Genomic DNA, 115,343 nt, shown 5'->3' with positions numbered 1-115,343 from the left:
TTCTACTTCAGTCACTAAAATACCGGCATTGGCCATGATGGCTCGGCCCGGTTCATAAATAAGGGTGAGATCACGACCTGTTAACTTTTGTGCAATCGCTTGGGCATATTCTTTAGGGTGAGGCGGCTGCTCGTCGTCGTAACAAACACCTAAACCACCACCGACATCGATATGCGATAATGTAATACCTTGTTCGGCTAAGGTGTCAACTAAGTTTAATACCCGATCGAGTGCGTCTAAAAATGGGGCAATTTCGGTCAGCTGTGAACCAATATGGCAATCAACCCCTTGAATATTAATATGAGACAAGGTGGCGGCGTATTGATACAAGTTAGGCGCTTGCTCAATACTAATACCAAACTTATTCTCTTTTAAACCCGTTGAAATATAAGGGTGTGTGCCAGCATCAACATCAGGATTAACCCGTAATGAAATGGGCGCCATTTTGTTTAACCCTAGCGCGACAGCTTGGATACGGTCTAACTCTGCCGCGGATTCAACATTAAAACAGTAAATACCTAAATTTAGCGCGTAAGTTATTTCTTCTGAGGTTTTACCAACACCTGAAAATACGACCTTTTTTACATCGCCACCGGCTTCAATCACCCGCATCAACTCGCCTTTTGAGACGATATCAAAGCCTGACCCTAACCGCGCCATGACATTTAAAACCGCAATATTACTATTGGCTTTAACGGCATAACAAACCAGATGTGGGCGCTCTCCAGCCGCTTGGTCAAAAGCATGCCAATGGCGCTCAATAGTCGCTCGAGAATAGATATAAAGTGGTGTTCCGTATTGCTTTGCTAACTCAGCAACCGAACAGTGCTCAGCGTATAATGAATGTTGTTTACGATTAAAAAAGTCCAATGCCGTTATTCCTATGGTTCTAAATTGCTTTTATCACTGCTTTTATCAGTTTCTGGGCTGGTTTTTGGTAAGTTCTCTTGCTGTTGCTCGGGAGTTTGATATAAAGGGCCTTTAATGCCGCAGCCTGTTATGGTGGCTAAACTAAGCAAACAGAAGAAAGTAATTGCAATTTCTTTACGCATAATTGATTTATTCGATTTTTTTCCCATGATAGACGTTTTATAATGCCATGACCAACAAATACCAAGCAAAGATTAAACAATCTTAAGGCGCAGGTAAAAAGGAACAGTTAATGAATGATAGTCAGTACAACTTAGCCGCAGAAAACATCTTATTAGCGATAGAAGAAGCCATCGAAAATTGTGGTTGCGATATCGATTATGAAGGTGTTGGCGGCATGTTAACCCTCACCTTTAAAAATGCCAGTAAAATCATCATCAACAAGCAGGCACCCTTGCATGAAATTTGGGTCGCAACGAAATTTAATGGCCACCATTTTCACTTTGAAAATGATCAGTGGTTTGATAAGCGTGGCGGCGGAGAACTATGGCAGTTTATGTCTAACGCGGTCAGCAAACAAGCAGAAGAAACTATTGTCATTGCTGAGCAATAAATATTGAATAAGGTAACTGAAATGACCCAACAAACCGTACGTATTGCAACGCGTAAAAGCGCGCTGGCGTTATGGCAAGCAGAATATGTTAAGGCAAAACTTGAGTATTTTCATCCGGGTATCCAGGTTGAATTAGTGCCCATGACCACCAAAGGTGACATTATTCTTGATACGCCACTCGCCAAGGTTGGCGGAAAAGGCTTATTTGTTAAAGAACTTGAAGTGGCTATATTAGAAGATCGTGCTGATATTGCCGTGCATTCAATGAAAGATGTACCGGTTGAGTTTCCAGAAGGCTTAGGGCTAGAGATTATTTGTCCGCGCGAAGACCCGCGTGACGCTTTTGTTTCTAACACTATTGATAGCTTGGCCGACTTACCTCAAGGTGCGATTGTCGGTACATCAAGTTTACGTCGTCAATGTCAAATTAAAGCCCTACGACCCGACTTAACTATTCGCGACCTACGTGGTAACGTCAATACTCGGCTTAAAAAGCTCGACAATGGTGAATATGACGCCATTATTTTAGCTGCAGCTGGGCTGATTCGTTTGGAAATGCCAGAACGTATTAGAGAATATATTGCGCCAGAGGTAATGCTACCGGCGAATGGCCAAGGTGCAGTGGGTATTGAATGTCGCATTGACGATGTCAGCATTAAAGCATTGTTAGCGCCACTAGGCTGTGAAGAAACTCGTCTTCGCGTATTGGCAGAACGTGCGATGAATCGCGCGCTTGAAGGCGGTTGTCAGGTACCTATTGGCAGCTATGCTGTGCTTAATAATCAAGAGATATATTTACGCGGTTTAGTTGGTTCGGTTGATGGCAGTGAAATATTAACCAGTGAAATTCGTGGCCACATTAACCAAGCCGCACAATTAGGTAATCAGCTAGCTGAGCAATTATTGGCTAAAGGTGCTGGCAAAATTCTTCGTCAGGTGTATGACCAAGCATAAGCTTAAAATATTAATCACGCGCCCTGAAAAAGCTGGGCGCGATCTACAAGATTGCCTGCAACAACAGGGTTATCAAAGCTATTGTCAGCCGTGCTTTGATTATCAAGACGGTGCCAGCCTTGAGCAATTACAAGCATTACAAAGTCAACTGATTCGGCCACTGGTCATATTTATTAGCGTCGCAGCAGTAGAGTTTGCTAATAAACTGATGCCAATATCCTCATGGTCGACAAAAGAGGTTATTGCGGTTGGGGCTGCCACAGAGCAAGCATTAAAAAGCTTAGGTATAAGCGCCTTAGTTCCTGCAAAGCATGATAGCGAGGGACTGTTGGTGTTGCAGCCATTACAAAACGTGCAAGGAAAAGACGTGCTCATTGTCCGTGGCGATGGTGGCCGAGAACTTATTGCAGAAGATTTGCGACAGCGTGGCGCCTCGGTACATTATTTTGAAAGTTATCGGCGTGTTTGGCGAAGTTGCTCGCCAGAAGTCATCAAAACATGGCATCAACAGCAGATAAATTGTATCTTAATCACTAGTAACGCTTTGCTAGAATTCATAGTAAACTTAATTGATAACTCAGACAATTACTGGCAAGAGCAATGTTTGTGGATTGTGGCAAGTAATAGAATTGCGCTCAAAGCCAAAGAAAGCGGTATTAGCCGAATAATAAATGCCAATGGTGCCAATACCACTGCTATTATTAATGCGCTAGCCTATGAGCAGAAATTAAGTCATATCAAGTAGTATAAACAGCATATTAGCCTAATATATTTAATGTGCGTAGCGCCAACATGTAAGATGGGATCAGTTCATGAGCGATAAAAAACCACCCGAGCAAACCAAAGCCGATAATAATACTTCAGCGGTTGACAAGCACGTTGAACATCAAGCCAACTTATCTGCGTCTTCGAATAAACCGGCAACGGCTGATAATCCAGAAAAATCTCCAGATAAAGCTGAAAATATAACTGAAGCTAAAACAAAGGTCACTGCTGCAAAAAGCACCAGGGAGACTCAGCCATCATCAAATAAAAACCATGATAAGAGCACAGCACCTGTGAAAAATACCGCATCTAGCACATCAAGCAAGTCGACAACTGCCGGTACGGTAACGCTGGCAGAAAAAAGCACAGCAAGCCATGTTAAGCAAAGTACGCAGAAAACTTCAAAAACGGCAGTGGTAGCATTAATGATTGGATTATTGGCTATTGCTGCCAGTGCGGGTCACTATTATTGGAGTGAACAACAAAAAGCTCAATATAGCTTGCAACTTAATGAGCTTGTAAAACGCCAATTAGTCGAAAATCAGCAGCAAATTGCCCAACAACTGTTAGAAAACAAACAGCGTATTGCTCAGCAATTCTCACAAAGTAAACAAGCAAGAACTGCTGAGCTAAACGCGCTGCGTAAAAACCTTGAACAAGGTGATAATCTGACAAAAAGTCACAGTGAAACGCTGGCACAATTACAGCAGCAAGTGGCAAGTTTAGGTAACAACCAACCTAGTGATTGGTTGTTACAAGAAGCTGAATACCTTATTCGAGTAGCGTCAAGAAGCTTGTGGTTAGAAAAAGAAACCAGTGCTGCTATTAGTTTACTTAATGACGCCGACTTACGTATTAAACAATTAAATGACCCCCAGTTTTTCGCCTTGCGTCAAATTATTCAGCAGGATATCGCCAAGCTAGCATTACTACCGACATTAACAACAGATAACGCTATTTTAAAGCTGATGACACTGGCTCAACAAACTCAGCAATTACCGCTAATAAAGACTCATACTTCAGCGAATAATGATCACGAAATCGATGATGAATTAAGCGAAAATGCGAGTGATTGGCGGGAAAATCTTGCTAAAACATGGCACAGTATCACGGCTAAATTTCTTACTATTAGTAAAAAATCAGCAGATTCTAAGCCATTAATGTCTCCCGAGTTTACACAAAACTTACGTGAAAATTTAAACTTGAAGTTACAAACTGCCATATGGGCGGCCAGTAAAATGAATCAAGAAATTTATCAACAATCGCTAATTGAAATTAATCATTGGCTCAAAGATTATTTTGATATGAGCGATATGGGTAACCAGAATTTTTCAAATACTATTCTAAAGTTACAAAACGAAGTTATTAGCGCTGAATACCCGAATAGATTAGATTCTCTGGCAGCCGTTAGACAGTTATTATCTACTAAAAAGCAGCTTGTGATACCGTCGAAAGAAAAGCCTAGTGCGGCTGACGTATCAACAGAAACCGTCACTGAGCCGGTTGCTGTTGATCAGCAAGAGGGCGCGTAATGATAAAAATAATTATACTGATCGTTTTCATCATCGCATTAGTCGCGGTTGCTCCAACACTTATTAGTGACCCAGGCTATATGCAAATATCTTTTGGTGGAACGGTGATAGAATCGACTGTGGTTGCTGGCGTTATCATGTTAACGCTGATTTTTATTACCTTACTGCTTAGCCTTAAATTTTTCCGTGGCGGGCTAAATTTTAGCTTCGCCGCTTGGAATAAAATTGCTTTTGCTAGTCGTCGACGTGCGCTGAAAGATTTTAACAAAGGCATTGCAGCCTATGTGTTAGGTGACTATAAACAAGCAGAGCACTTATTAGCTAAATCATCAGCTAAGGCCTCATCTTTTGAGCAAATCGCTTACCTTGTTGCCGCAGATGCTGCGCAAAAACAAGAGTTAAAACCAAACACCGACCACTATTTATCCTTGCTAGAACAAACCACTAGCAGCTTAAAAGACCCAGGGTTAGAAACGGTATTAATTAAAATTAAATTACTGATCGGTCAGCAGAATTACCCACAAGCACGTACTGTGATCGATCAATACCATAAGCATATCGGGCATGACGCACGGCTGTTATCGTTAGAAATAGAGTTAAGCTTAATTGAACAGCGTTTTGATTATGTTATTAAGCAGTTAAATACCGCTGAAAAACAAAAATCGATTAGTCCAAACACTATCACGCAATGGCAACAGCAAGCGTTTTACGGCGCCTTTAATAGCCAAATTAAACAATATGATAATAATGCTTTGATGGCTTATTATCAGCAACTGCCAAAGAAAGTGAAGCAGTTAGAAACAGTCGTGCTTGCTTATTGTCAGGTCTTAGCAGAAAACCAAGTTAATGCACCTTTAGCCAAATTATTATTACCAATAATAAAAAAAGGGGCAGCAATTAACCTGCTAAAAGCGGTCAGAACATTACCTATTACCCAAGCTGATGAGCTAATGGCGGCGGCACAGAAACACTTACACAGTGCGCCACAAAATGCCCTTTGGTTGTCATTGGTTGCCCACTTTGCCAAGGTTTCACAGCAATGGTTGTTAGCAGAAAAGGCCTTTAATAGCTTAGTAAACCTGGAAGAGAAGCAGTATGATAAAGTCGATTTATTGGCTTTTTCACAAGTCCTTGAACACCAAGGTCAACTTGAAAAGGCGAATCAAGTCCTGAGAAAAATTCACGCATAATGACTCGCGGCTAACAGGCACTGATCAGCAGTAGGTAGACGTATAAAGTTTAAAAGCCCTATTTAATAATGGTTACAACCTAAGGGCTTAAACCGCTATTAAATAGGACTCTTGTCCTTTATGTTTTTGTGTTTTTTGATAAGCACCCTTACCTTTTTTAGCGGTAACTATTTGCTGTTTATACAATTTTGACGTAACAACAGCTGCTAGAAAATTATCTTTAATAACCCCACGGCCTAATTCACAACCACCTTGATTTTTTTGATGTTTTTTTACTTTAGTCTTTGTCATATTAGTTTACCTTTTACTTGGTTTATTAAGTTAAATTACTACAAAATTATTGCTTCGCAACCAAAACGCGCAGAGTATATACGAATGAAAAAATTATGCACAAGTTTTAAATAAGATTAATTAATTACCACCATAAAAACTTATGAAAAAAAATAATAATGTCATGAAAATTAAAGCCGTCGCCCGTCATCATGGTTTATTTATCACCATAACTGGGTTTATAGCTTTACTTATGATGGCTTGGCTATGCAGCTATTATTGGCAGCAAGCACGCTTTCCTTTAATGTTTATGGTCCTTGTTTGCTTAGTGACGATATTTATCGGTTTACTAAAATTAGCTGAACCAGCACACAGTTTGATCCTGACAGCTGAAACCTTAACTTTTCATCATCGTCATGGTCGTTGGCAACTTAATTGGCAACGGATCCGCAACATACATTGCGTGACCAATACGGTCGGCATCAGCCGTGAAGAATTAAATTACGTTGGCATAAAACTAAGTTCGATAGATAGCCTAGCAAACAATATTTCTCTGCGTTTAGCCAACCGGATGATCCACGAACAAAAGCCCCTAATTCACTATTGTATTAAGCATCAATTACTAACTTTTGAGCAAGGTATTTTAAATTTTGAACCTTACATTTTAAAAGATGGTAGCATCATTAAAGGGCCATTAGCCGCTTTTTTGCATCATAGTGAGATATTACATCATGCACTTGGCGCGCACCTATTTATTGCCGCAAGCAATTTAAATGGCTCAATTGACGACTTTGTATTTTTAGCAAATACTTACTTAGCTAATGCGAAAGAAGCCTATTATCTATGAGTATACGCATATAGTGATCATCAATAATCTTTAAAAAAAACCTGTAAATGAGGCCTGTCTCAACCCTGATGAGCAGTTAGACATGTAACCTGGGCATTTACACCTATATCTGTTCGATGAGGTTTGTGAGTTAGTTGTGCGCAGAAAATAAATTAAGGCTGATGTTTATTGTTTCAGACTAAACCCAAGTATTCACGTCCATGTGCTCACCACAATAGCCCTAGGCTATTTTAACCACTAAAAGTGGTCAATAATTTAATAAAATTGTTATTAAATAAAAGCAAAGGCATCAGCATACATATGTTCAATTAATGCGCCTTGTTTAACAAAGTCTTCACGCACAGCAGCGACCATTTCAAAACGGCCAGCTAAGTAAATGTCATAATCAACTAAGTTGTTAACTTCTGCCATCACTACTTTATGTACCATGCCTGTGCGACCTTGCCAATCATCATTCGGCGCTTCAATTACAGGGGTAAATTTACCATTGGGTAACTTATTAATGATGGCCGCTGTTTGCTCTAGCTCATAACACGCACTCGGGTCACGTAAGCCCCAGTAAACGATAACTTCACGTTCAGAATGCTGTAATGCTAAATATTCAAACATAGATTTTATGTATGAAAACCCTGTCCCACCGGCAATAAGTAATAATGGGCGTGTACTTTCTTCGCGTAATTGCGCATTACCCAACGGCATTTCGATGGTAACTTCAGTGTTGGCTTTAATGTGCTCAATAACTTGCATTGGATAACTGTCTGAGCCAAAAGCACCAATTTGTAATTCAATTAATTGTGCACCTGGGGCACTAGCAATTGAAAAAGGGCGTTTATCATCGTCACTCATTACAAAATTTAAATATTGTCCGGCAGAAAAATCAACAGGCTGACTTGGCTTTAAAAGCGCCTTATAAACATGCTCTGTTAATGGTGTTAACGACGCTACCTGACATGTAATCACTTTCATTTATTTTGTACCTTATTACTGCCTGCTTGTTGTTTTGCTACAGTATTATTAGTGTATGAGTTACAGCAATTAGACTAACTAAATACTGTTTTTAAATGGTCTGACTAAGAGATTTTAGTTCTGCTAATTTCTCTAATGGATTAATGAAATCTTTTAAACTACTCTATTAGAATTGAACCAAAAATTTGTCGGTATTATAACGGTTGAAAGATAAAATCCCTAATTGATAGTAATATGATGTAAATTATTTTTTGACTCTGATCGTCATTGCAATACTAAAGCTGCTTTATACCCGCTCGATTGATGCTGACATTACCGTTCCTAGGACTTCGGTCATTACTCCCATACAACTCGACTAATTTACAGCCATCTAAGAACATCACTTCTCGACATGAATAAATCCTTATACTTCGAGTTAGAATAACAAAAAAAACAAAACAAAGCAGGAGCATATTATTGAGCAATAGCAGGCAAGCGTGATTGAAAGGAAAACGGATATCAAATGTTTAGGCCAACTTAGCAGCAGCCATTATTTTTCAATTACTATAAGCAGGTGATTTTATTGCTGATATAAAAATGCCAGCATTTGCTGGCATTTTTAAACAATATTTATCTTGGTATTACTGGCGCTTCATTGAATCAAAAAACTCATTATTAGTTTTTGTCATCGCCAGTTTATCAATCATGAATTCCATCGCGTCAATTTCACCCATTTCATGGACGATTTTACGTAATATCCACATTTTTTGTAATTCATCAGGCTTAGTTAATAGCTCTTCGCGACGTGTGCCACTGCGGTTAAAATGAATGGCTGGGAAAACACGTTTTTCCGCAATTTTGCGTGATAAGTGTAGTTCCATATTACCTGTGCCTTTAAACTCTTCGTAGATAACTTCATCCATTTTAGAGCCAGTATCAACAAGGGCTGTTGCTATGATGGTTAAGCTACCGCCTTCTTCAATATTACGCGCTGCACCGAAAAAGCGTTTTGGACGATGTAGGGCATTAGCATCAACACCACCGGTTAATATTTTACCTGATGATGGAATAACCGTATTGTACGCACGTGCTAGTCGAGTAATTGAATCTAGTAAAATAACCACATCTTTTTTATGTTCAACTAAACGTTTTGCTTTTTCAATAACCATTTCTGCTACTTGAACATGACGACTCGCTGGCTCATCAAAGGTAGAAGCAATAACTTCACCTTTAACTAAGCGCTGCATTTCTGTTACTTCTTCCGGGCGCTCATCAATAAGTAATACCATTAATTCAGCATCGGGATGATTATGGGCAATGCTTTGGGCAATATTTTGTAGTAATAAAGTTTTACCCGCTTTTGGTGGTGCAACGATCAAACCACGTTGTCCTTTACCAATCGGTGACGCTAAATCTAACACACGTGCGGTAATATCTTCAGTCGAACCGTTACCGCGTTCCATCGTCATACGGTTGGTTGGGTGAATAGGTGTTAGGTTTTCAAAAAGAATTTTATTACGAGAATTTTCAGGTCGATCAAAGTTAACTTCATTAACTTTTAATAGTGCAAAATAACGTTCGCCATCTTTTGGTGGGCGAATTTTACCGTTAATAGTATCGCCGGTACGCATGCTAAATCGGCGTATTTGGCTTGGTGATACATAAATATCATCAGGACCGGCTAAATAAGAAGAATCTGCTGATCGCAAAAAGCCAAAGCCATCTTGTAGAATTTCTAAAACACCACTACCAAAAATATCTTCACCACTTTTAGCATGGGCTTTTAAAATGGCAAAAATAATGTCTTGCTTGCGATTACGAGCTAAATGCTCCAATTTCATTGATTCTGCGAGCTGAATTAGTTCGCTGATCGACTTTTCTTTAAGTTCATTAAGATTCATAGTGGTGGGTTCTTAGACTATTTAGGTTGTTATGCTGCGCCGTTTGGCGATTTAGGATGTTTGAGTATGGTGTTGAGATGTTCTTTTGTTCGAAATCTAAATTTAGCATTAAAAAGCAAAGCAGTAAAGGATCACTTAGTTGATCTTTAGCTAAAAAACAAAAAGGCCCGATTATTCGGGCCTTTTTTTATAAATTCTTATCAATAAACTCTTTTAATTGAGTTTTTGATAACGCACCAACTTTAGTGTCAGCGACAACGCCATCTTTGAATAGTAACAGCGTAGGAATACCACGAATGCCATATTTAGGTGGAGTGTTAGAATTTTGATCAATGTTTAATTTACCGATAGTTAATTTACCAGCATATTCTTCAGCAACGTCATTTAACAACGGCGCGATCATTTTACATGGTCCACACCATTCAGCCCAAAAATCAACTAGGACTAAACCAGATGCATTGATTACATCAGTGTCGAAACTTTCATCAGTTAACTGAACAATTTTATCGCTCATTTATATCTCCATTAAAGGTGGCCTATCGCCAATTGGTTAAGATTATACCTTCATCACCATTAATTACCAACATTGATATATAACAGTTATCGACGTTTTATTTCAAAATCAACTAATGCTATCAATTTATTAAGGCTTTTATGTGAATCTAATTTTTATTAATAGCGTAACCTGTTAAGCTAGCGGTATGAAAAAAACACACTTAACAGAAATAAAGTTCTCCGAACTTAAGCTCGAGCCTACCGTGGTAAACGGCCTCGAATCAATGGGCTTTGAATATTGTACTGCAATTCAAGCAAAGTCTCTTCCTATACTCATGACGGGCAAAGATATTGCCGGTCAAGCGCAAACTGGTGAAGGTAAAACTATTGCCTTTTTAGCTGCAACATTTCATCATTTATTACAGAAAAAAGATGTTAGCCACAATCAACCGCGTGCCTTAATTATGGCGCCAACACGTGAGCTTGCTATTCAAATTCATCGCGATGCCATTGAAATGGCAAAAAGTACTGGGTTACGCCTTGGTATTGTATATGGTGGTGAAGGTTACGAAAGTCAACGCCAAGAACTTGAACAAGGTGTAGATATTTTGATCGGCACTTGTGGTCGCTTACTTGATTACTTAAAACAAGGTATTTATAACCTTAGTAATATTGAAGTTGTGGTACTTGATGAAGCTGATCGTATGTTCGATTTAGGCTTTATTAAAGACATTCGTTATATGTTTGGAAAAATGCCGGCAGCGAATGAGCGTTTAAGTATGCTATTTTCTGCTACCTTATCTTTTCGGGTTAAAGAATTAGCTTTTGAACACATGAACGATCCTGACAGTGTTGAAGTAGAACCTGACCAGAAAACCAATGTTCGTATTTCTGAAGAGCTATTTTATCCTTCTAACGAAGATAAAATGTCTTTACTACAAACATTGATTGAAGAAGATTGGCCAGATAAAGCGATTATTTTTGCCAATACTAAACATGTTTGTGAAAAAATATATGCCCACCTTGAAGCGGATAATATTCGCGTTGGTATGCTTACCGGTGACGTTATTCAAAAGAAACGTCTGAAAATTTTAGAGCAATTTACCGCGGGGCAACTCGATGTTTTAGTCGCTACCGATGTAGCGGCACGTGGTTTACATATTGAAGCCGTGACTCATGTATTTAATTTCGATTTACCTGATGACTGTGAAGATTATGTACATCGTATTGGCCGTACAGGTCGAGCGGGTGCTACTGGCCATGCCATTAGTTTAGCATGCGAGCAATATGTTTTTAATTTACCCGCCATTGAAAGCTACATTGATCATTCATTACCTGTCAGTAAATATAATCATGATGCGCTATTGACCGACTTACCAAGACCTAAACCACGCCCGCGTCGTCATAAACCTCACAATGGTGGCCAAAATCGAAGCCGCAATTCAGGTACTAGGCCTCAAAGGAACAGCTAATTAATGACGACCACTTCAATGGAGACTTTATCACCTCTGTATGCCGTGGTCGATTTAGGCTCTAATAGCTTCCATATGTTACTCACTCGACAACTTGCCGATAGTGTGCAGGTTGTTGACAAAGTAAAGCGTAAAGTGCGCCTTGCTGATGGCCTGAGTGCAGAAAACATATTGTCTGAGCAAGCCATGGCAAAAGGCTTAGAATGTTTAAGTTTTTTTGCCGAGCGCCTGCAAGATATCCCCAAAGAAAATATTCGAATTGTTGCCACCGCCACCTTAAGGTTAGCGCATAATCGTGCTGATTTTATGGCCAAAGCTGAGAAGGTTTTGGGGCATAAAATTACCTTGTTAAGTGGCATTGCTGAAGCTAAGCATATATACCTTGGCGTAGCTCATACCAGTTATAGCGCAGATAAACGCTTAGTTTTAGATATTGGCGGTGCTAGTACTGAAATTATTGTTGGCCGAGGCTTTAGGGTCAAACAAGCCCATAGCCTTAACTTGGGTTGCGTCACTTATAATCAACAGTTTTTCCCCGATGGTACGCTTACGGCTGAAAACTTCGCTAATGCAATATCCGCCGCTGAACAGACTATTGCAACGGTAAAAGCTGGTTTTTGTGATATCGGTTGGCAATGCGTATTAGGAGGGTCAGGTACTATGCAAGCATTAGCCGAAATGTTGATTTATCAACATAAGCCTAGTGTGCTTTCATTGGACTTTCTTTATCAGGTTCAAAAAAAATTACAAACCTTTGAGCATATCAAGGATATTAATTTACCTGGTTTATCAACAGAAAGAAGCCCTGTGATTGCCAGTGGCTTAGCTATTCTTATTGCCTTATTTCAACAATTTTCTATTCAACAATTAACACTATCTAGTGGAGCCTTACGTGAAGGCTTACTATACGAAATGTTGCCCAATAGTCACACGACTAATATTCGCCAGCGCACTATTCAGGCGTTAAGCCAACGTTTTCATATTGATCAACAACATGCCGATAGTGTTAAGCGGCAAATTCGCACGCTGTTTACCCAATTGAAAAGCACATGGCATTTACCTGAGGGCAATGCATTAGCGTTATTATTGGCCAGTGGGGACTTGCATGAGATAGGCTTATTGCTTGAATACAAATACCATCAACAGCACAGTGCCTATATTCTTACTCATGCAGATCTCGCGGGCTTTAGTCAGCCAGATCGGCAATTACTGGTTAGTTTGGTTACACTTTATAAAGGTGATATCAACCAAGCGCTTATTGAACAACAATCAGCGATAGACGCTGATTGTGCGACAAAATTATTAATTATTCTTCGCTTAGCGGTCAAATTGTGCCGTCGCCGCAAAGACGATAAATTACCAAACTACCGCATAAGGCTCAATGAGAAAGCTTTGCACTTGTCCTTACCCAAAGTTTGGCTCATGCAACACGCGCTAATTCATGATGAATTAAAGCAAGAAAATGACCATATTGCCCGCCTAGGTTATCGCTTGCACATTGACTGTGAAAATGAATTAAGTGTCTTGGCCACGCCAGACTGAAAAATCATCAAACTTGTACTGTTAACACTTATAATAATTAGCGTCTGGAAGAAAAATCGGCCCTTGCTCCTGAGCATAAAAAAGCCGTGCTATATAGCACGACTATTAATGACAGTAAATTCAGCACAGCTTTGAGTATTTCAACGGCTGTTTACGCGCTTTGTTCTTCTTTTAACCAACGCGCTACTCGCTTAGCAAAATAGGTAAGAATGCCATCTGCTCCAGCTCGCTTAAACGCCAACAAACCTTCCATTACACAAGGTTTTTCTGCTAACCAACCATTTTGAATTGCGGCCATGTGCATGGCATATTCACCACTGACTTGATAAGCATAAGTCGGCACTTGAAAATTATCTTTTACTCGGCGCACAATATCTAAATATGGCATACCTGGCTTAACCATCACCATATCGGCACCTTCATGAATATCTTGTGCGACCTCATGCAAGGCCTCATTACTATTGGCGGGATCCATTTGATAAGAAAATTTATTACCCCCTTTGATATTACCTGCAGAGCCTACCGCATCACGAAACGGACCATAGTAGCTAGAGGCAAATTTGGCAGAATAAGCCAGTATTTTCGTATTAACAAAATGGTGCAGCTCTAACTCTTGACGAATGGCGCCAATACGACCATCCATCATATCTGAAGGAGCAACAACATCAGCACCCGCTTGTGCATGAGACAAGGCTTGTTTAACTAAAATATCCTTAGTCACGTCATTAAGCACATAACCGTTATCATCGATAATGCCATCTTGACCATGGGTAGTGAATGGGTCTAAGGCAACATCAGTGATCACACCTAAGCTTGGAAAATTTTCCTTCACTGCTCGTACGGTGCGTTGAGCCAAACCATCAACGTTATAAGCTTCTTCAGCCAACAGTGATTTTTTATCAGTCGGGGTTACTGGAAAAATAGCAATCGCAGGTATGCCTAAATCGACCAGTTCCTGACATTCTTCTAATAACAGATCGATACTCTTACGTTCGACACCCGGCATAGAGGTAATAGCTTCACACTGGTTTTCACCTTCTAAGACAAAAACAGGGTAAATCAGATCATTTACACTCAGTTGATGTTCTGACATTAAACGTCGTGAAAAGTCATCAGAGCGCATGCGACGCATACGACGGGCGGGATATTGGCCAAAGACGTTGTTCATACTTATTTCCTATAATAATTTAATTTTACTTTTCTATACGTATAACCATGCCCATTGAGTTAATGTATTCACAATTTTGCTTATCAGCTTTTTAAGCTGGCTCCTAGGAAACTCAGTAGCTATTAAATGAAGGCTCAAAATGTATGATAAATAACTATACCCAACATATTTTGCTTTTTATCAAATCGCTACTGAAGCACTAAGTTGACAGATTCATTATTTCAATGGGTATTACTTGTACTTGATCTCGACCCGCTTGCTTAGCTTTATACAGAGCCTTATCCGCCCTATCAAACATGATTTCAGGTGTCATACCTTGCTCTTGCTGATACGTTGTCACACCACAACTGACGGTTAAATGAATAACGTTTTCATGATTGAAAATATGTTGCTTGCGCACACTTTGACAAATTTCTTCTGCCAAAGCTAAAGCCCCTTTTTTATCTGTTTCAGGCAGGACCAAGCAAAACTCCTCTCCACCATAGCGACAAGCAACATCAGTACTGCGGCGCAATAAAACGTTAATCATACTAGCCACTTCAACAATGCATTTATCACCGGTTAAATGGCCATAACTATCGTTCACTTTTTTAAAATAATCGATATCAATCAAGATCAGGCTAAGGGGTGTTAAGTTACGGCGACTACGCCTAAATTCTGCCATTATTTTTTCATCATAATAACGACGATTATAAAGCCCTGATAATTCATCAAGGGTATTTTTTTCTTTTAACGTTTGATTGACTAATTCTAATTCTTGCAGGGCAATATTTAATTCTAAAGTTCTTTCTTGCACTCGATTTTCCAATTGCTCTTGGCTTTCATCATGTAAAGTTAACAACTTTTTCTGAGTAGTGTAGGAAATTTTTGCTCTGGCTAACACTTGTTGTTGAGCTGATTTTTCATCTCGGATATGGTAATAATATTTACGCCCCATCAAATAGCTCATCATAATCGCCATAAACCAAAAAGCCAGCATATCTAGACCATTCATCATCTGAGTAGAAAAGTGCCAGTAATAGAGTAAATAATTAATAACATTAAAGCTTAATTGCACCAGCAGAATGAGTGAATATATTTTTGGTAAACGCCCCCTGTTTTCTGTGATAGTACTAGTAACGTAGAGTAGCGCAAGCAAACTAATACTTATGGGTATTTGGGTTAATAACCAAGTAGCTCTATCGTTAAATATATAACTTAAGGGCACCATAATCGCCATGATAATGGTTAAGGCGAGTAATAATTGATAATTATTTTCACCAGACTTTTTTAGGGGAAATAATTTAATCGTAAAGCAGAAAAACAGCATGTTAGACAAGTTGGCGAGTAGTAAACCTTCAGTATTGAGGAGATAAATACTGTCAGTGAATAGGCCAAAAAATGACATGCCACCAGCAACCAAAATACTGAGCGATTTTAGGGCAAAAAATAACGCTAAAATTGCCATACTGCAACTATGCATGGCGCTAGCCCAAGTAAAGCAGATTAAAGACAGGAGCAAACTGCTACCGATAAATATGTGCTGTATAGGTAAGGGTAATAACAAACTTGGCTTAGTAAGCAAAAGCATACCTTGAGCATTCACCACAGCAAGTATTAACAAGGCAATAAAAAAACCAATAATAGTGAGGTATAAATTACGCATTGCGAGTACTTAAATTGAAAACGCTTTCACTATTAAGGCTCGTTTGTTTGATAATTTCCTGTTCACTATAACCCATTAATTCGGCTAACACAGTGACAATATAAGGTAAGTAGCTGGGTTCATTTCGGCTACTTTTGGGTTTTGGACGAATGTTTCTTGGCGTTAAATAAGGCGCATCTGTTTCGATCATCAGTCGTTCTAGTGGAATAAAAGGCACAATATCGCGTAACGCTTGACCTCGACGCTCATCGCAAAGCCATCCTGTAATACCAATATACATGTCAGCATCTATGCACTGCTGTAACTCTTTTTGATTGCCGGTAAAGCAATGGGAAACCATCGCGGGAATACGAGCAATATAAGGTTTTAAAATTTCAAACCAAGGTTCGAAAGCATCACGTTGATGTAAGAATAAGGGTAATTGAAGTTGCTCTGCTAACGCTACTTGCTGAGTAAAAACGTTTTTCTGATTGACGGCACTTGAGAAATTACGATTAAAGTCTAGTCCGCACTCACCAATCGCTTTAACGCAGCTATTTTCAGCTAAATCAGCTAGTTGTTGTTGGAAGTTTTTCTCGGCATGGTCTGCGTCATGCGGATGAATACCGGCAGTACTATATAAGTAGTCTGGATAGTGCTGGCAAAGCTCAATCGCTTGCTTACTTGCAAAAATATTAGTGCCAGTTACCAGTAAGGCATTAATGTTTTTTGCTTTAGCGCGGGCAATAACAGCAGAAAGATCTTTGTCAAACCGTGTATTTGTTAAGTTGACACCAATATCAATCAAGTGAATATAAACTTTTTATTTCAAACGTTTAACACGAATTTTTCTATTGGAATCTGGGAGGTTTTTCTTCAAATAAACCGCACTCATAAAGCCTTTTTTAAGTAAGACACTATCGCCGACCTCAACCTTAAGAAAGTCATTATCAGTTTGCTGCCACTGTTGACCGTTGGTAAAGGTGAAGTGCCATTTATTGTAGTGATCTTTACTTAACTGCTCAATAGTCAACACAACCTGTAGGTCTTCTTCAGCTACTTTATATGTGGCTAAATGTTCTGCACCAAAGTCTGCTACTTTTGTCGACGTAGGAGCCATGGTAGTTTCGGCTTTAGCCTCGGACGTATTTTTTTCCATTTTAGCGATCACATTGACGGGTGGCACAGCTTGCTTAGCTAAGTCATCAAAACAGACCAAACGCGCTAAATTGTCTTGAATTTTTAGACATTGGGTTAAGCTGCCATTGAGTGTTTCTGCTTTTGTTGTTAATGATAACAAGGTCAAAATAGCAAGCGATATAATAGAATTCTTTTTCATTATTGTTCTTCCTTTGATTCTGTTTCTTCCTCTGTTCGATAATAAACAGAGGCGATAATAACACCTAACTCAAATAGTAGTAACATGGGTAATGCCAGCATGGTTTGAGAAATAATATCTGGTGGTGTTAACAACATACCAACGACAAATGCACCAACGACAATATAAGGGCGTTTAGTGCGCAAGCTAGCTGGAGTTGTTACCCCAGTCCAACACAGTAATATAATGACAATAGGGATTTCAAATGCGGCACCAAAAGCAAAAAATAGTTTTAAAACAAAATCCAAGTAGCTGCTAATGTCTGTTGCAATGGTAACGCCATCGGGTGCTACCGAAGAAAAGAAGGCGAAAGCAACTGGAAACACCACATAGTAAGCAAAGGCAATACCGCCATAAAACAATAATGTACTACCCAGCATTAAGGGGGCCATTAAGCGTTTTTCATGCTTATACAAACCCGGCGCAATAAATGACCACAATTGATATAAAATGTATGGCATGGCAATAAATATAGATAAGACAATGGTAAGTTTAAATGGCGTAAAGAAGGGGGATGCTACATCAGTCGCGATCATTTGCGTACCCTCTGGCATAACGGCCAAAAGTGGCTTTGCGACATATTGGTAAATATCTTGGGCAAAGTAAATCAACGAACAGAAAACAACCAACACACCTAACACTGCATGCAATAATCGTGTTCTCAGTTCTAATAAGTGATCAAATAATGTGTGATTTTGTTTAACGGCTGAACTCATTTACCCTGCTTTTCATTTTTATTATCATCGAGTGGTTCAACTTTTTCAGACGAGTCCGTTGTGTTTTCAACTGTTTGATAAGGATTATTGACCATTGCTGCCGCTTCTTCTAGTGACTTCACTGAGGCTGCAACTTCTGGTGATAAGTCTTTCATGCCAGCTTGTTCAGCTTTCTTTAAATTAGCATGGAGTTCATGGATACGTAGCTCTTCGGTGAGTTCATTTTTAACGCCCTCACTAAAATTACGCATGCTATTTATCCAGCTACGCACAGAACGAATTGCCACGGGTAATCGCTCAGGCCCTAGTACGACCAAGCCAATAATAGCAATTAATAGCAGTTCCCAAAAACCTATATCAAACATTAGACTTGGTCTTTCTCTTTTTCAGCCGCAGTGCTTTTTTTGGCTGTTTTATCACCTAAACTGTCGTTATTAGCTAAATCTTCTTGGCTAGCGTCTTCTTTTTTTGCTGTATCGTCAGTTACTGCACTTTTAAAGCCTTTCACTGCTGATCCTAAATCAGTGCCCAAATTACGTATTTTTTTTGTGCCAAATAACAATACGACAATGACCGCAATAATTAATAATTGCCAAATACTTATACCGCCCATAAAAAACTCCTATAATTTATTTGATTTCATTATAAAGTTTATAGAAAAAAAATCACCAACTGATATGATAAATAATGAGGTAAAACAAATTTTGATAAGAATGTATTGTAAAAATCAGTGTTATTGGTATTTTTGCCTAGTGTTATTTTACTTTGTATTTGCAAATTCAGCACAAGCTTATGCTTCAGCAGAAGTAAAAGTGCCCGCTGAACAAAAAGATGAACACTGGATGCAAGGATTGCATGAAACGGTTTCTGACTCCGTTTATCAATCTGCGAAATGGTTTGATAGTTTTTTTATTGCAAATGATAGTGAACAACAAAGTCCAAAAACAACCGCAAAAATTAGTTTTGCTTGGTTGCCAAAAAGTCGTGACTGGAGTGAAATCAAGCCGCGCTTTCGATTACGTGTTAAATTGCCGCATTTTCAAGACAGAGTTAGTGTGGTGTTATCTGACGAAACAGATGATGAACTAAACAATCTACCGCTAGAGTCGGTCAACAGCAATTCGAGCACTGAAGAAGAAAAATTTTCTTTAGCACTAAACTATACCAAAGATAAAAAAAATGACCGATTAATGAACTATCGTTTGGGTATTTCAGGTGGAGATATATTTGCTAGAGCAAAACATAAACGCCGATTAACTATTAATACCAAGCAAGGTTTTTTAGTCGAACCGTCAATGTATTACTACCTTAATGATGGCTTTGGCGCTAAATTATTGTTGGAATACGATTATCAATTAAGTAGCAAATCACTTTTTCGTCTAAATTATAGTATTCGAGGCTCGGCAGCATTTAGTGGCATTCGCTGGAAGCATGGTTTTTATAAACTAAATCAAATAAGTCACACCACGGCATCAGTGCTGAGCTTACAAGCTGAAGGTGAACGCAACGGCGCACGAGGCTTTGTTATTGATAAGTATACCTTAAGTTATCGGTACCGCTTTAATGCTTTGCGCGATTGGTTGTTTTTTGAAGTAGAGCCTTTTGTCGAGTTTCCCGAGCAAGACAATTACAACACAACCCCGGGTATTGCTTTACGTATTGAAGGATTTTTTCACAAGGGTTAGCGCTAACTTGTTCGAGCGTTAAACTAGGTCTGAATAATTGCTACCGCATTACTGTTAGTATCACTTTCATTTTCAGTATTATTGTCCACTATTTTTCCTGGCCGGCTAATATAATAGCCTTGGCCAAATTGACAACCTACGGTTTGTAGCTTTTTGAACATGGCTTCAGTCTCGATGCCTTCAGCTACAAGTTGGTAGCCAAATTTTGTCCCCAGCTCATGTAAGGCTTTAATTAAAGATAAGTTTTTATCGTTGTGATTTAAAGTATGGATAAAACTGCGATCGAGTTTAATAAATTCAAATGGGTAGTTATGTAAAAAATTAAACGACGATAAACGAGCACCATAATCATCTAAAGCTAACTTAACGCCAAGCTCTTTCAATCTCTGTAAGCCTTTAAGTGCTAGTTCGGTATGTCGAGCAAAAGCAGATTCATTAAACTCGAGAATCAGTCGTTCAGGCTCAACCGTATTAGCACTAATTAAAGCCATTAATTTTGCTAATTGGTTCGCTTGAATTAAGTGACGGCCTGAAAGGTTGACACCAATATAAGTGTGCTCATATTCTTTTGACTGTTGCCATCGCTTTAATTGTATACAAACTTGTTCAATCACCCAGGTTTCTATATCTAAAATCATACCGGTGTCTTCTGCCATAAAAAGAAAATCACTCGGGGTTAATAAGCCCTTGGTTGGATGCTGCCAACGTAAAAACACTTCAAAACCTATAGTTTTAGTTGAGGTTAAATCTGAAATTTGCTGATAATGTAACTCAAACTGTTTACTTTTAATGGCTTGCCTTAATTCTTGCTCAAGCGTCATGCTGGCAATAATTTTTTCCCGCATGCTGTCTTCAAAGAAAACGTATCGACTGCGGCCTAAACTTTTTGCTTCATACATTGCTGCATCAGCATCACGTAATATTTCGCTGGCATCTTTATAGCTAACCCGACTTTGAGCAATACCCATACTGGCATTTGAATACAAGGTATGGCCCTCAAGTTCAAAGGGTTGCGCAATTGATGTAATGATACGAGATGCAATTTCTTCAATATCTTCAGGTACTTGCAATGAGTCTAATAACACCACAAACTCATCACCACCTAACCGGGCTAAAATGTCATTGTCGCGCACACAATGACCTAAACGGCGCGCAATTTCGATTAAGAATTGATCGCCAGCGTGATGTCCTAGGGTGTCGTTGATCATTTTAAAGCGATCTAAATCAATAAATAAAACGGCAAACCTATGGCTAGGATGGCGCTTTAAATGCCGAATAGCATAGGTTACACGCTCTGAAAACATCGATCTATTCGGCAGTTGTGTTAAAGCATCATGATGTGCGTCATGAAACAAACGCGCCTCTGCTTTTCGACGTTCTTCAATTTGCATGCGTAAATTGAGATTGGTTGCTTGGAGTTCTTGGGTGCGTTTATTGACTATCTCTTCAAGCACTTCATGGTCTTTTATTGTTTGTTGTTGCGTGTTTTGTCGTAAAATTTCAATTGCAATATGGTGACTAACAAAACGCATAAGCTCGAGATCTTTACTGTGATAAGCATTTTTGTCTTGATAATGCTGGATACCAATAACCCCAAAGATCTCACCCTGATTAGATAAAGGAGCGGCCAGCCAAGCCTGTGTTAAGGCGAAATCAGGATATGGCGTGCTAAAATCATCTTGTGTTACTTCACCCTCTGCCGCTAAGGTGTACATTATGTTATCGCTTAACAGAATAGGTTTACCCTTTCTTATGACCATTTCAGACAGGCCGTCACTGAGCTTTCTCGTCACGGGCTGTGCAAATTTCTCATCACAATAGTAAGGAAATTCTAATTGGCTTTTATTTTCAGATAATAAGGCGATATAAAAATTTTTTGCGGGTAACAACTTATTAATTTCGTCATGCAATGCTTGATAAAATTCTGATATAGCTTGCGATTTTGTTGTTAGCTCAGAAATATTAAGCAGTACTTGATGTGTTTTAACTGCCAATTGCCTTTCAACAATTTCACGCTGTAACTCTTGATTGGTTTGCGTTAATTTAACGGTACGCTGTTGAATACTAGACTCTAATAACTCTCTACTTCGAACGCGATCTATAGCTGTGACTAAATGTTCAGCAATAAACTCTAAAATTTGGCAGTTTTTTTCAGAAAAATAGCGTTTTTTATCGTAACTTTGTAGAGAAATAACACCGATAACCTGTTCGCCACGTTTTAATGGCACACCAAGCCAATCTGCCCATACTGAGCCATACAAGACAATTTTATCCGCTTTGGCCAGTGCCATTCTTTCTTTTGCAGAACAATGTAGTGGTGCTTGGCGTTGTAAAACTAAGCCGGTTAGACTTTTTCGTCCTTTAGCTAAATTAAGATCTTCATGTAAACGCTTTTCTACAGGATTATGGCAGTAAGTTAATTGTAATTCGTTAGAAGTGTTTAATAAGGCTATATTGAAACTGTCAGTAGCTAGTAAGGTTTTAATCACAGATTCAAGACCGTGATAAAAGGCATCTAGATCGGTTATTGAACTGGATAATTCAGACAGTTGTAACAAACCCGATTGCATGCTTTTAAGCTGTCGATACTTTTTAAGTAGCGATTTTAACTTAGGAAGTTGGCGTGTCGCATGAGTATTTTCCTTCGCCATCAAGTCCATTTATAGATTCCGCTTTATCATTAGTATTATTTTTATACGACTAGTCTAACAAAATAAATAGGGTTAGCGAGACCTTAGCGTCATTTATTCTTTAATTATAATCACATAAGCTCAGTTTTGACTATAAATGTCAAAATAGTAGCGCTTTCAACTCAATGAGACTGTTATACAGCCTGCATAAATGATAAAAAACATAGTTTAACCATAGTTTAACTATGTTTTTTTTATGAGTAATTATGCACAATTACATAGTAAAGGTGAAAGTTGCTTGATATAACTAGATGTTTTAATAAGGATGCTTTTAATATGATTTCATTATCCGCAGTGCAATGCCGCATTATCGGTGTGATGCTAGAAAAAGAAACGACTACACCAGAGCAATGTCCTCTTTCTATCAACAGCATTACCTTAGGCTGCAATCAAAAAAGTAACCGTGAACCTGTGATGTCACTGGCAGAAAATGAGGTGCAAAACGTTGTTGATGAACTGGTACACATGAATCAGTTAATGATAGATCAAAAAGCTTCAAGCCGAGTAAATAAATACTTTCATCGCTTTTGTAATACTGAATTTGGCAATTTACAATTTTCAGCCCAGCAAAGAGCCATTATTTGCGTGTTATTCCTAAGAGGGCCACAAACACCAGGAGAGTTAAGAATACGTACCAACCGTCTAGCTGACTTTGCTGATGTCAGTGAAGTTGAAGTGGCCTTAAATCAATTACAAAACCTTAACAACCAAACGCTAGTCAAAAAACTCGAGCGAGAGCCAGGAAAGCGCGATTCCCGTTATGCACATTTACTCTCAGACCTTGATGCAGCTGACTTAGCTCAAAGGGACTTAGTTAAAGGGAACTTAGCTGAATCGAGTGTCACTCAAACAGAAAATATTGCCTTGGCAAGTGATGATAAACTAGCTCAGCGAGTAACCGTGTTAGAGCAACAAGTGGCGGTATTAACAGAACAAATGGCTTGTTTAACTGAGCTACTTGAAGACAAGTGACGATTAATTTCATCGCCGTGTGGAGCCAGTTTAGGTAACACTTTTACTTGATTGAATTCTTTTGATTATTCTTTTGATTCTTCTTTTGATCATTATTGCAGATGGACTAACCCGCTATCATCACGTTCAAAACCATGGCAGATATAACCGCTTTGCGGACGTTTTTTCTTGGCGATTTGATGGAAATGCTCATAGCCGACTGAAAAGGCAAATGGGTTGGCGTTGTAGTCGGCGTAAGCTTGATCACTGCCGTTCTTCGCTTCTCTGACGCCAGCAGCGAATGAGCTTAAAAAGTCATCTCTGTTATTGAGCAAAATGGTGGTGGGGCCATTTACATCTTCAACGAGTTCAAACGCGCCGAGTGCAATATACTTATCAACAATTAGGTTATTGAATACGCCACAGTATTGTTCAGTTTCTTGATCATAAGCCACGGGTGAGTCATCGCTTGCTTCCATTAAAGAGACAAACAACTCTCTTACTTTTTTTGAAATCATAAACTATTCCTTTTCAAGCGGTATTTGCGTCGTCAGCTTAAGTTTAAGCTTTCACGCTTATTTGCCATTATAAAGCTTTGATTCATTTTACGGCAATGCTGCTCTCTGCTATAGCGTAAGAAGAGCTTTAGCGGGTTAAGTTGATAACATCAATTGCCAGCCAACTCAGCCCGCGGCCAGCTTAACTACTGACTATGTGAACGGACAAATGTTAACTGCCTAATATTTTAAGTGGTAGCGACAATGCGTCATTGCCTGTTTGGCCCACCAGCCAAATAATGGCAGATAAACCCCCAACGGTAACGACATACCATAACGTGGAGACAATTTGTGCATAGCGATTAAGGGGCAGTAACTGGCTTAAATGCCGGCGTTTATATTCAAAAAATATTTCTATGCTACCAATAGCCAGTAAAAAGCCTAACAACGCTAAACCAAAGTAATAACTGATATAAATACCCAGCGCTGCGCCTAAGGCACAAGCGACTAAACCTACTTTAGAGTTGATTGAAAAAGCGATGCTTTTCAGCACATGGCCACCGTCTAACGGCAATATGGGCAATAAGTTAAATAAATTGAGCAGGGCATTAAATACGGCCAAGCCGGCGAGTATTTCTATATCGGTCAGCCAATAACCCACTAAGCAAGCGATAGAAAGTATTAAGCCGAAAAAGGGCCCCATAATTGAAATAACAATATCTTGCCAGCGGGTATTAATTTTGTCATCGCTCAGCGCTAAACCGCCAACAAAGGGGATGAGATATATACCTTTAGTTTTCAAGCCAAAGTATTTCATCGCTCTAATATGACCATATTCATGAAAAACGAGGCAAAGAATCAGTGCGATGGCAAACTCAATAGAGAATAACCAGCTATAAGCCGCCAAACTGCCGGCAGCAAATAACACTTTAACCACCTTGGCACTTTTCAATAGCTTCAAGCCAAGGCCAGCCATACCGACTAAACTAAATTTAATTGGTTGCTTTTCCCCTTTGACGATTTGGCGTTGCTCTATGTCTTTTTCATTGAGGGTATTATCGTGTAATAGCTCGTTATTGACTAACAGTTGAAATTGCAGCGCAAAAGGTTGCCATTGCAGTGAACCCTTGAGTTCTACGGGTAATTCACCATGCTCATTTTGTAGGGTAAATTTATGTGTAAATGACTCACTGTCGGCATGAGCATTAATTTGTGAGACACATTGCTCATCCCAAAATACTTGCTGCCATCCGGCCATTGACCCTTCTAATCTTAGTGTTTTTCCTAGACATTCTACTTCTAATAATTGCAATTAATTAACTCAGCATATAAAACCTTGCCCGATTATCGCTATATTTTCAGCCGCATCAAGGTTTATTGACAAAACATTAAGGACAGTTAATGTTTTAAAATATTTTGCACCTCATTTATTTGGCCCTGTTGACGTTAATTGTTGCCGCCTTAGACCGCATTAACTTGGCTATTCATATTGTGCCCATCAGGTTAATTTCCTGTTTAACGCTTGACGGACTCAAGTGTGAGCGACAAAAAAATGACCCAAAGCTATATGGCGATCTGTAAAAGCAAGCTTAGTTAAAAGACTTACTTTATCTCTAAGCTATCAAGCGTGCTGTAAAATAGAGCCATTTATTGGTTATTGCTCATCTCGTGTGACCGCTAAAACGCTGGCGACTAGGTAATCCATATGTTGCTCTGGAATTGATGCCAGATTAATGCGTCCGTTATTCAAGCCGTATATGGCATATTGATCTCTGAGTATTTCCATTTGCTCTGCGGTTGCTGGCAACATAGAAAACATGCCTTCTTGAGATAAAATATAATCAAAATAATTATCGCCTGAGTGTTGACGAAAGGCCGCGCAAAGTTTTGCTCTGATGGCTTTAATTTTAATATTTATCTGTGTCAGTTCATCCGACCAAACTTTTCTCAGCTCAGGGGTTTTAACAATGGTTTTTACAATTTCAGCGCCATTAGACGGTGGTACCCAATAAGTGGTTTTACTCATAATAGCAAGTTGAGCTTGCGCTTTGTCTGCTTCTGCTTGTGTTGGACTTAAAATATAAGCCGCACCGACTCGATCACTGTATAAACCGAAGTTTTTTGAACAACTTACGCAAAGTGCTAGGCGATCAACCGTATTAGCGATAGTCAGTAAGCCAGCAGCATCTTCATTTAATCCGTCGGCAAAGCCTTGATACGCGGTGTCGATTAAGGGTAAAAATCCGGTAGATTTTGAGAGCTGAGCAATTTGCTGCCAATGTGGCAATGTTAAGCGTAATCCTGAAGGGTTATGGCAAGAGCCGTGCAAGAGCACAACATCATTTTCGCCTAATTTTTCAAGGGTATTGAACATGCCCATTTCATCAAGCATCATGGTTTTTTTGTTAATAAAAGCGTATTCCTCATAAGCCAAACCGGCGGCTATAATGGTGGGAATATGGTTGGCATAGGTTGGGTCACTTACCCAAATTTTGGCCTCAGGGTTGGCGAGCTTAATTAAATCTAATATGGCGCGTAAGCCGCCACTGCCACCGGCTGTTTGAATGCCATTGACGTAGCCATTCACTGTTTGGTTTGCAAACACCATTGCTTGTAGTAATTGCACATATTCAAGATCACCTTTTGAACCCACATAGCTTTTATTTCGTCCGGCATTGGCGAGCATTTGGTCGGCTTGCTTTACTGCTTGCATTAGCACGACCTTGTCATGGCTATCTTTATAAACGCCTACGGTTAAATCAACTTTAAAAGGCCTTTCATCTTGAGATGAACGTGCCATCAACTCTATAATTTCGTCAGTAGCAGGTAAGGGGATATTGGCAAACATGAGTTCTCTTTAATTAACTAATCAATAAGTAAGGTAATCGAATATATTCAAGGCAAGAGTATACGCTATTATTTGCCATGATTTTTAGCCGAATTATTTAGTAGGATGATAAGGCAAAAAATATTTAAGGCCATATTTTCGATACTGGCATTGGTGAATCTCAAGACAAAAAGCAGTCAGTAACATTATTCAAAATTTCACTAACTTTACTAATTTAAATAAATAGCCAATACAAAAGGCCGATAGGTTAAGTATCGGCCTTTAAATTCAGCTAAATCACATTGGGGGTTTATCGGCACTTCGGCTTATTAAACCTTCAAGTTAGAAAAATAGCTTGCATGAGATAATACACTTTATACTCGTTAAGTTATTCGTTTTCAGCATAACCTGCCCAAATATCAGCATTAACGGTCGCTTTCTTTTTGCGTTTTTTCTTACCGCTGCCTTCAGGTGCGGCCATAGGTTTCTCTGCGGCTAAAATTGAATCATCGCTAATTTCATCGGCCTCAAAACCTTCGACTTGCTCACGTTCAAGCCAAATTTTATTCTTTTTCTCGATCACTTTAAAGTGATGATAATCTTCATGATCGATAAGTGATATCGCCAAGCCTACCTCACCCGCACGGCCACTTCTGCCAATACGATGCATGTAGTCTGATGGACTTCTGGGTAAGTTAAAATTGATCACCACGGGCAGTTTTTCAATGTCTAGGCCACGGGCAGCAATATCAGTGGCAATTAACACAGCAATCTCGCCGGCTTTAAAGCCGTCAAGCACTCGACTACGTTCGCCTTGGCCTTTATCGCCATGAAACACGGCAGCAGTAATACCATGTTTAGCCAATTTTTCAGCTAAATGTTCACAGTGGTGTTTGGCATTGACGAAAATAAGCGCTTGTCGCCATTGCTGTTGCTGAATTAAATGCGCTAATACCGCTGTTTTTTCGCCCTTGTTAACAGTAAAAACTCGCTGTACCAAGGTGCTGGCGTCGCTACTTTGTAATTGTATTTCAATCGGGTTGTTAAGCAGTTCTTGGGTTAATGCCTTGACTTGCTCAGGGAAGGTCGCTGAAAACAATAAGGTTTGTTTTTTCTTTGGTAATAAGGCTAACAACGCAGAGAGTTCTTCAGTAAAGCCGAGACTTAACATTCTATCGGCTTCATCAAGCACTAAGGTGTTGACCTTATCGAGCTTAATCGCATTACTTGAAATTAAATCCAGTAATCGACCGGGTGTTGCCACCAAAATATCACTGCCGCCACGTAAGGCTAGCATTTGCGTATTGGCTGATACACCACCATAAACTGCCACGGTTTTTATTTTGCCGTTAAAATGCACGGCATAAGACTTAATGCTGTCAGCTACTTGCTTAGCAAGTTCACGCGTAGGCACCAAAATGAGGCCAGTAACATAGTTACCTTTAGTACTACTCGCTAATGATTTTTCAGCCTGTGGTGGCAGAGCAAGTTGTTGTTGCTGTATTTTTTGCAATAGCGGCAGTGCAAAGGTAGCTGTTTTACCTGAGCCAGTATTTGCCCCGGCAATTAAGTCACGTCCGGCTAATACACTTGGAATAGCTTGCGCTTGAATGGGCGTGGGCTGTTGATATTCTAGCTCAGTTAGTCGAGCTAACAAAGGTGGAATAAGGCCAAGTTCTGTAAAATTGGCTGGCGTTGTGACAGAGGTCATTAATATAAAGGGCTCAAAGCTAGGGTAATAACTGCCTATTTTAGCGTATTTATGCCTAGCTGAGTTAGTGAAATCGATCAAATCTTGGCGTAATCTTATGCAGGCTTATTCAGGGTAAGTATACGGCGTACTATACATTGGTATCATCAGGAGCATTGAAGGTTTTAAGTCTCAGTGGTATTATTCGTATGAAACATGAGTAATCCGCAATCAGCAGCTAACCCTGAAAGTTCTATTACTATACTTAATACTTTTATCCTGTTGAGAAGATATAATGACTTAACTTTTCAACTTACCCATCTATTTGAGTTCTTAATAATTAAAACCTTATGGCTAAAAATACGTTTACACCTGAGTTACTAGAACAACACTTTACCAAAAATGAATGGAAAAAAGGCACGAGAATTTTTCAGGCTAAAGGTATTAAAACCTGTGCTCTTGACGGTGAAACAATTCGTGGCGTAGTTTTTAGTGAGCGCTCTCGCCAAGTAGGGTATCTAACACGGTTAGTTTTTGAAGAAAAACAGGGTGATATTGCCAGTTATTGTGACTGTTATATTGGTCGTGATTGCAAGCATGGCGCCGCTTTAGCGCAGTATTTTGTTGATGAACATTTTGATCACAATAGTATCGCTTCATCTGAAAAAATAGTGGATAAATGGCTGACCCGCTTTCAAGCCCAACCCAGTAGATATCAACCCAATAGCCAACAAAAATCATTATTATACTTTTTAAAGCCCAACAGCTATAACGAAGATGATTATTTTACCTTAGGGATTAAATCAGCTCGACCAAAAAATAGTGGTGGTTGGAGTCATACCCTTGGCAGTGAATATTCTGCCAGTTCGTTAATTAATAGTGCCTATGCTACGAACGAAGATGTTGGGGTACTAACCGAGCTTATTCGCACAAATCAATATGGCGATAACATTAAATATTTTGATTTATTTGCGCGTATTATAAAAACTAATCGCTGTTTTTGGCAGACAAATTACGACCTGAACGACGCGATTACCTTAGGTGACCCCCTAGAAGCACAATGGCAGTGGTTGGCATTGGGTAACCATTTACATACCTTGCAGCTAGTTTTTATGCAGCCATCAAGCAGTATTCTTATTATCAAAGCACAACCGCTGTGCTATTACGATGAAGAGCAAAATTGTTTTGGCGAAATTAAGACCAATACTCAATGTGATTTTGAAGCCGACTTACTCAATTCACCGATTTTTGAAGAAGATAAGTTACCCTGGGTAATGAGCAAGTTGTCAATGTCATTAGGTGATGCAGTGCAGCGCTTGCCAAAACCAAAAACAGAATTTTCTCAAGAGTTAACTAAGCCTGAAGTGTATTTGCACTTTTCTACCCCTGCAGAAGCTAATCCACAGTCAGGTTTTGTGCGGGTTAATTTCTCTTATCAAGGTAATTTAGTTAATCCGCATAATGACAGTGTCACGGTTTCACCTGCTAACTTGACTGACGATGACAGTGACGGCGCTAGCAAGGTAAAGCTGTATCGAGATTTATCCTTTGAACAAACGGTCATTGATAAACTGTCGACGTTAAAATTTAACGCTCAGCCTAAGCCTAAGCGTTACACTTTTACCAATGAAGACTATTTGAATAAAGACAAAGTACCTAAGTTTTCAATGCTAATGCAAGGGCGCTATGCTTGGCATCACTTTTTGCATCAAGAATTACAAGTGCTTAAAGATCTGGGTTGGCATATCAGCTTTGCGGATAATTTTTATTATAAAGCACTTTCCACCGACAGCATATTTGACGCAGAAGTGATTGAAACTGATGATCATGATTTTTTCTCTTTAGGGTTAAATTTAACCATTGATGGTAAGAAAATGCCGGCGTTTCCTATTTTGCTGGGGGCTATCGAGCAACTACCTAAATCGGTATTATTTGATCGTGACAAAGTGGGTGGCGAAAAAACACAGCTTATAGCACCCGACTCACCGATTTATGTTGATCTAGATAATGGGGACTTTGTTGCTTTGCGTTATCAAAGCGTACAGCCCATCTTAAAACAATTTATTGAACTATTTATGCCCAACGCCTTAAATAAAGATGGCAGGATGGAGTTATCACGCTTTCAAGGACATCAAACCTTATCGATGTTAGATGACCAAGGCATGATAGCAACAGGTACCAGTAAGTTAAGAGCGCTGGCGGATAAACTGAGCAACTTTCAACAAGTTACTACCGTACCTGTTCCTCTTGGTTTAAACGCTACGTTAAGAACTTATCAGCACCAAGGACTAAACTGGTTACAGTTTTTACGCGAGTATCAATTAAACGGTATTCTGGCGGATGATATGGGTTTAGGTAAAACCATTCAAGCCTTGGCGCACTTACTGGTTGAAAAACAGCAAGGTCGACTCAACAAGCCAGTACTTATTGTGGCGCCCACCAGCGTTATTTTTAACTGGGCAAATGAGATAGAAAAATTTACCCCACAACTTTCATATCAAGTATTACACGGCAGTAAACGTCAGCAACACTTTGATTGTTTTGACCAGGGTGAAGGCAGTGAAAATCAAGTTGATATCATTATTACCAGTTATGCGTTAATTATTAAAGATTTAGAACATTACTGTGAACAACAATTTTATTACCTTATTCTTGATGAAGCGCATTATATAAAAAACACTAAAACTAAGTTATATCAAGCATTTATGACGTTAAAGGCGCAGCATAAATTATGCTTAACAGGTACGCCTATGGAAAATCATTTAGGCGAGTTTTGGGCGCAATTTAATTTTTTACTGCCAGGCTTTTTAGGGGGACAAAGACAATTTACTAAGCTCTTTAGAACCCCGATAGAAAAGCATGGTGATCATGAACGTAAGCAGCTATTAAACCAGCGTATTAAGCCGTTTATTTTACGCCGAACCAAAGATAAAATAGCCACAGAGTTACCACCAAAAACTGAGATAATTCAAAAGCTACGTATTGAAGGTAAGCAAGCTGAGCTCTATGAATCAGTACGCTTAGCCATGGACAGTCGCTTAAAAGATATTATTGCCGATAAAGGTTTAAAACGTAGTCAGATAGAAGTTTTAGACGCGTTATTAAAACTAAGACAGGTATGTAATCACCCTAAGTTATTATCACTTGAAGGTGCTAAAAAGGTCAATCAATCGGCTAAACTTGATTATTTAATGGAAACGCTGCCAGAGCAAATTGATGAAGGCCGCAGAATATTAATTTTTTCACAGTTCACCAGTATGCTGGCTTTGATAGAGGCAGAGCTGATTGAAGCGGGTATTGGTTACGTTAAATTAACTGGTTCAACTACTAAAAGACAAGAGGTAGTTGATAAGTTTCAACGTGGTGAAGTACCGGTATTTTTAATTAGCTTACGTGCGGGCGGTGTGGGCTTAAACTTAACCGCAGCCGATACCGTTATTCATTTTGATCCTTGGTGGAACCCTGCGGTGGAAAACCAAGCCACGGACAGAGCGTACCGTATTGGCCAAGACAAACCCGTTTTTGTCTACAAATTGATTATTGAAAACTCAATAGAAGAAAAAATTCAAAAAATTCAGCAAAACAAAGCCGAGCTTGCAAAAGCTTTATTATCTGAAGAAGTTAGTGATAGCAAATTAAGTTTAACCGATGATATTTTAACCTCACTGCTTGCACCGCTAAGCTAGCCTAGCAGGTAATAGCCATTAAATTAATGGCTATTACCTGCTGCAAAAACACAGGCACCCTCTTGTTTCAAAAATCGCCTAAGTCAATAACTGAAGATATTGCACACCTGATGACGAATATAGCCAGAGTAACAGCGCTAAATTAATTATTACCGTGCTCCAAAAAACCCGTATAAAGGTTTTTTTTGATGATTTATGCCGAAGAATTTGTTGCGCGAGCGCTGCACCCGGCCATCCCCCTATTAAAGCAAGTATATGCAAAGTGCTTTCTTGAGTGCGCCATGCACCACGTTGTGCTTTTGATTTATCGACCGCATAACTGAGAAAAGTTAAAAAACTTAACCCTATATAGATAGACATTAATTTTTGCGGTAAATAGCCTAAAGTAAAAGTGATCATGATGACGGCTAAAAAGATGAGCGAGAAATAAATAGAGCATTGATTGATTTTTTTTGGTTGCTTTTTCTTGAATTTTTCACCTAAGAAGGTGGCATCACAAGCGCAGTATCGACCGGCTTTATCTTTGGTGATTGAAAAGGTAATAATGTCACTAATTTGCGGTATTCTAGCTTTATTAGCAAAGGCAGATTGATGAATAAAAACCTGGCTGAGGACATCGTTGGGGGCAATAAAGCCAAAAGCTTTATCCGCATGCCATTTTGTTAACTTCCCTTTAAAGCGCATTTCGTTGTATCCCTTCTACTTTACATCTTCCTAATGAGAGATATCCACTTGGCGAATGAATTGCCTAACCGGATATTCAATTTGGTATTCAATGCGATATGCATTATAACTATCTCATAACATTAAATAAAACACCAGATAGAAAATTAGCTTTTAATGGCTGAAATTTCAACAGAAAAGTTTATTGAACATTATTAAACTCACAGGCTAGCGTCACTTTTAGGATTGTCATACCATGGTGGTCTATTATTTTTAATACCGGCTATTTATGCGCCTTGGTTTATTTTGTTTACTTTTTATACTGGTTACTTTTCACTGTGCAGCCCAAACACCATTGAGTTTTTTTAAGCTCGACAACACGCCTGAATTAGGCAAGATGACCGACTTTAAAGCCAGCGCTTTGTGTGATGTAGCCGAGGCAACTCAGCGCTATTTAACAACATTTTCAGTGGACAAATTTGCTGTGCACGCAGGTAAAGTATTTGATAACAGTGTAACGCTAGTTAGAGTAGAAAAAACCCTAGCATTTATCTGCCAAACTTATCGTGAAGATGTACGGGCAAAGCGTGATAGTCGATTGCATGATGAAGATTTTTTAACCACAAATTTTGACTTTTATCGCTGGACGCCAGATGTAGCCACGGCCAGAAAAATTGCCTTAAAAAGCACTCATGCCAGAAAAACCAGTATGTTAAATGCTATTTCGCGTGAAAAAATATTTCTAACTAAATATTACACTAAACTATTAACGGCGAGTGCGGTTAGAACTCCAGTCTATACACAAGCCCTTTATGCGCTGCCTTATGATGAATTAGGTTTGAAACTCACCGAGGCTAATAACGACCTAACCCTCACTCGTCATCAATATACCCGCCAAGACATTATTGCGGGTGCTCTAGCGGAAAAAAAATTAGCTAAGGCGTTAATCTGGCTCACCGAAGAAGCCTTACATGACGTGTTATTACAAGGTACGGGTGTGGTTGATGTTAATGGCGTGCGGCGTTATTTTAATGTGCATCGTAATAATGGTATTGCTTATGACTATGCCATAGGTAAGCGTGAACAAGCACGCTATTGGTATTTTGCAGAAGTACCTAGCATCATGGGTTATGGCAAAACGCTTGAAAGTAAAATAGCGCTTAAAGCACAGGTTTCTTTTGCTGGCAATGTGGCAGATCTTGGCTTAGGTAAGTTATTTATGGTCAGTTATCAGCAGGCGGATAAAAACATATCACGCTTAGGTGTACTCGCTGATCAAGGCGGCGCCTTTGATAATAATCTTTTTCAACTCGACCTGTTAGTCGATAGTTATTATGGTTGGCAAGATTATCATCAAGCCAATAAGCATCTACCCGATTACGCTAAAGCCTGGTTAATGCTAATGAAGCCATAATGACCCACGACCCACTATGCTAGTTTTTAACCCTTATAATGAACTTATCTGAGGCGGTTACCCATATCATAGTAAAATCTGGGGCTTGCGATAGTGCGCTGTCAAATAAAGTCATATCTGAAGCGTAAGTACCTTATATCAATTAACCATGATAAATAATACAAATGATATTGATTCCCATTCAACTATGTGATTAAATGCAGGCAATTCAAATCATTGTTTCTTTTATAGGCTTAGCTATGCGAATTTCTTCTTTTTTTCAACCCGCGTTGATCGCTTTATCTGTTGTTAGTGCTATTTCAAATACGGCCGTTGCCGATGATGATATGGAACATTTAACTATTTTTGGTAGTGGCGAAACGGTTAACGATGTACCTGGCAGTGCTCATATGATTTCTCAGGCAGAATTAGAGAAATTCGACTTTACCGATATTATGCGTACCTTAACCACGGTACCAGGTGTTTATGTTTTAGAAGAAGATGGTTACGGTTTACGTCCAAATATTGGTATGCGTGGTACTGGCCAAAACCGCAGTGAAAAAGTCACTATCATGGAAGATGGTGTTTTAGCCGCACCTGCACCGTATTCAGCACCTGCAGCGTACTACTTTCCAACGGCAGGTCGTATGCAACAAATTGAAGTGCTAAAAGGTACGTCAAGCGCTATGTATGGTCCGCGTACTACAGGTGGTGTAATTAATATGCTATCTCGCACTATCCCTAAAGAAGCGCTAGCAGGGCAGGTTAATTTAAGTGCTGGTGAAGACGGTTTTGCTAAAGCCCATGCCTATATCGGTGGCGCAGGTAAAAATGTTTCGTCAGTGGTTGAAATATTTCGTTATCAAGCGGATGGTTTCAAAGAAGTCAATCATACCGGCGATGATACCGGCTTTGTCAAAAACGACATCATGGCAAAAATGATGATCAACAGTGATAGCGATGCGAAATACTATCAAGAATTAGAATTTAAATTAAAATATTCGGATGAGAATTCAGATGAAACCTATATGGGTTTAACTGACGCTGATTTTAAAACTAACCCTTATTCTCGTTATTCTGCATCGCAGCTCGATAATATGGATACTGAGCATAAACAGTGGCAAATTAACCATCATATTAAGTTGTCTGATCGCTTTAACTTAGGCACATCAGCTTATTACAATGAGTTTAGCCGTAACTGGTATAAAACCAGTAAAGTCAACGGTAAGAGCCTAAGTGATGGTGCTATTGACGATGCTGCTGCGTTTGATAATGGTAGCTTTAGCGATGATGAAATTAGTGTTGATGTCAAAGCCAACAGCCGTGCCTATCAATCAAAAGGCCTTCAAACCGTGTTAAATGCTGACTTTGGCGCACACCAAGTCAAATTTGGTGCTCGCTATCACGAAGATGAAATGGACCGTTTTCAATGGGTTGATAACTACACACTCGACACGAGTTATGAAATGAGCTTAATTAATGCCGGCATCCAAGGGTCGGATTCTAATCGTATTGACTCCGCAGAGGCAATAGCCTTATTTGTCCATGATGAATATAGCGTGGGTGATTTCATTATCAATGCTGGCTTACGTTATGAAGATATGACCATCTCACGTAAAGACTGGGCGAAAGGGGTTATTGATAGAAATGCACCTTTAACTAAAGATGTTAGCAACGATACTGAGGTGTTGTTGCCTTCGTTAGCAGTAACTTACCGTGTTAATAATGATTTAATTATTATTGGTGGTGTACAAAAAGGCTTTGCGCCACCAGCCCCTGGCAATGATAAAACAGAAAATGAAGAAAGTATTAACTATGAATTAGGTTTTCGTTACAACCAGCAAGCATTCAACGGCGAAGCCTTGGTCTTTTATTCTGATTACGAAAATATGCATGGCAACTGTACCGCGAGCCAAGGTTGTGATGAAGATAATGTTGGCAATCAATATAATGCCGGTGCAGTAAAAGTTTCAGGTTTAGAAGTTAAAACCGGTTATGAGTTTGCTGCTGGTGCATTGAGCATTCCGGTTGATTTAACTTATACCTTTACGACAACAGAGTTTCAAAACTCTTTTCAATCAGGTTTAGATACTTGGGGCAATGTTTTAACGGGTGACGAATTACCTTACGTACCTGAAAACCAGTTGCAATTTACTGTTGGCGTGGTTGGTGAGCAATGGCGTAGTGATATTTTAGTGCGTTATGTTGATGAAATGCGCACTGCCGCAGGCCAAGGGGCAATTGCTGCCGATCAGTCGATTGACAGCCGCACTGTTGTTGATATGGCGGCTCATTATAATCTTGCTGATAACCAAGAGATCACCTTAAATATTGATAATTTACTTGATAAGCAATATATCGCGACACGTACGCATGGCTCTATTATGGCAGGTAAACCACGCAGTTTAACCTTAGGTTACAAGTACAGCTTTTAAGTTACTGCGACCCTAGTTTTAAAAGCGAGCCACTGAGCTCGCTTTTTGCTTGGTTAAAGTAGGTAATATTGCTTAAAAACTATTGAAGAGAATAATTTTTGTTTGTGGTTAGATTACTAGGATTTAGTTTGCACTAGGCTTAGGTTCTTAATAAACTAGAGTAAATAGTGGATTATGATCTGTTGAGCTAGACCAAACAGACTAATTGTCGCTAAGCGGTTAATAATAAATTCAATTACTCTAAGGGAGTTAATAACGCTTTAATTTCTTGTTCATAAGCTGATTTTTTTTCTTCATTAAAGCCTACGTGTGCGCTGACTATTTGACCTTGTCGGTTAATAATGAAACTGCTGGGCATACCTTTTAATTGATACTTTCTTGCAATGCTGCCTTTAGGGTCGTAAATAACCGGAAAATTAGCCGGTATTTGCGCTAAAAATTCGTCAGCTAATACTCGGCTGTGATCTAGATTAATGCTGAGAATGATTAAGCCTTGTGATTGATACTGTGCGGCTAAATTATTCATCCACGGGAATGATTTTCGACAAGGAATACACCATGAAGCCCAAAAATCAACGTAGACAACCTTGCCTTTTGCCTTGTTAAGCTGCTGATCTAATAACTCAGCAGTACTGAGATCAGTATTTGAATTAGCACTGGCATTAACATCATCAAATGCCCACAGTGGACTAGAGAAAGTTAGTAATGTAATGAAAAAAAAGCCTATTTTAAAATTTTGTCTCACGATATAGTCAACATTATTAGCATCTATTTTAGCTAGTTAACCACGTTAAGCCAAATTAGAAAAGTGTCGCTATTGTTTAATGTGCTGCCAAATGGCGACATTGATACGTTTTCAATAGCAGAGTGAAGTCGACAAGTTATGGAATACCTTATGAACATCAATCTATTAAGTCAGAAAAATAACGCTGTTTTCTTTATTAGCCTGCTAGTGAGTGCGCCGCTGCAAGCGGCGCAGAGCCAAACACTTGAGATGAATCAATGGTTAAAGGCACGTTTTGGCGCTCAACATCAGGCACTTATTCCTATTGTTGCGGTGGCAGATATGCTTTATAGCTGCCAGCAGCAAAAGCAAAAGCAAAAAGCTGAAAGTTTAACCATTAAAGCCTTAATTACCCAATTAGATAAAAATACTTTAGCTGAACAACTTATCACTTGTTTGGCGGGCGAGTCACCTAAGTCGGATACAGCATTAAATTATGGTTTGAAGGCCTGTTTTTATGAGCAATTTAGTCACTTATCTTTAGCAGAAAAACAGCAGAAAATGGCTGTAGTCACTCAAACTATCGCTACGCTTCCAAGGAGTGAGCGACAAAAAAGCTTTACTCAATGTGTTACTGATCAAGCGATTCACTATTTACGCTAGTGAGGGGCTAATAGGTTTATCGCGGTGGTTTTTTACCATCAATAAATGAGCTGGGTAGTATTTCGACGCCAACCCAGCGACCAATTTTGATCATCAGAGGTATAGTAATAGGGGCAAAGGGCAAAATAGCGACAACACCAACGCCAAGGCCTTTTAAAATATCAATAAATTGTTGGTTGGCCATGCGCATTTCTTCAGCACTTGCATCACGCTTGGTGTAGCGCTTATAAATACTTAGCATTGCTCTTGTTTCTATTTTTTCTTGAGCTAACGCTATTTTTATTTTAACCATACTGCGCTTAAGCTGGACGATATTACGCCTTTTACTGATGCGTAAAACACGAAGCGGTACTTTGTGAAAATGGAGCCAAATTCTCATTTGCGTATTCTCCCACAATAACTAGCCAAAGTAAGTAATTCAATTAAGGAGATCTGGGCCTTAGTTATGTTACTCAATAACAGTGCAACTCACTCATTAAGTCACTTTGCCTTAATAGGAAGTATTATGGTCAATTGTTTATTTAAATGATAAAATTTACATAATTCACACTTAAAGTAAACTATATTGCAACATAGGTTGTGAAGAATGCAATGAAGTTGAGACAGAACAGGTTTTTATATTTCAAGTAAGATGATTTATAGCCAACCTTTATTAAAATAAAAAATGGAATCAGTATAATGGGATATGAAACACCGAAAATTTTGGTAGTTGATGATGATATGCGTTTACGTGCCTTACTCGAGCGGTATTTAGTTGAACAAGGATTTGTCGTTCGCAGTGCGGCAAACTCAGAGCAAATGGATAGATTGCTTGAGCGTGAAAATTTTCATCTGTTAGTACTCGACTTAATGTTGCCAGGTGAAGATGGCTTATCTGTTTGTCGCCGCTTACGCCAAAACTGCAATGATATCCCTATTGTTATGTTAACCGCCAAAGGTGATGAAATAGACCGTATTATTGGTTTGGAGCTTGGCGCGGATGACTATATGCCAAAACCTTTTAATCCACGTGAATTATCAGCCCGTATTAAAGCTGTGTTACGCCGCCGAGTTCAAGAAGCTCCCGGTGCGCCTTCACAAGAAGAAAATGTGATTGCCTTTGGTGACTATAAACTTAATCTTGCTACTCGCGAAATGCTTAAAGGCGATGTTAATATGCCACTAACCAGTGGCGAATTTGCCGTATTAAAGGCGCTGATTACCCATCCTAGAGAGCCATTGTCACGTGATAAGTTAATGAACTTAGCGCGTGGCAGAGACTATTCTGCTTTAGAGCGTAGCATTGATGTGCAAGTATCCCGCTTGCGTCGTATGTTAGAAGAAGACCCAGCAAAGCCACGTTATATTCAAACCGTTTGGGGTCTAGGATATGTATTTGTTCCTGAAGGAAGATCTGTGGCATAAATCTGTTAAAATGCATTGAAAACAACATTACCTAGTAGAAGTCTATGAAAATATTGCCGCGCAGTGCCTTTGGTCAAACGGTACTCTTAATTGGTGTGTTGTTGTTAATAAATCAAGTCGTGTCATTTATATCGATGTCGATATATATTATTCAACCCAATGCGCAACAGGTTAATCAGCTACTGGCAAAGCAGGTGCGTGTTGTCTTTATCGATATTGCGGATGAAGCAATAAGTCCCGCTATGGGAGAGGCATTTCAGCGAGAAACCGGTATTGGTGTTTATCGTGAAGCTGCTGCCATGAAATTAGGTCTACAAGAGGCGGTATATTACGCCTTTCGTTCTGATGAAATGTCTAGCCTATTAGGTGGTCCAGCCGAAGTAAGAATTTCCCAAGGCGATGAATATCTATTTTGGATTCGTCCACCCCAAGCCCCTGAATACTGGGTTAAAATTCCAATTAATGGCTTAAGAGAAGAAAACTTTTCACCGCTTATTTTTGTGCTAATTATTTTAGGTATTTTGAGTGTGATGGGGGGGTGGTTATTTGTGCGGCAACTTAATCGTCCGTTAGCTGCATTACAACATGCGGCTCATGATGTGGGTCGCGGCGACTTTCCTGAGCCATTAACGGAAATAGGTACCACTGAAATCGTTGCGGTAACTCGGGCTTTTAATCATATGTCTAAGGGTATTAAGCAACTAGAAGATGACCGAAATTTATTGATGGCAGGTATATCTCATGATTTACGCACACCCTTAACTCGCATTCGTTTAGCCACTGAAATGATTGATGAAGATGAATTTTTAAAAGCCGGTATTGAAGGCGATATTCAAGACATGAACACCATCATAGATCAGTTCATTGATTACATTCGCCATGATAGTAAAGACAAAGTTGAGTTGGCTGATATTAATCTCTTGATCGACGAAGTGGTGCAGTCTGAAAGTATGCTAGAGCGAGAAATTATTATTAATGCCCAGCCGCTACCTAAAGTGCCTCTGCGTTATGTTGCTATGAAGCGGGTATTGGCAAATTTAATTCAAAATGCGCTACGCTATTCTGACGGCAAGACCATAGTAACTAGCGCATTCGATAAAGCTACACAGGAGGTTTGTTTTTGTGTTTCTGATGAAGGGCCAGGTATTGCTGAAGTGGATATCGAGCGCTTATTTCAGCCCTTTACGCAAGGTGATGAAGCCAGAGGAACCGGTGGCAGTGGCTTAGGTTTAGCTATTATTAAACGTATTGTCGATACCCATGGTGGCCGAGTGGAATTGTCTAATCGAGCAGAAGGGGGCTTAATAGCGAAAGTTTGCTTACCTATTAGCCACGGCTAATCACATCTTGTAATACTTAATGGTATTGATTGTATTAGCAAAATAGCAGGCATAAAAAAGCCGTCATAGTTACGACGGCTTTTTAGTTTTTTTAGCTTAGTGCGGTACTGGTTTAATTATAGTTTAGGACCTGCTGTGACTAAGGATTTACCGTTGTCAGTATCAGTAAACTTATCAAAATTGTTAACAAAGCGAGTCGCTAAATTTATCGCTTTATCCTGCCATTGTGCTGGCTCAGCATAAGTATTACGTGGGTCTAAAATACCATCATCAACACCATCAATGCTGGTTGGAATATCTAAATTGAATAAGGGTAAAACTTGTGTTTCTGCATTATCAATTGAACCATCAAGAATCGCATCTATAATAGCGCGCGTATCTTTAATTGAAATACGTTTGCCCGTGCCATTCCAACCTGTGTTAACCAAATAGGCTTCAGCACCAACCGCTTGCATACGATTACGCAGCACTTCAGCGTATTGTGTTGGGTGTAGACTTAAAAATGCGGCGCCAAAACAACTTGAGAATGTTGGTGTTGGCTCTGTTATACCACGTTCAGTACCAGCAAGTTTCGCTGTGAAACCCGACAAGAAATAATATTCTGTTTGCGCAGGGGTTAATTTAGCAACGGGAGGTAAAACACCAAATGCATCAGCGGTTAAGAAAATAACTTTTTTCGCATGGCCGGCACGAGAGACAGGTTTAACGATATTATCAATATGATGAATTGGGTAAGAAACACGGGTGTTTTCAGTTTTTGAATTATCGTCAAAATCAATCGTGCCCTTTTCGTCAACTGTGACGTTTTCTAGTAAAGCGTCACGACGAATAGCATTATAAATGTCAGGTTCATTCTCTTTGCTTAAGTTGATGGTTTTTGCATAGCAACCGCCTTCAAAGTTAAAGACACCATTTTCATCCCAGCCATGTTCGTCATCACCAATCAGTTGGCGTTTAGGATCAGTTGATAATGTGGTTTTACCGGTACCAGAAAGGCCGAAGAAAATCGCCGTGTCACCATCTTCACCAACGTTAGCACTACAATGCATTGAAGCTATGCCTTTTAGCGGTAAAAAGTAGTTCATCATTGAGAACATACCTTTTTTCATTTCGCCGCCGTACCAAGTACCACCAATAAGTTGCACTTTTTCAGTTAAGTTAAAGGCAACAAAATTTTCTGAATTTAAGCCTTGTGCTTGCCAATTTGGATTGGTGGTTTTTGCGCCATTCATGACAATGAAGTCAGGTTCGTAATGTGCTAATTCTGCATCAGTGGGGCGAATGAACATGTTTTTAACAAAATGTGCTTGCCAAGCCACCTCAGTGATAAAACGCACTTTTAAGCGAGTGTCATCATCTGCGCCACAAAAGGTATCAACAACAAATAAACGTTTGCCGGATAACTGTTCGGTGACTAAACCTTTTAGGCTAGTCCAAGTCTCTTGAGACATTGGCTTGTTGTCATTTTTACCTTGATCTGACCACCAAACGGTATCACGGGTTGTATCATCACGAACAATATATTTATCTTTAGGTGAGCGACCCGTAAAAATGCCGGTATCAACTGAAACAGCGCCGAGTTCGGTAACCACACCTTTATCAAAACCACTGAGATCGGATCTTGTTTCCTCAGCAAAGAGTAACTCATAAGATGGATTGTAAACTATCTCAGCAACATTACTGATGCCGTATGAAGATAAATCGATTGAGTTTTCTAAAGCTGCCATTGCGAATTCGCTCCTAAAGGTATGACGATTTTTAAATAATTAGTTTCGGTGTTCCGAGTTTGGAGGCCAATTTTAGGCGATCAATGAACAAAACGAAAGTTTTTTTTCTTTCGTTGTGAAAGTTTTCATACTAACTTTCATGATTTTTTAAGCAAAGATGTTTATGATGAAAAAAAATTAATGATAAGGTCATGAATAAATACAGCAGAATTTTAATTTTTATCAAATAAAAACAATTAGTTAAGAATATTATTTTGTTGACTGATTGGTCAGAAAGATATCACTTAAAGGGTGTTATAAAAGTAATATAAAATTTAAAAATGTTCTAAAAAAAGGCGAAAAAAAACAAAATTTTCATCCGCATACTTTCCTAACGAAACTTTTAGTGGCGATTATTGATATTTTCACAAGAAAATATAGGGCTGTAATAGACAGTTCGAAAGTACAAGACAAGTTATGCTTAATCGAATATTCCCTCTTCACTGACTTTATCTGAACCGCCATCGAGGATTTGACTGCTAATGTCTTTGCTAATATATTCAGTAGGTGCTGTGCCTAATTCAAAATACTCAAAGCGACTCGATTTGTCTGTTTTTGTGGTTAATTTTCCTGACACTTTGTCTATTCGCACCGACATTAACGCTTCGGGTTGTTCAAAAGGCTCAATAGGAAGTTCTGCAAGTGCCACTTTCATAAAGTCGATCCAAACGGGTTGAGCTGACTTAGCGCCGAATTCTTTACCTGTCGTTTGTTCTTTACCTAAGTTGCTATTATAGGTTGTTTGGCCAAGCTTACTACTGGGGTTGTCAAAACCTATCCAAGATGTGGTGACTATTCGGCGACTGTAGCCAGAGAACCAAGCGTCTTTTGCTTGATTGGTCGTACCTGTTTTTCCCGCAATATCTCTACGCTTTAATGCTCGTGCACGAAAGCCAGTACCTTGCCAAAAAGGTTTTACATTCCAGTCAGCCCCCCAAATTGCCGAATTAAGTGCTTCAGTCATTAAAAAGGCATTTTGAGCACTAATAACACGCTTGGCTTTATTAATAGTTTTTGCGGCTAGTTTATTACTTTCAGTAACAGCCAATGGCTGATTTTCAACGATGTTGGTGATATCAGCGTTGTCGTTAAAAGTCTCAAGATCTGAGGCTATAATCTCTTCGCAACGATCACAGGCAATAGCTGGGTTGGCTTGAAATAAGACCTTACCGAAGGAGTCTTCAATGCGTTCAATTAAGTAGGGTTGAATTAAAAACCCGCCATTGGCAAATGTGGCAAAGCCAGTCGCCACTTCCAACGGTGTTAAAGACGCTGAACCGAGTGCTAAAGACTCGTTACGCGGTAAATCGTCAGGATCAAAACCAAAAGAGGCTAAATAGGGAATAATTTTATCTAAGCCAACATCTCGAAGCAAGCGCACAGCGATAACGTTTTTAGATTGTGCCAATGCTAAACGAAGTCGAATTTCGCCGTTATAAACTGGTGGCGAGTTTTTAGGGCGCCAGACCACACCTGAGCTTCTATCCCATTGGTTAATTGGTGCGTCATTGACTATCGATGCCAAAGTATAGCCGCTGTCTAATGCTGCTGAGTAGATAAAAGGCTTAATGTTAGAGCCCACTTGTCGTTTTGCTTGGGTAACACGGTTGAATTGACTATGCTCAAAACTAAAACCACCCACAGCCGCTTTTATCGCGCCATTATCCGTTGCTAGCGAGATAAGTGCTGAACTGACATCGGGCAATTGGCTTAAGCGGTAGCCAGACTCTGTTGCTGAAACCATAATAATATCGCCCAGTGTCAATATTTCACCGGCTGTATTTGGTGGCGGCGCTTGCTTATCATCATTGATATAAGCTCGAGCCCACGATAGACCATGCCAATCAATTTCTACCTTAGAGCCATCTTGTAGTTTCACTTGTGCAGCACGATCAAATGTTGCCGTAACAACCGCTGGTACCAGTGAGTGATAGCTCGACATCGAAGCAAGTGCTTGTATAGCTTCTTCGTCACTTATTGGCGCACTTGCAATTTTGTTTGAGTCATCTGTGCTAATAGCTAGAGCTTTGTTATCAAGGGGGCGTAAGGTGCTAATAGGGCCGCGATAACCATGGCGTTGATCATAAGCTAAAATATTATTCACCACCGCTTGTTGAGCGGCATATTGCAAAGTTGAGGTGACGGTAGTAAATACTTTATAACCACCCGTGTAGGCGGTTTCTTTACCAAAACGGTCGATCATTTCTTGATGGGCCATCTCGGCAATATAAGGCGCACTTAACTCAATTTCCGCACCATGTTTAATGGCGGTAATAGGTGCCTGATTGGCGACTGACATTTCTTCAGCACTAATATAGCCAGCGCTATGCATGCGATGTAATACTACGTTTCGGCGCTGCATTGCTCGATCAGGTCGACTAATAGGGTTCATGGTTGAGGGCGCTTTTGGTAAGCCGGCTAATACTGCAATTTGCGCTAAAGTAAGTTCTTTAGTTTCTTTACCATAATAGACCTGTGCGGCGGCACCAAAACCGAAAGAGCGATGGCCTAAGGCAATCTTATTCATATAGAGTGTAAGAATTTCATCTTTTGTTAACAGGCTTTCAATATGGAAAGAAATAAATATTTCGCGAATTTTTCGGACGTAGGTTTGTTCACGGCTGAGAAAAAAGTTTCGTGCTACCTGCATAGTGATGGTACTTGCACCACCTTTGTTTTGTCCGGTGAGTTGACCTAGGATAGCTCGACCCATACCGATAGGGTCAACGCCAAAATGAAGATAAAAGCGGTCGTCTTCGGTAGCTAAAATCGCATTAATTAACTGTTGTGGCATTTCTTCTAAGGTGAGGGGAATACGTTTTTTTTCACCAAATTGAGAAATAAGTTTGCCGTCAGCGCTAAAGATTTGCATTGGCGTTTGCCATTGCAAATCTTTCAGTGATGCAACACTGGGTAAACTTGAACGCATCGACAAGTAAATTCCGGCCAGTGCCAGAATGCCAATAAAGACCAATACAGCACCCGTTTTTAACAGGTTTTTTACAGAAAACACAAAAAAAGCTCGATAAAAGTTATAAAATAGAGGTAATAATACTAGTATATCCTGTAAAAGCATGTGATAAATGAGTTTATGCCAATTTTTTATCTAATATTATAAAAATAAAATGTTCTAGAAGGATTCTATGTTAAGTAGTTTATGGAAAAAAAAGACCGCTTTGATGGTTGGAATTGATATTGGTTCTCACTCTATCAAAGCCGTTTTACTGAACCAAAATGATAACGGATATATTTTAGAAACGCTAGCTATTGAGCCGATGCCAAGAGGGGCAATTGTTGATAGAGAAATTCAAGATATTGATGCTGTAGGTAAAGTGATAGCAAAAATACGAAAAAAAATTTCGTCGTCTGTACGACAAGCGGCGTCTGCAGTATCCGGACAAACGGTTATCACAAAAATAATTTATATGGATGTAGCCTTAACTGAGCAAGAATTGGCTAGCCAGATAGAAATTGAAGCTGATAGCTTAATTCCCTACCCCCTTGATGAAGTCAGCTTAGACTTTGAATCGCTCGATATTAATGAATCAGATCCAAGTAAAATGAATGTGTTACTTAGCGCAGCCCGAACAGAGTCTGTTGAAGCAAGAGTTGCCGCATTAGAAGCCGGTGGTTTTGAAACTAAAGTTATTGATGTTGAGTCTTACGCTATCAGTCGCGCCTATGATTTAATTTTAAGGCAATTACCTGACGATGCAGCGGATAAAATTATTGCTACCGTAGATTTGGGCGCGACAATGACCCTGTTTTCGGTCACTGAATCAGGTACTCATATTTATAGTCGTGATCAACTGTTTGGCGGTGAACAATATACTCGTTCGATTGTTTCTTATTATAATAAGTCTTTTGAAGAAGCTGAGTTAGCGAAATTAACTGATGATCTGCCACCCAACTACACTTTTGAGGTTTTAGCACCTTTTCACACTATATTAGTGCAGCAAATTCGTCGTGCAATTCAAATGTTTCTTACCACTAGTGGTAAAGCAAAAATTGATTACCTGGTTATCTCAGGTGGTAGTGCTTTAGTGGAAGGCGTTAAGCAACTATTGTCAGAAGAATTGGGTATTCATACCGTCATAGCTGACCCATTTGCCGGCATGGAAATCTCGAGCACTATTAATCAAGAAGTGTTAGCGAAAACAGGACCGCGCTATATGGTGGCAGCTGGATTAGCATTAAGGAGTTTTTCCCCGTGGCATATATAAATCTACTACCATGGCGTGAAGAAGCTGAAAAAGCTCGGCAACGAGAATATTTTACCATGCTAACCCTAGTTGCCGTAGTGGCATTGCTCATCGTATTTTCAGTGAATCAGTTTTATCAAATGCATATTGATGGGCAAAATGCTCGTAATCAATTTTTACAAAATGAAATTCAACTACTGGATTTACGCATTGTAAAAATAAAGTCGCTTAATGAAAAGAAAAAAGAGCTTAAAAAACGCACCAGTGTTGTTGAGCAACTGCAACGTAGTCGTAATGTTGTGACCCAAGTGTTAGACGAAATAGCAAAAGTAGTCCCCAATGGTATTTATCTTACACGTTTAGAAAAACAGGATAATAGCTTAAATATTATCGGTAAAAGTGAGTCTAACAATCATCTAGCCAACATGATCAGGGAAATTGAGCGTTCTGATTTATTTGAAGATGCGATTCTTGAATCTATCACTTCCAACGATGCAAAAAGTAAATTATTAAGTGATTTTAAAATGCGCGTTCGAATTAAAGGTTTGATTAATTCGAACGAATTGACCCAGCAAGGAGCACCCTAATGAATTTTGATTCATCGGAATTTATGGAGCAATTCGAAGGCTTAGAGCTTGATAATATTGGACAATGGCCAAAAGCCGCCAAAATAGTTTTATCAATATTTTTAGTGGTTTTAGTCTTAGGTTTGGGTTATGTGTTAATGATCAGCGATCAAATTAAACAACTTGAACGTGTGACAGCACAAGAGCTTACACTTAAGCAAAAATACCAAGCTAAATATCATGTAGCGGCGAATTTAGAAATATTTGAACAACAAATGATCGAAGCTGAAGCGATGTTTGCCAAACAACTAAAAAGCTTACCAGAAAGTCATGAAACCCCTGGCCTGCTAGATGACATTACCTTTGTCGGTACGACTACCGGACTTGATTTTGTTAAATTAAATTGGCAGCCGGAAATAGAACAAGAAATCTATGTCGAATTACCCATAGATATTGAAGTGCTGGGCTCTTATCATGAGTTTGGTGAATTTGTCAGTCGAATTGCTGGCTTACCGCGTATAGTTACCCTGCATAATTTTGACATTAATTTGCAAAACCAAGCTTCAGGAGATTTAACCTTAAAGTTGCAAGCTAAAACCTACCGTTATCGGGAGGCAGACGAATAATGAAAAAAGTTATTATATTAAGTGCTGTTTTATTAACCGGCTGTTATAGCAATACGGACGATTTGCAACAACACATTGCCAATGTGCAAGCGAGCACCACTAGTACAATAGAGCCGATGCCTAAAATGAAAGTTTTTGCTCACTTTGACTATTCAGCAAACGTACTTCGTAGTCCGTTTGACGTGCCAAAACCTGAAGCTATTCAAGAAAAAATCCAACAAATTTCAGGTTGTTTAAGTCCAGATCCACGTCGAAGAAAACAGCCATTGGAGAAGTTTTCATTAAGTGATTTAGTGATGCGTGGCACCTTAGGTGAATTAGGTGTTACTTGGGCACTACTCGAGGCGTCTGACGATACCTTACACCGAGTTGCTGTTGGTAGTTATGTCGGCTTATATTATGGGCGAATTACCACAGTAAGCCAAGATCATGTAAAAGTATTAGAGTTAATCCCAGATGGCGCAGGTTGCTGGGTGGAACGTGAGACTGTCGTTACCATGACACAGGCAAGTGCAGAGGGGCAAAGGAAGTAATGTTGCTATTTAATAAAGTAAAAAACGATAATCTTATGACACATTGTAAAAAAATAAAATTAATTATGGCCGCCTATTTATGCGTGTTATCAACTTTTTCGTGGGCGAACGAACTAACAGGGATCACTTATAACACCATTCAGAGTAATGAAATTGAATTGATATTTGAACTATCAGATAAAATTATTGCACCACCAACAGTAACGACGACAATGACACCGGCACAAGTGAGAATAACCTTTGATGCAGAGAAATTTAACCCTGCGATAGCGACTACGCTGATTGCACATGCAGGGGTAAAAAATATCACTGTGCGTAAAATGGCGGGTAAAGTTGTTGCCGATGTTAATTTGCAGCAATTATCAATTTTCGATGTTAGCCAAAAAGATAATACTTTTGCCCTAACCTTAAATACCGGTCAGGTAAATAAAGCGATAACACAGTTAATTCCGCTGGGACATGGTTTTATAAATCAGATCGACAATATTGACTTTAAACGTGGTCAGCAAAATGAAGCACAACTTTTGGTTAAGCTTATCGACAGTAAGGTCGCTGTTGATGTTAGCGATAAATTAGGAAAACTTTATATTGAATTTCATAATACTGAAATTCTTGAAGACTATATTTATAAATTAGATGTTACTGACTTTGGCACATTAGTTAACGGGATTGAAACCTTTAAAGAAGGACGAAATGCCCGTTTAGTCGTTGATATTGAAGGGCCGTTTGAATATAAGCATCAGCAGTTTAATGATGTTTTTTCATTAACAATAAACGCTAAAGTGAAAGAAGACGGTTACCTAGGTGAAGAAGAAAACTTTAGTGGCAGGGCAATCTCATTAAATTTCCAAGATATTTCGGTGCGTACTGTCTTACAAATTATTGCTGATTATAATGGCTTTAATTTAGTGACCAGTGACACTGTGGTTGGCAATATTACCTTGAGACTAGACGGTGTACCTTGGGATCAAGCGCTTGATATTATTTTAAAGGTCAAAGGTTTAGACAAGCGTATGCAAGGCAATATTCTTATGGTGGCGCCTAGTGATGAACTAGCTGCTCGAGAAGCACGTGACTTGCAGGCCCAGCAACAAGTGCAAGAACTCGCACCATTATATTCTGAATACGTGCAAGTCAACTACGCAAAAGCGGCTGAATTTGCGGCATTAATTAAAAATCAAGACAACAGCATTTTATCTACGCGCGGCAGTGTTAGCGTTGATGAAAGAACCAATACTTTATTGCTCCGTGATACGGCTAAAAGTATTGAAGATATTAAACGTATGGTCTTGGTATTAGATATCCCTGTTCGCCAAGTTATTATTGAATCTCGTATGGTGACGGTAAAAGATAATATTAATGAAGAGTTGGGTATTCGCTGGGGCGTAACAGACTCTGATGGTGAGTCTTCAACCTCAGGATCTTTAGCTGGTGCTGGCAGTAGCACTGTGCCGGATTTAAGTGACAGATTGAATGTAAACTTACCCGTAGCAAACCCAGCGGGCAGTATCGCCTTTCAGGTTGCGCGCTTGGCTGATGGTACCATTCTTGATCTTGAATTAAGTGCGATGGAAAAAGAAAACAAAGGCGAAATAATTGCCAGTCCGCGCATTACGACGGCAAACCAAAAAGAAGCGTATATCGAGCAAGGTGTGGAAATTCCATACCAAGAAGCCGCGTCGAGTGGTGCAACATCAACACAATTTAAAAAAGCGGTATTAAGTTTAACCGTAACACCGCACATTACCCCTGATGATAGAATTATTTTGGACTTGGTGGTAACGCAAGATACGGTGTCTGATGTTTCAAATGGCACGGCACCTGCTATCGACACACAAAGAATAGGTACACAAGTTTTAGTGAATAATGGTGAAACCATCGTATTGGGTGGAATCTATCAACAACAAATTATTAGTTCAGTGTCAAAAGTACCTGTTTTGGGTGATATTCCCTATTTTGGTTGGATGTTTAGGAATAGCAGTAACTTTAATGAGAAAAAAGAACTGTTAATATTCGTTACACCACGCGTAGTTACGGAAAAATTCTAAGTTAATTTGCATGTAAGTTGGTGTTTTACTCTTACATGCTTGCAATTTGTACCCAACAATTGCGATAATTGCGCCCTTGAAATTTTCGAGAGAGGTTCTCTCTTACCTGTTCACGTAATAAATAAACGAGTATTAATTAATCTAATGGCAGAAAAACGTAATATTTTCCTTGTAGGCCCAATGGGCGCAGGCAAAAGCACCATTGGTAGAGAATTAGCGGATAAGCTACATCTAGAGTTTTTTGATTCAGATCAAGAGATCGAACGTCGTACTGGTGCAGATATCGCGTGGGTCTTTGATCTTGAAGGCGAAGAAGGTTTTCGACTAAGAGAAGAGTCAGTTATTGAAGACTTAAGTGAAAAACAAGGAATTGTTTTGGCTACTGGTGGTGGATCTGTGATCAGCGCTCAAGTACGTAATCACTTATCAGCACGCGGCATTGTAGTTTATCTTGAAACAACGATAGATAAGCAAGTCGCTCGCACTCAAAGAGACCGACGTCGTCCGCTACTACAAACTGATGAAGAACCTAGAACGGTACTTGAAAACTTAGCGATAGAACGTAATCCGTTATATGAAGAAATTGCCGATGTTATCGTGCAGACGGATGACCAAAGTGCGAAAGTTGTTGCAAGTAAAATAGTTGAACGCTTGGACTTTTAAACGACATAATTATGACCACACTTCAGGTTAAACTCGGTAAGCGCAGTTATCCAATTTATATAGACAGCGGACTATTAGCAAATAGTGAACTGCTGTCTAGTCATATCCGCAGTAAGCGTGTTTGCATTGTCAGTAATAATATCGTCGCACCCCTCTATATTGAGCAGATGAAACATAGTCTTAGGGATTTTGACCTTGATGAAGTCATATTACCTGATGGTGAAGCTCAGAAAAGCTTAGCGAATTTTGAACTGATAATGTCACATCTGCTAGCGAGTAATCACGGCAGAGACACAACCTTAATCGCGCTAGGTGGTGGAGTTATTGGCGATATCACGGGTTTTGCCGCCGCATGTTATCAGCGCGGTATTGATTTTATTCAAATCCCTACCACGGTGTTGTCTCAAGTTGACTCTTCAGTTGGCGGAAAAACTGCCGTTAATCACCCTTTAGGTAAAAATATGATAGGCGCGTTCTATCAACCTAAAGCGGTATTTATTGACCTAGCAAGTCTAGCAACTTTACCGATTAGAGAATTTAATGCTGGTATGGCTGAAGTGATAAAGTACGGTATATTGGGCGATGGTGATTTTTTTACTTGGCTTGAACAGCATATTGATGCAATAAAAGCTGGTGAAAATAAGATTTTAATGCAGATGATCGAACGTTGTTGTCAATGCAAAGCGAATATTGTTGCTGAAGACGAAACAGAAACCGGTGTGCGTGCTTTATTAAACTTAGGACATACCTTTGGCCATGCTATTGAAGCTGACCAAGGTTATGGTAATTGGTTGCATGGTGAAGCTGTTGCTACTGGCATGGTACTTGCAGCTAAGTTATCAGTAACAATGAATTTGCTTGAAGTGTCAGATCTTCGTCGTATTGAAACTTTGCTGTCTGCTTTTGATTTACCGTTAGTCGCACCAGAAAATATGGGTTTTGATGAATTTATTTGTCATATGCGTCGTGATAAAAAGAACTTAGCTGGAAAGCTTCGTTTTATTCTTCCAACGGCTATTGGCCAATCTGAAATTAATGACGATGTTAGTGAGGAACACCTTCAACAAATTCTGTAATTTTATTCAGAATAGGTGAAGCATGTCAGCGTTAATGAAAAATATTGGCCTATCTAATGATAACACCAGTGTCACTAAAATTAGTGCCCATGCCCGCATAGATTATATTCTACGTTTTTCAAAACAAGCTATTTTAGTTATCGATGAAAGCGTTGAACAAAGCGCGCCCAGCGCTAGCCAGTTTTTAGCCAGTTTACCCGAGCAGCATAATGCTGCCTATATCTCACTTGCTGCACAGTTTAATAATATTCAAATTCGTTGTCGTATAATCGAGCAGTTATATACCGGTGAATTATTTGATCCAGAAATATCATTAGCAGTCAGTGTGATTAATTTAGCTAAAAAATCACCGCAGGGCATTAGTATTGTGCTCGACAGTGCTCAGCACTTATCATTACAGATATTGCATGAACTATCACAACTAGCCGCTATCGCTAAAAAAGCCAATTTGGTGGTTAACATTGTGATGTTTGGCTCAGTACAAGCGGGTAAAACCGTGGCGAATAATAAAAGTTTATTTGACAATAAACTGACGTTATTATCGGCACAATCGGGCCAACTTCTGTCAACCACATCAGCAATATTTAAAAATACTCAGCCAAAATGGCAGTTTATTAATCAAAATAAAGTGTTAATTAGTGCATTAGTTTTTTTATTAGGTCTTGGCGTCTTGGTTATTAATTTATTGCAATTAGATAGTTTTAATTTTGCAAAATTAATCAGCGCTAATAAACAAGCAGAAATATCATTAACTGAAGTATTAGCGAAACCACAAACCATGGTGTTAGCCATTAATCGTGAGGATAATGCTGAGCCAGTAACTGAAACTAAAATCGAAAACACTAGGCTTGCTGCTAGACCTAAAGACATTTACTCGTCGTTAATTAATCCATCGTCAGTATTGCCAAGAAAAGCGCTAAGGTTACCGGCATCACCTGCTGAGGTGATGTCAGCGATTACAGCAGAGAGTATGAATAGTGCAGCAGCCAATGGTGCAATGCTTAAACCTTCAGCGAGTCGGCGTAACGTACAAGCGATAACTGCGCAGAATAAGCTAGTTAATCAAGTCAGCGTTAACAATGACTATTACAGTAATCACCTTGGCTATGTTATTCAATTAGCCGCCTATAGCGATTTAACATTGCCAAAATCATTACTTGAGGATTTAACTACGATTGACTATCAAGTTTATCAGCGTTTATTAAATAATAAACCGTCAGTGGTTATCACCACCTTAGCCTATGCAGAAAAATCAGCAGCACAATCTGCTTTAGCCGCTTTACCAAAATTGTTATTAGCACGGCAACCCTGGATAAAGCCAGTTACGGTTATTAATAACGAAATCAATGCATTTCTACTCTCCCAATAAAGGTTAATTCAGGATACAATCCCCGCTTACTTTTCAGATGCTAAGTATCTGTTGCTAAATTTTTGGATTTGTAGGTGCTATGAAGAAAAAACATCGAGCTTTTTTAAAATGGGCGGGTGGTAAATACGCGCTTACCGATGTCATAAATTCTATGTTACCAAAAGGAAATCGTTTGATTGAACCTTTTGTTGGCGCCGGCTCTGTATTTCTAAATAGTGATTATGACGAATATTTACTCAATGATATAAATCAAGATCTGATCAATTTATATCGTATTGTGCAGCGAACACCTGATAAATTTATCGCTGATGCTCGTCGATTGTTTTCACCTGAAAATAATCAGGCAGACAGTTACTATCAACTGCGAAAAGACTTTAATGCCAGCTCAGACCCTTATTTTAGATCGCTAGTGTTTCTCTACATGAATCGTCATGGCTATAATGGCTTATGTCGATACAATAAATCTGGTGGTTATAATGTACCTTTTGGGCAATATAAACGGCCCTATTTTCCTGAAGCTGAGTTGCACTATTTCGCTGAGAAAGCGGCAAAAGCGGTCTTTATTTGTGACGGTTATCGACAAACCTTTGCTCATGCGAAATCAGGTGATATTATTTATTGCGATCCTCCTTACGTGCCGTTAAGTAAAACAGCGAGCTTTACCAGTTATTCAGGTAACGGCTTTGGGTTAGATGAACAAGCTGATTTAGCCAATGCGGTAGAAGAAGTCACCAAAAATCGTAAAATATCAGTATTGATCAGTAATCACGATACTATTTGGACACGAAAAATATATCAGCATGCAAAAAAACATCACTCAATAGAAGTGTCACGAACGATTAGTCAAAAAGGTAATGCACGCAATAAAGTGTTTGAGTTACTCGCGCTTTATTAAGTAACGCCAACTCACATATCAATGGCTTATATCATCTTGATGAAAGTGGATAACGCATAGTCAGCAAGCGATGAGATAATACCATTTTGTTGTAATATTGAGCTAGCACCATTGAATTTTTCGTGACTTATAGCTTTACTTAAGGCTTAAGTTGAATTTAGTGGTGTTGAACAAAAAATATTAGCTGGGTAAAACGAAACTCACAATGGTAACTAAGGTCACTATAAATAGCACCACAGCAATTAAACCCGCAATAATGAAATGACTAAATTTACCATGAGTAAAGTCTCGCTCTCTATTTTTATCACTTTGCACACCAAAAAATGCTGCGGCAACACTTTTGAGTGTTTCTTTAAAGTTACTTGAGGCCATCATTATCCTTAATTGCCAATGCGGCAAATTTGTATATTAGTGTAAAGCTTAGTCAGTATGTTCTAATGCACAGTGTCGATCAAGTGCTGCCAATGTAACCGTATTTTGTCAGACTCCATCTCACCTGGCACTTTAGTATTGACATTTTAATTAATCTGTTCAATCTTAATCATATTTATCGACTGTTAACTAACCTGATTCAGGGATCAAACATGGATTGAGACAAGTATGGGTTGAAAATTTGCATTTTTAGCATGTCATTAATCGCATGCATATATTCACTATGTAGTGAGCACAATAGCCATAAAAGGCATGAAAGATAGCTTAATACTTATATACTTTGTTTGTTCTAGGCTAGACAATTAAAGCGCTAGAACGACGGCACTATCATTTTAATAGCTACTACTTATACGAATGGAACTCATGTTGAAAAATTTCTCTGGTGATACTAAGTTTACTACTAAGGTCAAAATTTTATTAACTAAAATTTACGGACCTAGTCCTTTAAAAGATTCTGTCTTGGAAAGGGCTATAGCATTTTACGATTTAGAGTTGATTTCACAAGGCAAAGTTCAGAGCCTTGACAATGAAATAGCCAAGTTAGTACAAATTGATAGTGATAAAAGTAACAGGAAACTTTTAAAGCTTGAACGTGAGCAGCAAAAAAAATTAACAGTGTTAAGCGCAGAGCGCAAAGAACGCGCCCAACATTTGCAGCGTATTTGTCGAGATATCTTCGAACTTTGTGAAGGTGAAAGTTTGGCTGAAACTAAGCGAAAATCAGCAGAGCTATTAGGCACTATGCAGTTATTATTGCCAACCGAAGGCAGTAAAGTGGCAGTTGAAAACGAACGTAGTAAACCTTTGTATAGGGCTGTACTGGCTTTAAGGTTACTAGATCAAATCTGTTTAAAAAATTTTTCATCCGAAGACACTTTAGCGCAAGAATTAATGGCACTAATAGCTTTTGATTTTAGTGAATTACGCAATGGTAGTGCAGAGGTCTTGCGTCAATTTAAAGATCTGGTGAAAATACCTGTATTAATGGCCGCTATATTACAAGATATTGGCCATTATCATCCTAATGCACAGAAGATTATACAAGGTGTTAATGGCAAACTAGACTGTTTTCGCACTTTAGAGCTTGAAGAGCGGAAAGCCTTATTGCAGATTAATTATCGTGAAACTATAAATTATCTTCTCAATGGTATTGGTGTGGTAAATTATCTAGGTGACTCTGTAGCTGAAAGAGAGGCCTTTGATAGTACACAAACTCAGACCTTGTACTTTGTTAAGCAGCTTATAATGAGTAGTTTCCAGCCAAAGTTAGGTGTGGGCAACATATTAAAAATACCCCAAATATATACCGGCATTGTCTTATCAACCAAAAAGAACTACAACTATAAATTATTACCGAGAGTATACCAAGCCTTATATAAGAACGCTGAACGAGGCCGTTGTAGTCGCCAGGTAGTCGATGCCTTATATCAAATTACTGGCGATTTTCCACAAGGATTTGGGGTGATTTACATCCCGAATGATGTTGTTCAGGATTTGCGTTATGAATATGCGATAGTCACTCAGCTCTACCCTGAAAAACCTAATGAGCCTAAATGCCGTATAGCATCAAGACAATTGACCTTCATTGGCCATGGGCATGACTTGGTCGTAAAAAAAAGCAATAATTTATACTTTGTAGAAACAGCACAAGAGTGCTCGAATATAAGCAAAGCAAGATTGGATGAAATTCTACCTTTGTTGTCATCAAACTATCTTGAACGTAAGGAGCGCGATTTATTGCCGCGTTGTTGGCAACCAGGGGGATACTTTTTGAACATAGGTAACCAAAAGCTCTGGAGTCGAGCCCGCTAGCATAAATAGGATATACATTAGCGGGTAAGCTTAATTTTATTCTGCCAACTGCTTTCTTCTTGACGCAGTAAAAATACTAAAACTTAAAAACAATAATGATGAATGAGTTTAGTCAGTAATAGCTCAGTTTTTGTAATTTCACTATGGGCTAAATACTCATTAGGTTGATGTGCCTGATCAATCGAGCCGGGGCCCATCACAATAGTTTGGCAACCCAATTGTTGAATAAATGGTGCTTCTGTTGCGTAATTTACCGCACAACAATGATGACCAGAAAGTTTTTCAGCCGTAAGTACTAATTCACTTTCAGGGGGTTGCTGAAAACTCGGTGAACTAGGGTCAAGCTCGTCTATGCTGAGTCGACCAGGATATTTTTCCGCAATGGGCTGTAAAGCCTTTGCTAACCAAGCCACTAGTTCTTCATCTTTCATACCCGGTAAAGAGCGCATATCAATATCAAGCTCACAATGGCCACAAATTCGATTTGCATTGTCACCGCCTCTAATAGCCCCTAAATTCATCGTAGGTGTTTGAACATCAAAAGCTTCATTTTGATAGCTTAGGCTGAGTTTTTCTCTGAGTTTGAATAATTCACTAATCACTTGATGCATTATTTCAATCGCATTAATGCCGCTTGCCGGTTTACTTGAATGTCCAGCCTGACCTTTAATGCTAATTTTATGAGACATATGGCCTTTGTGCATTACCACAGGCACTAAATTTGTTGGTTCACCTATAATGGCAACGTCAGGTTTTATTATTTCACTGTTAGCAAAAAATCGCGCGCCAGCCATGGTGGTTTCTTCGTCGGCAGTGGCTAAAATGTATAATGGCTTGTTTAATTTTTTAAGATCAATATGTTGGCAAGCTTGCAAAATAAAGGCAAAAAAACCTTTCATGTCGCAGCTACCAAGACCAAAAAGTTTATTATCGTTATCGGTGATCTTTAACGGATCGGATAACCAGCTATTTTCATCAAAAGGTACAGTGTCGCTGTGGCCTGCGAGTAATAGGCCCCCTGTACCAGTGCCTAATTTAGCCAACATATTAAACTTACCTTTAGCGTGTGGAACCGCTTGAATAGTGACAGTAAAGCCTAAGGTTTCAAACCAAGCTGACAGTAAATTTATTACCCCTTCATTACTTTGATCCCAGCTCGCCTGCGAAGAACTAATACTGGGTTGTGCTATTAATTGGCTAATGGCTTGGGTAAAGTTGGGGAGTTTTTTATTGAGCTTTTTCATGATATTTAAGCACCTAAAATTATTCAGTGGGTATTTATGCTAATTTGTTGCATAACTATTTATATGGTGGTATTTTAGCAACTTAATGTAAAGAGCATAATTAACCACACTATGAAAATGTTTGTAATGTATTCAACTAAGCTACAACAATAGCGTCAAATATTAGTTTTGGTCAGTCTTGATTCTCTAGATAATGATATGTTTTTGTTCATAAAGCGAGATAATAATTGCTTAAAGTTGAATAGAATTGCAAAATTTACGCGTAAATAGTACCGTGAGTTTTAGTTCCTAATCGTAAAAAAATGGTAAGTAAATGAACGTCGTAGTTATTGGTGCAAGTGGGTATGTGGGTGCTGAATTAATTGGCTTGTTAACGCAGCATAATAAAATATCAATTCAACATTTATTAGTGTCTGAAAATGGTACCTCTAGTGGTCAAAAATTTTCACAATTACATGCTCGTTGGCAAGGTATATGTGATTTGCCGCTAGAGCCTTTTTCTCCACTATGGTTTGAGCAACATATCATTGCCTCTAAACACAAGATTGATGCGGTATTTTTTGCCACACCCCATGAGTTTAGTGCGCAATGGGCCCAAGCCTTTATTGACGAAGATGTTAAAGTGTTCGACTTATCGGGTGGTTTTCGTTTAAAAGACGTTAAGCAATATCCCGTGCATTATGGTTTTGAACATCAAGCGTTAAACGCACTACAACAGGCTCAATATGGTTTAGCCGAATGGCAAGCCGCCGAGATTGCTACCAGCAATTTAATTGCTGTGCCAGGGTGTTATCCGACCGCGAGTTTATTAGCGTTAAAGCCCATCACCAGCAATGATCTCCATCAAGAAAATTCATTAATTGTGGTTAATGGGATTAGTGGCGTAACGGGGGCCGGTCGTACAGCGTCATTAGCGACAAGTTTTTGTGAAGTGAGTTTAACCCCGTACAATATTTTGCAGCACAGGCATCAGCCAGAAATTAGTCAAGAAGCTAACGTTGAGGTGATTTTTAATCCACATTTAGCCCCTTACAAACGCGGACTATTAGTGACGGCGACCTTAAAGCTAAAAACTAGGGTTACTAGTCAACAAGTTGACAGTGCCTTTACAAAAGCCTATCAAGACACGCCATTAGTGAGAATAGTAAACACTTGGCCTAAAATAGACAATGTGGCCCATAGCCCATTTGCTGATGTGCATTGGTTAGTTGATGAAGAAAAACAGGTGGTGGTGGTGAGCTGCGCTATTGACAATTTGTTAAAAGGAGCGGCTTCACAAGCCATACAATGTGCCAATATTAGTTTGGGCTTACCAAGTGAATATAGCTTATTAACCGCAGGGAATTACTGATGAAGAAGCCTGTTGTGATCAAAATTGGCGGCGCTATTTTAGATGGCTACAATCAAGGCAACACTTCTGCCTTAGTTGCGTTGTTAACCGTAATTGCCAGTTTAAAAGATCAACCTGTAGTTATCGTTCACGGTGGTGGCTGTGTGGTTGATGAAATGCTTGCTCAAGCAGGTTTTGTTACGGAAAAAAAACACGGTTTACGAGTGACACCCAAAGAGCAAATGCCTATTATTAGTGGTGCGCTAGCCGGTAATGTTAATAAAGCTATTGTGGCCAGTGCAGCGAGTTTAAAACTGCCCGCTGTTGGTTTGTCACTTACCGACGGTCAAATGGTGCAGTGCCAATTAAGCCCTCTAGCATTAGGCCAAGTCGGTGTACCTCAACCTTTTAGTAGCGCGTTATTAGATACACTACTAAAAGCAAAATTTTTACCTATTGTTTCATCCATTGGTGCTTTAGATAATGGTGAGTTAGTCAATGTAAATGCTGATGATGCCGCGGTAGTGATATGTCAGTTGCTTAATGCTGAATTATTGCTGTTGACCGATGTTAATGGCGTTAAAGGGGCAACGGGCGAGTATTTAAGCTCATTGAATGCTCAGCAAGCAGAACAACTTATTACCAGTGGCGTTATTGCCGGAGGCATGACCGCTAAAGTAAACGCAGCATTGCGAGCGGCGAATCAGCTACGACGAAGTATCGCGGTTGCTAGTTGGCAATCACCTGAGCAAATTGTCGATTTGCTCAACGGCGACAGTGTCGGCACTCGTATACAGCCTAATGGTTGTTAGTTTCATATAAGCCATTTTAATTGTCATAAGACAAGTTGTTAACCGGTTTCGCACAGGATTAAAGATTGATGAATTTACAACACTTCTTAGCTGATGATCAGCTAAATAAAGCACAAATACTCGACTTAATTACCTTAGCACGTGATATAAAACAGCAACCTGAAAATTACTCTCAGGCCTTGGCGGGTAAATCAGTTGCCATGATTTTTGAAAAACCCTCGCTAAGAACCCATGTTAGTTTTGATATTGGCATTAATAAATTAGGGGGTCATGCTCTGTATTTAGGCCAACAAAATGGTAAATTAGGTGAACGTGAGCGAGTTAGCGATTATGCTAAGAACCTTTCTTGTTATGCCGATGCTATTGTTGCACGAGTTTTTAGCAACAGCTCGATAGAACAACTGGCCCAGCATGGCAGTGTACCTGTGATTAATGCCTTGTGTGATGTGTATCATCCATGCCAAGCATTGGCTGACTTTGTGACTTTAGCAGAAAATTTTTCTGATCTGAGCAAAATAAAACTTGCTTACATTGGTGACGCAAATAATGTCTCTAATTCATTAATGCTAATGGCAGCAATCGTCGGGGTTGATTTTACTTTAGTTTGCCCAGTAGGGCATGGTCCTGATGAACAAATGTATAATAAAGCCGTGAGTTTTAGTGCAGCATCAGGGACTAAGTTATCTTTAACCCAGGATATAGCTGAATTAGGACAACAAGATGCTATTTACACTGACACTTGGATATCTATGGGTGATAATACCAATGTTGCTGATATTTTAGCGACCTTTAAACCGTATCAAGTGAATCATCAAGTGATGGCAAACGCAGGGGCAAGTATTGTTATGCATTGTCAACCCGCGCACCTTGAAGAAGAAATTACTACTGAGTTGTTCGACAGTGAAATGTCAGTGGCTTTTCAGTCGGCTGAAAATCGCATGTGGGCACAAAATGCGGTGTTAGTCACTTTATTAGCGGATTGATCTCTGTTTTACTAAGCAGATGAGCAAATTAAATTTAAAAAACATTTCAAGCTAGCCAATGACTCGTTATTGGCTAGCTTGACAACAAAATATTGTTAAGGAATAAAATCATGGCTTTAGCCGCAAAAAAAGACATTAAAAAAGTAGTACTGGCCTATTCAGGTGGTTTAGATACCTCAGCTATCATTCCTTGGTTAAAAGAGAATTATCAAGGCTGTGAAGTGGTGGCATTTTGTGCTGATGTTGGTCAGGGCGAAGAAGAGCTTGTTGGCATTAAAGAAAAGGCCATCGCCTCGGGTGCTTCAGAATGTTATGTAGTTGACTTAAAAGAAGAATATGTTAAAGACTATATTTACCCTATCATTAAAACGGGTGCGGTTTATGAAGGCCAGTATTTATTAGGTACCTCAATGGCGCGTCCAGTGATCGCCAAAGCACATATTGAAATTGCCTTAAAAGTGGGTGCTGATGCGGTTTGTCATGGTTGTACCGGTAAAGGTAACGACCAAGTGCGCTTCGAAGCTTGTTTTGCTGCCTTAGCACCACAACTCACCGTTATTGCCCCTTGGCGTGAGTGGGACATGGTTTCACGTGAAGACCTATTAGATTATTTAGCTGAGCGTAATATCCCTTGTTCGGCTTCATTAACTAAAATTTATAGTCGTGACGCTAATGCTTGGCATATATCGCATGAAGGTGGCGAGTTAGAAGACCCTTGGTGTGAGCCTTCAAAAGAAGTGTGGACCATGACAGTTGACCCTATGGACGCACCGAACGAAGCAGGCAAGGTAATGCTCAGCTTTGATAAAGGTGAGTTAGTTGCCGTCGATGGCGAGCCCATGTCGGCTTATCAATCATTAATGTATTTAAACGAAAAAGCCGCTGCACATGGTGTTGGCCGTATCGACATTGTCGAAAACCGTTTAGTCGGTATGAAGTCTCGTGGTTGTTATGAAACTCCCGGCGGCACCGTTTTAATGGCCGCTTATAAAGGGCTAGAGTCATTAATACTAGACAAAGAGTCATTAAAGTATCGTGAATCTGTTGGTCATGAGTTCTCACATGTCATTTATGACGGTCGTTGGTTTACACCACTTGCGAAAGCACAACTTGCCTCTGCCGCTTCTTTTGCTGAAAAAGTTACTGGCGATGTCGTCGTCAAACTTTATAAAGGTATGGCACAAGTGACTCAACGTCGTTCACCCAACAGCTTATATTCAGAAGCGTTTGCCACTTTTGGCGCTGATGATGTTTATGACCAAAAACATGCGGAAGGTTTTATTCGTTTGTTTAGCTTATCCAGTAGAATTACCGCGCTTAAACAAGCAGACTCAGTAATTACTGCAAAAAAATAAAGGTAGAGGAATTTAGAAATGGCATTATGGGGTGGACGGTTTAAAGAGCAAGCCAGTGTGCAGTTTAAAAAGTTTAATGACTCTTTACCTGTTGATTATCGTTTGGCAGTACAAGACATTGTTGGGTCTATTGCCTGGGCAGAAGCATTAACTACGGTTAATGTCTTAAGCCAAGCAGAGTTTGAAGAATTAAAAGCGGCATTGTTAGCATTAAAAGCTTCAGTTGAAGAAAATCCAAAGCAAATTTTAGCGTCTGACGCGGAAGATATTCATAGTTGGGTGGAAATTAATCTCATCGAAAAAACTGGTGATTTAGGCAAGAAATTGCATACGGGTCGCAGTCGCAATGACCAAGTAGCCACTGATTTAAAACTTTGGTGTAAAGAAACTGGTAATGATTTACTTTATGCCTTAGTGAATTTGCAACAGGCAGTATTAGACCTGGCTGAACGTGAGCGTAATACCGTGTTGCCAGGCTACACCCATTTGCAACGCGCACAACCGATCACTTTTGGCCATTGGTGTTTGGCTTATGTTGAGATGTTTAACCGTGATATTGGTCGCCTAAAAGACGCCTTGTATCGCGCTGACACTTCACCCCTAGGCTCTGGTGCTTTAGCTGGCACAGCTTATCCAATTGATCGTGAAAAGTTGGCCCATAATCTTGGCTTTCGTAGTGCCACACTCAATAGCTTAGATGCAGTTTCAGATCGTGATCATGTGATTGAATTATTATCAACCGCCAGTATTAGCATGATGCATTTATCGCGTTTTGCAGAAGACTTGGTTTTTTACAATTCAGGTGAAGCCGGTTTTGTTGAAATGAGCGACTTAGTTAGCTCAGGTTCGTCATTAATGCCACAAAAGAAAAACCCAGACGCTTGTGAATTACTGCGCGGTAAAGCTGGGCGAGTGATGGGTTCACTCACCGGTATGATGATGACTATGAAAGCTTTACCACTGGCTTACAATAAAGACATGCAAGAAGATAAAGAGGGCTTATTTGATGCGCTTGATACTTGGCAAGAATGCATGCAGATGGCGGTATTAATTGCTGAAGGCTTAACGGTCAATCGTGCGCGTACTTTAGCGGCGGCTCAGCAAGGTTATGCCAACTCAACCGAGCTTGCTGACTACCTTGTTAGTAAAGATATTCCCTTTCGAGAAGCGCATCATATTGTTGGTGAAGTTGTATTGGCGGCTATTGATGCTGGACACGCCTTGGAAGATTTTTCAATTGCACAACTGCAAAAATTTAGCGACAGGATTGAACAAGATGTCTACCAACATTTATCAATTGAATCTTGTTTAGATAAGCGCGACGCTATCGGCGGCACTTCTCGTCAGCAAGTCGACAAAGCTTTAGCAGAAGTTCAGTCAGGCAATATTTTAGCTGACAACCAAGATACCTTAAATACTCAAGTTTTAGGTGCGCCAAGTAAAACACAAATTAACTTAACCTTAAAACAAGTAAAACAACGTTTAAATGCCCAGCGTGCAGCCGCTATGTCGGTGCGCAGAGCAAGAATGTCAGATATTGACAGTATCTCAGCTTTAGTCGATTACTGGGCCGAGCGCGGTGAAATACTGCCACGCAGTCGCGATAATATTATTCATGCGGTGCAAAATTTTGTTGTTGTTGAAGTTGACGGCGCGGTAGTCGGCTGTGCGTCACTGTATATTTACCAAACAGGTCTTGCCGAGATTCGTAGCCTAGTGATTGATAAAGCCGCTCATGGTCAAGGTCAAGGCCAAGCACTGGTACAATATTTATTAGAATTTGCTCATCAAATGCAACTACAAAAAATTATTGTGCTGACTTATATTCCAAGCTATTTCCAGCAGTTAGGTTTTAATTTGATTGATAAACATTCTTTAGCAGACAACATCATAGAAGACAGTGAGCAAAGCCCACATAAAAACCCTGAAGATGAAGTTGCCATGGAATATATTGTTAATCGTTGTGCTGAAAAAGTTTAGCCACTTTAATGTTTATACCCGTTCTAAGCTTGTACAGATTTACCCCTTGAAGTTGAGCGGGTATATATAAGTTATTCATAAGTTATATATACGTATTAAGATAAGCGATAGATATTAGTGATCAGATGTCATGAATAGTAATGAAGATAATGTAAAGTGGTTTAGAAATGCAGCGCCCTATATCAATGCCCATCGTGGTAAAACGTTTGTCTTGATGTTTGGTGGTGAGGCGATACAACACCCAAATTTTGCCAATATCATTCATGATATAGCTTTGTTAAGAAGCTTGGGTGTTAAGTTGGTTTTGGTGCATGGTGCGCGCGTGCAAATCGAAGAGCGACTCATTGCTCGTGCCCTACCGCAGCAAATTGAAGGTAATATACGGGTTACTGACGCAGAAACCTTGACGGCGGTAAAAGACGCAACCGGTTCGCTGCGTATTCATATTGAAGCCTTGTTAACCATGGGCTTAGTTAACTCACCTATGCATGGTGCGCAAATCCGGGTCAGTACCGGTAATTTTGTTATTGCTAAGCCTATTGGTGTGCGTGACGGCATTGACTTTAAGTATACTGGCTTGGTGCGTCGAATTGACGCTGAAGGTATTAATACCCAATTAAATTTTGGCTCAATAGTCTTGTTATCGCCTGTGGGTTACTCATCAACGGGTGAAGTGTTTAATTTAGCGTTAGAAGATGTGGCAGCAAAAACCGCGATAGCGTTAAAAGCAGACAAACTTATTACCTTAACTGAACAATCGGGGTTACTCGATAAACAGGGGGCCTTAATTCGAAGTTGTGGGGTAGCGACTGTTAGTGATTTACTTGCAGAACAAGAAAATCATGTTCAGCAGTTACTGTTACAAGCGATTATACAATGTGGTAAACAAGGGGTAGAGCGTTGTCATAGTGTAAGTTACGCTAGTGATAGCGCCTTATTACAGGAGCTGTTTACTCGTGACGGTGCAGGCACCTTGATTGCCAAAGACTATCAAGAGCAATTGTCAGCTGCCGGTATTGATGACGTTGGCGGCATAGTAGAATTAATCGCGCCACTGGAAGAAGAAGGTGTGCTGGTTAAACGCTCACGCGAGTTGCTTGAAATTGAAATCGACCGTTTTACGGTGATTAAAAAAGAAGATGTTATCATCGCTTGTGCGGCCCTTTACCCTTACCCAGAAGCAAGGACAGGTGAAATAGCCTGCTTAGTTATTCACCCAGATTATCGTGGTGGCAACCGGGGCATTCGTCTTATTCAAGCACTAGAGCAGGCGGCGAAAAGGCAGAATCTCACGTCAATTTTTGTCTTGACTACAGTTAGCGCACACTGGTTTATTGAGCAAGGCTACATCGAACAAGCCATTGAAAAGTTACCGGAAGGTAAGCAACAACTATATAATATTCAACGAAAATCTAAAGCCTTTACTAAAGCAATATAATACTTTATGGGTGTTTTTATCAAGTAATCGCTGGCTTTACTTGGTAAAACACCCGATTAATTATCAGCATTTCGTCACTAGCATTGCCATGCAGACAACAAATTTTCTGCTGCTTATCGAGCAATTACCCCACATTCAGTTTATAGCCAATGAATTAATAAATTAACCTTACTAGTATAACTAGGGTTAGCACTGTTTATGCGCAGGCTATTTTTGCGTACAATAAGGAAAATTTATTATAGTCACTGTTATGAAAACACGCGCTAACTTCCCTTTACAAGCATTAAACAGCTTAAATGTGCCAGCCGTCACCGACGAGATACTATCCCCGTCTACCGTTAAAGAGCTGTTTGAAATAAGCACGGATAAAGCGCTCAGGTCTTATATTCTTGGTGAAGGCACAAACACCTTATTCTGCCAAGCGCAGGCGCCAACCATTATCAAGCCCAGTTTAATGGGTATTGAGGTCACTGAAAATGATGAATATTTTCAGGTAAGTGCCGCTTGTGGTGAAAATTGGCATAACTTGGTTTTGTTTTGCATTAATCGCGCGATATACGGTTTAGAAAATCTGGCCCTAATCCCTGGCAGTGTGGGGGCCGCACCGGTACAAAATATCGGTGCTTATGGTATTGAGGTGAGTGATTTTATTGAACGGGTTACTTGGTTTGATTTTGCCACGAAAAAGTTGATAGATTATAGTAACGCCGCCTGTCAATTTAGCTATCGTAACAGTATTTTTAAACAAGCATTAAACGGCAAAGGTATTATTACCCAGGTGCATTTTTCATTGCCAAAAGCTTGGCAACCGGTTAACAGTTACCAAGGCTTAAGCGCCATTATTGCCCCTGTGACTCCGCAGGCTATTATGGCAAAAGTTATCCAGTTACGTCAGGCAAAATTACCTGAGCCTAAATTACTGCCTAATGCCGGCAGCTTTTTTAAAAATCCGCTGGTGAGTGAAGCTTTTTTTCATGCTTTACAGCAGCAGTATCCTAAGATGCCTTATTATCGACAACAAAGTGGTGAAATAAAGTTAGCCGCAGGTTGGCTGATTGAGCAAGCAGGTCTTAAAGGTTTTCGTGACGGGGGTGTGGGTGTGCACGAAAACCAAGCTTTAGTGATTATTAACTATGACAGTAAGCAGGGTGAGCATATTGTCGCCTTGTCCGTCTATATTCAGGAAACAATCATGGCCAAATTTAATCTGCAATTGATACCAGAAGTTAGATTTATTGGCGCTGATGGTGAGCTAAGTCATATCAACACAGGGTGTCAACAATGAAAGCAATTCGTGAGCAGTTGATTAAAAAATTGGTTAAAGGTGAGTTTTTGTCAGGGCAAGCTATAGGCGAAGAACTCGGCGTCAGTCGCGCGGCTATTTCAAAGCATATTAGTGCATTACAAGAAATGGGCTTTGATATTTTTAGTGTCACCGGCAAAGGCTATCGATTAGCCGAACCCATTGAACTGCTCAGCGAAAGTCTCATAGTGGCAGAATTGGCTGAACAAAATACTAGCGCCAAGGTAGAAGTTCATAACTTAATCGACTCAACTAATAGTTATTTAATGCGCCGTTTGCCAAACCAAAATGTTGTCGGGCAAGTGTGTATTGCTGAATATCAAAGTGCTGGTCGAGGACGAAGGGGGCGAAAATGGATTTCACCTTTTGGCTCACATATTTACTTGTCAATGTATTGGTATTTAGAGCAAGGTATGTCAGCAGCCATGGGGTTAAGCGTTGTGGCGGCACTGGCAGTGAGTGATGCAATAAAAGCACTTTATCAAGTGGATGTTGAATTGAAGTGGCCAAATGATATTTATTTCAATGGTGTTAAACTTGCCGGCATTTTAATTGATCTCGAAGGTCAAGCGATGGAGCCTTGCCATTGTGTTATTGGTATTGGCCTCAATATTAAAATGCCAGTCAAGAGTGCAGCATTAGTCGATCAACCCTGGATTGATTTGTCGAGCGCTATAGGTGTAGATATTGATCGAAACATGTTAGCAGCCAACATCATTGCAGCCTTGCATAGGCGGTTAAAAGTGCATAGCGAAACGGGCATCAATACTATGGTGACTCAGTGGCATGCACAAGACTTTTACTTTAACAAACCTGTCGCTTTGATTACGGGTGAGAAAGTCACTCGAGGTATTTGTCGCGGTATTAACGGCCAAGGAGCATTGATGTTGGAGGTTAATGGCCAAGTAAGTCCTGTGTATGGTGGTGAAGTTAGCCTAAGGGTTGGGTTATGAGGCTGTTAATTGATGTCGGTAATACCCAGGTAAAATATGTTTTTCAAGCATCGGATGTTTCTGCGCCACTTTCTGACATTGTTTATCTCAACTATCACGCTTTTAAAGTACAGTTATCGCAAGGTAAATTTTCACAGGTTAGCGAAGTAATTCTTGCTAACGTGCATGGTAGTGAAGTGCATGATGCGATCGAAAAGTGGGTAGCAGACTATAATATTGCTTTTGTACAAGTACAGAGTTCAGCACGCGCGTTTGGAGTATCCTCGTCTTATCAGCAGCCAGAAAGCCTAGGCGTTGATCGTTGGCTGGCTATGATAGGGGCGAAACAGCTTTATCCACAACAAAACTTACTTATTATCGACGCCGGCACTGCAACAACTGTTGATCTGTTAGCGGCGAATGGTCAGCATTTTGGTGGTTGGATCATGCCAGGTGTACAAACCCTATTTGATAGTTTATTAACCCGCACCACTAAAATTATCGCCACACCTAAAGTGACCGCAAGTATATCCTTTGGTCAGGATAGCTCAAATTGTTTGAACCATGGTAGTTGGGCTATGACCATAGGGGCGATTAAAGAAGCTATTATTCAAGCAAATAGTTCGTTAACACTCGACAAGGTGCTGATAACTGGTGGCAATGGTGAACAGATTGCAAAGCTAATGGCTGAGCACTGTCAACTTGAACCTAAGTTAGTTTTTCTGGGTTTAAGCTGTTTTCAAGTGAGTTAAGGTCAGTGTTTATAGTTAAAAATTTGTGATTGTGGGTAAAAAACCATCAAACGCATAAAAACATGCTTATTTTTTGCATTTTGCTGTTGCAAGCACGAAAACATTACTCTAGAATTCGCACCACTTAATGTAGTGCCGACTTAGCTCAGTTGGTAGAGCAACTGACTTGTAATCAGTAGGTCGCCAGTTCGACTCCGGCAGTCGGCACCATTAATACATTACTTGTAATGTGAAATAAAAATTTGGAGGGGTTCCCGAGTGGCCAAAGGGATCAGACTGTAAATCTGACGGCTCAGCCTTCGGTGGTTCGAATCCACCTCCCTCCACCATTTTAACAGAGATAATCTGATAGAATTTAGCGGGTGTCGTATACTGGCTATTACCTCAGCCTTCCAAGCTGATGAAGCGGGTTCGATTCCCGCCACCCGCTCCAGTCTTTATAGAGAAATGCTGATATGGCTCAGTTGGTAGAGCGCACCCTTGGTAAGGGTGAGGTCGGCAGTTCGAATCTGCCTATCAGCACCACTTCTTTAGGCCTTCTATAGATGAATCAATGTTGACTAAAAAATTAATAGATTTAATCTACCCAGAGGTACTTTAAGATGGCTAAAGCAAAATTTGAACGTTTAAAACCGCATGTTAACGTTGGTACTATCGGTCACGTCGATCACGGTAAAACAACTTTAACAGCCGCTATCTCTGCGGTATTAACTAAAGTTCACGGTGGTGAAGTTAAAGACTTCGCACAAATCGATAACGCTCCTGAAGAACGTGAACGTGGTATTACCATTAATACTTCTCACATTGAGTATGATACAGCTGCACGTCACTACGCGCACGTAGATTGTCCTGGTCACGCCGATTACATCAAAAACATGATCACCGGTGCTGCACAAATGGATGGCGCTATCTTAGTAGTTGCTGCTACAGATGGTCCTATGCCACAAACACGTGAGCACATCTTGTTATCACGTCAAGTTGGCGTACCTTTCATCATAGTATTCATGAACAAATGTGATGTTGTTGATGATGATGAATTATTAGAATTAGTAGAAATGGAAGTTCGTGAACTTCTTTCTGAATATGACTTTCCAGGTGATGATTTACCGGTAATTCAAGGTTCAGCACTTGGCGCTCTTCAAGGCGACGAGAAATGGGAAGCGAAAGTAATCGAACTTGCTGATGCATTAGATAACTACATTCCAGAGCCAGAGCGTGCAATTGATGGCGCATTCATCATGCCTATTGAAGATGTATTCTCAATCTCAGGTCGTGGTACGGTTGTAACAGGTCGTGTTGAACGCGGTATTGTTAAAATCGGCGACGCAGTTGAAGTTGTTGGTATTCGTGACACACAAACATCTACTTGTACAGGTGTTGAAATGTTCCGTAAGTTACTTGACGAAGGTCGTGCTGGCGAGAACTGTGGTGTTCTTCTTCGTGGTCTTAAGCGTGAAGACGTTGAACGTGGTCAAGTACTATGTAAGCCTGGTTCAATTTCTCCTCATACTAAGTTTGAGTCAGAAGTATATGTACTAAGCAAAGATGAAGGTGGTCGTCATACGCCATTCTTTAAAGGCTACCGTCCACAGTTTTACTTCCGTACAACGGATATTACTGGTGCAGTAGAGCTTCCTGAAGGTGTTGAAATGGTAATGCCAGGCGACAACTTGAAGTTTGTTGTAGAGCTTATCAACCCAGTAGCGATGGACGAAGGTTTACGCTTCGCTATCCGTGAAGGTGGTCGTACAGTTGGTGCTGGTGTTGTATCTAAAATTATCGCTTAATTTTAGAAGACATTAACACGATAAAAAAAGACGCTTAGGCGTCTTTTTTGTTTTATAGTTGAGCTATAGTGAAGTTGAAATAATACCAATTTCATTAAGTTATTGCCCACTTGTGCTGGTTAAAATACACCAAGTCTACGGTGCTCTCAATCACAATAGCCAGCTATTGCTCAATCAAGCGTCTTGCCCTGATGCATTTTCTCTGCGCACAACAAGATCACAAATTTAATGAAAGTGGTATAAGTCAATAGTTGCTAGCGTAGTATAGTAGTATCTGCTTTACTCTACCGGATCATTACTTGATTTTAGAACAGATTAATACAATAAAAAAGACGCTTAGGCGTCTTTTTTGCAGATTGTTGAGTGTCAATGCTATTTATAAAAGCCAATAAAACGGGTGAAAAAGTAAGGCTGATGCAGCATCTAGTTAAAACTCGAAAATAGTCCTTGAGTAAAATATTTTGATTAGTATAATAGCGCCTCACTTCTAGAGTCTCTCTTAATTCCCAAACAACTAAGAATCACTCGGTAAGTGTAAGTACAGATTGAAGGGGTATAGTTCCAATTGGTAGAACAGCGGTCTCCAAAACCGACGGTTGGGAGTTCGAATCTCTCTACCCCTGCCATTTTTGAGTAAAGTGCTTATTAATAAAATAATAGGTGCTTTAGATTTTAACTTCGATTTTATCGGGGTGCTTTGTCTTAGATTAGACATGTAATTACGGGTAGTAGATATGAATGCAAGTACTGAAGCTGAACCAAGTGGTTCATTTGATTTTTTAAAGTGGAGCGTAATCGTTTTACTTCTAGCTGGCGCTGTTTTTGGTAATTACATTTTTGCTGAACAATCAGTTCTTGTGCGCGCTATAGCGGTAGTTGCTGCTATTGTCATTGCAGGGCTTATTGCTATGCAAACAGTTAAAGGCCGTACAGCTGTAGCATTTGCTAAAGAGTCTCGCACTGAAGTACGCAAAGTGGTTTGGCCAACACGTCAAGAAGCCGTGCAAACAACGGGTATAGTATTAGTAGCAACATTAATTATGTCTTTATTGCTTTGGGGCTTAGATTCAGTTCTGTTCTGGGTAGTTGGATTAATTACTGGATTAAAAGTAGGTTAAGGTACCGTCATGACTGAAGAAATTACAATTACAGATACGCCTGAAAAAAATAACAATCCTAAATTACGTTGGTATGTAGTCCAAGCCTTCTCTGGCTATGAAGGCCGTGTGCAAAAAACATTACTTGAGCATATTGGTATTCATGGTTTAGAAGAAAAGTTTGGTGATATTCTTGTGCCAACTGAAGAAGTTATTGAGATGCGCGCCGGGCAAAAGCGTAAAAGTTCACGTAAATTTTTTCCAGGCTATGTTTTAGTTCATATGGAATTAGACGATGAATCATGGCATTTAGTTAAAAGTGTGCCGCGTGTGTTAGGTTTTATTGGTGGCACTAAAGAAAGACCAGCACCTATTTCACAAAAAGAGGCGGATCGAATTTTACAACGCCTTGAGGACACTGACAAACCTAAACCTAAAACATTGTTCGAACCAGGTGAAGTGGTACGGGTTATTGACGGTCCATTTGCTGACTTTAATGGTGTGGTTGAAGAACTTGATTACGAGAAAAATCGTATTAAAGTATCTGTGCTTATTTTTGGTCGTTCAACACCTGTTGATTTGGAATTTGGGCAAGTCGAAAAAGGCTAGCAATAAATATTCCCTAAAAAGCCAGAGTCTTCACTCTGGCTTTTTTATATCCTCTGATCTATTCCTTCTCCTGCAGTTCTTTTTTTGTTCCTGTGAATTATTTTATTATGTTTTTACAGGGAGGAAACAATGAGAAGGGAATGAGTAGAGACTTAAAAAATTTAAAGACTCCCTGATCTATACTTTCTCCTGTAGTCCTTCTTCTTTTCTTCCTGTGAATTATTTTATTATGTTTTTACAGGGAGAAAACAATGAGAAAGGAACGAAGACCCCCCCATTCTTTTAGTGATAGCGCTCCGTGGTCTTTTTTTATACAAATCAAGTATCATAGCTTGCACTATCACCTTGTAATAATATATAATCTGCTGCCGATTTTATCTGACGAAGAAAAAATCGATTTTTTGTTAACGGGGAGCTGTTTTTAATCATCAGCGTTTGAACCCATACTAAAGGTATTAAAACCATGGCTAAAAAAGTCACAGCTTTAATTAAGCTACAAGTTGCTGCTGGTGCAGCAAATCCGTCACCGCCAGTTGGTCCTGCACTAGGTCAACACGGTGTCAACATCATGGAATTTTGTAAAGCGTTTAACGCAAAAACTGATTCTTTGGAAAAAGGCGCTCCAGTACCAGTAGTTATTACTGTTTATGCTGATCGTTCTTTTACATTTGAAACAAAAACTCCACCCGCTGCTTATTTACTTCTAAAAGCTGCTGGTGTTAAGAGTGGTTCAGGTCGTCCTAACACTGATAAAGTTGGTACTGTTACTACAGCACAACTTGAAGAAATTGTTAAGATGAAAGAAACCGATCTTACTGCTAGTTCTTTGGAAGCTGCAGTGCGTACCATTGCGGGTTCTGCTCGTTCAATGGGTTTAGTGGTAGAGGATTAATTATGACTAAATTATCAAAACGCACTCGTCTTATCCGTGAAAAAGTAGACGTATTAAAAGAATATGACATCGCTGAAGCACTTTCTTTATTAAAAGAATTAGCTACTGCTAAATTTCGTGAAAGCGTAGATGTTGCCGTAAACCTTGGCATCGATGCTCGTAAATCAGATCAAAACGTACGTGGCGCGACTGTATTACCAAATGGTACAGGCCGTGACGTTCGTGTTGCTGTATTTACGCAAGGCGCTAACGCTGATAAAGCGAAAGAAGCCGGTGCTGACATCGTAGGTATGGAAGATTTAGCAGAACAAGTTAAAGCCGGTAACATGGACTTTGACGTTGTAATTGCTTCACCAGATGCTATGCGTGTTGTGGGTCAATTAGGTCAGATTTTAGGTCCACGTGGTCTAATGCCTAACCCGAAAGTTGGCACAGTTACACCTGACGTTGTTACTGCAATAAAGAACGCAAAAGCGGGTCAAGTCCGCTACCGCAATGACAAAAACGGTATCATCCATACTACAATTGGTAAGGCTGATTTCGACGATGCTAAATTGCAGGAAAACCTTGAGTCATTATTGGAAGCGCTTAAAAAAGCAAAACCAGCTAATGCTAAAGGCCAGTACATTAAGAAAATTTCTGTTTCAACTACTATGGGTGCCGGCGTTGCCGTTAACCAAGCTAGCTTGACGCTATAGTTTTCAATAAAGTGTCGGTAATCGATGCTTTACAGGGGTTAAATTGTAGACTATAATTTCGCCCCTTAAATTTTGGTAGGTGTTGTCTACTTAATTAGCGCAAATTAGCGTTAATTAACTTTAGACAACCCCGTCAAAGACCGTAGGAGCCGAGACGATTCTTCGTTGAAAGCTTAATTTTTCCTACGTAGATGGTGATTACCCAGTATTTCCTAATTCTGGTCCTCGCCGTAACGGCCTAAGCGAATCTTAGTTTGCTTAGGGATAGTAAATACCGGTTTTTTATTGCCGGTGAACCAGGAGTAAAGCCAATGGCTATCAATCTTGATAACAAAAAAGCAATAGTTGCTGAAGTTCAAGAAGCTGCTAATGGCGCTCAATCAGCTGTAATCGCGGATTCTCGCGGTGTTGCAGTTGAAGCAATAACGACTTTACGTAAAGAAGCTCGTGTAAACGGCGTATGGATGAAAGTTATCCGTAACACGTTAGCACGTCGTGCTTTACAAGGTACTGACTTTGAATGTGTTGTTGACACATTGGTTGGTCCATCGTTAATTGCATTCTCAAACGAGCATCCAGGTGCAGCAGCGCGTTTATTTACAGACTTTGCGAAGAAAAATCCATCGTTTGAATTAAAAGCCGCCGCATTTGAAGGTAATTCAGTAGACGTAAATATGTTAGCTAAGCTACCAACTTACGACGAAGCAATTGCCCGTTTAATGAGCGCAATGAAAGAAGCATCTGCAGGCAAATTGGTCCGCACGATTGCTGCAGTACGCGATCAGAAAGAACAAGAAGCTGCTTAATAATTGTTTATCTCTGCTATTACTTAAACATAAGCAGAGCACAATTTGCACTTTTTGTATTTATAGTTATTTATAACAGCCAACAGGTTGTTAATTGAACAGGAAATTTAAAATGTCTATTTCTAAAGACGATATCCTAAACGCAGTTGCTGAAATGTCAGTAATGGACGTTGTTGCACTTATTGAAGCAATGGAAGAAAAATTTGGCGTATCTGCATCAGCTGCTGTTGCCGCTGCTGGACCTGCTGAAGCTGTTGAAGAACAAACTGAATTTGATGTAGTTATGACTAGCTTCGGCGAGAAGAAAGTTGCTGTAATCAAAGCAGTTCGTGGCGCTACAGGTCTTGGCTTAAAAGAAGCTAAAGATTTAGTTGAGTCAGCTCCAAAAGCAATTAAAGAAGGCGTTGATAAAGCTGAAGCTGAAGCGCTTAAGAAAACTCTTGAAGAAGCAGGTGCTTCTGTTGAGATCAAATAGTCTGTTTTTAAACAGATTATTTGCCTGAAAAGGCAATGGCTGGTGATTTAAACGTCACCGGCCTTTTTGCGCTAAAGAAAGTGGTTTTTTTTTGAACCAAAACAGCGCATTATTTGATGCTTGATAAAAAAAGTATCACTGCTATATCCTGTCTTTTTTAAGACAGATTCGGCCATAACCAGCAAGCTGAGGAACCCCATGGTTTACTCTTACTCTGAAAAGAAACGTATTCGTAAGGACTTTGGTAAAAGTGTTCAAGTAATGGATTATCCATTCTTGTTATCAATCCAACTCGAATCTTTCCGTAAGTTTATTGATATTGATCCAACAGGTGAAACAGGCCTAGAGGCTGCATTTCATTCTATTTTTCCAATTAAAGCTTATTCTGGTAGCTCAGAATTACAATTTGTAAGCTATCGTTTGGGCGAACCGTTATTTGACGTCAAAGAATGTCAAATCCGCGGTATCACCTACTCTGCGCCATTACGCGTTAAATTGCGTTTAGTCGTTTATGATAAAGAAGCGGCGGCAGGCACAGTAAAAGATATCAAAGAACAAGAAGTATACATGGGTGAAATACCATTAATGACTGACAACGGTACGTTTGTCATCAATGGTACAGAGCGTGTTATTGTTTCACAATTACACCGTTCTCCAGGTGTGTTTTTCGATCACGATAAAGGAAAAACGCATTCATCAGGTAAAGTGTTATATAACGCTCGTGTTATACCTTACCGTGGTTCATGGTTAGATTTCGAATTTGATCCAAAAGATAACTTATTTGTTCGTATTGACCGTCGTCGTAAATTACCTGCGTCGATAATTTTGCGTGCTTTAGAGTACTCAACGGAAGAAATTTTAGATATCTTCTACGATACAACAGAATTTTCTATTAAAGGCGATAAGCTAGTAATGGATTTAATTCCAGAACGCTTACGTGGTGAAACGGCTACTTTCGACATAAAATTACCTAAAGGTGATGTTTTAGTTGAGCAAGGCCGACGTATCACTGCTCGTCATATTAAATCGCTAGAAAAAGCTAAGCTTGAAAAATTAGAAGTACCTGCTGAATATATCGTTGGTAAAGTACTGTCTAAAGCTTACATTGACAAATCTACGGGTGAAGTCATTGCTGAAGCGAATGCTGAAATCACGCTAGAAATGTTAGCTGAGTTAAGCCAAGCTGGCCATAAAGTACTTTCTACTTTATATATGAACGAATTTGATGTTGGTTCATATATGTCAGACACATTACGTGTTGACAATTCAACTAACCGCTTAGAAGCGTTAGTGGAAATTTATCGTATGATGCGTCCAGGCGAGCCGCCAACAAAAGACGCAGCCGATACGCTATTTAACAACCTATTTTTTGCATTAGAACGTTATGACCTGTCAACAGTAGGTCGTATGAAGTTCAACCGTCGTGTTGGCAATGCTGATGATATTGGTACCGGTGTGTTATCTAAAGAAGATATCATTTCAGTGATGAAAACCTTAATCGGCATACGTGACGGTAAAGGTGAAGTTGATGATATTGATCACTTAGGTAACCGTCGTATTCGCTCTGTAGGTGAAATGGCAGAAAACCAATTCCGTGTTGGTTTAGTTCGTGTTGAACGTGCTGTTCGTGAACGTTTAAGTCTTGGCGACTTAGATGCGATCATGCCACAAGATTTAATTAACGCTAAGCCGATTTCTGCTGCCGTTAAAGAATTCTTTGGTTCATCACAATTGTCACAATTTATGGATCAAAACAACCCGTTATCAGAAGTGACGCATAAGCGTCGTATTTCTGCTTTAGGGCCAGGTGGTTTGACACGTGAACGTGCTGGTTTTGAAGTACGTGATGTACATCCAACTCACTACGGTCGTGTTTGTCCAATTGAAACACCGGAAGGTCCAAACATTGGTTTGATCAACTCGTTATCGTGTTATGCACGTACTAACGATTTCGGTTTCTTGGAAACACCTTACCGTAAAATTGTTGATGGTTTAATTACTGACGACATAGATTACCTGTCTGCTATTGAAGAAGGTAACTTCGTTATTGCACAAACCACTGCTGAAGTTGATGCAGAGGGTAAATTAGTTGCAGGCTTAGTGGCTTGTCGTCATAAAAACGAATTTACTTTGATGTCTGCTGAACAAGTTCAGTATATGGATGTTTCTCCACAGCAAATCGTTTCTGTTGCGGCGTCACTTATTCCATTCCTAGAGCACGATGATGCGAACAGAGCCTTGATGGGTTCGAACATGCAACGTCAAGCAGTACCGACATTAAGAGTGGATAAACCACTTGTGGGTACCGGCATGGAGAAAATTGTTGCTGTTGACTCTGGTGTAACTGTTGTCGCTAAACGTGGTGGTGTTGTTGCTTACGTTGATGCTTCACGTATTGTTGTTAAAGTTAATGAAAATGAAATGCACGCTGGTGAAGCGGGTATTGATATTTATAACCTAACTAAATACACCCGTTCAAACCAAAACACTTGTATCAACCAACGTCCAACTTGTCGTATGGCTGAGCCTGTAGTGCGTGGTGATGTGCTAGCTGATGGTCCTTCAACGGACATGGGCGAATTAGCCCTTGGTCAGAACATGCGTATCGCTTTCATGCCTTGGAACGGTTACAACTTCGAAGATTCAATGTTGTTATCTGAGCGTGTAGCTACTGAAGATCGTTTTACTACGATTCATATTCAAGAGCTAACTTGTATTGCTCGTGACACTAAGCTGGGCAGCGAAGAAATAACGGCTGATATTCCAAATGTTGGCGAGTCTGCATTATCTAAACTAGATGAAGCGGGTGTTGTTTATATTGGTGCTGAAGTTAATGGTGGCGACATCTTAGTGGGTAAAGTTACTCCTAAAGGTGAAACACAGTTAACGCCAGAAGAAAAACTATTACGTGCCATCTTTGGTGAAAAAGCAGCTGACGTTAAAGACAGCTCTTTACGTGTACCTAACTCAGTGTCTGGTACCATCATAGATGTACAAATCTTCACCCGTGACGGTGTAGACAAAGATGCTCGTGCTGTTGAAATCGAAGAAATGCAACTTAAACAAGTTAAGAAAGACTTGGGTGATGAGTTTAGTATTTTAGAAGATGGTATTTATGCACGTGCGAAAAAATTATTGCTAGGCTCAGGTTTAAATGAATCTGATCTTAACAGCATGTCTCGTGATAAGTGGTTAGTTCAAAACTTAGCTGATGAAGGTCAACAGTCTGAGCTTGAACAAATTGCTGAACAGTACGACAACATTAAAGCAGACTTTGATAAAAAGTATGAAGTTAAGCGTCGTAAAATCACTCAAGGTGCTGATTTAGCGCCAGGCGTGTTGAAAATTATTAAAGTGTATTTAGCGGTTAAGCGTCGTATCCAGCCAGGTGATAAAATGGCCGGTCGTCATGGTAACAAAGGTGTTATTTCAAACGTAGTACCTGTTGAAGACATGCCTTACGACCAATACGGTGTTCCTGTTGATGTGGTACTTAACCCATTGGGTGTACCATCACGAATGAACATTGGTCAGATCCTAGAAACACATTTAGGTATGGCTGCACGTGGTATTGGTGAAAAAATTAACCGTATGTTGGAAGCTCAATTAGAAATTCACAAATTACGTGAATTCTTAAAAGAAGTTTACAACCTAGGTGAATCTCGCCAAGAAGTTGATATTGATTCATTCTCAGATGATGAAATCATGCGCTTAGCGGGTAACTTACGAGCAGGTCTTCCGATTGCGACACCAGTATTTGATGGTGCCAGCGAGAAAGAAATTAAAGACTTATTTAAACTTGCTGATATGCCTGAAAGTGGTCAATTTACGTTGACGGATGGCCGTACTGGTCGTAACTTTGAGCGTCCAGTGACGGTTGGTTACATGTATATGTTAAAACTAAACCATTTAGTTGATGACAAAATGCATGCGCGTTCTACGGGTTCATACTCGCTAGTAACGCAACAGCCTCTAGGTGGTAAAGCACAGTTTGGTGGTCAGCGTTTCGGTGAAATGGAAGTATGGGCACTTGAAGCATACGGTGCTGCTTACACCTTGCAAGAAATGTTAACGGTTAAATCTGATGATGTTAACGGTCGTACTAAGATGTATAAAAACTTAGTTGACGGTGATCATCGCATGGAGCCGGGTATCCCTGAATCATTCAACGTATTGTTGAAAGAAATTCGTTCGTTGGGTATCAACATCGAATTAGATCAGGACTAAGCTACCTCAAGCTACATTGCTGACTTTTAGCGCAAGCTGAAGTCAGTACAGGGAGAGAACAGATAACTGTTCTCTCCGGTATTTAACTCCGACAGGAGAGAGTGTGTGAAAGATTTACTTAAGTTTCTTAAGCAACAAAATCAAACAGAAGAGTTCGATGGTATTCGCATCGGACTAGCTTCACCTGACATGATTCGTTCATGGTCATTTGGTGAAGTAAAGAAACCTGAGACGATTAACTATCGTACTTTTAAGCCGGAACGTGATGGTTTGTTCTGTGCGCGTATTTTTGGCCCAGTTAAAGACTACGAATGTCTTTGTGGCAAATACAAACGCCTTAAGCACCGCGGTGTAATTTGTGAAAAATGTGGCGTTGAAGTTACATTAACTAAAGTTCGTCGTGACCGCATGGGTCATATCGAACTAGCAAGCCCAGTTGCTCATATTTGGTTCTTAAAGTCATTGCCTTCACGTATCGGTCTATTACTAGACATGACGTTACGTGATATTGAGCGTGTGCTTTATTTTGAATCTTACGTTGTTACCGAACCTGGTATGACAACATTAGAGAAAAGCCAAATTCTAACCGAAGAAGAATATCTTGATGCGTTAGAAGAGCACGGTGACGAATTTGACGCCCTAATGGGTGCTGAAGCGGTACTTGCGTTATTACAACAGATTGATCTTGACGGTGAAGTAGCGCAAATGCGTGAAGAGTTACCTGAAATTGGTTCTGAAACAAAACGTAAGAAAATCACTAAACGTTTGAAATTGATGGAAGCATTCGCAGCATCAGGCAATAAGCCTGAGTGGATGATCATGAACGTTTTACCAATCTTACCACCAGATTTACGTCCGTTGGTACCATTGGATGGAGGCCGTTTTGCAACCTCTGATTTAAACGACTTATACCGTCGTGTAATCAACCGTAACAACCGTTTAAAACGTCTTCTAGACTTAGTTGCACCAGATATCATCGTACGTAACGAAAAGCGTATGTTGCAAGAATCTGTTGATGCCTTACTAGATAACGGTCGTCGTGGTCGCGCCATTACCGGTTCTAACAAACGTCCTCTTAAGTCACTTGCCGATATGATCAAAGGTAAGCAAGGTCGTTTCCGTCAGAATTTATTGGGTAAACGTGTTGATTATTCTGGTCGTTCAGTAATCACTGTTGGTCCAACGCTACGCTTACATCAGTGTGGTTTACCTAAGAAAATGGCACTTGAGTTATTCAAACCATTTATTTACGGTAAATTAGAAGCACGTGGCTTAGCAACAACAATTAAAGCAGCTAAGAAATTAGTTGAACGTGAAGGCGCTGAAGTTTGGGATGTGTTAGACGAAGTAATTCGTGAACATCCGGTTATGCTTAACCGTGCACCCACACTTCATAGATTGGGTATCCAAGCGTTTGAACCTGTACTAATTGAAGGTAAAGCGATTCATTTGCACCCGTTGGTTTGTGCGGCCTATAACGCCGATTTCGATGGTGACCAAATGGCGGTACACGTACCGTTGACAATCGAAGCACAAATGGAAGCACGTACGTTGATGATGTCAACGAACAACGTTCTTTCACCAGCTAACGGTGATCCAATCATCGTACCATCACAGGATGTTGTATTAGGTTTATATTACCTAACGCGCGATCGTGTTAATGGTTTAGGTGAAGGTATGACTTTTACCGACATCAAAGAAGTTGAAAAAGCTTACCGTACAGGCTTTGCTGAACTTCATGCCCGCGTGAAAGTTCGTATTACTGAACATGTTCGTAACAGCGATGGTGTGTATCAACCGGTTACTAAGCTGCGTGATACTACAGTGGGTCGTGCAATCTTATGGCAAGTATGTCCAGACGGCATGCCTTATGATCTTATTGATCAGCCACTAGGTAAAAAGCCAATTTCAAAACTGATTAACCATGCGTACCGTAACTTAGGTCTTAAAGATACCGTTATCTTTGCTGACCAGATTATGTACACAGGTTTCCACTACGCGATGATCGCGGGTGCTTCAGTTGGTATCGACGATATGGTTATTCCAGCGGCGAAATACACCATCATCGAAGAGTCAGAAGAAGAAGTTAAAGAAATTCAAACTCAGTTCGAGCAAGGTCTTGTAACTCAGGGTGAAAAGTACAACAAAGTTATTGATATTTGGTCATCTGCCAACGAGAAAATCTCGAAAGCTATGATGGACAACTTATCAAAAGAAACTGTGATTAACCGCGACGGTGAGCCAGAAGAGCAAGACTCTTTCAACTCAATCTACATGATGGCCGATTCAGGTGCTCGTGGTAGTGCTGCTCAGATTCGTCAGCTTGCAGGTATGCGTGGTTTGATGGCAAAACCAGATGGTTCAATCATCGAAACGCCAATCACCGCTAACTTCCGTGAAGGTTTGAACGTATTACAATACTTCATCTCTACTCATGGTGCGCGTAAAGGTTTGGCTGATACGGCATTGAAAACAGCTAACTCGGGTTACTTGACTCGTCGTTTAGTTGATGTTGCACAAGATTTGGTTGTTACTGAACATGACTGTGGCACATTAGACGGGCTACAAATGACACCATTGATTGAAGGTGGCGATGTTGTTGAACCGTTACGTGAACGTGTGCTGGGTCGTGTTGTAGCTGAAGATGTGGTTAGACCGGGTACCAATGAAGTTTTATTAGCGCGTAATACGCTAATTGACGAAGCTTTATGTGATTTCATTGAAGAAAATTCAATTGATCAAATGAAAGTACGTTCAATCATTACCTGTAAAACCGATTTTGGTATTTGTGCTCATTGTTACGGCCGTGATTTGGCCCGTGGACATATGATCAACCAAGGTGAAGCGATTGGCGTTGTGGCAGCACAATCTATCGGTGAACCAGGTACTCAGTTAACTATGCGTACGTTCCATATTGGTGGTGCGGCATCTCGTGCATCAGCAGAGAACAACGTACAGGTTAAGAATACAGGTACGCTGAAATTACAAAATGCTAAATTTGTAACTAACTCTGAAGATCACTTAGTGATTACCTCTCGTTCATCTGAGCTAACGGTAATTGATGAGCTTGGTCGCGAGAAAGAGCGTTATAAAGTACCTTACGGTACCATTCTTAATAAGAAAGATGGCGAAGTACTAAACTCAGGCGATATCATTGCTAACTGGGACCCGCATACGCATCCTATTATCACAGAAGTAGCGGGTAAGGTGCAATTCGTTGAGCTTATTGATGGCGTAACTATGGTTCGCCAAACTGATGATCTTACGGGTTTATCAAGTATCGTAGTCACGGACGTTGGTCAACGTAATACTGCGGGTAAAGAAATGCGCCCAGCAGTTAAATTGGTTGATGCTAAAGGCAACGATGTAATGATCGCGGGCACTGAAATTCCAGCACAATACTTCTTACCAGGTAATGCAATTGTTAACCTAGAAGATGGTGTAGAAGTTGGTATCGGTGATGCGTTAGCGCGTATTCCTCAAGCGTCGTCGAAAACGCGTGATATTACGGGTGGTTTGCCACGTGTAGCTGATTTATTTGAAGCGCGTAAGCCAAAACTTCCAGCAATATTAGCTGAGAAGACAGGTATCATCGCCTTCGGTAAAGAAACTAAAGGTAAAGTGCGTTTATTAATCACACAACCTAGCGGTGAAGTATACGAAGAGATGATCCCTAAAATGCGTCAATTAAACGTGTTTGAAGGTGAATCTGTACTTAAAGGTGAAGTTATTGCCGATGGTCCAGAGTCTCCACATGACATCTTACGTTTACGTGGTGTGGCACCAGTAGCTAACTATATTGTTAACGAAGTACAAGAAGTGTACCGTTTGCAAGGTGTTAAGATTAACGATAAGCATATTGAAGTTATCGTGCGTCAAATGATCCGCAAGTGTGAGATCTTAGATGCCGGTGATAGTACCTTCCTTAAGGGCGAAGTCCTGGAAGTTGCCCGTGTCAATATCTCTAATCGTGAATTAGAAGCTGCAGGTAAACAACCCGCTGAATACGAAATGCAAATGATGGGTATTACTAAAGCATCATTAGCCACTGAGTCATTCATCTCGGCAGCCTCTTTCCAAGAAACGACGCGTGTACTGACTGAAGCAGCGGTAGCTGGTAAGAAAGACAAACTTCGTGGCTTAAAAGAGAATGTTATTGTTGGTCGCTTAATCCCAGCAGGTACTGGTTATTCTTATCATCAAGAACGTGCGCGTGCTAAAAACGCCGTTCCTGTAGAAGAAGTAAAAGTATCAGCTGACGACGCAGCACAAGCATTAACGGATGCTTTGAATGCAGATTTGTCTTCTTAGTCAATCGTATTGAAAAAGTGGTTAAAGCAGATGATTAACCTGTCTATTGCGAGTAAAGCTTGACAGGTTAAAGCTTGACCTATAGAATTCCGCGACCCTGTATTCCCTACTTTTAAGTATTGAATATGAGGTCGCGGATTTTCACGTTTATAAGGGTGTAAATTTCCCCATTGATTGGAATTTACACAAATTTAACTAATCGGGAGCTATTTAATGGCAACTATTAACCAATTAGTACGTAAACCACGTGTAAGACAAGTAACTAAAAGTAACGTACCAGCGTTACAAGCTTGTCCACAACGTCGTGGCGTATGTACTCGTGTGTATACAACTACACCAAAAAAACCTAACTCAGCATTACGTAAAGTAGCTCGTGTTCGTTTAACTAACGGCTTCGAAGTAACTTCATACATCGGTGGTGAAGGTCATAACTTACAAGAGCATAGTGTTATCTTGATTCGTGGTGGTCGTGTTAAAGATTTACCAGGTGTGCGTTACCACACCGTTCGTGGTGCACTTGATTGTTCAGGTGTAAGCGACAGAAGACAAGGCCGTTCTAAATACGGTGCTAAACGACCTAAATCTTAAGCTATTTTATTTCTTTAATTAGAGATAGAAAGCGTTAAGTAAGGCCAAATAAAATATTAAATTTTGGGTTATACCTGAAAAAAACGGAGAATTAAGATGCCAAGAAGACGCGTCGTAGGGCAACGTAAGATATTGCCAGATCCTAAGTTCCATAACGAACTTTTAGCAAAATTCATCAACATCCTTATGGTTGATGGTAAAAAATCTACTGCAGAAAAAATTGTTTACGGTGCATTAGACATTTTAACTGAGAAAAGCACTGAGAAGACTCATCTTGAGTTATTCGAAACAGCGTTAGACAACATCCGCCCACAAGTGGAAGTAAAGTCTCGTCGTGTTGGTGGTTCTACTTACCAAGTTCCAGTTGAAGTTCGTCCTGTGCGTCGTAATGCACTAGCCATGCGTTGGTTAGTTGAAGCATCTCGTAAACGTGGTGAAAAATCAATGGCTCAGCGCCTAGCTAACGAAATGTTAGATGCGTCTGACAGCAAAGGTTCAGCGGTTAAGAAACGTGAAGACGTTCACCGTATGGCCGAAGCTAACAAAGCATTCGCTCACTACCGTTGGTAGGCACTATGAATTAGCAAGATTTGCTGATTTTATAGTAACAAGCGTAATGCCGTGGTTATCACCGAATATCAACATTGATATAAAGTGATAACCACAACTGTTTTACAATCTGAGATAAAGTCTCAGAAAGAGGAATAAATTGTGGCACGTATAACCCCTATTGAGCGTTACCGAAATATTGGTATTTGTGCTCATGTCGATGCCGGTAAAACGACAACAACAGAAAGGGTACTTTTCTACACTGGTCGTTCACATAAGATCGGCGAAGTTCATAATGGCGCAGCCACTATGGACTGGATGGAGCAAGAGCAAGAGCGTGGTATAACCATAACTTCTGCGGCAACAACTTGTTTCTGGAAAGGCATGCAAGCCCAGTTTGAAGACCATCGCATTAATATCATCGACACCCCTGGTCACGTAGACTTTACGATTGAAGTAGAGCGTTCATTACGTGTATTAGACGGTGCGGTATTAGTATTATGTGCTTCTTCAGGAGTTCAACCACAAACAGAAACTGTTTGGCGTCAAATGGAGAAATACTCTGTTCCACGGATAGTTTTTGTTAATAAGATGGACCGCACAGGTGCAGACTTCTTATTAGTAGTTGAGCAACTTAATTCTCGCTTAAAAGCTAATGCAGTGCCCATTCATTTAGCAATTGGCGCTGAAGATGACTTTACTGGTGTTGTCGACTTAATCAAGATGAAAGCCATTAACTGGAACGAAAGTGACCAGGGTATGACTTTTACTTATGAAGATATCCCAGCAGAGATGCTAGAGCAAGCCGAACATTGGCATGAACATCTGGTCTCTGAAGCTGCAGAAGCCTCTGAAGAATTAATGGATAAATACCTTGAAGAAGGTGACTTATCCGAAGCAGAAATAAAATCTGCGCTGCGTACGCGTACGCTAAACAATGAAATCGTCCTTTGTGCTTGTGGCTCAGCTTTCAAGAACAAAGGCGTTCAAGCAGTACTTGATGCTGTTGTAGAATTTTTACCTTCGCCAACTGATGTTGAAGCGATAAAAGGTATTAATAACGACAAAAACGAAACTGAAGGTTTTCGCGAAGCTGATGATAAAGCGCCATTTGCTGCTTTAGCATTTAAAATCGCCACTGACCCATTTGTCGGTACGTTAACGTTCTTTCGCGTCTATTCAGGTGTAGTAAAAACTGGTGACAGTATATACAATCCTGTGAAAGGTAAAAAAGAACGTTTAGGTCGTATTGTGCAAATGCATGCAAATGACCGTCAGGAAATTAAAGAAGTAAGAGCAGGCGATATAGCTGCGGCTATTGGTCTTAAAGATGTCACTACAGGTGATACTTTATGTGATGTGAATCACGTGATTACGCTCGAACGTATGGAGTTTCCTGAACCAGTAATTTCTGTAGCAGTTGAGCCAAAAACTGTCGCTTCCCAAGAAAAAATGGGCATTGCGTTAGGTAAATTGGCCGCAGAAGATCCGTCATTTAGAGTAGTCTCTGATGAGGAAACGGGTCAAACCATCATTTCAGGTATGGGGGAATTACACCTCGATATCCTAGTTGAACGCATGAAACGTGAATTTGGCGTTGAATGTAATGTCGGTAATCCACAAGTGGCTTATCGCGAAACCATTCGTTCGACGGTTGAAGTGGAAGGTAAATTTGTTCGTCAATCAGGTGGTCGTGGTCAATTTGGTCATGTTTGGTTGAAAATGGAGCCCTTACCCAAAGGTGAAGGCTTCGAGTTTGTTAATGAAATTGTCGGTGGTAGTGTTCCAAAAGAATTTATCCCCTCAGTTGAACAGGGTTGTAGAGAGCAGATGGACAGTGGTGTGTTAGCGGGTTACCCGTTATTAGACATCAAAGTCACGCTCTACGATGGCTCTTTTCATGACGTTGACTCAAACGAAATGGCGTTTAAAGTCGCTGCATCAATTGGTTTTAGACAAGGGGCGCTAAAAGCGTCACCGGTAATTCTTGAGCCAATGATGAAAGTTGAAGTTATTACGCCAGACGCAAACATGGGTGATGTTGTTGGTGACTTAAACCGTCGCCGTGGCATGATCGATGGCATGGACGAAGGTCCAGCTGGTTCGAAGATAGTGAATGCATTTGTGCCGCTATCTGAAATGTTTGGTTACGCTACTGCATTGCGTAGTGCAACTCAAGGTCGCGCATCATACTCAATGGAGTTTCACGAATACAGTGAAGCACCAAAGGCTGTTGCCGACAAAATAATTGAATCTTAGTAAGGCTTTTTGAAAGTCTGGCTCGGTCTTTTGGCCGGGCTTTTAATAAACTTTAAGGTAATTGAAAAATGGCTAAAGCAAAATTTGAACGTTTAAAACCGCATGTTAACGTTGGTACTATTGGTCACGTCGATCACGGTAAAACAACTTTAACAGCTGCTATCTCTGCAGTATTAACTAAAGTTCACGGTGGTGAAGTTAAAGATTTCGCACAAATCGATAACGCTCCTGAAGAACGTGAACGTGGTATTACCATTAATACTTCTCACATTGAGTATGATACAGCTGCACGTCACTACGCGCACGTAGATTGTCCTGGTCACGCCGATTACATCAAAAACATGATCACCGGTGCTGCACAAATGGATGGCGCTATCTTAGTAGTTGCTGCTACAGATGGTCCTATGCCACAAACACGTGAGCACATCTTGTTATCACGTCAAGTTGGCGTACCTTTCATCATAGTATTCATGAACAAATGTGATGTTGTTGATGATGATGAATTATTAGAATTAGTAGAAATGGAAGTTCGTGAACTTCTTTCTGAATATGACTTTCCAGGTGATGATTTACCGGTAATTCAAGGTTCAGCACTTGGCGCTCTTCAAGGCGACGAGAAATGGGAAGCGAAAGTAATCGAACTTGCTGATGCATTAGATAACTACATTCCAGAGCCAGAGCGTGCAATTGATGGCGCATTCATCATGCCTATTGAAGATGTATTCTCAATCTCAGGTCGTGGTACGGTTGTAACAGGTCGTGTTGAACGCGGTATTGTTAAAATCGGCGACGCAGTTGAAGTTGTTGGTATTCGTGACACACAAACATCTACTTGTACAGGTGTTGAAATGTTCCGTAAGTTACTTGACGAAGGTCGTGCTGGCGAGAACTGTGGTGTTCTTCTTCGTGGTCTTAAGCGTGAAGACGTTGAACGTGGTCAAGTACTATGTAAGCCTGGTTCAATTTCTCCTCATACTAAGTTTGAGTCAGAAGTATATGTACTAAGCAAAGATGAAGGTGGTCGTCATACGCCATTCTTTAAAGGCTACCGTCCACAGTTTTACTTCCGTACAACGGATATTACTGGTGCAGTAGAGCTTCCTGAAGGTGTTGAAATGGTAATGCCAGGCGACAACTTGAAGTTTGTTGTAGAGCTTATCAACCCAGTAGCGATGGACGAAGGTTTACGCTTCGCTATCCGTGAAGGTGGTCGTACAGTTGGTGCTGGTGTTGTATCTAAAATTATCGCTTAATTTTAGAAGACATTAACACGATAAAAAAAGACGCTTAGGCGTCTTTTTTGTTTTATAGTTGAGCTATAGTGAAGTTGAAATAAGTCAATAGTTGCTAGCGTAGTATAGTAGTATCTGCTTTACTCTACCGAATAATTGCTTGATTTTAGAACAGATTAATACAATAAAAAAGACGCTTAGGCGTCTTTTTTGCTTGGTGGCTGAGTGCTAGTATTAGCTTTATTTTTATCACAAATCTAAAGTAGTGATTGGGGTAATGCTTGAAACAGGTACCTTTATCAGCAAGTAAGCCTCTAAGTAGTGCGTTAATCGCGGCATGAATTCACACCACGACGGTTTTGAGTCTGTAGAGGGTTTTCGCCTAGGCTAAACGTTAAATTGGTTGACGACTTTTGACAATGAATTAGCTTGATCAGATAAATTGGCCAGACTAGTTTTCATCGTTGTAGAGACATCAACAGTATCGTCAGTTAACACTCTGACGTTCTCAATATTTTTCGATACTTCCTCGGCGACATTGGCTTGTTGTTCGACGGCATGGGCTACTTCAAACGTTTGGCTCTGAAACTGACCAATAACCTCAGCTACATCAGCTAATACTTGCTGTACTTGGTGTGTTAGCTGGACACTGTTTTCTGCCTGCAGGCAGCTAGACTCCATCACTCCTACTGCATTTAACGCGGTTGCTTGTAGCTCTTCAATGATGCGTTGGATATTGGCGGTAGATTCTTGGGTACGTGACGCCAGGGTGCGAACCTCATCAGCAACAACAGCAAAGCCTCGGCCTTGTTCTCCGGCTCTAGCTGCTTCAATGGCGGCGTTTAACGCCAATAAATTTGTTTGTTCAGCGATACTGCGTATTACGGTGACAACATCACCAATGGTTTGCGTGCCTGTTTTTAGTTGTTGCACAACTTGTGATGCGTCATCAACATTATTTGAAAGCTGTTGAATGCCAACGGTGGCTTGGTTAACAACGTCAGAGCCTAACGTTACTTTCTCTTCAGCTCTCGTCACCAATTGTTTTGAATAATTTGTGTTGTTAGATATGTCGATGCTTGTTTGAGCTAATTCGGTGGCTGCGGTGGCTACAAGATCTATTTCTCGTTTTTGCGCTTCAACAATATGAGCTGTTTTTTTGCCGATTTTCTCTGCGGCGTCACTTGAAGCTGACACTTCTTTAGTAATAATGATAGTTTGACTGACCAGTTGTTGAATTGAATCAACAAAGAGGTTGAATTCACCAACCAACTTGCCAATTTCATCGTTCTTTAACGGCGCTATTCTTTGGGTTAAATCGCCATCGCCATCGGCAATGTCTTTCATAGCATTTCTAAGGCTTGTTATGCGGTTAACGAAAGGTAATACGCTTAGCCACACTACAATAGCAATCATAATAATAATCGCGACAACAACAGCAACAGAAGACCTAAAAGCTGCTTCGACTGGCTGTGATATGAGTTGCTCGGGGACCAGAAAGCCAAGTTTCCAATTCATTAGCGGATATTCACTTTTCACTTGATTAAAAATGACTTGATAGTCTATGCCACGCAGAGATACCTGAGTAATACCACTATCGTTCTGCGCAAGGGTCGTTTGTAATTGTGAAAAGCCCGATGTGTTTGAGAATTGACTATCTACACTGGCCATAGAGTCTCCAGGTTTGAAGTTATCATCAAAGCCAGGGAAGAATACTAATTTTCCTGTGTCTGTTATTAAGAAGGCTTCGCCTTCGTTTTTATATTTAATAGGGGCGAGTAAATCATGTCCTATGGTGGTAATTAAAATGTCCATACCGCCAATACCTAATAATTGTCCACCGGGTAAATAGTAGGGTGAAGTAATAGTGGCTGAAATGGAACCGTCGTTATTGTCTACTGCGGGTTCAGTAACATACATTGTGGCTACGCTAAGACTGTTCGACCACCAAGGCCGCTCATTAGTGAAATATTTTTCATCGTCATAACGACCATTTAGGTCGAAATATTCATGGGTATTTTCGCTACCAAAAAATACACTTTTTATCGCAGGGTCTTTTTCTGAAAAGTATTTAAAATAACGAGTCACATCTTGGTATTGCTTATTATCACTGATATTGGAAAGTCGTTGATCGTAGTTATTAAACCAATCAATGACCAAGGGATTAGAAAAGACACTATGATTTATTTGGCCTTTTGCGACAAAAAATTCTTTCACCTTGGTTGATTGTAAAGTAACAATATTCTCTATGTCAGAGATAATTTGATCTCTGGTATTATCACTAACATTGGATAAAATAAAGAATGAGGTAATGACCAGTAGTATGGCAACTGCACTTGATATGGTAATCACCAGTTGACGCATTATTGATCGACTAAAAAAATTGAACATACTATTTTATACCTATTTTATGAATCTTATTATTAAGAGGATAAATTGTACTACTATCAGTAATAACGTTAGTAATAACAGATGTATGTAAAATTAATGTAACATCGCACCTAAAGAAAATAGTATCATGTGCTTTATCTGATGGCTAGATTTTGCGCGCGCTTGCTGAGGATATTTCAGGCAATAAAAAAGGATGCCGAAGCATCCTTTTATAAAAAGACTAAAAGTAAGGGAATTACTTTTTAGCTTTAGCTTTAGCTGCTTTCATTTCTTTTACTTCAGCAATAACGGCTTCTGATACGTTGTTTGGACATGGAGAGTAGTGAGAGAATTCCATAGAGAATTGACCACGACCTGATGTCATTGTACGTAAAGTTCCGATGTAACCGAACATTTCTGAAAGAGGTACATCAGCTTTAATACGAACACCAGAAACACCGGCATCTTGACCTGCGATCATGCCACGACGACGGTTTAAATCACCAATAACATCACCAACGTGATCATCAGGCGTAAACACATCAACTTTCATGATAGGTTCGATTAACTGGGCACCAGCTTTTGGAATTGATTGACGGAAAGCACCACGAGCAGCGAGTTCAAATGCAACAGCAGATGAATCGACAGCATGGAAGCCACCATCGTATAATTCAATTTCAACGTCAAGTACAGGGAAACCAGCAAGAACACCAGTATCCATCATGCCTTTGAAGCCTTTTTCAATAGCTGGGAAAAATTCTTTTGGTACATTACCGCCAACAACTTTTGATGAGAATGTAAAACCAGAATTTGGTTCACCTGGACGGATGATATAATCAATTTTACCAAATTGACCAGAACCACCAGATTGTTTCTTATGCGTATAGCTATCATCAATTTCTTGAGTAATAGTTTCACGGTAAGCAACTTGTGGTTTACCAACAGCTAATTCAACACCGTAGGTACGTTTTAGAATATCTACTTTGATATCTAGGTGAAGTTCACCCATACCAGACAAGATTGTTTCACCTGAATCTATGTCAGTTTCAACTTGGAATGTTGGATCTTCAGCAACCATTTTACCGATTGCAATACCCATTTTCTCAGTTGAACCTTTATCTTTAGGTGTTACAGAAATTGAAATTACAGGCTTAGGGAATACCATAGCTTCTAGGATGATTGGGTGTTTGGGATCACATAATGTGTGTCCTGTCTGAACGTTACTTTTCATACCAACAATCGCGATGATATCACCGGCTTGTGCTGAAGTAAGTTCTTTACGTTCATCGGCTTGCAGTTCACACATACGGCCAACACGCTCAGTTTTTCCTGTTGCAGCATTAAGAATGCTATCGCCTTTCTTCAACGTACCTGAATAGATACGTACGAAAGTTAATGTACCAAAACGGTCATCAGTGATTTTGAATGCTAACGCTTTGAATGTTTCATCTGCAGAAACGATTGCGTATTTACCATTAGGCTCACCTTCTTCATCAGTAAGTGGTTGTGGATCAACATCCACTGGTGACGGTAAATAATCAACAACGGCATCAAGAATGTTTTGAACACCCTTGTTTTTAAAAGCAGAACCACAGTAAGTAGGGAAGAAGTCCATAGTACGTGTTCCTTTACGGATACAACGTTTGATATCTTCCATAGATGGCTCTGTGCCTTCTTCTAGATATGCTTCGAAAAGGTCATCATCTTGCTCAAGAGCAGTTTCAAGAAGCATTTCGCGATATTCTTCTACTTTATCAACCATGTCCGCAGGTACATCAGTGATTTCGAAGTTTTCTGGAAGACCGGTTGCATCCCATATCCATGCTTTTCGGGTAAGTAGGTCAACAACACCAGAAAACTCATCTTCTTCACCAATTGGCAACACCATGATAAGTGGGTTAGCACCAAGTACTGTTTCAGTTTGTTTAACAACGCGATAAAAATCAGCACCGAGACGATCTAGTTTGTTTACAAAGATAATCCGGGCAACTTTTGAGTCATTCGCATAACGCCAGTTAGTTTCTGATTGTGGCTCAACACCACCAGAGCCACAAAATACGCCAATACCGCCATCAAGTACTTTAAGTGAACGGTAAACTTCAACGGTGAAATCAACGTGACCAGGAGTATCGATTACGTTAAAACGGTGATCGTCCCAAAAACAACTTACCGCAGCAGACTGGATGGTAATACCGCGCTCAGCTTCTTGTTCCATGAAGTCAGTCGTAGATTCACCATCATGCACTTCACCTGTTTTATGGATCTGACCGGTAAGTTTAAGGATACGTTCAGTTGTTGTGGTTTTACCAGCATCAACGTGAGCGAAGATACCAATGTTTCTGTATTTAGATAAATCTGCCATTACTTTACTCTATTTAAGTCGCTACTAAAAAAGCGGAATTGTTGAAAATTTGCGCGCGAGTATACCATTACTCAAGACAAATCGACATAAAAAATCATTTAAGTTTGCTAATTTCTGCTCAGCGCAGTTAAAAATCTCAGTTGTGAGGCATATTTGCTAGTATTGAGATAATAAATAAAAAAATAACAAACCAATGGCTCTGCTTATATATGGCTATTAAATATAGCCGTTTAAAAACTACAATGAAGTTTGAATCAAGGCCATACGGCTTTAAATAGTGTTTTGACAGTTTTGACAGTTTTGATATTTTTTATAACGCTTGAGCTAACACCATAATAGTTCAATAAGACTATACCCGGCTTATTTCAATATACTGTTTTAGCATTAAACTAGGCAATCAGATTAAGGGACAATTTGCAGGTAAGTGTAATTTTAAGGTAAGTGTAATTTGGGTTCAGTGCTGCTTTAATGGTAACAGTTGCGAGACAGCTGCACTGATAAAGTAATAAATCATCGACGTGAGAGAAAATTATTGCTCTCGTTTATCGACGGTTTTGCTTGCTAGCCTAAAGATTGTTGAGTGTTTTTCCTCCCAACATTTATAAGCTCTGACAGACTAAATTTACTAGGCTGTTGGGAAGGTAATTAGCTTGATACCATATTTGTATGAGAATTTGATTAAGTATGACGGCAGGAAGCGATTTTGCTAGCGTCAGCTTAGCTTCGCACAGACAAGTTATTACAGGCTCATCTGCTATATTATTGATCACAACGATAACACAATTATTTCTGATTCGGACAGCCTAGTTTACACCATACTCATCATTGATAATCTAGCCTTCAATCCATATATAGCTGAGCCTTTCTAGACTGGCAAGCCTGTATTTAGCAACGAAAAGGCTATAGGTGTTAAAGTTGTTAAATAAATAGTTGAAATTATCATCGCTCTCTGTATAATACGCCTCCACGTCGAGCTCGTCTCAACGTGTTTATCAGTTAACGTATTAGTTTTAATTATTAATAGTTAACACACAGCAACTCCGATATGGAGTTGAATGTTATAGCGATACTCCCCCCTTTTATATAAAAAGGTGATGGGCAGTATTTTGTTGTTCTTTAAAATGGGGATTTGTCTTAATGTCAAATCAAAGAATTCGCATTCGTTTGAAAGCGTTCGATCATCGTTTGATTGATCAATCAACAGCTGAAATCGTAGATACTGCTAAACGTACTGGCGCACAGGTTCGTGGTCCAATTCCACTTCCTACACGCAAAGAACGTTTCACTATCTTGACTTCACCACACGTTAACAAAGATGCACGTGATCAGTACGAAATTCGTACTCACAAACGCATGATTGATATCGTAGAACCAACTGAGAAGACTGTAGATGCATTAATGCGTTTAGATCTTGCAGCTGGTGTTGACGTTCAAATCAGCTTGGGTTAATAGGAGTTTTAACATGACTATAGGTCTAGTTGGACGTAAAGTGGGCATGACTCGCATCTTCTCTGAAGATGGCGTATCTACTCCTGTAACCGTCCTAGAAGTTGAAGCGAACCGTGTTGCTCAGGTTAAAACTGTTGACAACGATGGTTATTCGGCGCTTCAAGTTACCACGGGAAGCAAAAAAGCTAACCGTGTTAACAAGCCAACAGCTGGTCATTTTGCGAAAGCTGGTATCGAAGCAGGCCGTGGCCTGTGGGAATTCCGCTTAAATGCAGATGAAGGCGAAGGTCTTGTAGCTGGCAGTGAAATCACTGTGCAGTTATTTAACGACACGAAATTAGTAGATGTTACTGGCACCTCAAAAGGTAAAGGTTTCCAAGGTGGTATTAAGCGTTGGAATTTTTCAATGCAAGATGCAACTCATGGTAACTCACTATCTCACCGTTCAAACGGTTCGATAGGTATGTGTCAAACACCAGGTCGTGTTTTCAAAGGCAAAAAAATGTCTGGTCACATGGGTGCTGCAAAAGTTACAACGCAAAACCTTGAATTGGTTCGTGTTGATGTAGAACGTAACTTGCTCCTTATTAAAGGTGCGGTTCCGGGTGCAATCAACGGTAGCGTAATCATCAAACCAGCTGTTAAAGCCTAGTCCAGGAGATTTGTGATGGAATTAGCATTAAAAGACGCTTCAGGCGCTCTTGAAGTTTCTGAAACAACTTTTGGACTTGAGTTTAATGAAGCTCTTGTACACCAAGTAGTAGTTGCTTATGCAGCTGGTGCTCGTGCAGGTACTCGTGCTCAAAAAACTCGTTCAGAAGTTAGTGGTGGTGGCGCAAAACCATGGCGTCAAAAAGGTACTGGCCGTGCACGTGCTGGTACTAGTCGTGGTCCAATCTGGCGTACAGGTGGCGTAACATTCGCTGCTAAGCCACAGGATCACAGCCAAAAAGTAAACCGTAAAATGTACCGTGGTGCGATTAAAAGCATCCTTTCTGAGTTAGTTCGTCAAGAACGCTTGATTGTGGTAGAAAATTTTACAGTTGAAACACCAAAAACTAAAGAGTTAGTAGCTAAACTTAACGCATTGGAGCTAAAAGACGTATTAATCGTTACTCCAGATGTTGATGAGAACTTGTTCTTATCAGCGCGCAACTTGTATAAAGTTGACGTGCGTGACGTAGACGGTATTGACCCAGTTAGCTTGGTAGGTTTCGAAAAAGTTTTGATGACTGCATCAGCAGTTAAGCAACTTGAGGAGATGTTAGGATGATAAACGAAGAACGTTTACTGAAAGTGCTTTTAGCACCGAACATTTCTGAGAAAAGCACAATGGCTTCTGAAGTTAACAACACAGTTGTTTTCAAAGTTGCCACTACTGCTACTAAAGCTGAAATCAAAGCTGCTGTTGAGAAACTTTTTGAAGTTTCAGTTGATGGTGTTCGTACATTAAATGTCAAAGGTAAAGTGAAACGTACTGGTGCTCGTTTTGGTCGCAGAAGCGATTGGAAAAAAGCATACGTTACACTTGCTGAAGGCAGCGACATCAACTTCGTTGGCGCGGAATCATAGGAGTTTACGAAAATGGCTATAGTTAAATGTAAACCTACTTCTCCGGGTCGTCGCCACGTTGTTAAAGTGGTAAACACGGAGTTGCATAAAGGTAAGCCTTACGCACCATTGTTAGACACTAAGTCTAAATCTGGTGGTCGTAACAATAATGGTCGCATTACTGTTCGTCACATTGGTGGTGGACACAAGCAACATTATCGTATGGTTGACTTTAAACGTAATAAAGATGGTATCCCTGCTAAAGTAGAACGTTTGGAATATGATCCAAACCGTAGTGCAAACATTGCACTAGTACTTTACGCTGATGGTGAACGTCGTTACATCTTAGCCCCTAAAGGCTTAAAAGCTGGAGATTCAATCCAGTCTGGTGTCGATGCTCCTATTAAGCCAGGTAACACTTTACCACTTCGCAACACACCATTAGGTAGTGTTGTTCACGCAATCGAACTTAAACCAGGTAAAGGTGCTCAAATCGCACGTGCTGCTGGTACTTACGCGCAATTAGTTGCGAAAGACGGTGCTTATGTCACTTTACGTCTTCGCTCTGGTGAAATGCGTAAAATAGAGTCAGATTGTCGTGCTACTTTAGGTGAAATCGGCAACGCTGAACACATGCTTCGCTCTTTGGGTAAAGCTGGTGCTTCACGCTGGCGTGGTGTTCGCCCAACTGTTCGTGGTGTTGCCATGAACCCAGTTGATCACCCACACGGTGGTGGTGAAGGTAAAACATCAGGCGGTCGTCACCCGGTATCACCTTGGGGTGTACCAACTAAAGGTTACAAGACTCGTTCTAACAAGCGTACCGATAAATTTATCGTACGTCGTCGTGCTAAATAATAGTACTTTTAATTAAAGAGGAATCACCATGCCACGTTCTCTCAAGAAAGGTCCATTTATAGACCTACACTTGTTGACGAAGGTAGAGACAGCGGTGGAAAGCGGGATTAAAAAGCCAATTAAGACTTGGTCTCGTCGTTCAATGATCATCCCTACGATGATCGGATTGACCATTGCCGTCCATAATGGCCGTCAACACGTACCTGTATTTGTAACTGATGAAATGATCGGTCACAAATTAGGTGAATTTGCACCAACTCGTACTTACCGTGGCCATGTCGCGGATAAGAAAGCGAAGAGATAGGGGAAATTAGATGGAAGCTATTGCTACACATAAATTTGCCCGTGGCTCTGCACAAAAAGCACGCTTAGTTGTGGATCAGATCCGCGGCTTGCATGTTGAAAAAGCACTTGAGATCTTAACATTCAGCAATAAATCTGCTGCTGTTTTGGTTAAAAAAGTACTTGATTCAGCTATTGCTAACGCAGAGCACAACGAAGGTGCAGACATTGACGAGCTTATCGTAAAAACTATTATGGTTGACGATGGTCCAACAATGAAACGTATTAAGCCTCGTGCGAAAGGTCGCGCGGATCGAATCCTTAAGCGTACAAGTCACATTACTGTGATTGTATCTGATAGCTAGGAGATATTAGAATGGGTCAAAAAGTCCATCCAAATGGTATTCGCTTAGGTATCACGAAACCTTTCGCGTCTACTTGGTTTGCAAGTACTAAAGATTTCGCAGCTAATTTACACGGTGACCATTTGGTTCGTGAATATTTAACTGAAAAGCTTAAGCGTGCTTCATTATCAAAAATTGTAATTGAACGTCCAGCTAAATCTATCCGCGTTACAATTCACACGGCTCGTCCGGGTGTTGTAATCGGTAAGAAAGGCGAAGATGTTGAGAAACTACGTTTAGCGGTTTCTAAAATTGCTGGTGTTCCTGCTCAAATCAACATTGCTGAAGTGCGTAAGCCAGAAATGGATTCGCAGCTTGTTGCTGATAGCATCGCTAGTCAATTAGAACGTCGTGTAATGTTCCGTCGTGCGATGAAACGTGCTGTACAAAATGCTATGCGTTTAGGCGCAAAAGGCATCAAAGTACAAGTAAGTGGTCGTTTGGGCGGTGCAGATATTGCACGTGCTGAATGGTATCGTGAAGGTCGTGTTCCATTACACACTTTACGTGCTGACATTGATTACTCAATTGCGCGTGCTGATACCACTTACGGTGTTATCGGTATCAAAGTATGGATCTTTAAAGGCGAAGTAATTGGCAACATGCCATTACAAGTAGAGCAACCAGCTGCTAAGCCTAAAAGAAAACCTAACCGCAAGACCAGTAAGTAGGGGAATAAGTAATGTTACAACCAAAACGTACTAAGTTCCGCAAGCAATTTAAAATGCGTAACCGCGGTCTTGCACATGTAGGTAGTTCAGTAAGCTTCGGTACTTTCGGGTTAAAATCAATGGAACGTGGTCGTATGACTGCGCGTCAAATTGAAGCGGCTCGTCGAGCAATGACTCGTCACGTGAAGCGTCAAGGTAAAATCTGGATCCGTGTATTCCCTGATAAGCCAATTACTAAAAAACCTCTTGAAGTTCGTATGGGTAAAGGTAAAGGTTCAGTGGAATATTGGGTATGCCAAATTCTACCTGGTCGTGTTCTTTATGAAATGGAAGGTGTTTCGGAAGAGATTGCTCGTGAAGCATTTGCTTTAGCGGCAGCTAAACTTCCGTTCAAAACAACTTTCGTAACTAGAACGGTGATGTAATGAAAGCTAGTGAATTGAAAGAAAAAAGCATTGAAGAGCTAAACGCTGAATTGCTTGAGTTGTTACGCGAACAGTTTAACTATCGCATGCAAGCAAGCACAGGCCAGTTGACGCAAACTCATTTGCAAAGAAATGTACGCCGTAGCATCGCGCGTGTTAAGACTATCATAACTGAGAAGGCAGGTAAGTAATGAGCGAAGCAAAAATTCGTACACTACAAGGTCGTGTCGTCAGTGACAAAATGGATAAGTCTATCACTGTCCTGATCGAACGACGTGTTAAGCACCCTATGTACGGTAAGTACATGACGCGTTCAACTAAGTTGAAAGCGCATGATGAAACTAACCAATGTGCAGCTGGTGATTTAGTATCTATTCGTGAATGTGCTCCAATTTCTAAGACTAAGTCTTGGACTTTGGTAAGCGTATTAGAGAAAGCTTAATCGCCTGATCTAATTCACAATAAGAACTTTGAAAAGGCTCTGCTTCTGCAGGGCCTTTTTTTCAACAAAAATTTATAGATAGATTTTTAAACGTCATATTGATACTGGATAATTAAGTGTATTATACCGCTGGTATAGCGCATTTTTTGGTGACTGTGGTAGCAATCATCCTGCAGACCGCTCCTAGCATAGTGGTTACTTTTTAGCTAAATAAAGTATCACTTTTAAATCACCGGTGTTATAATCTCGCGCCCGCTCGTTGTGAGTGGGATTTAGAAGGCAGTGACGGGTCAAATTTCTGGCCTTGAATTTAATCTTTTATAAAGATAATTTAGCGGAGACATATTAAATGATCCAAATGCAATCACAACTGAACGTAGCTGATAACAGCGGCGCTCGACGTGTACAATGTATAAAGGTTCTTGGTGGTTCGCACCGTCGCTACGCACGCATTGGTGACATCATTAAAATTGCAGTGAAGGAATCAACTCCTCGCGGCAAAGTTAAAAAAGGTGATGTCCTAACTGCAGTAGTGGTGCGCACTAAGAAAGGTGTTCGTCGTTCAGATGGTTCTACCATCCGTTTTGATGAAAATGCGGCTGTAATGTTAAATGCTAACTTACAACCAATTGGTACTCGTATTTTCGGTCCTGTGACTCGTGAACTTCGTAATGAAAAATTCATGAAAATTGTTTCACTTGCACCAGAAGTACTATAAGGAGTCACGATAATGGCATCTAAGATTCGTCGTGATGATGAAGTAATCGTACTTGCAGGTAAAGACAAGGGCAAAACTGGTAAAGTGACCAAAGTTCTTGTTGAAGACGGCAAAGTATTTGTTGAAGGTATTAACTTAATCAAGAAGCACACTAAGCCTGTACCTCAGTTACAGCAGCCTGGTGGGATTGTTGAAAAAGAAGCACCTTTAAATGTATCCAACGTTGCGATTGTTAACCCAGCTACTGGCAAAGCAGATCGTGTTGGTTTTAGAGATGAAGACGGCAAAAAAACGCGTTTTTTCAAATCTAATAACGAATTAATTTAATTGGAGTAAACGATGGCGAAACTGCATGATTTATATAAAGATACAGTTGTAGCTGAATTGCAAAAGCAATTTGGTTATAAAAGTGTCATGCAAGTCCCTCGGATTGAAAAGATCACCCTTAACATGGGCGTTGGCGAAGCTATTTCTGATAAAAAAGTTTTAGAACACGCCACAAATGATCTTACTGCAATCTCAGGTCAAAAGCCGGTCACGACATTAGCACGCAAATCTGTTGCGGGCTTCAAAATTCGTGAAGGCTATCCTATAGGCACAAAAGTAACTCTACGTGGCGAACGTATGTGGGAATTTTTAGAGCGTTTAATCTCTATTTCTATTCCTCGTATCCGCGATTTCCGTGGCTTAAACCCTAAGTCATTCGATGGTCGTGGTAACTACAGCATGGGCGTACGTGAGCAAATCATTTTCCCTGAAATCGAGTACGATAGAATCGATAAAATTCGCGGAATGGATATCACTATCACTACAAGTGCGAAGGACAATGAAGAGGGTCATGCATTATTGGCTGCCTTCAACTTCCCATTTAAGAAGAAGGTGTAGAGTTATGGCAAAATCGTCAATGAAAGCTCGTGAAGCTAAAAGAACCAAGTTAGTTGCACAATATGCTGAAAAGCGTAGTGCACTAAAAGCTATCATCTCTGGTGCTGACTCTTCTGATGAAGAGCGCTGGGATGCTGTATTGAAACTTCAAAGTTTACCTCGTGATTCGAGTAGTAGTCGTCAACGTAACCGTTGTAACATTACTGGCCGTCCACATGGTTTCTTACGTAAATTTGGTTTAAGTCGTATTAAATTACGCGAAACTATGATGCGCGGTGAAGTTCCAGGTCTTAAGAAAGCTAGTTGGTAATTCACGGGAGTAAATGGTTATGATGACTGATCCTATCGCGGACATGTTTACACGCATCCGCAACGGTCAATCTGCAGCAAAAACTGCAGTAAAAATGCCATCTTCTAAGGTAAAAGTTGCACTTGCCAACTTACTTAAAGAAGAAGGTTATATTTCAGAATTTACAGTTTCAAGCGATGCAAAGCCTGAATTAACTGTTGAATTGAAATATTTTGAAGGTAAAGAAGTAATTGAAGTGATCAAACGTGTTTCACGTCCAGGTCTTCGCGTATACAAAGGTGCTCAAGAGCTTCCTAAAGTATTAGCAGGCATGGGTATCGCAATTATTTCTACTTCTAAAGGTCTAATGACTGATCGCGCCGCTCGCAATGCGGGTCTTGGCGGTGAAGTTCTTGGTTTCGTAGAGTAAAGGAGCAGAATATGTCTCGTGTTGCAAAAGCACATGTCGCAATCCCTGCTGGCGTTACTATTACGTTATCAGGTCAAGACATCAAAGTTAAAGGTCCAATTGGCGAATTATCGCATACGATCCATAGCGCTGTTGTTGTTTCTCAAGAAGAGAGCAAGATCATCACTAATATCGTAGTCGATACTAAAGGCGCTTGGTCTCAAGCCGGAACTGTACGCTCTTTAATCAATAATATGGTTGAAGGTGTTAGTAAAGGTTTTGAAAGGAAATTATTGTTAAACGGTGTTGGTTACCGTGCTAAAGCTGCGGGTAAGGTTCTAAACTTATCTTTAGGTTTTTCGCATCCGGTCGAGCACGCAATCCCTGAAGGGATTACCGTTGAAACTCCTACCCAAACTGAAATCATACTGAAAGGTGCTGATAAACAGTTGGTCGGTCAAACTGCAGCGAACATTCGCGCATACCGTAAACCTGAGCCTTATAAAGGTAAAGGGATTCGTTATAGCGATGAGATTGTCCGTCGTAAAGAAGCTAAGAAGAAGTAGGGTAATACTATGGATAAGAAAACATCTCGTTTGCGCAGAGCTAAACGCTCTCGTGCAAAAATTAGCGAGTTGGGTGCGAATCGTTTAGTTGTATTCCGTACTCCTCGTCATATTTACGCGCAATTGATCGCACCAACAGGTTCTGAAGTAATCGCATCAGCGTCTACTTTAGACAAAGAAGTTAGTGCTCAGTTAGAAAAAACAGGCAACGTTGAAGCAGCTACGGCTGTAGGTAAGGCTCTTGCAGAACGTGCAGTAGCTAAAGGCATCACAAGTGTTGCTTTTGACCGTTCAGGTTTCCGTTACCATGGTCGCGTGAAAGCGTTAGCAGATGCAGCTCGCGAAGCTGGTCTTCAGTTTTAGGGGTTGATAATGGCTAATCATAATCAAGAAAACTCACAACAAAGTGATATGGCTGAAAAGCTAATCGCAGTTAACCGCGTTTCAAAAGTGGTTAAAGGTGGTCGTATTTTCAGTTTCACAGCATTAACCGTAGTTGGTGATGGTGCTGGTCGCGTTGGTTTTGGTTACGGTAAAGCACGTGAAGTGCCTGCTGCAATCCAAAAAGCAATGGAAAAAGCGCGTCGTAACTTAGTAACCGTAGATTTGAAGGGTACTACTCTTCAGCATGTCATCATTGGCAAGCATTCTGGTTCTAAAGTTTACATGCAACCAGCTTCTGAAGGTACGGGTATTATCGCCGGTGGCGCTATGCGTGCAGTACTTGAAGTTGCAGGCGTACAGAACGTATTGTCAAAAGCATACGGTTCTACTAACCCAATCAACGTAGTTCGCGCTACTGTATCTGCTCTTGCGAATATGCATTCGCCTGAAGCTGTTGCAGCAAAGCGTGGCAAAAGCGTTTCAGATATCTTGGGGTAATTGAGCATGGCTAAAACAGTTAAAATAACTCAGTTAAAAAGTTCTATCGGTCGTTTACCGAAGCATAGAGCTACATTAAAGGGTCTTGGTTTACGTCGTATCCGTCATACAGTAGAGTTAGAAGATACTCCCTCTGTACGTGGTATGATTAATCAAGTATCTTATATGATTAAGGTGGAGGATTAATAATGCATTTAAATACTTTATCTCCTGCACCAGGTGCTAAGAAAGCCAAGAAACGCTGTGGGCGTGGTATTGGTTCTGGCATAGGTAAAACAGGCGGTCGTGGTCACAAAGGTCAGAAATCTCGTTCTGGCGGTAGTGTACGTCCTGGTTTCGAAGGTGGTCAAATGCCATTGAAACAACGTTTACCTAAGTTTGGTTTCACGTCACGTAAATCTTTAGTTCGCGCTGAAGTACGTTTACATGAACTAAACAACATCACAGGTGATGTTGTCGATATCTTTGCCCTTAAAGATGCTAACTTAATCACACGTAATATTGTCGCGGTGAAAATCATGCTTTCTGGTGATATCACTCGTCCAATTACCGTACGTGGTTTAGGTGTTACTAAAGGCGCACGTGCAGCTATTGAAGCGGCAGGCGGAAAAATCGAGGAATAGTACAGGTTATGGCTACACCAGGAATTGATAATAAAGCAAAGGGCGGCTTGTCTGAGCTTAAACAAAGATTATGGTTTGTATTCGGTGCACTTATTGTGCTTCGTTTGGGAACATTTGTGCCAATCCCTGGTATTGACGCCGCTGTATTAGCTCAGTTGTTTGATCAACAAAAGGGCACCATTGTAGAGATGTTTAACATGTTCTCTGGTGGTGCACTTGAGCGAGCCTCTGTATTGGCACTCGGTATTATGCCGTACATCTCAGCTTCAATCATTATGCAATTGCTTACGGTCATGCACCCGGCAATGGCAGAATTGAAAAAAGAAGGTGAAGCTGGACGACGTAAAATCAGTCAATACACCCGCTACGGCACTTTAGTTCTAGCGACTGTACAATCAATTGCAATAGCAAGAAGTCTACCGGGAATGATGCCAGGTCTAGTAATGGACGCAGGTTTCGGATTCTACTTTGCTGCGGTAGTAAGTTTGGTTACTGGTACCATGTTTCTAATGTGGTTAGGTGAACAAATTACTGAACGCGGTATTGGTAACGGTATTTCTGTCTTGATATTCGCAGGTATAGTTGCTGGTATGCCGTCAGCTGTTGCTCAAACAGCAGAGGCGGCGCGTCAAGGTGAATTGCACTTATTAGTATTATTGCTAATTGGCGTAATTATATTTGCTACTACTTTCTTTGTAGTATTTGTGGAACGTGGTCAACGACGTATTGTTGTTAACTATGCTAAACGTCAGCAAGGCCGTAAGGTTTTCGCTGCACAAAGCACACATTTACCGCTCAAAGTGAATATGGCAGGTGTTATTCCACCAATTTTCGCTTCAAGTATTATCTTGTTTCCAGGCACGCTTGCGAGCTGGTTTGGCCAAGGTGAAGGTATGGTTGCTGATTTCCTACAAGAAGTATCAATTGCTATTTCTCCAGGACAGCCGCTATATGTCATGTTACTTGCCGCTGCGATAATATTTTTCTGTTTCTTTTACACGGCGCTTGTTTTCAATCCGCGTGAAACGGCAGATAACCTGAAAAAATCCGGTGCGTTTATTCCTGGGATCCGTCCTGGTGAGCAAACGTCAAAATATATCGATAAAGTTATGACTCGCTTAACCTTAGCTGGTGCGATGTATATTACCTTTATCTGTTTGGTACCTCAGTTTATTATCATGGCATGGGACGTCAATTTTTACTTTGGCGGCACATCACTACTTATTATAGTAGTTGTGATAATGGATTTTATGGCACAAGTACAAACCCATTTGATGTCACATCAATATGACAATGTACTTAAGAAAGCAAACCTTAAGGGCTACGGTCGTTAGACTGAGTCGTTAGGTAACGGAGTATATAGAATGAAAGTACGTGCATCCGTAAAAAAGATTTGTCGTAACTGTAAAATTGTTAAACGTGCTGGTGTTATTCGCGTAATCTGCGAAGAGCCAAAGCATAAACAACGTCAAGGCTAAATCTTTAAGCAGTAGCATTATGCAGATAAGTCTGTATAATGCCGCTTCGATTTACAAAGAAATGCGGCTGGTTGAGTATCCTAACGGGCTTTTCAACTGGTAAATTTTAATTTAAAAATAGGAGATGTGTTTAGTGGCCCGTATCGCTGGCATTAACATCCCTGATCGTAAGCATGCAGTAATCGCCATTACTGCGATCTTCGGTATCGGAGCAACACGTGCGAAAGCAATTTGTGTTGCAACTGGTATTGCAGAGTCAACTAAGATCAGTGAATTGGACGAAGCTCAAATTGATTTGCTTCGTACAGAAGTGGATAAATACACCGTAGAAGGTGATTTACGCCGTGAAGTTTCAATGAACATTAAACGTCTTATGGATTTAGGTTGTTACCGTGGTATTCGCCACCGTCGCAGTCTTCCTCTACGTGGTCAACGCACTAAAACTAATGCGCGCACCCGTAAAGGTCCTCGTAAGCCAATTAAGAAGTAAGAGGAACTAGATAATGGCTAAAACACCTGTACGTACGCGTAAACGCGTTAAAAAACAAGTTGCTGACGGCATGGCTCATATCCATGCATCTTTCAACAACACAATCGTAACTCTTACAGATCGTCAAGGTAACGCCTTATCATGGGCGACTGCTGGTGGTTCAGGTTTTCGTGGTTCACGTAAATCTACCCCATTTGCTGCGCAAGTAGCTGCAGATCGTGCTGGTAAAGCTGCACAAGAGTTTGGCTTGAAGAATATTGAAGTGTTCGTTAAAGGTCCGGGTCCAGGTCGTGAATCTGCTATCCGTGCTTTAAATGCTGCTGGTTTTAAAATCACCAACATTACAGACGTAACACCGATTCCTCATAATGGTTGTCGTCCTCCTAAGAAACGTCGCGTTTAATCGTACTTTTTTAGGATTGTTGGAGAAAGAAAATGGCTAGATATTTAGGTCCTAAGTTAAAGCTTAGTCGCCGCGAAGGTACAGATTTGTTCCTTAAAAGCGGTGTTAGAGCAATTGACACTAAATGTAAAATCGAAACAATACCAGGTCAACATGGCGCCCGTCGCGGTCGTTTATCTGATTACGGTATTCAGCTTCGTGAAAAACAAAAAGTTCGTCGTATTTATGGCGTACTAGAAAAACAATTCCGCAACTACTATAAAGAAGCGGCTCGTCTAAAAGGCAATACAGGTGAAAACTTGTTGCAACTTTTAGAGAAACGTCTTGATAACGTAGTATACCGTATGGGCTATGCCAGCACTCGTGCTGAAGCTCGTCAACTTGTTAGCCATAAAGCTATCGTAGTTAACGGTGTTGTTGTTAATATTCCATCTTTCACTGTTAAAGCTGAAGATGCAGTTTCTGTACGTGAAAAGTCTAAAACTCAAGCGCGTATCATTGCTGCTTTAGAATTAGCTGAACAACGTGAGAAGCCAGTTTGGATTGAAGTAGATAACAAGAAACTTGAAGGCGTTTTTAAACGTGTTCCTGATCGTTCTGACTTGTCTGCCGAAATTAATGAACAGTTGATTGTTGAACTTTACTCTAAGTAAAGTTGCACTTTAAGAGAGGACATAATGCAGGGTTCTGTAACCGAATTCCTTAGACCACGATTGGTTGGTATCGAAACTATTAGCCCTACTCGTGCTAAAGTAACTTTAGAACCATTAGAACGTGGTTTTGGTCACACTTTAGGTAATGCGTTACGCCGCATTCTTTTATCTTCAATGCCAGGTTGTGCTGTAACTGAAGTTGAAATTGACGGTGTACTTCATGAGTACAGTAGTAAAGAAGGTGTGCAAGAAGACATCATCGAGATACTGTTAAACCTTAAAGGATTAGCTATAAGTTTAGAAGGTAAAAACGAAGCTGTTCTTACCTTAACTAAATCTGGTGAAGGCCCTGTAACGGCAGCCGATATCCAACATGATGGTGATGTAGAAATTGCAAATCCAACCCATGTAATCTGTCATTTGACAGGTGATGGCTCTATCAGTATGCGTATAAAGGTTGAAATGGGACGTGGTTACGTTCCTGCTTCAATTCGACGTGATGCCGAGGAAGAAGATCGTGCAATTGGACGTTTGTTAGTTGATGCTTCATTCAGTCCTGTTGTAAGAATTGCCTATGACGTTGATTCTGCACGTGTTGAACAACGTACAGATTTGGACAAATTAGTCTTAGACATGGAAACTAACGGTACGTTAGATCCTGAAGAAGCAATTCGTCGCGCTTCAACTATTCTAGCTGAACAGCTAGATGCGTTTGTAGAGCTTCGTGATGTAACTGAAGTAGAGCCAAAAGAGGAAAAACCACTGTTTGATCCTATTTTGCTTCGTCCTGTTGATGACCTTGAACTTACTGTTCGTTCAGCAAACTGCTTAAAAGCAGAAGCAATTCAATATATTGGCGACTTAGTACAGCGTGCTGAGGTTGAACTTCTTAAAACACCTAATTTAGGTAAGAAGTCTTTAACCGAAATCAAAGACGTCTTGGCGTCTCGTGGTTTGTCTCTGGGCATGCGCCTAGAAAACTGGCCACCAGAAAGCATAGCTGATAACGACTAAGTCGATCATCGTTTTTTAATAGTTGAGATAAGGATTAACTTATGCGCCATCGTAAAAGCGGTCGCCAGTTAAACCGTAATAGCAGTCATCGCCAGGCGATGTTCCGCAATATGGCAAGTTCTTTAGTAAAACATGGCGTTATAAAAACGACTGTTCCTAAAGCTAAAGAACTTCGTCGCGTTGTTGAGCCACTAATTACATTGGCCAAAACCGACAGTGTTGCAAATCGCCGTTTAGCGTTTGCTCGTACACAAGATAAAGAAGTAGTAGGTATTTTATTCAACGAACTTGGTGCTCGTTACCAAGATCGCCCAGGTGGTTACACTCGCATTTTAAAATGTGGTTTCCGTACTGGTGATAAAGCCCCTATGGCTTATGTTGAACTTGTTGACCGCCCAGCAGTAGAAGATGCAGCTGAAGTAGTTGAAGAAGTTAGCGCAGAAGCATAATTTAGTACTTGTACTAAATTTATTCTGACGATATTAAAAGCGGAGCTTAGGCTCCGCTTTTTTGTGTGCTAAAATCGCTACCGTAAGATAAGAATATTAGCTAAAGCTTGACCCGCCTAGTAATACCTCGTATAACAATTGTCCATTAATAATAAGGTCCGCCACTATGTCGTCACGAAATCCTATCATCGCTGTTACCGGCTCTTCGGGTGCAGGCACTTCTACGACAACAGAATCGTTCGAGCATATTTTTCGTTCATTGGGCATTACATCAGCAACTGTTGAGGGAGATAGTTTCCATCGCTACTCGCGCCAAGAAATGGATTTAGAAAAGCGCAAAGCGAAAGAGCAACAACTTAAATTAAGCTATTTTGGCGCTGCGGCCAATGATTTTGACGCCTTAGAAGAATTATTTAAAGATTACTCAGAGACAGGTAAAGGCAAAATTCGCCGTTATCTGCATACATTCGATGAAGCTGTGCCTTATAACCAAATGCCGGGTACTTTTACACCGTGGGAAACTTTGGGCGAGGGTACTGATTTACTTTACTACGAGGGTTTGCATGGCGGGGTTGTTACCGAGAATAATGACGTAGCAAAGCATGTTGATCTACTCATTGGTATGGTACCGATTGTAAACTTAGAATGGATACAAAAGATAATACGTGACACCGACAAACGCGGTCATAGTCGTGAGGCTGTAACCCAAAGTATTGTTAGAAGTATGGAAGATTACATTTCATTTATCACACCACAGTTTTCGCGTACCCATATTAACTTTCAAAGAGTACCCACTGTTGATACCTCAAATCCTTTTAGTGCTAAAGCGATTCCAACGTTAGACGAGAGTTTTGTGGTTATTCGTTGCCGTGAATCAAGTCAACTCGATTTTCCCTATTATCTTAGCATGATCGATGGATCATTTATGTCCCGCATGAACACCTTGGTTGTCCCTGGCGGTAAAATGGGTTTAGCGATGGAATTATTATTAACCCCGTTGATTAAAGACTTAATGCTTAAAAAGAGTGAAGCAAACAAACAACTTGATTGGATGAGTGACTTGTAACCTAGGTTAATAGCTTTAAGCCTGTAACAAATTGTTTGATTTAACCTTTACTGCTCCTGCCGTTCTTCTGCTTTTCTCCCTGTGAATCATTTCTTATTTTTTACAGGGGGAAACAATAAGTAGCGACTTAAAGAATTTAAGGCCAAGCGGTATTTATAACAAGCCGATTAATACTGGCTAGTATCTAAGCCTTAGCATCTTGGTATTGTCTATTTAATGATCAAGCTGGTTTTAGCTTCAGCATTCAATATATAAAGCTTAAAGCGTCGCTAGGGTAAAAAGAAGGTACCCGAGCAGCCATAATGATGGCCAATGAGTTATAGGTTGATAATTTCGAAGTCGTGAGTAATATTAACCGACTTATTAAGCATCAATGCTACCGAGCAATATTTATCGGCAGATAAACTGACCGCACGCTCAACATGCTTAGTACCCACATCGTCACCTTGAATAACGAAATGTAAGTGGATATCAGAAAATAATTTTGGCACAGAATCAACGCGCTGAGCTGATATTTCAACTTTACAGCTGGTAATAGTTTGTCGTGCTTTTTCCAATATACTCACCACATCAACTGAAGAACAAGCACCTAGAGATATTAATACACTTTCTAATGGGCTAGGCGCCAGAGCACCTGCGTTCGCATCTAATACAATCGTGTGACCACTTTCAGACGTGCCCATAAACATTTCTTCACCGATCCATTTTACTTGTGCTTTCATTTATATCTTCCTAAGAGTTAAATTCAGCTGAATTTTAACTACTTATAATAACATTAGCTACCAACTCCAATGATATTTGTTGCTGAAACCATATCAATGACGGCTAGGTAAATCTAAGGCTATTTATATTTTTATCATTCAAATTTTTGTCAATCACAGGAAAAATTAGGTGAATTTTAGAGCGCCTGTTAATTGTCAATAAAATGATGGAAAAATGTTTAGTTTCACTGTAAATTTATCGCCACAAATTTGTGGTTTTTCTATTTCTAAATTCAAGGTGAAAAAGTTGTTCTTTAATAAATACTTTCGTTTACACACCCTAGCTATCGCTATAGGTACATCATTTTCTTGCTCACCATCTTTTGCGGCTGCTACAGCCTCTGTTGATGAAAGCTTAGAAACCATTGCAATACTTGGCTCTCGTGTTTCAAGTAGAACAGCAACTGAGTCAAGTTCACCTATTGATATTATTTCCAGTGAGTCACTAACCAAAGGTGGTTTTAGCGAATTAGGTCAAAGTCTTCAGGCGATGGCTCCGTCATTTAATTTTAGTAGAACGCAAGTATCAGATGGTTCTGATTTATTTAGACCGGCAACGCTTCGAGGTCTACAGCCTGATCAGACCTTAGTGCTAGTCAACGGCAAGCGACGTCATAATCAAGCAATCTTTGGTTTAAATGGTACCGTTGGTGCGGGTGCTGCCGGTACTGATATGAATGCAATCCCCATGACCGCGCTAAAAAATGTGCAAATACTTCGCGACGGCGCCGCTGCTCAATACGGCTCCGATGCCATCGCGGGTGTGATAAACCTTGAGCTTAAAGACAGCACAAATGTGACATCGGGCTTTATCCAAATGGGTGCTACAGGTGAAGGTGACGGTGATGTTTTAGCCGCAGGCTTAAATACGGGTTTTGATTTAGGTAACGAGGGCGGTTTTATTAATTTAACCGCTGAATATAGAGATTACGACGGCACTAATCGCGCGCAAAAAGATACCGGCGGCAGTTCAACCACACCAGCAGGTACCTTATCTGAAAAGGTACGATGGGGCCAAGGTAATGCTGAATCAAGCTTCAAGTCATTTTTCTATAATGCCATGCTACCCTTAGAAAATATGGAGCTTTATGCTTTTGGCGGATACTCAAATAGAACCGCTCTAGGTAATGGTTTTTACCGTAGCTTTAATGAAGCCGAAAAAAATGTACCACAAATTTATCCAGATGGATTTTTACCTCGTATCGATAATGAAGCACAAGATATATCAACAGCATTTGGTCTAAGGGGCGAGCTAAGTGATGATTGGAGTTTTGATGTTTCCGCTACCTATGGCGAAAATGAATATGACTTTTATTCTAACAATACCATCAATGCTTCTTATGCTGCAGAATATCTAGCACTGAACCCTACCGCAAGCGATCAAGACATTGCTAATAATGCCGGCCCAACATCAGGTTACTCTGGTGGTTTTAGGTATGATCAATTAACCTTTAACGCCGATATTTCAGGCCTTATTGAAATGAATAGTGGCGAAACGCTGTTTGTTGCTTTTGGCGCTGAATATCGCCAAGAAAATTATGAAATTGTTGCTGGTGAAGTCGCCTCTTACGCTTGTGGTGCAAATAATAGTTCAGTTTCTTCTGCGTCTGTGATCGACAGTAATGTTTTCGCGGGTTGTGGTTTTCAAGCGTATCCAGGCTTAAGACCAGATGCAGCAAATGATGCCAACCGTCACAGCTATGCCTTATATCTTGATCTTGAACAGCAAATAACAGAGCAATGGAACTTAGGCGCAGCATTGCGTTATGAAGATTTCTCTGAAGCTGGCAGTAAGCTTATAGGTAAGTTATCAACGCGTTATGAGCTTACAGAGAGTTTAGCCGTCAGAGGAGCATTATCAACAGGTTTTAGAGCACCGTCTCTTCAGCAAAGTGCATATACTGCCTACACCACTAATTTAGGTGCAGGTGGCGTTTTATTGTCATCATTCACCGCAACAGCAGGTTCAGCATTTCCCTCAGCATTAGGTGTAGATAGTTTACAGCTTGAAACATCTAAAAATTTAAGCTTAGGGCTAGTTTATGATGTTAACAGTGCACTATCAGTATCTTTAGATGCCTATCGAGTAAAGATTGATGACCGCATTACCTTAGGCAGTTTGTTAAATGCTAATGACGTGTCATTTAACACCGAGGCAGTGACGGCGCTAAACACTACAGGGGCAGTACAGGGTAATTACTTTTCAAATGCAGTTAATTCAACTACCCAAGGGCTTGATCTTGTTATTACTTATCAGACAGAGCTATTAGCAGGTAATTTAGACGTAACACTCGCGGGTAATTTAAATGAGACTAAAATTGATAGTGTAAACTCGCCAGAAGGTATTCCAGAAACTGTCGCGTTAGACGATTTACAACGTAGTTTCTTAACGGATGGACAACCGAAGCAACGTGCAACTTTTACTGTTGACTATAGTAACCAAGCATGGAGTGGCGTTGTTAGAGCCAATTACTATGGTGAAACTGACATTATGTATTTTGGTAATGATCATATTGGACTACCAGGATTTTTATCATCAACAGGCAGTTTTAAACCGACCAGTGTCGTAGAGTCAGCGGTATTAATTGACGTTAATTTAGCGTATCAGCTTAGCGATACTTTACAATTATCGGCTGGTATAAATAACTTATTTGATAAGACACCCGATGAGCTTGGTGAAGATGAAGTCTTAAACTTTATTACTAATGGCGCCTTTAAATACCCAGTCAGAGCGCTACCTTATGGCTTCGATGGCATGAGCTATTATGCACGAGTAAACTTTAGTTTTTAGTGTATAGTTTCTAGAGTCTAGTTTAGAAAATTAAATTAAATTTTATCATCAGAGCACTACACAGTAGTGCTTTTTTTTATTTAATAATAGTCATAATCTGAGATTTGAATAAGCGCTTGGTCAGTAACTGAAATTAATCTAGGCATCTATTGAGAAAGTGGCCCACCCGACAGGAGTCATTAGAGGGTCTGTAGGTCCTTATATATATGGGTATATGGCTTTTTATGGTTTAATTGGGTAGCAATAAGGGTAGCAATAGTTAGATGTTAATATCTAACTTTCAACTTTGACACATTGACATATACCCTTTTAATCTAAGTGGGTGCGATTTGTGTATAAAGGTTTGTGGTCCTTACTAGATTTTAATCGACCAATGACTTTACTGTTAACCTGCCTATACCTAGATTCATGCTTTTCTGGAACTACTAATATCCTTACGAATAAATTTCATTCGATTTAATCTTAGTAATCCATAAAAGTTCCCAGCTTGTAACTCTGTTCACACATACGCTATAAGTTCTATCCATGATCCAATATTTATCAGCTAAGTCACTCATTCTAAGTATAAGAACAAAAACTCTACAACCGCATTTATTTTGTAAGTATCGCGTAGCTATAGCGGCTATTTCTCTAGGACTTTGCTTTTGATGGTTCGCTAATACCGCTCCTTACTAGCTAGCTTTATCCAGTCTTAAATGATTGTGAGTCAACATCTGTCGTTTAAAAGCACTCTAGTATAAGACTTGCAAAATAGAGGGTAAAAACTAACGCAAGATTGATGCAAGATTGATGCAAGTTGAAAGAAATGCTGTTGCATGTCGTTTATGATCACCTTTTGGAAATAATTGAAAAGCCCAAGAGATTATCCCTTCATTTAGCAAGCTTTCTAATGAGGCTGCGGCAACTTATATAAAGGAATATTTGTTGGAGTTGAACAGAACATCATTATCTTCTGTATGTTCAAGAAGATACTCAGCTGATTCAATTAATCCTTTAGATGAACTAAAGGTAAAGTGTGTTTCCATGACTCCGATGGTTCCTTGCCTTATAACGCCCAATTAACAGGCAAATAATAGTTGGTTAAAATAAGCGACGAAGGAGCAAAAACCAACTGTTATTTGTCCTTGTTGAATTGCTTGTTAGCACTCTAGAAATCAACCTGTCCAGTAAAGCCTTTTTGAGGTGCTTGTTGTTGTGGCTTAGGTTGAAATACATGCTCATTTTTTAATAGTATGTCTATTCCTAACTCAGTAATAGAGTATGCGTAATAGTCATACCCATCTTGTTCGTCAGTTTCTATAGTTTTACTTAGTAGACCCATTCGCTCTAATTTTATGGATGCAATTTGCAGTAGTGCGTCATTCACTGATCTAAAGCTATTTGAGATTCGATGGTACGCTAAACCAACAGGGTCACTTGTATGGCTTTGCAAGCAAGCGGCTAGAAATTTAAAGTCGACATCTGAAAGTTCATAGTCTGCAGGGTTAGCAATCATCTTTCTGCTTTCAGAAAGACTTACGTGATCAATTAAACCAATTCTTTCAACTTCTGATTTAATTAAGGAACACGCCCTATTGGTTGCCGAGACTAAATCACCATCAGAACGAGTTGAGTCATAATCAGCAGGAGTTACTCCTAAGAGATCTGTTGGCAAATGCATTTCTTGATCTCTAGGTTTGAGGATAAATGAACGTGACTTACCTATTGCACCGATAAACAAGCCCATTTCAAAAATCACGTTATCTCGAACAATATGCTCTTGCCTACTTCTAATCGATGCAATGTCATCAGGCGCAAATATAAATAATGCAAAATCAACAGTAGAAGATTTTTCAACTAAATCATCTATTGTTGTAGAGGAAAGTTTGAAGGTTCCATTTTTCCAAATAGTAATTTCAAATTCATGATCAAGATTTACATTAACAGCCTCAGCTATATTTAAACTTTCTGCTGATGACGCAATAAATAACCTTGGTTTTCTCATGCGATATCCTCGATTCATGTGAGAGTGCTAACGCCCATTTAAGGGGCAAAATAGAGTTGGCTAAAATAGGTGAACGGAGTGAACAAAACAGCCAACTTTATTTTGTCCCTCTTGAAATTCTTGTTATATGTTAACTATTTGGCAAATAATTTATCTATTTCTTTAGGGTTTGATTTTACAAATAAATGAATAAAAAATGCTACCGTTAAGTAAAAGATAGTTAGAATAATTGCACCCACAATAGTGATGTTATCGAATGCACCTTGGGGATAAATACTTATTGTGGCAGTTAAACAAAAACCAACAAATAAAGCCCAGAAAGCAACTTTTTGATTACGACTCATAATTCAAATCCTTTGAAAACATATAGACACAATGACTCCCCACAAGGTGCTAGCCTCTAAACGTGGGTTAGTTTTACAAACCAGCGCCATAATTAGTGTGTCAAACAACTAAAAACAGAGGCTAGCATGATAAAACATAACATACTT

The 115,343-nt window shown here is 40.1% G+C and carries 108 protein-coding genes and 5 tRNA genes (1 of these 113 running past the window's edge); 83 read left to right on the top strand and 30 right to left on the bottom strand.

Going from position 1 to position 115,343, the window contains the following annotated elements; genetic code table 11:
• Both lysA and H4J59_RS06885 read right to left on the bottom strand, forming a co-directional pair.
• Positions 1-870 carry the 5' portion of a diaminopimelate decarboxylase gene (lysA, locus tag H4J59_RS06890; RefSeq protein WP_182237959.1) on the bottom strand. It extends 381 nt beyond the left edge of the window, so the window shows 870 of its 1,251 coding nt (coding positions 1-870); its start codon is at positions 868-870; its stop codon lies beyond the left edge, outside the window.
• 11 nt (positions 871-881) lie between these two features.
• Positions 882-1,079, bottom strand: a complete 198-nt coding sequence (locus tag H4J59_RS06885; RefSeq protein ID WP_182237957.1) for an LPS translocon maturation chaperone LptM — start codon at positions 1,077-1,079, stop codon at positions 882-884.
• Between the two features lie 83 nt (positions 1,080-1,162).
• Between H4J59_RS06885 and cyaY the strand changes: the two genes are divergently transcribed.
• The 5 genes from cyaY (at position 1,163) to H4J59_RS06860 (ending at position 5,924) form a co-directional block, all read left to right on the top strand.
• Positions 1,163-1,483 carry an iron donor protein CyaY gene (gene cyaY / locus H4J59_RS06880; protein WP_182237956.1) on the top strand — a complete coding sequence of 107 codons (321 nt, stop codon included), beginning with the start codon at positions 1,163-1,165 and terminating at the stop codon, positions 1,481-1,483.
• A gap of 21 nt (positions 1,484-1,504) precedes the next feature.
• Positions 1,505-2,437 carry a hydroxymethylbilane synthase gene (hemC, locus tag H4J59_RS06875; protein ID WP_182237954.1) on the top strand — a complete coding sequence of 311 codons (933 nt, stop codon included), beginning with the start codon at positions 1,505-1,507 and terminating at the stop codon, positions 2,435-2,437.
• Positions 2,424-3,182, top strand: a complete 759-nt coding sequence (locus tag H4J59_RS06870; RefSeq protein WP_182237952.1) for a uroporphyrinogen-III synthase — start codon at positions 2,424-2,426, stop codon at positions 3,180-3,182. The genes hemC and H4J59_RS06870 overlap by 14 nt, the downstream gene beginning before the upstream one ends.
• Before the next feature lie 67 nt (positions 3,183-3,249).
• Positions 3,250-4,734 carry a uroporphyrinogen-III C-methyltransferase gene (locus tag H4J59_RS06865; protein ID WP_182237950.1) on the top strand — a complete coding sequence of 495 codons (1,485 nt, stop codon included), beginning with the start codon at positions 3,250-3,252 and terminating at the stop codon, positions 4,732-4,734.
• Positions 4,734-5,924, top strand: coding sequence for a heme biosynthesis HemY N-terminal domain-containing protein (locus H4J59_RS06860; protein ID WP_182237949.1), 1,191 nt, complete (start codon positions 4,734-4,736; stop codon positions 5,922-5,924). Before H4J59_RS06865 ends, H4J59_RS06860 begins: the two co-directional genes overlap by 1 nt.
• An 87-nt stretch (positions 5,925-6,011) precedes the next feature.
• Here H4J59_RS06860 and arfA read toward each other — a convergent pair whose 3' ends face one another.
• Positions 6,012-6,215: an alternative ribosome rescue factor ArfA gene (arfA, locus tag H4J59_RS06855; protein WP_182237947.1), complete on the bottom strand. Its 204-nt coding sequence runs from the start codon at positions 6,213-6,215 to the stop codon at positions 6,012-6,014.
• 142 nt (positions 6,216-6,357) lie between these two features.
• Between arfA and H4J59_RS06850 the strand changes: the two genes are divergently transcribed.
• Positions 6,358-7,041, top strand: coding sequence for a DUF2982 domain-containing protein (locus H4J59_RS06850; protein ID WP_182237944.1), 684 nt, complete (start codon positions 6,358-6,360; stop codon positions 7,039-7,041).
• Positions 7,042-7,311: 270 nt separating this feature from the next.
• Here the strand turns inward: H4J59_RS06850 and fre are convergent, their stop codons facing one another.
• The 3 genes from fre to trxA all read right to left on the bottom strand — a co-directional run bounded on the left by fre (position 7,312) and on the right by trxA (position 10,401).
• The gene (gene fre, locus H4J59_RS06845) at positions 7,312-8,007 is read right to left on the bottom strand and encodes an NAD(P)H-flavin reductase (protein ID WP_182196514.1); all 696 of its coding nucleotides are present in this window, start codon (positions 8,005-8,007) and stop codon (positions 7,312-7,314) included.
• Between the two features lie 620 nt (positions 8,008-8,627).
• The gene (rho, locus tag H4J59_RS06840; RefSeq protein ID WP_182137176.1) at positions 8,628-9,887 is read right to left on the bottom strand and encodes a transcription termination factor Rho; all 1,260 of its coding nucleotides are present in this window, start codon (positions 9,885-9,887) and stop codon (positions 8,628-8,630) included.
• A gap of 187 nt (positions 9,888-10,074) precedes the next feature.
• Positions 10,075-10,401, bottom strand: coding sequence for a thioredoxin TrxA (trxA, locus tag H4J59_RS06835; protein ID WP_182186423.1), 327 nt, complete (start codon positions 10,399-10,401; stop codon positions 10,075-10,077).
• 187 nt (positions 10,402-10,588) lie between these two features.
• Between trxA and rhlB the strand changes: the two genes are divergently transcribed.
• Both rhlB and H4J59_RS06825 read left to right on the top strand, forming a co-directional pair.
• On the top strand, positions 10,589-11,854 hold the full coding sequence (gene rhlB, locus H4J59_RS06830; protein WP_182237942.1) for an ATP-dependent RNA helicase RhlB: 1,266 nt from the start codon (positions 10,589-10,591) through the stop codon (positions 11,852-11,854).
• Between the two features lie 3 nt (positions 11,855-11,857).
• A complete protein-coding gene (locus tag H4J59_RS06825; RefSeq protein WP_259369419.1) occupies positions 11,858-13,396 on the top strand; it encodes a guanosine-5'-triphosphate,3'-diphosphate pyrophosphatase in 1,539 nt (512 codons plus the stop codon).
• 151 nt (positions 13,397-13,547) lie between these two features.
• On the opposite strand, the gene hemB is transcribed toward H4J59_RS06825, so the two are convergent.
• The 7 genes from hemB to tatA form a co-directional block, all read right to left on the bottom strand.
• On the bottom strand, positions 13,548-14,564 hold the full coding sequence (gene hemB, locus H4J59_RS06820) for a porphobilinogen synthase (protein WP_182237940.1): 1,017 nt from the start codon (positions 14,562-14,564) through the stop codon (positions 13,548-13,550).
• 199 nt (positions 14,565-14,763) lie between these two features.
• Positions 14,764-16,209 carry a diguanylate cyclase gene (locus H4J59_RS19360; RefSeq protein WP_259369418.1) on the bottom strand — a complete coding sequence of 482 codons (1,446 nt, stop codon included), beginning with the start codon at positions 16,207-16,209 and terminating at the stop codon, positions 14,764-14,766.
• The gene (locus tag H4J59_RS06810) at positions 16,202-16,996 is read right to left on the bottom strand and encodes a TatD family hydrolase (RefSeq protein ID WP_182237938.1); all 795 of its coding nucleotides are present in this window, start codon (positions 16,994-16,996) and stop codon (positions 16,202-16,204) included. The genes H4J59_RS19360 and H4J59_RS06810 overlap by 8 nt, the downstream gene beginning before the upstream one ends.
• A 15-nt stretch (positions 16,997-17,011) precedes the next feature.
• Positions 17,012-17,527 (bottom strand): hypothetical protein, encoded by a 516-nt coding sequence (locus H4J59_RS06805; RefSeq protein WP_182237936.1) that lies wholly within the window; start codon positions 17,525-17,527, stop codon positions 17,012-17,014.
• Positions 17,527-18,282 (bottom strand): twin-arginine translocase subunit TatC, encoded by a 756-nt coding sequence (tatC, locus tag H4J59_RS06800; protein WP_182237934.1) that lies wholly within the window; start codon positions 18,280-18,282, stop codon positions 17,527-17,529. Before tatC ends, H4J59_RS06805 begins: the two co-directional genes overlap by 1 nt.
• The gene (gene tatB, locus H4J59_RS06795) at positions 18,279-18,647 is read right to left on the bottom strand and encodes a Sec-independent protein translocase protein TatB (RefSeq protein WP_182237932.1); all 369 of its coding nucleotides are present in this window, start codon (positions 18,645-18,647) and stop codon (positions 18,279-18,281) included. Before tatB ends, tatC begins: the two co-directional genes overlap by 4 nt.
• On the bottom strand, positions 18,647-18,895 hold the full coding sequence (gene tatA, locus H4J59_RS06790; protein ID WP_182237930.1) for a Sec-independent protein translocase subunit TatA: 249 nt from the start codon (positions 18,893-18,895) through the stop codon (positions 18,647-18,649). The genes tatB and tatA overlap by 1 nt, the downstream gene beginning before the upstream one ends.
• 139 nt (positions 18,896-19,034) lie before the next feature.
• Here tatA and H4J59_RS06785 point away from each other — a divergent pair, with 139 nt between their 5' ends.
• Positions 19,035-19,967 (top strand): hypothetical protein, encoded by a 933-nt coding sequence (locus H4J59_RS06785; RefSeq protein WP_182237928.1) that lies wholly within the window; start codon positions 19,035-19,037, stop codon positions 19,965-19,967.
• A 23-nt stretch (positions 19,968-19,990) separates the two neighbouring features.
• Here the strand turns inward: H4J59_RS06785 and H4J59_RS06780 are convergent, their stop codons facing one another.
• A complete protein-coding gene (locus tag H4J59_RS06780) occupies positions 19,991-22,618 on the bottom strand; it encodes an EAL domain-containing protein (protein ID WP_182237926.1) in 2,628 nt (875 codons plus the stop codon).
• A 315-nt stretch (positions 22,619-22,933) separates the two neighbouring features.
• Here H4J59_RS06780 and H4J59_RS06775 point away from each other — a divergent pair, with 315 nt between their 5' ends.
• Positions 22,934-23,629: a YceH family protein gene (locus H4J59_RS06775; RefSeq protein WP_182237925.1), complete on the top strand. Its 696-nt coding sequence runs from the start codon at positions 22,934-22,936 to the stop codon at positions 23,627-23,629.
• A gap of 92 nt (positions 23,630-23,721) precedes the next feature.
• Here the strand turns inward: H4J59_RS06775 and H4J59_RS06770 are convergent, their stop codons facing one another.
• From H4J59_RS06770 to H4J59_RS06755, 4 genes are all read right to left on the bottom strand, one after another.
• Positions 23,722-24,126 (bottom strand): hypothetical protein, encoded by a 405-nt coding sequence (locus H4J59_RS06770; protein WP_182237923.1) that lies wholly within the window; start codon positions 24,124-24,126, stop codon positions 23,722-23,724.
• A gap of 211 nt (positions 24,127-24,337) precedes the next feature.
• Positions 24,338-25,417, bottom strand: a complete 1,080-nt coding sequence (locus H4J59_RS06765) for a site-2 protease family protein (protein WP_182237921.1) — start codon at positions 25,415-25,417, stop codon at positions 24,338-24,340.
• Positions 25,418-25,759: 342 nt separating this feature from the next.
• The gene (locus tag H4J59_RS06760) at positions 25,760-26,953 is read right to left on the bottom strand and encodes an aromatic amino acid transaminase (RefSeq protein ID WP_182237920.1); all 1,194 of its coding nucleotides are present in this window, start codon (positions 26,951-26,953) and stop codon (positions 25,760-25,762) included.
• A gap of 367 nt (positions 26,954-27,320) precedes the next feature.
• The gene (locus H4J59_RS06755) at positions 27,321-28,643 is read right to left on the bottom strand and encodes a DEAD/DEAH box helicase (RefSeq protein WP_182238009.1); all 1,323 of its coding nucleotides are present in this window, start codon (positions 28,641-28,643) and stop codon (positions 27,321-27,323) included.
• 329 nt (positions 28,644-28,972) lie between these two features.
• Here H4J59_RS06755 and H4J59_RS06750 point away from each other — a divergent pair, with 329 nt between their 5' ends.
• Positions 28,973-32,308, top strand: a complete 3,336-nt coding sequence (locus H4J59_RS06750) for a DEAD/DEAH box helicase (protein ID WP_182237918.1) — start codon at positions 28,973-28,975, stop codon at positions 32,306-32,308.
• Positions 32,309-32,386: 78 nt separating this feature from the next.
• On the opposite strand, the gene H4J59_RS06745 is transcribed toward H4J59_RS06750, so the two are convergent.
• Positions 32,387-32,992, bottom strand: a complete 606-nt coding sequence (locus H4J59_RS06745; RefSeq protein WP_182237916.1) for a cold shock and DUF1294 domain-containing protein — start codon at positions 32,990-32,992, stop codon at positions 32,387-32,389.
• A 334-nt stretch (positions 32,993-33,326) separates the two neighbouring features.
• Here H4J59_RS06745 and H4J59_RS06740 point away from each other — a divergent pair, with 334 nt between their 5' ends.
• Both H4J59_RS06740 and H4J59_RS06735 read left to right on the top strand, forming a co-directional pair.
• On the top strand, positions 33,327-34,385 hold the full coding sequence (locus H4J59_RS06740; RefSeq protein ID WP_182237914.1) for an MltA domain-containing protein: 1,059 nt from the start codon (positions 33,327-33,329) through the stop codon (positions 34,383-34,385).
• 239 nt (positions 34,386-34,624) lie between these two features.
• Positions 34,625-36,799 carry a TonB-dependent receptor domain-containing protein gene (locus H4J59_RS06735; protein WP_182237912.1) on the top strand — a complete coding sequence of 725 codons (2,175 nt, stop codon included), beginning with the start codon at positions 34,625-34,627 and terminating at the stop codon, positions 36,797-36,799.
• Positions 36,800-37,034: 235 nt separating this feature from the next.
• On the opposite strand, the gene H4J59_RS06730 is transcribed toward H4J59_RS06735, so the two are convergent.
• Positions 37,035-37,544 (bottom strand): TlpA disulfide reductase family protein, encoded by a 510-nt coding sequence (locus H4J59_RS06730; RefSeq protein WP_310733171.1) that lies wholly within the window; start codon positions 37,542-37,544, stop codon positions 37,035-37,037.
• 150 nt (positions 37,545-37,694) lie between these two features.
• Here H4J59_RS06730 and H4J59_RS06725 point away from each other — a divergent pair, with 150 nt between their 5' ends.
• A complete protein-coding gene (locus H4J59_RS06725; RefSeq protein WP_182237910.1) occupies positions 37,695-38,186 on the top strand; it encodes a hypothetical protein in 492 nt (163 codons plus the stop codon).
• A gap of 16 nt (positions 38,187-38,202) precedes the next feature.
• Here the strand turns inward: H4J59_RS06725 and H4J59_RS06720 are convergent, their stop codons facing one another.
• On the bottom strand, positions 38,203-38,565 hold the full coding sequence (locus H4J59_RS06720; RefSeq protein WP_182237908.1) for a hypothetical protein: 363 nt from the start codon (positions 38,563-38,565) through the stop codon (positions 38,203-38,205).
• 299 nt (positions 38,566-38,864) lie between these two features.
• Here H4J59_RS06720 and ompR point away from each other — a divergent pair, with 299 nt between their 5' ends.
• Entirely contained in the window at positions 38,865-39,590 is a 726-nt protein-coding gene (ompR, locus tag H4J59_RS06715; protein WP_182237906.1) for a two-component system response regulator OmpR, read from the top strand.
• A gap of 44 nt (positions 39,591-39,634) precedes the next feature.
• A complete protein-coding gene (envZ, locus tag H4J59_RS06710; RefSeq protein ID WP_182237904.1) occupies positions 39,635-40,930 on the top strand; it encodes a two-component system sensor histidine kinase EnvZ in 1,296 nt (431 codons plus the stop codon).
• A 116-nt stretch (positions 40,931-41,046) separates the two neighbouring features.
• On the opposite strand, the gene pckA is transcribed toward envZ, so the two are convergent.
• On the bottom strand, positions 41,047-42,657 hold the full coding sequence (gene pckA, locus H4J59_RS06705; RefSeq protein ID WP_182237903.1) for a phosphoenolpyruvate carboxykinase (ATP): 1,611 nt from the start codon (positions 42,655-42,657) through the stop codon (positions 41,047-41,049).
• 460 nt (positions 42,658-43,117) lie between these two features.
• Positions 43,118-45,709, bottom strand: a complete 2,592-nt coding sequence (locus tag H4J59_RS06700; RefSeq protein ID WP_310733170.1) for a penicillin-binding protein 1A — start codon at positions 45,707-45,709, stop codon at positions 43,118-43,120.
• A gap of 130 nt (positions 45,710-45,839) precedes the next feature.
• Between H4J59_RS06700 and H4J59_RS06695 the strand changes: the two genes are divergently transcribed.
• The 9 genes from H4J59_RS06695 to H4J59_RS06655 all read left to right on the top strand — a co-directional run bounded on the left by H4J59_RS06695 (position 45,840) and on the right by H4J59_RS06655 (position 54,674).
• Positions 45,840-46,919, top strand: a complete 1,080-nt coding sequence (locus H4J59_RS06695) for a pilus assembly protein PilM (protein WP_182237899.1) — start codon at positions 45,840-45,842, stop codon at positions 46,917-46,919.
• Positions 46,907-47,485, top strand: coding sequence for a PilN domain-containing protein (locus H4J59_RS06690; RefSeq protein ID WP_182237897.1), 579 nt, complete (start codon positions 46,907-46,909; stop codon positions 47,483-47,485). The genes H4J59_RS06695 and H4J59_RS06690 overlap by 13 nt, the downstream gene beginning before the upstream one ends.
• The gene (locus H4J59_RS06685; RefSeq protein ID WP_182237895.1) at positions 47,485-48,090 is read left to right on the top strand and encodes a type 4a pilus biogenesis protein PilO; all 606 of its coding nucleotides are present in this window, start codon (positions 47,485-47,487) and stop codon (positions 48,088-48,090) included. Before H4J59_RS06690 ends, H4J59_RS06685 begins: the two co-directional genes overlap by 1 nt.
• Positions 48,090-48,623 carry a pilus assembly protein PilP gene (locus H4J59_RS06680; protein ID WP_182237893.1) on the top strand — a complete coding sequence of 178 codons (534 nt, stop codon included), beginning with the start codon at positions 48,090-48,092 and terminating at the stop codon, positions 48,621-48,623. The genes H4J59_RS06685 and H4J59_RS06680 overlap by 1 nt, the downstream gene beginning before the upstream one ends.
• A gap of 35 nt (positions 48,624-48,658) precedes the next feature.
• On the top strand, positions 48,659-50,671 hold the full coding sequence (locus H4J59_RS06675; protein ID WP_182237891.1) for a type IV pilus secretin PilQ: 2,013 nt from the start codon (positions 48,659-48,661) through the stop codon (positions 50,669-50,671).
• Positions 50,672-50,815: 144 nt separating this feature from the next.
• Entirely contained in the window at positions 50,816-51,334 is a 519-nt protein-coding gene (aroK, locus tag H4J59_RS06670; RefSeq protein WP_182137206.1) for a shikimate kinase AroK, read from the top strand.
• 8 nt (positions 51,335-51,342) lie between these two features.
• A complete protein-coding gene (gene aroB, locus H4J59_RS06665; RefSeq protein ID WP_182238006.1) occupies positions 51,343-52,410 on the top strand; it encodes a 3-dehydroquinate synthase in 1,068 nt (355 codons plus the stop codon).
• A gap of 22 nt (positions 52,411-52,432) precedes the next feature.
• Positions 52,433-53,779, top strand: a complete 1,347-nt coding sequence (locus H4J59_RS06660; protein ID WP_182237889.1) for a hypothetical protein — start codon at positions 52,433-52,435, stop codon at positions 53,777-53,779.
• A gap of 79 nt (positions 53,780-53,858) precedes the next feature.
• Positions 53,859-54,674, top strand: coding sequence for a Dam family site-specific DNA-(adenine-N6)-methyltransferase (locus tag H4J59_RS06655; RefSeq protein WP_182237887.1), 816 nt, complete (start codon positions 53,859-53,861; stop codon positions 54,672-54,674).
• Between the two features lie 180 nt (positions 54,675-54,854).
• Here H4J59_RS06655 and H4J59_RS06650 read toward each other — a convergent pair whose 3' ends face one another.
• Positions 54,855-55,046: a DUF2970 domain-containing protein gene (locus tag H4J59_RS06650; protein WP_404852007.1), complete on the bottom strand. Its 192-nt coding sequence runs from the start codon at positions 55,044-55,046 to the stop codon at positions 54,855-54,857.
• Positions 55,047-55,469: 423 nt separating this feature from the next.
• Here H4J59_RS06650 and H4J59_RS06645 point away from each other — a divergent pair, with 423 nt between their 5' ends.
• Positions 55,470-56,918 carry a hypothetical protein gene (locus H4J59_RS06645; RefSeq protein WP_182237883.1) on the top strand — a complete coding sequence of 483 codons (1,449 nt, stop codon included), beginning with the start codon at positions 55,470-55,472 and terminating at the stop codon, positions 56,916-56,918.
• A gap of 83 nt (positions 56,919-57,001) precedes the next feature.
• Here the strand turns inward: H4J59_RS06645 and argE are convergent, their stop codons facing one another.
• Complete coding sequence (argE, locus tag H4J59_RS06640) at positions 57,002-58,162, bottom strand: acetylornithine deacetylase (protein ID WP_182237881.1); 1,161 nt, start codon at positions 58,160-58,162, stop codon at positions 57,002-57,004.
• Between the two features lie 313 nt (positions 58,163-58,475).
• On the opposite strand from argE, the gene argC reads away from it, so the two are divergent.
• The 27 genes from argC to tuf (H4J59_RS06505) all read left to right on the top strand — a co-directional run bounded on the left by argC (position 58,476) and on the right by tuf (H4J59_RS06505) (position 88,598).
• A complete protein-coding gene (gene argC / locus H4J59_RS06635) occupies positions 58,476-59,513 on the top strand; it encodes an N-acetyl-gamma-glutamyl-phosphate reductase (RefSeq protein WP_182237879.1) in 1,038 nt (345 codons plus the stop codon).
• Positions 59,513-60,304, top strand: coding sequence for an acetylglutamate kinase (argB, locus tag H4J59_RS06630; protein WP_182237877.1), 792 nt, complete (start codon positions 59,513-59,515; stop codon positions 60,302-60,304). Before argC ends, argB begins: the two co-directional genes overlap by 1 nt.
• 68 nt (positions 60,305-60,372) lie before the next feature.
• A complete protein-coding gene (locus tag H4J59_RS06625) occupies positions 60,373-61,287 on the top strand; it encodes an ornithine carbamoyltransferase (RefSeq protein WP_182237875.1) in 915 nt (304 codons plus the stop codon).
• A gap of 110 nt (positions 61,288-61,397) precedes the next feature.
• Positions 61,398-62,642 (top strand): argininosuccinate synthase, encoded by a 1,245-nt coding sequence (locus H4J59_RS06620; protein ID WP_182137214.1) that lies wholly within the window; start codon positions 61,398-61,400, stop codon positions 62,640-62,642.
• An 18-nt stretch (positions 62,643-62,660) separates the two neighbouring features.
• Positions 62,661-64,622, top strand: coding sequence for an argininosuccinate lyase (argH, locus tag H4J59_RS06615; protein WP_182237873.1), 1,962 nt, complete (start codon positions 62,661-62,663; stop codon positions 64,620-64,622).
• Between the two features lie 130 nt (positions 64,623-64,752).
• Entirely contained in the window at positions 64,753-66,060 is a 1,308-nt protein-coding gene (gene argA, locus H4J59_RS06610) for an amino-acid N-acetyltransferase (protein WP_182237871.1), read from the top strand.
• Positions 66,061-66,310: 250 nt separating this feature from the next.
• Positions 66,311-67,345, top strand: a complete 1,035-nt coding sequence (murB, locus tag H4J59_RS06605; protein WP_182237869.1) for a UDP-N-acetylmuramate dehydrogenase — start codon at positions 66,311-66,313, stop codon at positions 67,343-67,345.
• Positions 67,342-68,316: a bifunctional biotin--[acetyl-CoA-carboxylase] ligase/biotin operon repressor BirA gene (birA, locus tag H4J59_RS06600; RefSeq protein WP_182237867.1), complete on the top strand. Its 975-nt coding sequence runs from the start codon at positions 67,342-67,344 to the stop codon at positions 68,314-68,316. The genes murB and birA overlap by 4 nt, the downstream gene beginning before the upstream one ends.
• Positions 68,313-69,047 (top strand): type III pantothenate kinase, encoded by a 735-nt coding sequence (locus H4J59_RS06595; RefSeq protein ID WP_182237865.1) that lies wholly within the window; start codon positions 68,313-68,315, stop codon positions 69,045-69,047. Before birA ends, H4J59_RS06595 begins: the two co-directional genes overlap by 4 nt.
• A 134-nt stretch (positions 69,048-69,181) precedes the next feature.
• Positions 69,182-69,257: transfer RNA gene (locus tag H4J59_RS06590), tRNA-Thr, on the top strand.
• Positions 69,258-69,291: 34 nt separating this feature from the next.
• Positions 69,292-69,376, top strand: a tRNA-Tyr gene (locus H4J59_RS06585).
• A 29-nt stretch (positions 69,377-69,405) separates the two neighbouring features.
• Positions 69,406-69,480: transfer RNA gene (locus H4J59_RS06580), tRNA-Gly, on the top strand.
• A gap of 16 nt (positions 69,481-69,496) precedes the next feature.
• Positions 69,497-69,572, top strand: a tRNA-Thr gene (locus tag H4J59_RS06575).
• Between the two features lie 77 nt (positions 69,573-69,649).
• Positions 69,650-70,834 (top strand): elongation factor Tu, encoded by a 1,185-nt coding sequence (gene tuf / locus H4J59_RS06570; RefSeq protein WP_146877790.1) that lies wholly within the window; start codon positions 69,650-69,652, stop codon positions 70,832-70,834.
• Positions 70,835-71,383: 549 nt separating this feature from the next.
• Positions 71,384-71,460 (top strand) — tRNA-Trp (locus tag H4J59_RS06565).
• Between the two features lie 108 nt (positions 71,461-71,568).
• On the top strand, positions 71,569-71,952 hold the full coding sequence (gene secE, locus H4J59_RS06560; RefSeq protein WP_182137224.1) for a preprotein translocase subunit SecE: 384 nt from the start codon (positions 71,569-71,571) through the stop codon (positions 71,950-71,952).
• Positions 71,953-71,961: 9 nt separating this feature from the next.
• Positions 71,962-72,540 (top strand): transcription termination/antitermination protein NusG, encoded by a 579-nt coding sequence (gene nusG / locus H4J59_RS06555; RefSeq protein ID WP_182192308.1) that lies wholly within the window; start codon positions 71,962-71,964, stop codon positions 72,538-72,540.
• 463 nt (positions 72,541-73,003) lie between these two features.
• A complete protein-coding gene (rplK, locus tag H4J59_RS06550) occupies positions 73,004-73,432 on the top strand; it encodes a 50S ribosomal protein L11 (RefSeq protein WP_182237863.1) in 429 nt (142 codons plus the stop codon).
• A 2-nt stretch (positions 73,433-73,434) separates the two neighbouring features.
• Positions 73,435-74,130, top strand: coding sequence for a 50S ribosomal protein L1 (gene rplA, locus H4J59_RS06545; RefSeq protein WP_182192306.1), 696 nt, complete (start codon positions 73,435-73,437; stop codon positions 74,128-74,130).
• Between the two features lie 311 nt (positions 74,131-74,441).
• The gene (rplJ, locus tag H4J59_RS06540; RefSeq protein ID WP_182192305.1) at positions 74,442-74,936 is read left to right on the top strand and encodes a 50S ribosomal protein L10; all 495 of its coding nucleotides are present in this window, start codon (positions 74,442-74,444) and stop codon (positions 74,934-74,936) included.
• Positions 74,937-75,048: 112 nt separating this feature from the next.
• The gene (gene rplL / locus H4J59_RS06535; RefSeq protein WP_146877795.1) at positions 75,049-75,411 is read left to right on the top strand and encodes a 50S ribosomal protein L7/L12; all 363 of its coding nucleotides are present in this window, start codon (positions 75,049-75,051) and stop codon (positions 75,409-75,411) included.
• Between the two features lie 198 nt (positions 75,412-75,609).
• Positions 75,610-79,638, top strand: coding sequence for a DNA-directed RNA polymerase subunit beta (gene rpoB, locus H4J59_RS06530; RefSeq protein ID WP_182237861.1), 4,029 nt, complete (start codon positions 75,610-75,612; stop codon positions 79,636-79,638).
• A 105-nt stretch (positions 79,639-79,743) separates the two neighbouring features.
• Entirely contained in the window at positions 79,744-83,949 is a 4,206-nt protein-coding gene (gene rpoC, locus H4J59_RS06525; RefSeq protein ID WP_182237859.1) for a DNA-directed RNA polymerase subunit beta', read from the top strand.
• Between the two features lie 213 nt (positions 83,950-84,162).
• Positions 84,163-84,537 carry a 30S ribosomal protein S12 gene (rpsL, locus tag H4J59_RS06520; protein WP_011045492.1) on the top strand — a complete coding sequence of 125 codons (375 nt, stop codon included), beginning with the start codon at positions 84,163-84,165 and terminating at the stop codon, positions 84,535-84,537.
• A gap of 96 nt (positions 84,538-84,633) precedes the next feature.
• A complete protein-coding gene (gene rpsG, locus H4J59_RS06515) occupies positions 84,634-85,107 on the top strand; it encodes a 30S ribosomal protein S7 (RefSeq protein WP_182233837.1) in 474 nt (157 codons plus the stop codon).
• A 141-nt stretch (positions 85,108-85,248) separates the two neighbouring features.
• A complete protein-coding gene (gene fusA, locus H4J59_RS06510; RefSeq protein WP_182237858.1) occupies positions 85,249-87,345 on the top strand; it encodes an elongation factor G in 2,097 nt (698 codons plus the stop codon).
• A 68-nt stretch (positions 87,346-87,413) separates the two neighbouring features.
• On the top strand, positions 87,414-88,598 hold the full coding sequence (gene tuf / locus H4J59_RS06505) for an elongation factor Tu (RefSeq protein ID WP_146877790.1): 1,185 nt from the start codon (positions 87,414-87,416) through the stop codon (positions 88,596-88,598).
• A gap of 366 nt (positions 88,599-88,964) precedes the next feature.
• Here tuf (H4J59_RS06505) and H4J59_RS06500 read toward each other — a convergent pair whose 3' ends face one another.
• Together H4J59_RS06500 and fusA (H4J59_RS06495) are read right to left on the bottom strand one after the other, a co-directional pair.
• The gene (locus tag H4J59_RS06500) at positions 88,965-90,968 is read right to left on the bottom strand and encodes a methyl-accepting chemotaxis protein (RefSeq protein ID WP_182237856.1); all 2,004 of its coding nucleotides are present in this window, start codon (positions 90,966-90,968) and stop codon (positions 88,965-88,967) included.
• 235 nt (positions 90,969-91,203) lie between these two features.
• On the bottom strand, positions 91,204-93,309 hold the full coding sequence (gene fusA, locus H4J59_RS06495) for an elongation factor G (RefSeq protein WP_182237854.1): 2,106 nt from the start codon (positions 93,307-93,309) through the stop codon (positions 91,204-91,206).
• A gap of 1,137 nt (positions 93,310-94,446) precedes the next feature.
• On the opposite strand from fusA (H4J59_RS06495), the gene rpsJ reads away from it, so the two are divergent.
• The 29 genes from rpsJ to H4J59_RS06350 all read left to right on the top strand — a co-directional run bounded on the left by rpsJ (position 94,447) and on the right by H4J59_RS06350 (position 109,316).
• Positions 94,447-94,758, top strand: a complete 312-nt coding sequence (rpsJ, locus tag H4J59_RS06490; protein WP_070375080.1) for a 30S ribosomal protein S10 — start codon at positions 94,447-94,449, stop codon at positions 94,756-94,758.
• A gap of 13 nt (positions 94,759-94,771) precedes the next feature.
• On the top strand, positions 94,772-95,410 hold the full coding sequence (rplC, locus tag H4J59_RS06485) for a 50S ribosomal protein L3 (protein WP_182233833.1): 639 nt from the start codon (positions 94,772-94,774) through the stop codon (positions 95,408-95,410).
• Positions 95,411-95,425: 15 nt separating this feature from the next.
• On the top strand, positions 95,426-96,031 hold the full coding sequence (gene rplD / locus H4J59_RS06480) for a 50S ribosomal protein L4 (protein ID WP_146877787.1): 606 nt from the start codon (positions 95,426-95,428) through the stop codon (positions 96,029-96,031).
• On the top strand, positions 96,028-96,330 hold the full coding sequence (rplW, locus tag H4J59_RS06475; protein WP_146877786.1) for a 50S ribosomal protein L23: 303 nt from the start codon (positions 96,028-96,030) through the stop codon (positions 96,328-96,330). The genes rplD and rplW overlap by 4 nt, the downstream gene beginning before the upstream one ends.
• Before the next feature lie 12 nt (positions 96,331-96,342).
• Positions 96,343-97,167, top strand: coding sequence for a 50S ribosomal protein L2 (rplB, locus tag H4J59_RS06470; protein ID WP_146877785.1), 825 nt, complete (start codon positions 96,343-96,345; stop codon positions 97,165-97,167).
• Between the two features lie 28 nt (positions 97,168-97,195).
• Positions 97,196-97,471 (top strand): 30S ribosomal protein S19, encoded by a 276-nt coding sequence (gene rpsS, locus H4J59_RS06465; RefSeq protein WP_146877784.1) that lies wholly within the window; start codon positions 97,196-97,198, stop codon positions 97,469-97,471.
• Positions 97,472-97,481: 10 nt separating this feature from the next.
• Entirely contained in the window at positions 97,482-97,814 is a 333-nt protein-coding gene (gene rplV / locus H4J59_RS06460) for a 50S ribosomal protein L22 (RefSeq protein WP_126667308.1), read from the top strand.
• 11 nt (positions 97,815-97,825) lie between these two features.
• Positions 97,826-98,524, top strand: a complete 699-nt coding sequence (gene rpsC / locus H4J59_RS06455) for a 30S ribosomal protein S3 (protein WP_146877782.1) — start codon at positions 97,826-97,828, stop codon at positions 98,522-98,524.
• Between the two features lie 11 nt (positions 98,525-98,535).
• Positions 98,536-98,949, top strand: coding sequence for a 50S ribosomal protein L16 (gene rplP / locus H4J59_RS06450; protein ID WP_146877781.1), 414 nt, complete (start codon positions 98,536-98,538; stop codon positions 98,947-98,949).
• Positions 98,949-99,140 (top strand): 50S ribosomal protein L29, encoded by a 192-nt coding sequence (gene rpmC / locus H4J59_RS06445; RefSeq protein WP_182192296.1) that lies wholly within the window; start codon positions 98,949-98,951, stop codon positions 99,138-99,140. The genes rplP and rpmC overlap by 1 nt, the downstream gene beginning before the upstream one ends.
• Positions 99,140-99,391 (top strand): 30S ribosomal protein S17, encoded by a 252-nt coding sequence (gene rpsQ, locus H4J59_RS06440; protein WP_146877779.1) that lies wholly within the window; start codon positions 99,140-99,142, stop codon positions 99,389-99,391. The genes rpmC and rpsQ overlap by 1 nt, the downstream gene beginning before the upstream one ends.
• 349 nt (positions 99,392-99,740) lie before the next feature.
• Positions 99,741-100,109 (top strand): 50S ribosomal protein L14, encoded by a 369-nt coding sequence (gene rplN / locus H4J59_RS06435; protein WP_182137237.1) that lies wholly within the window; start codon positions 99,741-99,743, stop codon positions 100,107-100,109.
• A 12-nt stretch (positions 100,110-100,121) separates the two neighbouring features.
• Positions 100,122-100,436, top strand: coding sequence for a 50S ribosomal protein L24 (gene rplX / locus H4J59_RS06430; protein WP_182192295.1), 315 nt, complete (start codon positions 100,122-100,124; stop codon positions 100,434-100,436).
• A gap of 12 nt (positions 100,437-100,448) precedes the next feature.
• On the top strand, positions 100,449-100,994 hold the full coding sequence (rplE, locus tag H4J59_RS06425; protein WP_182192294.1) for a 50S ribosomal protein L5: 546 nt from the start codon (positions 100,449-100,451) through the stop codon (positions 100,992-100,994).
• Positions 100,995-100,998: 4 nt separating this feature from the next.
• Entirely contained in the window at positions 100,999-101,304 is a 306-nt protein-coding gene (gene rpsN / locus H4J59_RS06420) for a 30S ribosomal protein S14 (RefSeq protein ID WP_182192293.1), read from the top strand.
• Positions 101,305-101,323: 19 nt separating this feature from the next.
• On the top strand, positions 101,324-101,713 hold the full coding sequence (rpsH, locus tag H4J59_RS06415) for a 30S ribosomal protein S8 (protein WP_404842454.1): 390 nt from the start codon (positions 101,324-101,326) through the stop codon (positions 101,711-101,713).
• Positions 101,714-101,724: 11 nt separating this feature from the next.
• Positions 101,725-102,258 (top strand): 50S ribosomal protein L6, encoded by a 534-nt coding sequence (rplF, locus tag H4J59_RS06410; RefSeq protein ID WP_182237852.1) that lies wholly within the window; start codon positions 101,725-101,727, stop codon positions 102,256-102,258.
• Positions 102,259-102,267: 9 nt separating this feature from the next.
• Positions 102,268-102,621: a 50S ribosomal protein L18 gene (gene rplR / locus H4J59_RS06405; protein WP_182137241.1), complete on the top strand. Its 354-nt coding sequence runs from the start codon at positions 102,268-102,270 to the stop codon at positions 102,619-102,621.
• Positions 102,622-102,630: 9 nt separating this feature from the next.
• The gene (gene rpsE / locus H4J59_RS06400; RefSeq protein WP_146877772.1) at positions 102,631-103,140 is read left to right on the top strand and encodes a 30S ribosomal protein S5; all 510 of its coding nucleotides are present in this window, start codon (positions 102,631-102,633) and stop codon (positions 103,138-103,140) included.
• Between the two features lie 6 nt (positions 103,141-103,146).
• On the top strand, positions 103,147-103,326 hold the full coding sequence (rpmD, locus tag H4J59_RS06395; RefSeq protein ID WP_081151057.1) for a 50S ribosomal protein L30: 180 nt from the start codon (positions 103,147-103,149) through the stop codon (positions 103,324-103,326).
• A 2-nt stretch (positions 103,327-103,328) separates the two neighbouring features.
• Positions 103,329-103,763, top strand: a complete 435-nt coding sequence (rplO, locus tag H4J59_RS06390) for a 50S ribosomal protein L15 (RefSeq protein ID WP_182131650.1) — start codon at positions 103,329-103,331, stop codon at positions 103,761-103,763.
• Positions 103,764-103,771: 8 nt separating this feature from the next.
• Positions 103,772-105,097, top strand: a complete 1,326-nt coding sequence (gene secY / locus H4J59_RS06385) for a preprotein translocase subunit SecY (protein ID WP_182137243.1) — start codon at positions 103,772-103,774, stop codon at positions 105,095-105,097.
• 30 nt (positions 105,098-105,127) lie between these two features.
• Positions 105,128-105,241, top strand: a complete 114-nt coding sequence (rpmJ, locus tag H4J59_RS06380) for a 50S ribosomal protein L36 (RefSeq protein ID WP_182137244.1) — start codon at positions 105,128-105,130, stop codon at positions 105,239-105,241.
• 133 nt (positions 105,242-105,374) lie between these two features.
• Entirely contained in the window at positions 105,375-105,731 is a 357-nt protein-coding gene (gene rpsM, locus H4J59_RS06375; RefSeq protein ID WP_182137391.1) for a 30S ribosomal protein S13, read from the top strand.
• A gap of 13 nt (positions 105,732-105,744) precedes the next feature.
• Positions 105,745-106,134, top strand: coding sequence for a 30S ribosomal protein S11 (rpsK, locus tag H4J59_RS06370; protein ID WP_076420861.1), 390 nt, complete (start codon positions 105,745-105,747; stop codon positions 106,132-106,134).
• A 32-nt stretch (positions 106,135-106,166) separates the two neighbouring features.
• Complete coding sequence (gene rpsD, locus H4J59_RS06365; protein WP_146877767.1) at positions 106,167-106,787, top strand: 30S ribosomal protein S4; 621 nt, start codon at positions 106,167-106,169, stop codon at positions 106,785-106,787.
• Between the two features lie 24 nt (positions 106,788-106,811).
• The gene (locus H4J59_RS06360; protein ID WP_182237850.1) at positions 106,812-107,801 is read left to right on the top strand and encodes a DNA-directed RNA polymerase subunit alpha; all 990 of its coding nucleotides are present in this window, start codon (positions 106,812-106,814) and stop codon (positions 107,799-107,801) included.
• 41 nt (positions 107,802-107,842) lie between these two features.
• A complete protein-coding gene (gene rplQ, locus H4J59_RS06355; RefSeq protein ID WP_182237849.1) occupies positions 107,843-108,250 on the top strand; it encodes a 50S ribosomal protein L17 in 408 nt (135 codons plus the stop codon).
• 166 nt (positions 108,251-108,416) lie between these two features.
• Positions 108,417-109,316 (top strand): phosphoribulokinase, encoded by a 900-nt coding sequence (locus tag H4J59_RS06350; protein ID WP_182237847.1) that lies wholly within the window; start codon positions 108,417-108,419, stop codon positions 109,314-109,316.
• A 317-nt stretch (positions 109,317-109,633) separates the two neighbouring features.
• Here the strand turns inward: H4J59_RS06350 and H4J59_RS06345 are convergent, their stop codons facing one another.
• The gene (locus H4J59_RS06345) at positions 109,634-110,038 is read right to left on the bottom strand and encodes an OsmC family protein (protein WP_182237845.1); all 405 of its coding nucleotides are present in this window, start codon (positions 110,036-110,038) and stop codon (positions 109,634-109,636) included.
• Positions 110,039-110,252: 214 nt separating this feature from the next.
• Here H4J59_RS06345 and H4J59_RS06340 point away from each other — a divergent pair, with 214 nt between their 5' ends.
• The gene (locus H4J59_RS06340; RefSeq protein WP_182237843.1) at positions 110,253-112,868 is read left to right on the top strand and encodes a TonB-dependent siderophore receptor; all 2,616 of its coding nucleotides are present in this window, start codon (positions 110,253-110,255) and stop codon (positions 112,866-112,868) included.
• Between the two features lie 1,147 nt (positions 112,869-114,015).
• On the opposite strand, the gene H4J59_RS06335 is transcribed toward H4J59_RS06340, so the two are convergent.
• Together H4J59_RS06335 and H4J59_RS06330 are read right to left on the bottom strand one after the other, a co-directional pair.
• Entirely contained in the window at positions 114,016-114,852 is an 837-nt protein-coding gene (locus H4J59_RS06335) for a TIR domain-containing protein (RefSeq protein WP_182237841.1), read from the bottom strand.
• Positions 114,853-114,986: 134 nt separating this feature from the next.
• Complete coding sequence (locus H4J59_RS06330; RefSeq protein WP_182237839.1) at positions 114,987-115,196, bottom strand: hypothetical protein; 210 nt, start codon at positions 115,194-115,196, stop codon at positions 114,987-114,989.
• Positions 115,197-115,343 lie beyond the last annotated feature (147 nt).

This window comes from Colwellia sp. MB02u-10, assembly GCF_014077185.1.
In the GTDB taxonomy this organism is placed as follows: domain Bacteria; phylum Pseudomonadota; class Gammaproteobacteria; order Enterobacterales; family Alteromonadaceae; genus Cognaticolwellia.
Note: the sequence above shows the minus strand (reverse complement) of the source record. Positions and strands in the feature narration are given on the sequence as shown.

What these genes read in the sequence shown, in the direction of transcription:
- H4J59_RS06885 (WP_182237957.1), bottom strand. Translation starts at nt 1,079, where the DNA reads ATGGGAAAAAAATCGAATAAATCAATTATGCGTAAAGAAATTGCAATT.
- cyaY (WP_182237956.1), top strand. Translation starts at nt 1,163, where the DNA reads ATGAATGATAGTCAGTACAACTTAGCCGCAGAAAACATCTTATTAGCG.
- hemC (WP_182237954.1), top strand. Translation starts at nt 1,505, where the DNA reads ATGACCCAACAAACCGTACGTATTGCAACGCGTAAAAGCGCGCTGGCG.
- H4J59_RS06870 (WP_182237952.1), top strand. Translation starts at nt 2,424, where the DNA reads ATGACCAAGCATAAGCTTAAAATATTAATCACGCGCCCTGAAAAAGCT.
- H4J59_RS06865 (WP_182237950.1), top strand. Translation starts at nt 3,250, where the DNA reads ATGAGCGATAAAAAACCACCCGAGCAAACCAAAGCCGATAATAATACT.
- H4J59_RS06860 (WP_182237949.1), top strand. Translation starts at nt 4,734, where the DNA reads ATGATAAAAATAATTATACTGATCGTTTTCATCATCGCATTAGTCGCG.
- arfA (WP_182237947.1), bottom strand. Translation starts at nt 6,215, where the DNA reads ATGACAAAGACTAAAGTAAAAAAACATCAAAAAAATCAAGGTGGTTGT.
- H4J59_RS06850 (WP_182237944.1), top strand. Translation starts at nt 6,358, where the DNA reads ATGAAAAAAAATAATAATGTCATGAAAATTAAAGCCGTCGCCCGTCAT.
- fre (WP_182196514.1), bottom strand. Translation starts at nt 8,007, where the DNA reads ATGAAAGTGATTACATGTCAGGTAGCGTCGTTAACACCATTAACAGAG.
- rho (WP_182137176.1), bottom strand. Translation starts at nt 9,887, where the DNA reads ATGAATCTTAATGAACTTAAAGAAAAGTCGATCAGCGAACTAATTCAG.
- trxA (WP_182186423.1), bottom strand. Translation starts at nt 10,401, where the DNA reads ATGAGCGATAAAATTGTTCAGTTAACTGATGAAAGTTTCGACACTGAT.
- rhlB (WP_182237942.1), top strand. Translation starts at nt 10,589, where the DNA reads ATGAAAAAAACACACTTAACAGAAATAAAGTTCTCCGAACTTAAGCTC.
- H4J59_RS06825 (WP_259369419.1), top strand. Translation starts at nt 11,858, where the DNA reads ATGACGACCACTTCAATGGAGACTTTATCACCTCTGTATGCCGTGGTC.
- hemB (WP_182237940.1), bottom strand. Translation starts at nt 14,564, where the DNA reads ATGAACAACGTCTTTGGCCAATATCCCGCCCGTCGTATGCGTCGCATG.
- H4J59_RS19360 (WP_259369418.1), bottom strand. Translation starts at nt 16,209, where the DNA reads ATGCGTAATTTATACCTCACTATTATTGGTTTTTTTATTGCCTTGTTA.
- H4J59_RS06805 (WP_182237936.1), bottom strand. Translation starts at nt 17,527, where the DNA reads ATGAAAAAGAATTCTATTATATCGCTTGCTATTTTGACCTTGTTATCA.
- tatC (WP_182237934.1), bottom strand. Translation starts at nt 18,282, where the DNA reads ATGAGTTCAGCCGTTAAACAAAATCACACATTATTTGATCACTTATTA.
- tatB (WP_182237932.1), bottom strand. Translation starts at nt 18,647, where the DNA reads ATGTTTGATATAGGTTTTTGGGAACTGCTATTAATTGCTATTATTGGC.
- tatA (WP_182237930.1), bottom strand. Translation starts at nt 18,895, where the DNA reads ATGGGCGGTATAAGTATTTGGCAATTATTAATTATTGCGGTCATTGTC.
- H4J59_RS06780 (WP_182237926.1), bottom strand. Translation starts at nt 22,618, where the DNA reads ATGGCGAAGGAAAATACTCATGCGACACGCCAACTTCCTAAGTTAAAA.
- H4J59_RS06775 (WP_182237925.1), top strand. Translation starts at nt 22,934, where the DNA reads ATGATTTCATTATCCGCAGTGCAATGCCGCATTATCGGTGTGATGCTA.
- H4J59_RS06770 (WP_182237923.1), bottom strand. Translation starts at nt 24,126, where the DNA reads ATGATTTCAAAAAAAGTAAGAGAGTTGTTTGTCTCTTTAATGGAAGCA.
- H4J59_RS06760 (WP_182237920.1), bottom strand. Translation starts at nt 26,953, where the DNA reads ATGTTTGCCAATATCCCCTTACCTGCTACTGACGAAATTATAGAGTTG.
- H4J59_RS06755 (WP_182238009.1), bottom strand. Translation starts at nt 28,643, where the DNA reads ATGACCTCTGTCACAACGCCAGCCAATTTTACAGAACTTGGCCTTATT.
- H4J59_RS06750 (WP_182237918.1), top strand. Translation starts at nt 28,973, where the DNA reads ATGGCTAAAAATACGTTTACACCTGAGTTACTAGAACAACACTTTACC.
- H4J59_RS06745 (WP_182237916.1), bottom strand. Translation starts at nt 32,992, where the DNA reads ATGCGCTTTAAAGGGAAGTTAACAAAATGGCATGCGGATAAAGCTTTT.
- H4J59_RS06735 (WP_182237912.1), top strand. Translation starts at nt 34,625, where the DNA reads ATGCGAATTTCTTCTTTTTTTCAACCCGCGTTGATCGCTTTATCTGTT.
- H4J59_RS06725 (WP_182237910.1), top strand. Translation starts at nt 37,695, where the DNA reads ATGAACATCAATCTATTAAGTCAGAAAAATAACGCTGTTTTCTTTATT.
- H4J59_RS06720 (WP_182237908.1), bottom strand. Translation starts at nt 38,565, where the DNA reads ATGAGAATTTGGCTCCATTTTCACAAAGTACCGCTTCGTGTTTTACGC.
- ompR (WP_182237906.1), top strand. Translation starts at nt 38,865, where the DNA reads ATGGGATATGAAACACCGAAAATTTTGGTAGTTGATGATGATATGCGT.
- envZ (WP_182237904.1), top strand. Translation starts at nt 39,635, where the DNA reads ATGAAAATATTGCCGCGCAGTGCCTTTGGTCAAACGGTACTCTTAATT.
- pckA (WP_182237903.1), bottom strand. Translation starts at nt 42,657, where the DNA reads ATGGCAGCTTTAGAAAACTCAATCGATTTATCTTCATACGGCATCAGT.
- H4J59_RS06695 (WP_182237899.1), top strand. Translation starts at nt 45,840, where the DNA reads ATGTTAAGTAGTTTATGGAAAAAAAAGACCGCTTTGATGGTTGGAATT.
- H4J59_RS06685 (WP_182237895.1), top strand. Translation starts at nt 47,485, where the DNA reads ATGAATTTTGATTCATCGGAATTTATGGAGCAATTCGAAGGCTTAGAG.
- H4J59_RS06680 (WP_182237893.1), top strand. Translation starts at nt 48,090, where the DNA reads ATGAAAAAAGTTATTATATTAAGTGCTGTTTTATTAACCGGCTGTTAT.
- H4J59_RS06675 (WP_182237891.1), top strand. Translation starts at nt 48,659, where the DNA reads ATGACACATTGTAAAAAAATAAAATTAATTATGGCCGCCTATTTATGC.
- aroK (WP_182137206.1), top strand. Translation starts at nt 50,816, where the DNA reads ATGGCAGAAAAACGTAATATTTTCCTTGTAGGCCCAATGGGCGCAGGC.
- H4J59_RS06660 (WP_182237889.1), top strand. Translation starts at nt 52,433, where the DNA reads ATGTCAGCGTTAATGAAAAATATTGGCCTATCTAATGATAACACCAGT.
- H4J59_RS06655 (WP_182237887.1), top strand. Translation starts at nt 53,859, where the DNA reads ATGAAGAAAAAACATCGAGCTTTTTTAAAATGGGCGGGTGGTAAATAC.
- H4J59_RS06650 (WP_404852007.1), bottom strand. Translation starts at nt 55,046, where the DNA reads ATGGCCTCAAGTAACTTTAAAGAAACACTCAAAAGTGTTGCCGCAGCA.
- H4J59_RS06645 (WP_182237883.1), top strand. Translation starts at nt 55,470, where the DNA reads ATGTTGAAAAATTTCTCTGGTGATACTAAGTTTACTACTAAGGTCAAA.
- argE (WP_182237881.1), bottom strand. Translation starts at nt 58,162, where the DNA reads ATGAAAAAGCTCAATAAAAAACTCCCCAACTTTACCCAAGCCATTAGC.
- argC (WP_182237879.1), top strand. Translation starts at nt 58,476, where the DNA reads ATGAACGTCGTAGTTATTGGTGCAAGTGGGTATGTGGGTGCTGAATTA.
- argB (WP_182237877.1), top strand. Translation starts at nt 59,513, where the DNA reads ATGAAGAAGCCTGTTGTGATCAAAATTGGCGGCGCTATTTTAGATGGC.
- H4J59_RS06625 (WP_182237875.1), top strand. Translation starts at nt 60,373, where the DNA reads ATGAATTTACAACACTTCTTAGCTGATGATCAGCTAAATAAAGCACAA.
- H4J59_RS06620 (WP_182137214.1), top strand. Translation starts at nt 61,398, where the DNA reads ATGGCTTTAGCCGCAAAAAAAGACATTAAAAAAGTAGTACTGGCCTAT.
- argH (WP_182237873.1), top strand. Translation starts at nt 62,661, where the DNA reads ATGGCATTATGGGGTGGACGGTTTAAAGAGCAAGCCAGTGTGCAGTTT.
- argA (WP_182237871.1), top strand. Translation starts at nt 64,753, where the DNA reads ATGAATAGTAATGAAGATAATGTAAAGTGGTTTAGAAATGCAGCGCCC.
- murB (WP_182237869.1), top strand. Translation starts at nt 66,311, where the DNA reads ATGAAAACACGCGCTAACTTCCCTTTACAAGCATTAAACAGCTTAAAT.
- birA (WP_182237867.1), top strand. Translation starts at nt 67,342, where the DNA reads ATGAAAGCAATTCGTGAGCAGTTGATTAAAAAATTGGTTAAAGGTGAG.
- H4J59_RS06595 (WP_182237865.1), top strand. Translation starts at nt 68,313, where the DNA reads ATGAGGCTGTTAATTGATGTCGGTAATACCCAGGTAAAATATGTTTTT.
- tuf (WP_146877790.1), top strand. Translation starts at nt 69,650, where the DNA reads ATGGCTAAAGCAAAATTTGAACGTTTAAAACCGCATGTTAACGTTGGT.
- secE (WP_182137224.1), top strand. Translation starts at nt 71,569, where the DNA reads ATGAATGCAAGTACTGAAGCTGAACCAAGTGGTTCATTTGATTTTTTA.
- nusG (WP_182192308.1), top strand. Translation starts at nt 71,962, where the DNA reads ATGACTGAAGAAATTACAATTACAGATACGCCTGAAAAAAATAACAAT.
- rplK (WP_182237863.1), top strand. Translation starts at nt 73,004, where the DNA reads ATGGCTAAAAAAGTCACAGCTTTAATTAAGCTACAAGTTGCTGCTGGT.
- rplA (WP_182192306.1), top strand. Translation starts at nt 73,435, where the DNA reads ATGACTAAATTATCAAAACGCACTCGTCTTATCCGTGAAAAAGTAGAC.
- rplJ (WP_182192305.1), top strand. Translation starts at nt 74,442, where the DNA reads ATGGCTATCAATCTTGATAACAAAAAAGCAATAGTTGCTGAAGTTCAA.
- rplL (WP_146877795.1), top strand. Translation starts at nt 75,049, where the DNA reads ATGTCTATTTCTAAAGACGATATCCTAAACGCAGTTGCTGAAATGTCA.
- rpoB (WP_182237861.1), top strand. Translation starts at nt 75,610, where the DNA reads ATGGTTTACTCTTACTCTGAAAAGAAACGTATTCGTAAGGACTTTGGT.
- rpsL (WP_011045492.1), top strand. Translation starts at nt 84,163, where the DNA reads ATGGCAACTATTAACCAATTAGTACGTAAACCACGTGTAAGACAAGTA.
- rpsG (WP_182233837.1), top strand. Translation starts at nt 84,634, where the DNA reads ATGCCAAGAAGACGCGTCGTAGGGCAACGTAAGATATTGCCAGATCCT.
- tuf (WP_146877790.1), top strand. Translation starts at nt 87,414, where the DNA reads ATGGCTAAAGCAAAATTTGAACGTTTAAAACCGCATGTTAACGTTGGT.
- H4J59_RS06500 (WP_182237856.1), bottom strand. Translation starts at nt 90,968, where the DNA reads ATGTTCAATTTTTTTAGTCGATCAATAATGCGTCAACTGGTGATTACC.
- fusA (WP_182237854.1), bottom strand. Translation starts at nt 93,309, where the DNA reads ATGGCAGATTTATCTAAATACAGAAACATTGGTATCTTCGCTCACGTT.
- rpsJ (WP_070375080.1), top strand. Translation starts at nt 94,447, where the DNA reads ATGTCAAATCAAAGAATTCGCATTCGTTTGAAAGCGTTCGATCATCGT.
- rplC (WP_182233833.1), top strand. Translation starts at nt 94,772, where the DNA reads ATGACTATAGGTCTAGTTGGACGTAAAGTGGGCATGACTCGCATCTTC.
- rplD (WP_146877787.1), top strand. Translation starts at nt 95,426, where the DNA reads ATGGAATTAGCATTAAAAGACGCTTCAGGCGCTCTTGAAGTTTCTGAA.
- rplW (WP_146877786.1), top strand. Translation starts at nt 96,028, where the DNA reads ATGATAAACGAAGAACGTTTACTGAAAGTGCTTTTAGCACCGAACATT.
- rplB (WP_146877785.1), top strand. Translation starts at nt 96,343, where the DNA reads ATGGCTATAGTTAAATGTAAACCTACTTCTCCGGGTCGTCGCCACGTT.
- rpsS (WP_146877784.1), top strand. Translation starts at nt 97,196, where the DNA reads ATGCCACGTTCTCTCAAGAAAGGTCCATTTATAGACCTACACTTGTTG.
- rplV (WP_126667308.1), top strand. Translation starts at nt 97,482, where the DNA reads ATGGAAGCTATTGCTACACATAAATTTGCCCGTGGCTCTGCACAAAAA.
- rpsC (WP_146877782.1), top strand. Translation starts at nt 97,826, where the DNA reads ATGGGTCAAAAAGTCCATCCAAATGGTATTCGCTTAGGTATCACGAAA.
- rplP (WP_146877781.1), top strand. Translation starts at nt 98,536, where the DNA reads ATGTTACAACCAAAACGTACTAAGTTCCGCAAGCAATTTAAAATGCGT.
- rpmC (WP_182192296.1), top strand. Translation starts at nt 98,949, where the DNA reads ATGAAAGCTAGTGAATTGAAAGAAAAAAGCATTGAAGAGCTAAACGCT.
- rpsQ (WP_146877779.1), top strand. Translation starts at nt 99,140, where the DNA reads ATGAGCGAAGCAAAAATTCGTACACTACAAGGTCGTGTCGTCAGTGAC.
- rplN (WP_182137237.1), top strand. Translation starts at nt 99,741, where the DNA reads ATGATCCAAATGCAATCACAACTGAACGTAGCTGATAACAGCGGCGCT.
- rplX (WP_182192295.1), top strand. Translation starts at nt 100,122, where the DNA reads ATGGCATCTAAGATTCGTCGTGATGATGAAGTAATCGTACTTGCAGGT.
- rplE (WP_182192294.1), top strand. Translation starts at nt 100,449, where the DNA reads ATGGCGAAACTGCATGATTTATATAAAGATACAGTTGTAGCTGAATTG.
- rpsN (WP_182192293.1), top strand. Translation starts at nt 100,999, where the DNA reads ATGGCAAAATCGTCAATGAAAGCTCGTGAAGCTAAAAGAACCAAGTTA.
- rpsH (WP_404842454.1), top strand. Translation starts at nt 101,324, where the DNA reads ATGATGACTGATCCTATCGCGGACATGTTTACACGCATCCGCAACGGT.
- rplF (WP_182237852.1), top strand. Translation starts at nt 101,725, where the DNA reads ATGTCTCGTGTTGCAAAAGCACATGTCGCAATCCCTGCTGGCGTTACT.
- rplR (WP_182137241.1), top strand. Translation starts at nt 102,268, where the DNA reads ATGGATAAGAAAACATCTCGTTTGCGCAGAGCTAAACGCTCTCGTGCA.
- rpsE (WP_146877772.1), top strand. Translation starts at nt 102,631, where the DNA reads ATGGCTAATCATAATCAAGAAAACTCACAACAAAGTGATATGGCTGAA.
- rpmD (WP_081151057.1), top strand. Translation starts at nt 103,147, where the DNA reads ATGGCTAAAACAGTTAAAATAACTCAGTTAAAAAGTTCTATCGGTCGT.
- rplO (WP_182131650.1), top strand. Translation starts at nt 103,329, where the DNA reads ATGCATTTAAATACTTTATCTCCTGCACCAGGTGCTAAGAAAGCCAAG.
- secY (WP_182137243.1), top strand. Translation starts at nt 103,772, where the DNA reads ATGGCTACACCAGGAATTGATAATAAAGCAAAGGGCGGCTTGTCTGAG.
- rpmJ (WP_182137244.1), top strand. Translation starts at nt 105,128, where the DNA reads ATGAAAGTACGTGCATCCGTAAAAAAGATTTGTCGTAACTGTAAAATT.
- rpsK (WP_076420861.1), top strand. Translation starts at nt 105,745, where the DNA reads ATGGCTAAAACACCTGTACGTACGCGTAAACGCGTTAAAAAACAAGTT.
- rpsD (WP_146877767.1), top strand. Translation starts at nt 106,167, where the DNA reads ATGGCTAGATATTTAGGTCCTAAGTTAAAGCTTAGTCGCCGCGAAGGT.
- H4J59_RS06360 (WP_182237850.1), top strand. Translation starts at nt 106,812, where the DNA reads ATGCAGGGTTCTGTAACCGAATTCCTTAGACCACGATTGGTTGGTATC.
- rplQ (WP_182237849.1), top strand. Translation starts at nt 107,843, where the DNA reads ATGCGCCATCGTAAAAGCGGTCGCCAGTTAAACCGTAATAGCAGTCAT.
- H4J59_RS06350 (WP_182237847.1), top strand. Translation starts at nt 108,417, where the DNA reads ATGTCGTCACGAAATCCTATCATCGCTGTTACCGGCTCTTCGGGTGCA.
- H4J59_RS06345 (WP_182237845.1), bottom strand. Translation starts at nt 110,038, where the DNA reads ATGAAAGCACAAGTAAAATGGATCGGTGAAGAAATGTTTATGGGCACG.
- H4J59_RS06340 (WP_182237843.1), top strand. Translation starts at nt 110,253, where the DNA reads ATGTTTAGTTTCACTGTAAATTTATCGCCACAAATTTGTGGTTTTTCT.
- H4J59_RS06335 (WP_182237841.1), bottom strand. Translation starts at nt 114,852, where the DNA reads ATGAGAAAACCAAGGTTATTTATTGCGTCATCAGCAGAAAGTTTAAAT.
- H4J59_RS06330 (WP_182237839.1), bottom strand. Translation starts at nt 115,196, where the DNA reads ATGAGTCGTAATCAAAAAGTTGCTTTCTGGGCTTTATTTGTTGGTTTT.